The sequence below is a fragment of the Pseudomonas sp. EA_15y_Pfl1_P101 genome, from assembly GCF_963970835.1.
In the GTDB taxonomy this organism is placed as follows: domain Bacteria; phylum Pseudomonadota; class Gammaproteobacteria; order Pseudomonadales; family Pseudomonadaceae; genus Aquipseudomonas; species Aquipseudomonas tritici.
The window spans coordinates 1-94,036 of record NZ_CAXAPA010000021.1 but is presented as its reverse complement, the minus strand read 5'-3'; the positions used below and the strand labels follow the sequence as shown (position 1 = coordinate 94,036).

The following is a 94,036-nucleotide window of genomic DNA, read 5'->3' as shown; positions in this document are numbered from 1 at the left end:
CGCCGTGTCGGCCAAGGACTTTTTCGAACCGATACAGTGGCAGACCGTCGACGTATTTGGTGGTCAGCAGCATCGCCAGGACGCTGGGGCTGGCCATGCTTTTTTCGATCAATTGGGCCGGTTTGTCAGCGGTCACCGGTGCAGTTTCGCAGCCTCGGCAAGCGTAGATCTTGCAGATATGTTTGATGACGCGGATCTGCATCGGCACGATATCCAACTGCTCGCTGGTTTCTTCCCCGATGGCATGTTTGCGGCAACCACAGACACAGGTCAGTTCGTGTTCGGGCAATTCATGGATAACTTCTATACGTGGCAACTCAGCCGACAACGGCTTGCGTTTGCCACGGCGAGGTGTCGGTGCAACGACTTCTTCATCGGCATCGCCTACCAACGGCATAGGTTCGCTTTCAGGTTAGTTGAACAAGGCCAATTGTGGCGTGTTGGGCTCAACGGTTTGCTCGGACTTGCGCCCAAACAGACGGTCGCGCAACAGCTTGATCTGTTCTTTGAGGTCAACAATATGGGTCTGATAAGCTTGCGCCGATTCTTCCTGGCGACTGAGTGCCTCAAGCAGCAATTGCTTGAGCAAAACAGGATCATCAGGAAGGTCGTCGGGTAGAGAAATCATGGCCCGGATTATACCCAATCAAGCGACGAATCGCGGCGTCAAAACCTGATGCGGACGGTTGCGCCAGAGATCAAAACCGTCGAGCAGCCAGTTCAGTTCCTGAACCGTCAGGACAATGGCTTCATCCGTATCGTCAGGGGACGTTTTGAATCGTTCGGATTCGAGGCGCTTGAGCCAAAGGCAGAAGCCGTTGCGCTCCCAGTACAAGATCTTCACGCGGTTGCGGGACTTGTTCAGAAAGACGAAAAGCACTGGATCGAACACCGCCACTTTTATATCCAGTTCGACCAATGCGGCTAGGCCGTCGATGGATTTTCGAAAGTCCACCGGCTTGGGGTAGAGGTACACTTTTTCGACTTTGGCGTCGGGTCGCATCATGGCCGGGCTGGCTCCAGAAAGAGATCGGGAGCGCAGCATCGGGGATCAAGTGTGAGCTTGGACTGTGTGGATCATGGATCACTTACAATTGCCAAACCGCTCCATCCAACATCCGTTATCTGCTGGAACGTTATCCTGAAGCCATACAGGACGATCCCTATCCGCAAGAGACGACTTTTCGAAAAATCCACTCCTGAGATCGTGCTGGATGAAATAGCTGGAAAAATGGTATTGCCGATAAAAAAGCCTATAACGATGGCAATCGTCAAAGCGGATAACCCATATTGCTTGATTAATGTGGTATCTGCAAGAAAGAGGCTCAGCAATGCAATAAATGTTGCCAGTATTAGCCCTCTCCAGAAAGACGGGTTTTTTATTAAGCTTGTTGTTGATTTATTTTTGCCATGAGTCGAGCTAGCAGTTGTAGTCACGTCTTTCTATTCCGTTTGAGGTAAAGGAGGGAATTTGGCGTTAGACTACGGATGCACGTCCTTAATCATCAAATACAGTATTTTCACCTTTACATAACTTTAGGTTATGCATTTTGTAGTGGTGTTATGAAGTGTTAGGGGGGCGGCAGGCCGTGTTTCGGCTTGCTTCAGTAGTGGTCCCATGCTTTGTGAGGAGTTGGATCTAGCTAGAAAGGGTGGCCAGCGTAGCATCGGGCTTTTATGAAATAGGCACTGCAATGAAAAATATAACGATCCCTTTTGATTCCGCCACCATCGTCGAAACAGACCGCAAGCACGTATGGCATCACCTTACGCAGCACAGTGCGTTTGATAATGCTGATCCGTTGGTTATCGTTAGAGGGGAGGGCGCCAGAATCTGGGACGTGAAGGGGCGTTGCTTTTTAGATGCGGTTTCAGGTGGTGTTTGGACGGTTAATGTAGGGTATGGGCGAGCTGAGATCGCCGATGCGGTAAGGGGTCAATTAGTAGCGATGCATTATTTCGCTCAGACAGCGGGAAATGTCCCCGCGGCGGATTTCGCGCAAAAGCTTATTGAAAAGATGCCGGGTATGAGCCGTGTTTATTATTCTAACTCTGGCTCGGAAGCAAATGAAAAGGCCTTTAAGATCGTTCGACAGATTTCTGAAAAGAAATATGGTGGCAGGAAACGCAAAATCCTATTTCGCGAACGTGACTATCATGGCACCACCATTGCTACATTGAGTGCGACTAGCCAGTTCGAGCGTAAAGAGCAGTACGGCCCCCTGACCCCTGGCTTCGTTGAGGTTCCCCATTGCTGTGAATACAGAGCTCAAGACGGTGCCGATACAAGCGACTATGGTCGTTGGGCGGCTGAAGAAATCGAGCGCGTCATTTTGCGGGAAGGGCCTGATGAGATTGGCGCCCTCTGTCTGGAACCGATCACGGCCGGTGGCGGAATCATTGAGCCCCCGGCGGGGTACTTCGAGCATGTCCAGGCAATTTGTAAGAAGTACAACATCTTGCTACACATCGACGAAGTTGTTTGCGGATTGGGTCGCACTGGCACCTGGTTTGGCTACCAGCATTACAATGTTAAACCCGATATTGTCACGATGGCCAAGGGGCTTGCCTCAGGCTATGCGGCGATTTCCTGCACAGTGACCACTGAAGAAGTTTTTCAGCTATTCAAAGAGGATTTCGATCCCCGGCTAGACTACTTCCGTGACATTTCAACTTTCGGCGGGTGTGCTGCAGGGCCTGCGGCGGCGCTCTCCAATATGGCCATTATTGAACGCGAAGGACTTCTAGATAATGCAACTGTTCAAGGCCATTACTTAAGAGCCAGATTGATGGAACTTAAAGATAAGTACGAGATGATTGGTGACGTCCGCGGTAAGGGTTTATTCGCTGGCTTTGAGCTCGTATCAAGTCGCGTCACCAAAGAACCGGTGGATGAAAGCATCTGTATGGCTATTGCTGCACACTGTATGCTAAAGGGCGTCATCATCGGTCGTACCAACCGGTCTTTCAAAACGCTAAATAACAACATTTGCTTAGCGCCGCCGCTCATTGTTACAAAAAACGATATTGATGAGATAATTTGTGCGCTGGACAGCGCTTTAGCTGCATGTTGTTAAACTTTTAATAGGTGATGCGTTCTCCTGCCAGGCTCATTGTGTTGCTCATTTCTTAAGTGTGGAGGATTCGTGTCGATAAATCTGCACCTTCTCAGGATCTTTTTCAATGTCGCGCAGGAACGAAGTTTTTCCAAGGCGGCTGAGCGTCTTTACATAAGCCAACCCGCAGTGTCGAAAGCAGTGCGAGAGCTGGAGGAGCAATTAGGATTACCTTTGGTGGAGCGCGGGATACTCGGTCCTAAAAATTCCAGAAGAGTGATTCTTACCGATAGTGGGTCCTCACTGTATGGTCACGCATACGCAATCTTCGAACTGGAGAAGGCCGCAATCGATGATATTCAAGCGAGGCTTAGCCAGAAAAGCGGAAGGCTTGTGATAGGAGCTAGCACTACCGTAGTCGGTTACTGGCTCCCCTCCTATCTGGCTATGCTGCAGAAGGCATCACCTAATCTCGACCTTTGCGTCATCTTGGGAAATACCAAGTCTATGTGTCAGGCTTTGCTCGATTACGACGTCGATATGGCAGTTGTCGAGGGTGTCGTCGAAAACGAGCGGCTCAGCGCGACCCGTTGGCAAGAGGAGGAACTTGAGATTGTTACGCATCCATCTTTGATTGACGCACTGGATTTGTACGTCAACCACGGAATAGGTGCTGCACCCACATGGATACTGCGAGAGCAAGGTTCTGGAACCAGAGCTGTGGCTATGGAAATGCTTTACAGCCTGGGCATTAAAACGGCAAACACCATCGAGATTGGTAGTAAGAAGGTATTGCAAGAGCCGTTGCTGCAGGAATGGGCGCAACGATATTACCATCGCAGGTCGGTACGAGAGCTGGTGTTGGTGGGGGATGTGGTGATTTACTCGGTGTCTAGAATTAATGTTTTAAAGCGTGTTTTGTATGTGGTTCATGTTCGGAAGCGGCCTATCACAGCCCTGGCGGGTCTATTTATGGAGCTGTTGATGGCGCCGCTTTGATTGGCGCGTGGGTGATTGAGTAGTCATTTTACACCATCGAGCATAGGAGACTGTAATGGTTTCATTAAAGGAGTTGTTTGAGATCGGTCAGGATTTTGGGAGCTTCGTATACGGTGGCCTGGACTCTGAAGTTTTCGCTGTTCACGCAATTGAGCGAAAGTTGTCAGAAGGGGCGTGCGTTTCTCATAAAACACTCGAGCGACTTTTCTCTGTTGTCGGAGATTATAACTTACTGGTGGTAGGGGAGATGTGGTGCCCTGATTGTCACTTAAGTATTCCAGTTTTCAATTACATTTGTCAGATTCAGCGTAAGATCGACATGTCTATCATTTCTAAGGGGCGTGGTGAAGAAGATCTCAAAGAAAGGCTGGGGTTAAACGAAATACTTATGCCGGTGGTTGCGGTTCTTGATTTTGATTATCAATTGGTTGGTACCTTTGTCGAGCGTCCCAACTTCATTGTGAATGATGAAGGAGTGGATACTCTTGGCGATTACAAGGCTGGCAAGCACCTGGAAAAAACTGTATCCGATATATTGGGCGTTATTGAGATCGCTGAGGGTAGGGTACTCTCTAAATCTAGATTTTTGGCGGAATGGCGTAGGATTCCACTAGGGCCTGTTCCCGTTTCGCGCTAAGCCATTGATCCTTAAGAACAAGCTGTATCCTTGCAGTTCTCACACAACACCAATACGAGCTTGCAATGCCCCGACTCATGCTCAGCGATGAGCACTGGCCGAAGCTACGGGAAATTCTGCTTCACGAGCCCATCTACAACAAAGCGTGATCTGCGCATGACAGTTGAAGGCATTCTGTATCGCATGCGTGTTGGGTGTCCTTGGCGAGATCTACCTCATGCCTTCGGAAGCTGGAGCAAGATCTAAAAGCGTTTCAATGCTTGGTCTGCGTCTGGCAAGTGGCTCAAGGTGCTTCAGGTTCCTGTGACTGATCCCGATATGGAGTGGGGTTTCATTGATGGCAGCTATGCCAAAGCCCACCAGCACAGTGCAGGTGCTGCCAGTGGAAAGGATGAAGCAATAGGGAAAAGCCGAGCAGGCAACACCAGCAAGATTCATTTGGCTGTAGACGCTTGTGGGCTGCCGATTGCCTTCGAAATTACCGGAGGTCAGATAAACGACTGCACTCAGGCTCCCTCGTAGATCGTCAAGGTGCCCTGCTGATAAAGGCTATGACAGCGAAGCGATCCGAGAGCAAATCGTCCAACAGGGTGGGCAGGTAGTGATTCCAAGAAAGCGTAACTCTGTGAAATTAAACACTGATCTGGATACAGGGCTTTACCGAAATAGGCACCTGGTGGAAAACGCCTTTGCTCGGTTGAAGCATTACCGGGCGGTGGCATCACGGTTCGACAAGCTCAAGAGAAATTACGAGAGTGTGGTAGCCATGGCCTGTGCTTTTCTTTGGCTACCTATGTGAAACGGGAACAGAGCCTAGCATGGTGGTAAGTGATGAATTGGAGGCTAGGCTTGGTTTTTTTTCCACTTTAAAAGTTGTCTGTATGGGGAAAATATCCTCTATCTCATTGTTATTTGATGATTTTCTTCTGGAGCCATATGTTTTGTCTTGCTGGATCTAGCCATTTTTGAAGTTTGCTCGATAGTGCCTACTGGGTTGTCTTTCGATATCCAATAAACTCTCTGCAGATCCGGAAAGCGCGCATGATGTATGTGCTTTTTAGCTTTGCTGAGGTATTTCATGGCAGTGCAAATCGATTCGGTATTCCTATAGATCATATAGGGACCGGTTGGAAGTGAGGGGATTATATGAATGATAATATACTGAGTGGTGCTCTGGCCCCCCAGTCTTGTGAGAGCGGTAAGTGCGTTAACCGTTTGAGAAAAAACTCAGTCGGTTTAATTGGTGTGCTGTTTATGACTATTGCAACCGCTTCGCCGATTACGGCGATGGTTGGGAACGTTCCCATAGCCATCGGCAGTGGCAATGGTCAATATGCTCCCGCAGGCTATCTGGTCGCAACGATCATTCTGGCCCTGTTTTCAATTGGCTATGCTCAGATGGCTAAATACATCACGGCGACGGGTGCGTTTTACGGATTCATTTCCCATGGTTTGGGGCGTGTCGTTGGCATGGCATCCGGTGTGGCTGTGACCGTCACCTACGTGGTCTTTGAGGCTGCTCTGGTTGGAATATTCGCTTTTTTTGCCGCAGATTTCTCGTCCACTGAGTTCGGTATTCACCTGAACTGGATTTACTTTGCTTTATTGATGTTGGGAGCGAATTGCCTGCTCAGTTACTACGATGTCTCGCTGACGGCTAAGGTTCTTGGCGTTTGTCTTGTGCTCGAAATACTGATGTTGGCCGGAGTCTCCGGCGCTGTCCTTTTCAATGGTGGAGGTCCTGATGGTCTCGTTCCCGAGTCTATCAATCCATTGATGGCATTCACGCCCGCAGCAGACATAGTCGGCGCAAACGCTGGTATTGGATTGTTCTTCGCGTTCTGGTCTTTGGTCGGTTTTGAGTCATCCGCAATGTATGGCGAAGAGTCACGTAATCCGAAGAAGATCATTCCGATTGCGACTCTTCTGTCGGTCGTGGGTATCGGCATTTTCTACATTTTTGTTTCCTGGATGGTAGTAGCTGCACATGGTCCGGCGGAGGCGATTCGGCTCGCACAGGATCCTGCCACTAGTGCCGAAGTGTTTTTCTCTCCAGCAAGGGATTATCTTGGGGCTTGGTCGGTGGTCGTCTTCAAGCTTCTGATCGTGACCGGTACCTTCGCTTGCGGGATGGCGTTCCACAGTTGCGCTGCACGTTACATCTACGCCCTGGGGCGCGAGAATCTGTTTGAGTGCCTGGGCAGAACCGTGGGGCGTACACATGAGGATCATGGTTCGCCACATATCGCTTCATTTGTTCAGACTGTCATTGCGACGGCCATCGTGTTGGCCTTCTATGCCGCAGGCAAGGATCCATATGCAGACCTCTTCGCATTGCTTGCGGTGATGGGGACGATGGGGATCCTGATCGTCCAGTCACTTTGCGCATTTGCAGTGATCTTTTTCTTCCACGTTCGTCCTGAGCATCGTGCCGACGCCCACTGGTTCAAGACATTCCTAGCTCCATTGCTTGGGGGAATCGGAATGCTTTATGTGGTGTATCTGTTGTTCGCTCACCTAGACTTTGCGGCGGGTGCGGCCGCAGGTTCGTTGTTCTTCAAGGCTATTCCCTGGATCGTGCTGGGCAGCTTTGCCATAGGAGGGGGATTGGCTTTGTATTTCCGATTCTATGATCGTCGAAAATATCAGATTATCGGTTCTATCGTCATGGAAGGGTCGCAAAACTGAGTTGCTTTGATTTGTCATCACTGCCCCAATTTTGGGGCAGTTTTTTCGTTTTTCGGACATGCACTGTGCCGATCTGTTTTTTCTTCCGGGTTCCGATCTGCAGCCGGAGTGGTAGAGTGTTTTTCACCTGCGTCGATTTGATTGGGTCCGGAAGTAAATCAAGAAAATTGTAGAGGTTCGAGGCTCTATCTAATGTTTAAACACTTGTTTCAACTCTCATCCAATAGTTTCTCGACGCTACAGCAGCAGGTTCGTGAGCAGATCAGTACGGCGATACTCGAAGGTCATGTACCTCTGGGGGTGCCGCTACCCTCAACTCGTGAGCTCGCCAAAATGCTCAAAATATCCAGAAATACGGTAATCATTGCCTACCAGGATTTGATTGCCGATGGGTATTTGGTTTCGAGGGAACGGGCAGGTTTTTATGTCGATCCCAACATATTGAAGAATAAGCTAAGACGCTCTGAAAGCGATGTCTTAGAGTCAGTGAGCACCCCTGATTGGGAGACCTTTCTGAAAATAAAGCCATCTGCAAAGCGATTAAACAAACAGTCCAACTGGCAGCAGTACCCGTATCCGTTCATATACGGCCAGCTCGATCCAGAAATGTTTCCCGTCAGTCATTGGCGCGAGTGCTGCCTAGATTCAGTCCGCATGCAACCGTCTCGCAACTGGTCATCTGATCACTATGATTCGGATGATTCATTGCTGATTCAGCAGATTCACTCCCGAGTACTTCCTCGACGCGGAATATGGGCAAAGCCAGAAAACATTCTAATCACGGTAGGTGCGCAGAACGCCCTGTTTATGATCCTGAACTTGTTGCTGGACAACTCCACAGTGTTCGGCTTTGAAGACCCAGGTTATCCAGATCTGAGTCACATGGCAGATTTTGCAGGCTCCAGTAAGCGTTGCCTCGATATTGATGAGCGCGGATTGCTAATTAATGACCAGCTCTGCGGTTGCAATTTAATATTCACCACTCCGAGCCATCAGTTCCCGACCACGGTAACGATGCCGATGGAAAGACGTCATGCACTGTTGGAGCGCGCTGTTCGAGATGATTTTTTGATCATTGAAGATGATTACGAATGCGAAACAAATTTTTCAAGTTTTCCGACTCCGGCGCTTAAAAGCATTGACGTTCATGATCGAGTTATCTACGTGGGAAGTCTCTCGAAGACTTTATCCCCCGGTTTGAGACTTGGTTATATTGTAGCGCCGAAGGAGTTGATCGTTGAGTTGCGTGAATTTCGACGCATGATGATCCGTCACCCTCCGACCAATAATCAGCGAGCTGTCGGGCTTTTTCTTGAGCGCGGCTATCATGATTCGCTCATACGCCATCTTTTGGAGGTCTATGAGGAACGCAGGAACACTATGAATGTTGCCCTAAAGGAGCTACTGCCTGGTTCCACCACTCCACCGGTATTCGGTGGGTCTTCATACTGGGTTCAAGGAAGTCAAAATCTAAACGCAAGGGCACTAAAGCAGGAGGCGGAGAAAGAAGGTGTGATATTGGAAGTGGGAGCTCTCTATTACCAATGCAGTAGCCCACCACTCAATTATTTTCGACTGGGCTACTCGTCCATTCCGACAGAACGAATCAGGCCGGGTATTGAGATCATTGCCAAAATAATTGATCGACTCGCCGTAGATCGAGGCGGCTGATCCGTTGGTTGAGGTAGGGGCTGACCTACCTCAGTACTTGCGTTATGCCGAATAGCGCTCGGAATACTTGGATCCGGTTTCTACCTTGAAGATCAGCAACCCGCGGGTCTGAAGATCGGCCTTCATGTCCGGGGACAATCTGAGGAGAAAGGGAAATTTGATCGGCTGCTTACAAACTTCAGGGCCGAGAACAGGCCAATACCACGGACATCTCCAATTAGTTTGTGTTTCTCGATCAGCTCGACGAGACCCCGCCCAAGATATCGTGACCAACCCACATTGCGTTACCGTTCATGTCCTCATTAGCCATCGCATCGAGCATTGCGCCAGTGCCGCCATTGCCAGTGGGTGTCCCGAATAAGTCAGACCGCCGGAGAAATAATGCATCTCGATTGGTGCACAACTTTGTCCGATGATGATCACTCCGCCGGTGGGCGGCGGAATACATGCTGCCGGTCCAGGTTAAAGACGTAGGAGTCACCGTTGTTCTTATCCCTAATCTTTCCTCACAAGTTAGCCCATCGTACTGCTTACCGTGCTTGACCGTAGTTTTGGTGAGCTGTTTGCGATAGGACCAGATCGGATAATTCCGTCGAGCCAGTGGCGAGGAGCTCTGGGAGTGCTATGTGAGGAGGATGGTACTTACGTTTTTGCTGTGCTGGATCTACGTGTTGATGCCGGGCTGCCAGTAATTTATCTCCACATTGATGCAGGCGGATACGGCGTTTCTTGCGGCATCACCCACAAATGGAGAAGAGTATGGGCACCATCAATACCAGCGAATTCCACAAGATCAAAAATCACATCAACGGTGTTTGGCTTGATGAGCCGGGCGGTCAATACGTGCCGCTTTACAATCCGTCCACTGGTGCTGTCATTGGTGAGGTGCCAATGTCTTCCGAGCAGACCTCACGGGCCGCTGTAGCAGCGGCGGCAGAGGCGTTTCCTGCCTGGAGCTCGACACCGTTGCCCAAGCGGATGAACGTGATTTTTCAGCTGTACCAGTCCATGAAAGACAATTTAGAAGTGCTGGCTCAGTGTATTGCTGTCGACCAGGCCAAACACATTTCCGAAGCCCGGGGTGAGGTTGGACGCGTTATTGAAATCGTTCAGATGGCGTGTGCAGTGCCTTCGCTTATTCAGGGGGAGACCATCCAAGGTATAGCGACCAACATCAACGGACGCGTCATCAAGGCTCCCCTCGGTGTTTTCTGCGGTGTCGCACCGTTCAACTTCCCAGGGTTGGTGTTTGGTTGGTTCGTGCCATTTGCAATCGCAACGGGCAACACCTTTGTCTATAAACCTTCTACAGAATCTCCTCTTTTCATGCAGAAAATGATGGAGATTCTTATTAAAGCAGGTTTGCCCAAAGGTGTTCTCAATATCGTCCATGGCGACCGTGAGGCGGTGGAGGCGTGGTACAACGACGACAACGTGGTAGGTGTATGCTTGGTGGGCTCTACGCCTACTGCGCATTCGATCGCTCAAGGCTGTGGACGTACCGGCAAGAAGACCATGCTGTTGGGGGGGGCAAAGAACTTTCTTGTTGCTCTGGAAGATGCGCCGATGGATCTGCTCATCGAAAACATTCTGATGTCGGGCTACGGTTCGGCTGGTCAGCGTTGTCTAGCTGTCTCCAATATCGCTGTAGTGCCTGAGATCTATGACGAGTTTGTGGCGCGTCTGGTTGAGGCGTCCAAGAAGATCCGCGTGGGCAACGCAATGGACCCGGATGTCTTCATGGGGCCTGTGATTTCGGCGAAAGCCAAGGCGCGTATTGAGAATTACATCGAGATCGGCATTGCTGAAGGCGCCAAACTGCTTCTCGATGGACGCAATCCCGACATCGCCCCTGAGTGCGCTGATGGCTATTATGTTGGGCCGAGCATTTTCGAGGGCGTGACGCCCTGCATGACAATTGCCAAAGAAGAGATTTTTGGCCCTGTTTTGAGCATCATGAAGGTCGGCTGTATCAACGGCGGGCTACGAATGATAAAAGATCACAAGCTCGGTAACGGTGCCTGCATCTTCACACAGAACGCGTTCTACATCGAAAAATTCATCAGCGAGGCTGACGTCGGGATGATTGGTGTGAATGTCGGCATTTGCGCTCCACATCCTTATCTTCCCTTCGGTGGTATCAAGGGGTCTCTGGTGGGGAACAATAAGGTACAAGGCAAGGATGCGATCGACTTTTTCACCCAGAACAAAGTCGCTACTGTGCGCACCGTCGATCCAAGACTTGACAGTAGTGCTAGTGCTAAGCCTAGCGATCAATCTGTCCGTAGTTGTGTTGCGAGCTAAATTTCTCACAAGTTGCCACTGATTACGGTGGCAACCCTTTTCGGCAGAAAGTAAGAAGCTTTTTTTGCTATCTAAATATTCCCTGCTTTAAGACTTTTTTTGCGTTAAAAACTGTTTTGCTTGGCAAAGGTTACTTTGGCGCCTCGGCTGGATGGGTGTTTTGAAAACAACTCATATGTCTTCGATGTGTTTAGTAAATGGCAAAATAAGATAAGGTGAGTGGGGGCGTTCGTAAGCTAGGTTAATTTGAGGTGTGGAAGTATATAAAGCCTGAAAAAACATATTCGAGGTTAAGCATGATAATAAAAATATTTTTCGGTATTTGTTTGTTAGTTGCGATTACCGCGATTGCGGAGGAGCGAGTCGTCAATGTGTATAACTGGGTGGAGTACATTGATCCTTCCTTATTGAAACAGTTTTAACAGGAAACCGGTATCAAGATCAATTACGACCTCTATGACTCCAACGAAGTGCTAGAGGCGAAGTTGATGTCCGGCATAACGGGGTGCGATGTCGTCGTGCCGAGCGGCTCTTATCTCGAGAGACAAGCTAAGGCAGGTATTTACACCATCCTGGACAAGGGGATGTTGATGAACAATGCGAATCTAGATCCGGCCATGATGCATCGTCTCGCGACCCACGCCCCAGATAACTCCCGAAGTGTGCCTTATGCATGGGGTACGGTCGGCCTTGGATACAACGTTGATAAAGTCAAAGCCAGGTTGGGAGACGTCCTCATCGACAGACTCAATATAATTTTTGATCCCAAATATGCAGCGAAACTGGCTGGTTGCGGCATCGCCATGCTGGACTCGCCTTCTGAAGTTATGGCGATTGCTCTTAACTACTCAGGTCTGGATCCTAGCTCGGAGGACAAAACTGATCTCCGCAAGGCCAGCGATCTGGTGGCAAAGGTAAAGCCTCACATTCGTTACTTTCATTCCAGCAAATACCTGGGCGATCTCGCCAATGGCGATATTTGCATGGCGCTAGGTTATGGCTCTGACGTATTGATGGCGAAGAATCGGGCTTCCGAAGCCGGGAACAATGTCAACGTACATTATGCAGTACCCAAGGAGGGCACCCTGGTCTGGTGTGATCTGATGGCCATCCCGGCTGATGCGCCGCATCCGAAGGAGGCGTATCAATTCATCGACTTCCTCCTCAGAAGCCAGAGCGCTGCCAGCATTTCTAACCATGCCTACGCCGCTGTGGCTTACCTTGCAGCCTTGCCTTTCCTGAAGAAAGAGGTTGCTGGCGATCCGGGTGTATCCATCCGATGATGTGAAGAATCGCCTTTTCACCATCATAGCCCACACACCTGCGTATGACCGTCTGTTAACGAGGTCCTGGGTGACGATCAAGACCGGGGGCGTACTCCGGCTCTCTAGTGTGCTGTCTCTGAAATAAGTTTCTAACCTGAGCTATGCTTCTGTGGTCAGTCAGTGCTTCGAGTGATCAAATGAACTCTCAGATCTTGGCGTGGCCAGTATTCGGTGTCACATCGAATTCTGGTTGTTGGTTCTATGGTTTTGTACTCATCGATGCTTAAGATTATTCACTTGCTTGTTGCAGTCGGTGACGATATTGATCATTTGGTTTTGCACATGAAGAACGGGAATTAGCAAATGAAAGACCTTAATAACCTCGATGTTACTGTTCACAGCGATATGGCGTTGGGCCATTTCAATGAGGCAGTTTCGATTCTTTGTCGTTTTGGTGACCCGGTTCCTCAGGCGCAGGAAATGCTAGCGATCGAACCGACGTTCGTGATGGGGCAGGTCTTTAACGCACATATTTCCCTATGGTCCACCGATCGTGATGACCTTAAGGCAGCAGTGGATAGCCTTAACGTGATCCGCTCTGTTGCTTCCGGAATGTTCAATCGTCGGGAGCGTATGCACGTTGCGGTTCTGGAAGCATGGGTTGCGGGCAATCTCCATAGGGCCTCAGTGCTACTCGACGAGCTCTTGATCGAATATCCGACGGATATTCTGGCGCTCCTGAGCGGCCATCAAATTGATTTCCTCGTGGGCGATGCGAGTAACCTGCACGAGCGTGTCGCTAGGGTATTGGGAGCATGGGACTCACAACACCCGCTCTATGGCTATTTGCTTGGAATGCTCAGTTTCGGTCAGGAAGAGTCCGGGCATTTCGAACTCGCTGAGCAAACTGCGCGTGAGGCTGTTTCTCGCAATCCTAAGGACATTTGGGGCATACATGCGGTCGCTCACGCATTAGAAATGCAGAACAACTACGTGGAGGGCGTCAGTTTTATGCGCAAGCATGAGGCGACGTGGTCAACCGATAACGGCATGGTTTCGCACAATGCTGTGCATTTGGACCTGTTCCTACTGGAGTCCAACGATCTGACGGGCGCATTGGAGGCGTATGACAAATACATCCACTGGACGAACGTTCAGCCAATGCCAATGGTCTTGCTAGACGGTTCCTCGGTCCTGTGGCGTGTTTATCTGGAAGGTCATGATGTCGCTGATAGGGCTAAACGACTGGCTGACTCCTGGCGCTCCAAGATTGGCCAGAATTTTTACTCCTTCAACGACGCTCACGCGATGATCGCGCTCGCTGCAAGCGGCGACTTCGCCACGGCCAGCGATCAAATCAAAAGTTTGAAGGAGTACGTCAAATACGGTGACCGGTCGGCTTCGAACCATTTTATGACCCGAGAGGTCGGCCTGCCTGTCTGCGAGGCTCTTCTAGCGTTCACCCAAGGTGATTATGCCAAGAGTATCGAGCGTCTAATGAGTGTGAATAACAAAAGTCATTTGTTCGGTGGGAGCCTTGCCCAGCGCGATGTCTTCTCCCGTACCTTGCTGGAGTCCGCGATTCGCGCCAAGCGCAAACCCCTTGCTAATGCACTCATTAGTGAGCGGCTGATTCATCGTCCCCAAAGTACTTACAATCACATCAAGGCTGAGCAGATTAAGTCCCTTTGAGGGTGCGTATTCTATTTGCTAATTGGAAGTAATAGATGTCTAACTATCATTACAACTTATTTTGCGTAAGCGCGGGATCTGGTGGAGTACGACCAGCCTGACTGGCCGCTCAAGAGGGATTGAAACTTGCGTGAATGTCGGCTGCGTTCCCAAAAACTCTATTCCTATGCAGTCGGTTATTTGGAGTATTTACGTCCGTCGAGATGTTTGATCTCGAGAAGCATCCTGATGCGGACTCTCATTGTCGGTGGTGGTTGCATCACCATGGAGTTTTCATCGATTTTTGACGGCCTAGTCAGTCAGAAAACTCCAGCCAATCGCGGGATCTTCCTCTGAGGGGCCGCGATGAAAATATTAGAAAATTTATCGTTTCTAAAATAGCAAAGAAAGGTGCTGCTTTTTCAAGTTTGATTGCAGTGTCTTGAACGTTATGAGTACGGAGCCCAAGAGAAGTGTGTGCTTTTGGAGGACGGTATGATGAACAACTTTGATGTCGTCCCTTACGCAACAAGGCGACGCCCCAATATTATAAAGTCTTGGACTATAATGCGCGCAAGTTGCGACGCAAGACAGCGATGAAGTAGTTTATGAACAGTTTTGGAGTGGCCAAGCAATATTTATGCAGTCGTTGACGTGATCCATCGGACTGCCTCGACTCCAATTGCTATCAATGAAGCAGTTGCCGTAGTTGAGCACCTTTATGCGGGAGGCGAGGGCGGCCTGGACTACTGGAATATCGCCACAGCAATATTCACTCTTCTCAATGCGACAGGTGTCGGATTGATCGAAGATTCAGCAAGACACGGTGGCGCTGCAGTCAGTGTGTTTTAGTCGTAATTCAGATCCCTCAAGTACATCTTGCCCGGTAATGCCGAGCGGAGCTTTATGAAGCTGATTGTCGAAAACGCCATGAATACGGTATTCCGGCCCCATCTGTTGGGCCAGAGATGGCGGAAATAATTCAGGGACTTGCCGTGGGAGTCAAAATGGGAGTGAGGAAGACTTAGTTGGATTCGACGGTAGGGATACATCCCACGTTGGCTGAAGAGTTCGTGACTACGAAAAAATTCAGTGGTGAGTTGAGGCACTGAATAGATACGCCTGATTATGCGATTTACGGCCGAAAGGATTGCGGTTATTGCCAGAAGGCGGTCCAGCTATGCCTTGAAGAGTGGGTAAGTTTTTTGTTCATCACTATGACTGCTAAAGGGATCAGCGAGGAGGTCTTGGCCAGAAAAAATTGGGGGCAATGTGCGTGCTGTTCCGCAAGTCCGCACCGAGCTTCTTACGGGTCACTATCAGCCAGCGGGCGGTCAGCGGCAGGGCCCAACCGCCGCAAATTGCCGCCTACGTACCGAGTAGCGGGCGTTCTGTTTCCAGGTCGGGCAGAAATCCCATGAAGCGCCCCATCATCACCACGCTGTCGGCGCTGCTCCGGCGGGCAGCTTCGGCCAGGCCGACGACGTTTTCGCTCTGCCCGGTCAACGTAAGCGTCCGAGCTACACCGCCTTACAACTCAAACCTTAATCCGTTTCAACCACTGGTTCACGCGCTCGCACTCAAATGCCGCAGGATCAAAAACATCGCCATGCCATTCAACCATGGCGTCATGCTCTGGATGATTGGGGTTGCCCATCGCCTCCAGAAACTCCTCGTAACCAGGCCCGCCACCCACGTCTTCCGGTGGGCAAGCATTGGCGCCGTCGATGCAATACGGCACCTGAGGACAGGCAATAGCGGGTAGCGTTTTTTCGACCTTGATACTGTGATGCCAACTGTCACCAAAGTCGTAGAGATAATTAAATGTCCGCTTTCCGTTCAGCGCCTTGATCAGCGTTTTACGGGCTTCCGGGTTTACCGTCGGCCCCCAGCCATCAGGGTCGGGCATGCCGTAATTCTCACCGGCAATTTCAAACTCATGCAGATGGCTATCACTCCAGCCCATCACGACCTGGATGACATGGTGCAATTTTCCCAAGGTGATGTTTTCAGGCACCGCGAACCGACGCCAAATCTTCGGAGTGATCCACTTCAGCTCGATGTGCAGCAGCAACAGGTCGGGCGCGGGTTTGGGTAAACGGACAGTTTTAACCATGAATCAGGCGGCCTCACAGTGTTCAGTGTGGTTCAAGGATATGTTCCAGGGTAGCAACTCGCTCACCCGATTGATCGGGTGCTCGGCAATGTGTTCAAGCACGGAGGTCAGATAGGCCTGTGGGTTTAACCCGTTTAGCTTGGCAGTACCCACCAGGCTGTAAATCGCTGCGGCTCGTTCTCCGCCGGCATCGGAACCGGCAAACAGGTAGTTTTTGCGGCCCAGCGCGACGGCGCGTAGCGCCCGTTCGGCAGCGTTGTTGTCGATTTCGATTCGGCCGTCATCGCAGTAGCGCATTAAGGCCTGCCACCGGTTGAGGGCATAGAGGATTGCACCGCCCAATGCCGACTTTTTCGACAATTGAGTCAGCGTCTGATTGAGCCATGCGTGCAGGTGTTCCAGCAGCGGACTGGCCCGGCTTTGCCGAATCGCTTTGCGTTGGTCGGGCGGTTGCCCTCGAATTTCGCTCTCGATGGCATACAGGGCCGCAATCCGTTGCAGCGCCTCGGCGGCAAGGGGTGAAGCCTGGTCTTTGTAGACATCGTAAAACTTGCGTCGGGCATGAGCCCAGCAGGCGGCTTCCTCAATAGTGCCTGTCGCATACAGTTGAGCAAAACCGGCGTAGCCGTCAGCCTGCAAGATCCCGCTGAAACTCTTGAGATGAGCGCGCGGATGTTGCCCCTTGCGATCCGGCGAGTAGGCAAACCAGACCGCCGCCGGTGTCGAGTCACCCGCAGGTCGGTCGTCGCGCACGTATGTCCACAGGCGAGCCGTTTTGGTCTTGCCGTTGCCCGGCGCGAGTACGCCAATCGGCGTGTCGTCGGCATGGACTTTGTGACCGCTCATGACGTGGTGCTCAAGCGCGTTGACCAGTGGCCTGAGCAATTGGCTGCTCTGGCCCACCCAGTCGGCCAGGGTTGAGCGCTCCAGTTCCACGCCCTCACGGGCGTAGATTTCGGACTGCCGATAAAGTGGCAAATGGTCAACAAACTTGGAGACCAGCACGTGGGCCAGTAGCCCAGGGCCTGCAAGGCCTCGGGCTATCGGGCGACTCGGTGCCGGCACCTGATCGATGTGCTCGCAGCAGCGGCAAACCAGCTTCGGGCGAACATGGCGGATCACTTTGAAACGTGCCGGAACGTACTCCAGGACTTCGGACACATCCTCACCCAAATGGCGAAGCTTCCCACCGCAGCCGGTGCATTGCGACTCAGGCTGATGGACGTAAGTTTCGCGAGGCAGGTGTTCAGGTAACGGCTTGCGCCGAGAGACAGGGCGAGGTGGCGGTTCGGTTGGCGGCGTCAGTTCAGTCTGGCTGACTTGCAACTCTTCAAGACTCAGTTGGAGCTGATCGATCATCGCGTCCAGTTGTTCGGAGCTGCGACCGAACTGCATACGACGCAGCTTGGCGATCATCATTTTCAACCGTTCAATCTCTGCCCGTTGGGCAGAGACCAGAGCCTTCAAGGGTTGAAGATCGTTAGGCAAGGAGTCGGTCGCAAGAGTCATGACCGAATGTTACTTGGGATTTTTTCAGCGTGGCAAGTCAGACCGCGAGGACGGGTGCTGTACGAATTGGCCTGCGCCAATCAATGCCTTCCAACAGCATCGACAACTGCGCGGTCGTCAGCGACACGCTGCCGCTGGTTGCTTGCGGCCAGACAAAGCGTCCCTGTTCAAGTCGCTTGCAGAACAGGCACAAACCGTCGCCATCCCACCACAACAACTTGATCCGGTCACCGCGCCGTCCGCGAAAGGCGAAGATCTGACCGGAGAACGGGTCGGCTTCCAGCTGTGTCTGCACCAGTGCCGCTAAACCATCGAAGCCACGACGCATGTCGGTGACGCCTGCGGCGATCCAGATACGGGTTCCAGCGGGCGGGGCAATCATCGCAATAACTGCTGCAAGACGAATTGCAGCGTCTGCGGATCGGGTGCGCCCGTGATACGCAGCTTGGCTTTTCCGACCTCAACTGCGATCTCGGAATGACACTCCGCCTGTGGCTGGACGACCTGTGGCAGATCGATTGGCGCCTCGATCATCTGAACTGGCAAGAGCGTTACACCCTGGCTAACCGGGCCGAATAACCCCTCCTGGTACTGTTGCCGCCAGCGAAATACCAGGTTGGCATTGACGTCATGTTCGCGAGCGATCAACGACACGGAGGCGCCGGGCTGGAAGGTGGCTTCGACGACTCGGCGTTTAAAGTCGAGCGGGAAGTTGGGGCGGCGACCGGTTCGACGGGCTGGGGCAACTGTATCCAAGATAGTGTCCACTAAAAATGGTGTCCACTATCTTGGCTAATTTGGAGGGTTGTCAGGAGAGGGTGCAGGGCGGACGGTTACCGGTCAACTTGATCCATAACGGTAATGTCGTCGCCTGGCGTATCCGTCGCACGATCTGCTCAATCCGGTCGGTGTCGCGCTCCAGCACGTTGGCGCCCTTGGCAGCCTCTTCGCCATCAGGTGCGCCAATGTTCAGTTCCAGCGCGCGCAACCCGGCGTGCTCGATCTGTTGGGCAAAATTGGCGCACTGCTCAAGGTCGCTGAGGATCAGGGTCGGTATGACATAGGCATCCTGGCTTTCGGCTTGACGATCCAGCTGGGCGCGTTGGCGCCGACATAAGGGCAGTGGATTTCGCCCCTCATCTTTCCGGCAAAGAAACCAAATGGCACAGGACGCCAAAGCCAGCACAACTCCAGATTATCCTCGCGCGTGCGGGAGAGGGCGGGACGTCTTGTTGGTGGGGACTCATTTCGAGATTATCCAGCAATGGAGACCGTCAGCTTGATGGCAATGCTCCGATTGGCTATTGGTAGAACCCAGTAGGTTGTATTGGATTAATTCCAATTGAGATATCCAAAAAGCAAGTCCAGAATTGAGTCCATTCCTACTTAAGGAATAAAATAAACCTCTTAGATTTCAATGGGTCGGACGCTAGATGCGAGTCTCGTTTCGTGCTCCAATCTACTGATTTTCGTATATCGTCAATCTGTCGTCACTCGCCAAGCGTTTTGCCGTAGATGATCTAAATAGTCAGCCCATCGTTGAGCCGCTTCCCGGCGTTGCGCTAGCAGTTGCGCACGCGCATAAACAGCCCCTAGTGCACCTGGCATTCTGTGGGATAACGATAGTTCGAGCACAATTGGATCGATGCCCAAGTGCTCGTGTGCGATGGTTCTGTAGGTCGCGCGAAAGCCGTGAGCAGTGATGTCGTACTCCGGCCAAATACGCTGAAAGGACTTGAGCATGGAGGTCGGGTTTATGGGACGTCCAGGATAGACCGGCGAGACGAACACCCAGCCTTTGCCTTCCTCATCCACCACGCGGGTTTTATGTAGCTCGCGTAACAGAACCAAGGCTTGTTCAGGCAACGGCACGATGTGTTTGCTCTTGTCCAGATGCTTGGTCTTGCTCACCACATAACGCCAATCGGCGCCCACCAAGTCGACATCTTCCCAGCGCATCTGCACCAGTTCGCCTGGTCGGACCGGCAACATGACCAGCAGACGCATTGCTGTGGCAACGCTGCCCTCGTTGCAGTCATCAAGGCGTAGAAGAAACCTGCCCAGGTCGGATGGCCTTTCGATCGCCGGGTTGCTGGTCACGATGTGGCGAATCTTCAACTCCTCGATATTACTGAGCGCCACATTGCGCTCCACCCAGCCGCGACCTTCGGCAAAGCCCAGAACGGCACGTATGATAGTGCGCACGCGCCGGGCCATGGTGCGCTGGCGGCGCAACTCAGTGATGATCGTAGTGATGTGCTCCAACTTGATCTCGCTGATCGGTTTTTTGCCAATGGCTGGCAAGATGTGGTTGTTCAGTGCTCCGGTAAAGCCCGAGATGGATTTTGTCACCTGTTCGGCAGACTTGAATGCCAACCATTGCTCGGCCACGTAAGCGAAGGTGCGCTCTTCATTGAGCAACTGTGCCTCGATCTTGGCGGTCTTGGCCTTGAGCGGAGCGGTGTGGTTAGCCACGTCGCGGCGTGCGCCGCGGGCAATGTCGCGCGCCTCCTTGAGGCTAATGTCGGGGTAAGCGCCGATGGAGAAGCGGTTTTCCTTCCCATGCAGCCGATACTTCAATCGCCAAACCTTGGAAGGGGATTTGCCGACCTTGCTCGACGCCCTGACCTCCAAGTAGAGGCCAGGAACTTCGCCATCGGCGTGTTTACCTGGTTCGGTCAGAGAGCGGATCAAGGCATCGCTGAGTTTTCGTTTGAAAACAACCACATTATCTGGGGGCATCGATGGGGGCATCCTTTTTAAGGAACCGAAATTTGCCCCCAATTATGCCCCCATGAGTCGTGGAATCCATTGGATTTAGACAGGCGGCAGTGGACTAAAAATATCAATAAGCAGTTGTTATAAAAGGACTTTATGGAATCCAGTGGAATCCCATTACAGGCTATCGGGGTCCCCAAAAAACATCTGAATCCGCGACCGCAACCAGCGCTCGCCCGGGTCATTATCCTGTGATCCACGCCACGCCATATGCAACTCAAAGCTACGCACCGGCAATGGCGGGTCTTCCGCACGCAACCCTCCCGCCGAGGTCAACGCCTCGGCCGCGTAGTCCGGCACGGTCGCGAGGATGTCCGTGCCCGCGAGCAAGGTGCCCAGGCCGTTGAATTGCGGCACCGCCAATACCACGTGGCGCTTGCGGTCGAGTTTTTCCAGTTCTTCATCAATGAACCCGCTCAAGTCACCGGCAAATGACACCAGCGCGTGGGGGCGGGCGCAGAAGTCGTCCAGGCTCAGCGAACCCGGTACGCTGTCGGCGCGCAGCAGTTTCGGCAGGCTGCGGCGCAATACTTTGCGCTTGGCGTTAGCCGGCAAGTCGGCGGTGTAGCTGACGCCGATGGAGATTTCGCCGGAGGCCAGCAGGCCGGGCATCAGGATGTAATTGACGCGACGCACGACCAGCACGATGCCGGGTGACTCCGCGCGCAAGCGTTTAAGCAGTTGAGGCAGCAGGGCGAACTCGACGTCGTCGGACAGGCCGATGCGGAACACTGCGGTGCTGGTGGCCGGGTCGAATTCAGCGGCGCGGCTGACCGCGGTGGAAATGGAGTCCAGGGCCGGGGAGAGCAGGGCGAAGATTTCTACCGCTCGGGCCGACGGTTCCATGCTGCGTCCGGTGCGCACGAACAGCGGGTCATCAAACAGCCCGCGCAGGCGTGACAACGCCGCGCTGATGGCTGGCTGGCCGAGGAACAGTTTCTCGGCGGCGCGGGTCACACTGCGCTCATGCATCAAGGTTTCGAATACGATCAAGAGGTTAAGGTCGACACGACGCAGGTCGTTACGGTTCATCTTGTGTCCTGGAAGAGTCAGCTGACTTGACGAGAGCGGGCATATAACAACAATGGCCAGCACGAATCTTACGGGGAAAGGCTGTTATTCTGCACAGGAAAATTGAGTTTTCTTACAAGAGCTGAGGTCTATTCCTCAGACGCTGAATCAATGACAGACATGTCGACTATTAATGGCGACCGGTGGCCTTACCCGTAAAGCCCAGATAGAGTTCATGGCATTAGAGGTTACTTTGACGAGGTTTGCGATGTCCCGCACGATCCGTTTTCACAAGTTTGGTCCGGCCGAGGTGCTCAAATGCGAAGAGCATGCAGCCGCGCAGCCCGCACCGGGCGAAGTGCAGGTGCGTGTCGAAGCGATTGGCATCAGTTGGTATGACATTTTGTGGCGCCAGAACCTGGCGTCTTCCCATGCAAGATTACCGTCCGGTCTTGGCCATGAAATGGCCGGGGTGGTGGTCGCCGTAGGCGATGGCGTGGATGACTTCGCAGTGGGCGATAAAGTCGCCAGTTTTCCGGCCGAGAGCCCCAATGACTACCCGGTCTATGGTGAGCAGATCGTCCTGCCCCGTTCGGCCCTGACCCGGTACCCGGATCTCTTGAGCCCTATTGAAGCGAGCGTGCACTACACGCCGCTGTTGATCGCCTACTTCGCCTACGTGGACTTGGCACGGGTCAAGCCCGGGCAATTTGCCTTGGTGACTGACGCCAGCCACTGCGCCGGTCCGTCCTTTGTACAGCTGGGCAAGGCCCTTGGGGTGCGGGTGATTGCCGCTACCAAGGACAGCGCGGAGCGTGAGTATCTGCTGTCGCTCGGTGCGGAAAAGGTCATCGTCACCGAAGAGCAAGACCTGCTGATGCAAATCAACAAGTTCACCGACAACCGCGGTGTCGACGTGGTGTTCGACGGTTTGGGTGGCCCGCAGATGTCCTTGCTCGGTGACGTACTGGCACCCCGTGGCAGCCTGGTGCTGTATGGGTTGCAGGGCGGTAACCAGACGCCCTTCCCGGCGTGCGCGGCGTTCCAGAAGAACATTCAGTTTTTTGTGCACTGCATCGGTAACTTCACTGGCAAACCGGAGCTGGGCATCATTCAGGACCACGTAGCCTTGCAACGGGCGTTGCGCGATATCAACCAACTGACAGCCGACCGCGTGCTGGTGCCGTTGAAAACGACCGTGTTCCCGTTCAATCAGTTCGTGGAAGCGCACCGATACATGGACGAATGCCCGTGCCGCGAGCGTGTTGCGTTGCAGGTCGAAGCTGTTTAGTACGTAGGAAGGTTCTCAAACGCGTCTTCCTAGCACTTGGCGCATGGGGCAAATGCGCCATTTGACAGGGCTTAAACTGTATCCCCCCTTCAGGTGCCTGCTGGCACTTTAACCCCTGAATCCTGACTTTTTCGCTGACGCCGCCCTGAATTCCAGTGCGGCGTCTTTGTGTGCGCGTGAGTTTGGGCTGGCGGTTGCTCATCTGCACTGGTTTTCGCCAGGGTTCTGTATCTATTAATCATTATTCCAGCACTGATAATTGCGTCTTCACTTTCATCTCAAGGACTGAGCAATGATTGAATATCTGACACTACGGTTGCGAGCGCCTGAAACTAATGTCGCGGCGTTCACATGGCTTGAGGGAAATAGGTGCACTCATGAAAAGTTTCGTGCCCATGAGTGGGGAAGTTGGTTGGCGCGCGTGTCGGAAAGTTCTTTTAATGGTCGGTTAACGGCGTGTAAGAGCCTGTCGGAAAGTTCCTAGGACTGTGATCGGATTTGTTTTGGCCCAATAGATCCAGAGGTTTACGCGCTTGCAGGTCTTGGGCTTTGCCCTCGGATACTCGTGTCGTTGTGTTGCACGGTGCTAGTGTCTAGTCATTGGCGTACAAAGCTGTGCGCGAATTTCCTACAGACGCAAGCGGTCGAGCAAACACTGTCAGCAGTTGCTTGAAACTAATATTTCAACTCAGGTAGTAAAACGATGAGCACTATTCACGAACAAGCTATGAACTATGTTTACCAACAAGTTCTGCAGCGGTTGATCGGGCACTTTACTCGCGCAGAACGCACGGCACTCCAATTGCTGGTCCAGCGAATCGTCGTGGCAGCCGGCGGCATGGAGCAAGTGGGCGGTTACAAGGTGCTGGTGGCGCATGGTGGTGGCGAAGTGAGCAGCTACACCTTGGCGTTGTTGCGTGCCGCGCAGTTGACCATCGCTGGCCGCGCCCCGCGTACCTTTCACTTGAGGGTGGCGACATTGCGGCATGCGGGCATGACCGAGGGCAGGCTCGACAGCCTCGATCAAGGCTATGGCCGCCTGTTTCTGCACGATGATCCAAGGGTTGAGTTACTGATGGTGGATAACCAGGAAGTATTGCTCTTCAACCACCTGCGACCCGCCTCTGTCGTTGGGCGAGAAAGCAGCCAACGCAACAGGTTGATTGTCGGCCATCTGAGTTCCGGTGATTGCCGCGCTACGGTGTGCAGTGACACCTACCTGGCATTGGGGGATTTTTACCAGCGCGTTACCGCTTGGAATGGCGGGGTGCACGCACTGGTCAGCGCAGACTCCCCGCGCAAGCAGAGACAGTTTCTTGCATGGCTCAAGAACACGGCAGTGGGCTCTGGCATAGCCATGCCTGAGGCCTGGCCGTCGTCGCTGACCGGGCTGTTCGCACGTATGGACGAATGGAGTACCGGTTATTACCGTGATGCATACGGGGAGCATTATGTCGCCAGTGACAACCCCAGCAAGACCGGCCACCGGAACCTGTCCTACATCGGCATTGCCGATTTGCTGGACAACGTAGACCTCCCATCCTCGCCCATGCTCACCGACTTCATGGCCTTTGCCCCTGATCCGCTGGGGTTTCATTTCAGCCATCCAAGCTATTCCATCCCGCTGCTGATGGCCCATCTGCGCGGGTTGCAGGCTCAATGCTTGCGAGATATGAGCTATGAAGAAGGGGTGCAAGGCTTTATCCAACAGGCAGCACACTTCTTGAGTCGCATGAACATGCCCGACGCGTTACTCACGCAGGCGGGGACGCGTGAAGGGCGCAGCCAGTCGAGCACTCACGCCCAGCAGTTCTTCGGCCTGGACGAGACTCAATTGATTTGCCTGCTGTTTTCGCCGTTTATCCATCATGGCGAACGCTTGGAAGGCTATTTGCGCCAGTGCCATCCCGGCATGCTGGTTGCTTTGCCCGAGCTGCACAAGGTCCTGCAGGGCAAGCCGTGCGCTGAGATGTTGCAGCAATGGGTCACCGACACCAGCGGCTTGCCAATGCCCTTGCTGCAGCACCTCTATCGCAAACGTCCGTTGGTCAACGCGGGCGGCAAATTGCGCAGCGCGGGTGCCACGGCCTATGACAGCGCGCAGGCCTGTCAATTGTCCGGGCAATGATACTGCGCGGCGAACGGCGGGCGGATTTCGCGTATCAGGCGGTTTACCGCTACATGATCAACCTGATTAACGACATCAGTACCGACGCGCGGGTAAAGCTGCCGTCCCTGCGGCAATTGGCGGGGCGCCTGAACGTGTCGATCTCGACCGTCCAGTACGCCTACTCGCTGCTTGAGAAGGAGGGCAGGGTCTATTCGGTGGCCAAGTCGGGCTATTACGCCTGGCCTATGTCGGCAAACCCGCTGGCGTGGGTCGCTGGCGACCTGCTCGATCGGCTTTACGCAGCGGCGCGCCGCCCGGGCATGGTGGTGCTCAGTGGCGATGAACCTGCGTTGCTGGTGTCGCTGGATAGCAACCTGTTGCGCCTGGAGCGGGAGTTGGTACGCCAATACCCGCAACATCTGCAACCCTGGGCCCAGCCCTGCGGTGTCTGGGAACTGCGCGCAGCGCTGGCGGCGCGTTATACCTCTTCGCCCACTCGCTGTTGGCATGCCGATGACGTCTACATCGGTGCCGACCTGCGCGGTGTACTGGACATCCTCGTCGAAGTCTTGGGCCTGAGGGGGACGACGGTAATTGTGGAATCACCCTGCGACTGGCTGGTCTTGCGCCTTCTCCAGGATGCCGGGGTACGTATTATCGAGTTGCCCTGGACGCTGCAGGGGCGTCTGGACCTGGTGACTCTTGACCAATTGTTGTGCGATGAGCCGGTGCACCTGGTGTTGCTGTCTTCGGCAGTCAGCCTGCCGGCAGGTGTGGCTATGCCGACCCAGGACCGCCTGGCCGTTGCGCAAATGCTCGATCAGTACGGTTGCTGGCTGTTGGAAAACGACACCTATGGCGAATTGGGGTTTACAGAACCGCAGGCAGCCTTGCGCGAACTGGTGAACCCCGAGCGACTGATGGTGTTTTCCTCTTTCGAGAAAGTCCTTGGGTCGGAAGCCCCTTATGGTTATCTGCTGTCTCGGCGCATGAGCAGTGAATTGCAGCGACAGTTCCTGCTGCGTTCCTTTCGGTTGTCGTCGATTCGCCAGCGCGCGATTGCCCGTCTTTATCAAAGCGGTCGCATCGACCAGCACCTGCGCACACTGCACCTGCAGTTGCGCCAGCAGGCAGAGGAAATGCGTCATCGCCTGGAGCAGCATCTGGGGGACCAAGTGGCCTACCGCGCGCCAACTGCCGGGGCGACGTTTTGGTTGGGCTCCACAAAGCCTGTGGATATGCGCCAGGTGTTCCAGCGCCTGCTCGCCCAGCAGGTAGTGATTGCGCCCGGCGAGTTGTTTAGTGTCAGTGGCCTGCATCAACAGAACCTGCGCTTGAGCTACGCCTTTCACGGGCAACCCGACCTGGATATCGCCCTGGCTGCTATAAGCGAAGCACTGCAGCAGGCACAGAACGGTTGATTGCGTGAAGTTTCTCTTACTGTTGTAGGATCGATAGCGTCGCGCAGCAGTCCAAGTCTCAGTAAACTGCCATTTTTTCCAAATCCTTCTTTCCGAGGTTTATGCATGACAATCAGTCCTTTTGCGGGCAAGCCGGCGCCAGCCCAGTTGCTGGTGGATATCCCGCGACTGGTGACGGCCTACTACACCGGCCAGCCTGATGCAGCAATCTCCACCCAACGTGTGGCTTTCGGAACCTCCGGGCACCGGGGCAGCTCATTCGAATTGAGCTTCAACGAATGGCATGTGCTCGCCATCAGCCAAGCCATCTGCCTCTATCGTGAAGCCCAGGGTATCAACGGCCCATTGTTTGTCGGCCTCGACACCCACGCGCTGTCGACGCCCGCCGGTGCCAGCGCGCTGGAAGTGCTGGCTGCCAATGGCGTGCACGTGATGCTGGCCGAAGGCGATGAGTACACGCCGACCCCAGCAATCTCCCACGCGATCATCTGCTACAACCGTGGCCGCACCAGCGGCCTGGCCGACGGCATCGTCATCACGCCGTCGCACAATCCGCCGCAGAGCGGCGGCTATAAGTACAACCCGCCCAACGGCGGTCCGGCTGATACGCACGTCACCAAGTGGATCGAAGCCAAGGCCAATGAACTGTTGGCCAACAAACTGGCCGGGGTCAAGCGCATCACCCATGCACAGGCGCTCAAAGCCGACACCACCCATCGCCATGACTACCTCAACAGCTATGTGGCTGACCTGGTCAATGTGATCGACATGGACGCCATCCGCAGCGCCGATCTGCGCCTGGGTGTGGACCCGCTGGGCGGAGCAGGGGTGCGCTACTGGTCGGCCATTGCCGAGCACTACCGCCTGAACCTGGACGTGGTGAACACTGAAGTCGACTCGACTTTCCGCTTCATGAGCGTCGACTGGGACGGTCAGATCCGCATGGACCCGTCCTCCAGCTACGCGATGCAAGGTCTGATCGGTCTCAAGGATCGCTTTGATGTGGCCTTCGCCTGCGACCCGGACCACGACCGCCACGGCATCGTCACGCCGTCCGGTGGCCTGTTGGCACCGAACAATTACCTGGCAGTGTCCATCGATTACCTGTTCCAGAACCGTCCTGACTGGCGCGCTGACGCAGCCGTGGGCAAGACCGTGGTCAGCAGCGGCCTGATTGATCGCGTGGCTGCACGTATTGGCCGTCGCCTGTACGAAGTGCCGGTCGGCTTCAAGTGGTTTGCTGATGGACTGTTCGACGGTTCGTTGGGCTTTGGCGGCGAAGAAAGCGCTGGCGCTTCGTTCCTGCGCAAGGATGGCAGCGTATGGAGCACTGACAAGGACGGTTTGATCCCGGCGCTGCTGGCCGCGGAGATGACCTCGCGCAAAGGCCAGGACCCAAGCCAGATCTACCGCGGCCTGACCGACGCCCTGGGCGAGCCGTTTGCGATTCGTGTGGATGCCAAGGCCACGCCGGCGCAGAAAGCCTTGCTCGGCAAGCTGTCACCGGACCAAGTGATGTCGACTGAATTGGCCGGGGAACACATTCAGCAGATCCTTAGCCACGCACCGGGTAACAACCAGGCGATCGGCGGCTTGAAGGTGATGACCGAAAACGGCTGGTTTGCTGCACGGCCATCGGGGACTGAGGACATTTACAAGATCTACGCCGAGAGCTTTATTGGCGAAGATCACCTCAAACAGTTGGTGGAAGAAGCGCAGGTATTGGTAGACGGCGCCATCTCCGAGTAACACTTACAAAACCCAATGTGGGAGCGAGCAGGCCCGCTCCCACATTGGGACAGCGTCAGGCCAGGTCGACCAAGACAATTTCACTGTCTTCGATGGCGACAACACGTAACACCTGCTCATCCTCTACCGCAATGCCGTCACGAGCGTGCGCACGCAAGCCATTGACCTCAATCACTCCGGTCGCAGGCACCAGATAAGCGCGTCGACCGCTGTCCAACCGGTATTCAGCACTTTCCCCAGCCTTCAGATTCGCCGCAACGAGCCGCGCATCCGCCCGAATACGCAGGCTTTCGCTATCACCTGCCTTGCCACTGGCCAGCGTTACAAATCCTTCGCGATCACCTTTCGGAAACGGCTTGGCTCCCCAGGAAGGCGGCAATCCGGCTTCATTCGGGATAATCCAGATCTGGAAAATCTTGGTCGGCGTATCTTCCAGGTTGTACTCGCTGTGAGCGATCCCGGTGCCTGCACTCATGACCTGTACATCACCCGCTTCGGTGCGGCCTTTGTTGCCGAGGTTGTCGGCATGGCTGATCGCACCTTCACGCACATAGGTGATGATTTCCATATCGCGGTGTGGGTGCTGCGGGAACCCGGTCCCCGGCGCGATGATGTCGTCGTTCCACACCCGCAGGTTGCCCCAGTGCATGCGGTTGGGGTCGTGGTACTCGGCAAATGAAAAGTGGTGATGAGCGTCGAGCCAGCCGTGGTGGGCGCCGCCCAAGGAAGTGAAAGGTCGAAGTTCAAGCATGATCGTCTCCTGTGGATGCGCTTATGATCCTGCAGCTCATGATCGATAAAAAGCGTAAAAAATGCCTGATTCCTATCGATTTACTTGATTGCTTAGTGGCGTTTTGACTTTCAGTTCATCGCCTAACTGCATGACTGCAAAGCAATTGGCTGGAACTGAGCGTCGATTCCGGCGACCATGGGGCCTTATGTAAACACCTTGTTCACCGCAGGAGTCCGCGTGTCGCAACAACCGCCTGATTTGCCCCCCGAACTGCGTCCCCTGGCTGAAATGCCTTGGTTTAAGCGCCTGGCCGCGCGCCTGTTTGGCCATGGTCTGACTCGCTTGCGCGCCCAGCACCGGTTTTCATGGCTGCACGGTCAGGCCGACGGTTTTCGCAGCGGACATGAAGCGGGTGTGGAATATGGCTATCGCGAGGGCAAGGCTGATGGCCTCGAGGAAGGTCGGCAAGTGCTGCTGATTCGCGACTTCCGCCCGGACGAGCACCGTGCGCCGGGAGTTGATGACAGTCTGTTTGATGACTGGCGCCTGCCGCTCACCGCCGAGTTGAAAAAGCGCATCAAAGCTGATGTTGCGCGATTGTTGCCGGCTCACGTCCAGCCCAGCGCGGCGCAATGGAAGATGATTTTCAGCGATACACCGTCTACCTCGGTGATTGCCGGTGCCGGTGCCGGCAAATCAACCTCCTTGGTACTGCGTATTTTGCTGCTCACCCATTACCTGGGCTTCGAGCTGAGCTCAATGACGGTGGTGACCTTCACCCGTGAGTCGCGCAAAGACTTCATCAACAAGCTCATGGAAGTTTTTAGTCTGTGGGGCCAACCCCTTGTTATTAAAGAAGCTCAAGCCGTGGTGCGCACCTTTCACTCGCGCATCCTGCCGATGGTGCGCAGCTTGCCGGGCTTTGAGCGCCTGCAAGCGTTCGAGAACCTGAACTCGGGCGTTGAAGACGCTGACAGCAACCCCTTCGACCTGCGTATCAACGAAGCCCAGCGCCAGCAGATGAATGCCTGCTATCACCGGCTGCATGGGCAGCACGCGCGTTTTCGTGAGCTGATTGCGCCGCTCGCGCGCCACGGGCTGCAGCTCAAAGAGTTGGAACGGGATCATCCGGATGTGCAAAAGCGCATGGCCGTGACCGAGTTGGCGGCCAAGCGCGATGAAGAACTCTGCGATGCGATCGAGGACCTGTGGTTCCGTGCGGGCGCCTGGCCGATCAAAGGCATTGAGCCCAATCGGCAGACTGTGGAAATCAATGGTGCGCAATTTCACTGCCATGGCTATATCCGCGAGCTAGACGCTTGGGTGGTACTGGGCTTTGATTCACGGGAAAACGCCCAGCTCAGCCGGCCCAACGCAAAGTTGTCACTGCGCGCAGAATGGGCCGTTAAGCGCACACTGTTTCAAGCTTTCTGCCGTAAGCCTCTGATATGGCTCGATAGTTATGAATCATCAAAGCGGCTTTTATGCAGCTTCGCCGGTGATGCCAATGCCGGGCCAGGCTTTGATTACAAGGTTAAAGGCGAATTGGCTTCGGCGCCGTTGCTGGACAGTTTCGTGATGGCTGCCGGGTTCATCGAGAACCTGGGCCTGGACGTACCGACTGCGGTTGGGAAGATGAGCTTCGCCAAGGATGACCCGGACCGCTTTTTCTTCGAAGCCCTGAGCATCTTCTGGAAAGCCCTGGAAGATCACCTGCTGGACCAGTCGCCACCGATCATGACCTACAACCGCATGTTCTCGCTGTTTGGCGAAAATACGCCGGAAAACCTCAAGCTGCTCAGCGACACGCTGTTGCGGCCCCTGTCGCATTTAATGATCGATGAGTTCCAGGACGTTTCGCCGCAAATTGTCTCGTGGATCCGCGCCAGCCTGCGCGAGATCCGCAGCCGTGGCCCGGCCATGCACGTCGGGCGCGGCGCCCAGCGATCATCGCTGCTGTGCGTGGGGGACGACTGGCAGTCAATCTACGGTTGGCGCGGGAGTTCGCCCAAATACTTTATGGCGTTCAACAACGAATTCCCTTCACCGGCCACCACCCGCGTGATGCTGGGCGAGAACTACCGCAGTCATCAACACATCATCGACGCGGCCGAGCATATTGTGCGTGCCGCGCCGGCGATCCCCGGCAAGAAGGCCAAGGCCAGTGGCGCGCCCAAGGCGTTGCAGCCGGTCAAGGTGCTGGAACGGGACGACGCGGCATTGGGGCGGCTGTTGCTGGAGCACTACCAGAAGGGTGATTCAGTGTTGATGTTGTATCGAAAAAGCAGCGATAAGCTCTTGATTCAAGAGTATATTCAGCCTGTAGTTAATGTGGATTCTAGCTTGCCGCCGTCGATGCGCAGGTTGAAGCAACTGACCTATCACAGTGCCAAAGGCTTGCAGGCTGATGTGGTATTTCTGCTTGGGGATTGCCAGCATGTCACGAGCTCGCCTTACAAGAACCAGGTGTACCGCATGGCGGGCCTGGGTAAGGAGGGTGATAGCGAGCCGTATGACAATGCGCAAAAAGATGAGGTGCTGCGCTTGGCCTACGTGGGCATTACCCGGGCTGTGAGCCACTGCTATTGGTATGTGGAAAAGCCCGAAGGAAAGGCGGTGAATATGCCTAAGGCATCGGAGCGGGTGGATGGCAAGAAAGCGTTTTTTGACGATCAACGCAACTAAAGACACACAGGACCCAATGTGCCTTAGGCCCGCAATGACTGCGGCGGCACAAACGACTCCAGCTCATCCTCCACCGCTTCAATAATCCGCTCCACATCCGCCGCATTCATCACCGTTGCACAGGGGATGCCGGCGATGGCAATCAGCGTCTCGCCGCTGGTGCGGTCGAACAGGCGGACGATCATGCTGCCGGGCGCGTCCATGCTGCCCTCGAAACCCATCGGATGAAAATGCCAGCGCATCAGCTGGCAGGCGTTGGGGAACGTCACTTTGTTCATGTTGCCTACCGTGTTCATTGAGCGCTTCCTTTAGCTCGCGGCAAGGGGGCCAGGACCTTCACTGGTCATGGCGTCGAAGCATTAAAAATAGCATTCGTTCGCAACCACAAGGTGACTTTTTTGGCCCCGTTCGGCAGTTGTTTTCCATTAGTTTGATGTGTGTCATGTCCTACTTGAAAGTAGGCGAAAGGCCACTAGTCAGACGTTCCAATTGACCATTGAAGGCCCCCGCGAAATTCGGCACTCTCCACGGTTTACCCGCCGCCGAGCCTGCCATGCCAGACATCGCTGCAGACGATGACGCCCCGCAATCACAGGTCACACGTGAACGGGTGATGCGCCACCACCTGTGTTGGCGCCATCGGGATCTTTAGGGCGTGATGTCCTACTACCACCCGGACATCCAGTACCACGATTTTTTCCAGAACCGTGTCGTCGGTTTTGCTGAGTTACGCGAATACCTGCAAGCCAGCATGCCCCGCGAGGCTGACGAGGCGATTGAGCATACCGACCGTATTCGTGCCGAGGGTGACACCGCGTTCATCCAGTACCGCATCACCCTGCGCGGCGGCCAGGGGCTGGTGTCGTTTCGCACCAGCGAGGCCATCACCGTGCGGGATGGGTTGATCTGGCGGGTCAACGAGTACGCGTCCCTGGTGCATGAGCTGCCGGCCCAAGCCGCGCGGCCTTCGGTCAGCCGTCTGGGCCTGTCGCCGCAGCAATTGGGGCACATGGCCAATGACCTGCAGCACTATTTTGAGCGCAAGCAACCCTACCTGGACCCGGAGTTGGACCTGCAGCGGGTTTCCAAGGAGTGTGGCTATAGCCGCAATCAGATTTCCTACCTGCTGAACCAAGTGCTGGGGCAGAGCTTCTACCGCTACGTCAACCAGGCCAGGCTCCAGCATTTGCTGGCCGCGCTGGATAACACCGTACCGCCGATCAAGGTCGACGACCTGGCATTTGCCGCCGGTTTCAACTCACTGTCGGCGTTCTACAGCGCGTTCCGCCAGCACACGGGCCAGTCGCCCAAAGCCTACGTCAAACAAATTTCCCTGCGTGCACGCACGCAAGACAGCCCATAACGGCGCGCTCTAGTATCCACCCTATCGAAACGAGGTAGGGGAACCTGGCATGCCGGCATGGCGCACTATCAGCTTATGGATGGACCCGTTGGACGACCCGCTGCAAGCGCGGCCGGCGCTGGCCCATGACCTGGACGTCAACGTGGCCATTATCGGCGCCGGTTACACCGGGTTGTGGACCGCGTATTACCTGAAACGCCAGGCGCCCGAGCTGAACATCGCCATCATCGAGGCGCAAACCGCCGGGTTCGGCGCCTCCGGTCGCAATGGCGGTTGGCTGATGGGCAACCTGCTGGGTGAGGACCGTTTGTTGGCCAGCCTCGCTCCCGAACAGCGCCGTGCCTCCTTTGACCTGTTACACGCCATCCCGGATGAAGTGGCCCAGGTGCTGGCGCGTGAAGGTATCGACTGCGATTACCGCAAGGGCGGCGCCCTGTACTGCGCTGGGCGTTACCCGGAGCAGGAAGGCAGCCTGCGCCGCTATCTAGACAAACTCCACGCCCAGGGCCTGACCGAAGCCGACTACCGCTGGCTCAGCCCGCAACAACTGGCCGAACAGATCCGCATCGCCAAGCCCTATGGCGGTATCTATGCACCTCACGTCGCGACCATCAACCCCGCGAAGCTGGTGCGCAGTCTGGCGCGGGTGGTTGAAAGCATGGGCGTGACGGTCTACGAAAACAGCCCGGTCACCCACTGGCAGTCCGGCAGCCTGCGCACCGCTAAAGCGGCTGTTCGGGCTGCCTGGGTGGTGCCAGCGGTAGAAGGTTATGCCACGACCTTGCCGCCACTGGGCCGTTACCAATTGCCGGTGCAAAGCCTGATCGTCGCCACCGAACCATTGCCGGCCAGTACCTGGGACGAAATCGGCCTGCGCCATGGCCAGGCCTTTGGCGAAAGCAGCCGCCAAGTCACCTACGGACAGCGCACGGCGGATAACCGCTTGGTGTTCGGCGCGCGGGGCGGTTATCAGTTCGCCGGCAAACTGCGGCATGACTTTGATTTGACCGACAGCGAAGTGGCGCTGCGTCGCTATCTGTTTGGTGAGCTTTTCCCACAGCTCAAGAACGTAAGGATTACCCATTCCTGGGGCGGAAACCTGGGTATGTCGCGCAACTTTCGTCCGCACATGCTCTGTGACCCCAAGACCGGCATCGCGCTGTCCGGTGGTTATGGCGGGGAGGGCGTCGGCGCTACCAACCTGGGTGGCCGCACGCTGGCAGACCTGATCCTGGGCCGGGACACTCCGTTGGTCCACCAACCCTGGGTGATCCGCGAACGCGGCCTGGATGCGCTCAAACCCTGGGAGCCCGAGCCCTGCCGCTGGTTGGGCTATAACGCGATCATTCGCAGTTTCGTCCATGAAGACCAGGTGCTGGCCAACCCCAATACCGCCCCTTGGCGCCGCAAGCTGGCCACCGGCGTGGCCGGTTTCATGGAGGGTTTCATGCACTAAGTCGTTTCACTCACATGGGAAAACCCATGAGCATCACTCAATTCAAAGCGCTGCTGATGAACGTGCGACCTTATGTGGCCTACTTCCCTCCTCGAAATACACCGCCGACCTGGCCAACGGCGATATCTGCGTGGCGGTCGGCTTCGCCGCTGTTGCCGCACCAATGGCAGCGACTGGCGCAGCGCGCGTCCATCGGCATCGCGCGTACCGGCGGCGGCACCGAGGATTCCAGCGGTGACCTGTTCCTGGCGTTTTCCAAGGGTAACCGGGATTTACCAGGGGCGGATTACGGGCGCAAAGGCCTGCCGTTCAGCAGCACGCTGCACAGGGTCAACAATGACCATATTTCGCCGCTGTTCAGCGCGGCGGCAGAGGCGATCATCAATGCGATCCTGGCAGGCGAGGACATGGTGACTGATGACGGCGTCCTGGTGCCTGGCCTGAGTGGCGATACATTGCTGGCAGTACTACGCAAGACGGGGTGGAGTATGTCCCGGCAATAGGGGACACGCGACGTTATTAATACAAGTAATGGCTGTTTAATGTTGCCAATGACACCCTGGCAATATAGTGGGTCCTTTAATTAACAGCGTCGCTCAACGTGTGCGGCGTTAGCGATATTTAATATTTAAATAACTGCGCGCTGTTTTTTGTCGGACAAAACCAAGGCTGTCCAATAAACACGGCACTGAACTTAGTTGGGTTGAAGGCAGGCTGATTTTTAACGCTGGAAAAGAGCTAGACGAAAGATTTCAAGTTGTGTCAGTTTCGTGACGCCTTCAAAAGAGGCGAGTGATAGGACGATCTCGCCCGCGGGGTTCCTATCGATCAAAGACTGATGCACTTGCAAACAAGGAAGTACGTTTATGTCAAAAGTAAAAGACAAGGCTATCGTGTCGGCGGCCCAAGCCAGTACCGCTTACTCGCAAATCGATAGCTTTAGCCATTTGTACGACCGTGGCGGCAACCTCACGGTCAATGGCAAACCCTCCTACACCGTTGACCAGGCAGCCACCCAGCTGTTGCGCGACGGCGCCGCGTACCGGGACTTTGACGGCAACGGCAAGATCGACCTGACCTACACCTTCCTCACCTCGGCCTCTTCGAGCACCATGAACAAACATGGCATCTCGGGTTTCAGTCAGTTCAACACCCAGCAGAAAGCACAGGCCGCACTGGCCATGCAATCCTGGGCGGACGTGGCCAACGTCACCTTCACCGAGAAAGCCACCGGCGGTGACGGCCACATGACCTTCGGCAACTACAGCAGCGGCCAGGACGGCGCGGCGGCCTTCGCCTACTTGCCCGGCACCGGCGCAGGCTACGACGGCACCTCGTGGTACCTGACCAACAACAGCTACACGCCCAACAAGACCCCGGACCTGAACAACTACGGCCGGCAAACCCTGACCCACGAAATCGGCCACACCCTGGGCCTGGCTCACCCTGGCGACTACAACGCCGGGAATGGCAACCCGACCTACAACGACGCGACCTATGGACAGGACACGCGCGGCTACAGCCTGATGAGCTACTGGAGCGAGAGCAACACTAACCAGAACTTCAGCAAAGGCGGCGTCGAGGCTTACGCGTCCGGGCCGTTGATCGACGACATTGCCGCGATCCAGAAGCTCTACGGCGCCAACTACAACACCCGTGCCGGCGACACCACCTACGGTTTCAACTCCAACACCGGGCGTGATTTCCTCAGCGCTTCGTCCAATGCCGACAAGCTGGTGTTCTCGGTGTGGGACGGTGGTGGCAATGACACCCTGGACTTCTCCGGTTTCACTCAGAACCAAAAGATCAACCTCAATGAGGCTTCGTTCTCGGACGTGGGTGGCTTGGTGGGCAACGTGTCCATCGCCAAGGGCGTGACCCTCGAGAACGCGTTCGGTGGCGCGGGCAACGACCTGATCATCGGTAACAACGCCGCCAACGTAATCAAGGGCGGGGCCGGCAACGACCTCATCTACGGTGGCGGCGGTGCGGACCAGCTTTGGGGCGGCGCCGGCAACGACACCTTTGTGTTCGGTGCCAGTTCCGACTCCAAGCCAGGGGCTGTGGACAAGATCTTTGACTTTGCCTCGGGTTCGGACAAGATCGACCTGTCCGGCATTACCAAAGGTGCAGGCCTGACCTTCGTCAATGCCTTCACCGGGCATGCCGGCGATGCTGTGCTGACCTACGCCGCAGGTACCAACCTGGGCACCTTGGCAGTGGACTTCTCCGGGCACGGCGTGGCGGACTTCCTCGTCACCACCGTCGGCCAGGCTGCGGTCAGCGACATCGTAGCGTGATGCACGGGCGCGGCGCCTCGGCGTCGCGCTTTACGGATGGAGCATAGCGATGCAGCGTTTTTTCAAATTGATCGCCTGCGTGTTGCAGGTGATGTTCGTGTCGGCAGGAGCCCACGCAATGGCGAGCAGTCTTGTATTACCTACCACCGCCCAGTTGGCCGGCCATTGGCAGTTGCACCAGCAGGATCGGGTGTGCGCGCTGGACCTGCTGGAGCAGGCCAATGCCTTGGGCGGCGACGTGGCGTGTGTCGAGCAGTGGCTGGGCGACAAGCCCCTGAGCTGGTCGCCAACACCGGACGGAATTTGGCTGATGAATGCCGAGGGCAGCGGGATTACCCACCTGAACCGCCAGACAGAGGGCGAATATAAAGGTCGCACGCCCAGTGGGCTGGAAGTTGTCTTGCAACGCACACCTTAGTTATTGTTATACGTTTATAACTTGATTTTATTAGTTGGCCGCCCTGTGCGTCGGGGCAAGGGCAACTATCGCGCGCAATTTGGTTCAGGGAAGATCAGACACCATGGCTAAGTCCCATGCCGTCGCGCCGTTATTCAAGGCGCTGGGTGAATACAAGAGCATCTTGATCAGTGTTGGCTGTTTCACTGCATTGATTAACCTGTTGATGCTGGTGCCGTCGATTTACATGCTGCAAGTGTATGACCGTGTGCTGTCCTCCCAGAATGAAACCACCCTGGTGATGTTGACGCTGATGGTCGTAGGTTTTTTTGCGTTTATCGGCCTGCTTGAGGTGATCCGCAGTTTTATCGTGATCCGGATCGGTAGCCAACTGGAGCGGCGTTTCAACTTGCGCGTCTACAAGGCCGCGTTTGAACGCAACCTGCAACGTGGCCAGGGGCATGCCGGGCAATCCTTGGGCGACTTGACCCATATTCGTCAGTTCATCACGGGCCCTGCGTTGTTCGCATTTTTCGATGCGCCGTGGTTTCCCATCTATCTGTTCGTGATCTTCCTGTTCAACGTGTGGCTTGGCGTGCTGGCCACCGCCGGTGCCGCGCTGCTGATCGGCTTGGCATGCCTGAATGAATACCTGACCAAAAAGCCGTTGGGGGAGGCCAGCGGTTACTCCCAGCAATCCACGCAATTGGCCACCAGCCACTTGCACAATGCCGAGACCATTCAGGCCATGGGCATGCTCGGCGCGCTGCGCAAACGCTGGTTTGCGGTGCATTCGCGGTTCCTTGGCCTGCAGAACAAGGCCAGTGATACCGGTTCGGTGGTCACGTCATTGAGCAAGTCCCTGCGCCTGTGCCTGCAATCGCTGGTGCTGGGGCTTGGCGCTTTACTGGTGATCAGAGGCGATATGACCGCCGGGATGATGATTGCCGGTTCGATCCTGATGGGCCGGGTGCTCAGCCCCATCGACCAGTTGATTGCGGTGTGGAAGCAGTGGAGTTCGGCCAAGCTGGCCTACCAGCGGCTGGATGAGTTGCTTCGCGAGTTTCCTCCGCAAGTGGAGCAGATGAAATTGCCGACGCCGCTCGGCCAAATCAGTTTCGAACAGGTCAGTGCGGGCCCGCCCGGAAAGCGTGTGGCGACCTTGCAGCAGGTCAGCTTCAACTTGGGCGCCGGTGAAGTGCTCGGTGTGCTCGGCGCATCGGGCTCTGGCAAATCCACCCTGGCGCGTGTGTTGGTGGGGATATGGCCGACGCTGGCCGGCACCGTGCGCCTGGATGGCGCGGATATTCATCGCTGGGACCGCAACGACCTGGGGCCGCACATCGGCTACTTGCCCCAGGACATCGAACTGTTCAGCGGCAGCATCGCCGACAACATCGCGCGCTTTCGCGAAGCTGATCCCGAATCAGTGGTGCGCGCCGCGCAGCAGGCGGGCGTGCATGAACTGATCCTGCGGTTGCCCCAGGGCTACGACACCGTTTTGGGCGACAACGGCGGTGGCCTGTCCGGCGGCCAGAAACAACGGGTGGCGCTGGCCCGCGCATTGTATGGCGGCCCGCGTCTGATCGTGCTGGATGAGCCCAACTCCAACCTCGACACCGTCGGCGAAGCCGCCCTGGCCAGCGCCATCGTGCAGATGAAAGCCCAGGGCAGCAGCGTGGTGCTGGTGACCCATCGCTCTTCGGCGCTGGCCCAGGCCGATAAGCTGCTGGTGCTCAGTGAAGGGCATTTGCAGGCGTTCGGGCCGAGCCAGGAGGTGCTGCGGGCGTTGTCGGGTCAGCAGGAAGCACCGAAGGAAAAAACCGGCGTCAGTTTCAGTCGTCAGTACCAGGCCGGAAGGAATCCAGGCGCATGAGCAGCATCACTTTTGAACCGCGTTTCAAAGAGCGCGACGCCGGGTTCTTCGCCCGAATGGGCTGGTTGCTGACGGTAGTCGGTGCCGGCGGATTTTTCCTGTGGGCCAGCCTGGCCCCGTTGGACCAGGGCATTCCTGTACAGGGCACGGTGGTGGTATCCGGCAAGCGCAAAGCTGTGCAAACCCTCAGCCCTGGTGTGGTCAGCCAGATTCTGGTGAAGGAGGGCGAAACGGTTAAACAAGGCCAACCGCTGTTTCGCCTCGACCAGACCCAGCACCAGGCCGACGTGCAGTCACTGCAAGCCCAGTACCGCATGGCCTGGGCCAGCGTGGCGCGTTGGCAGAGCGAGCGTGACAACCAAACCCGCATTACCTTTCCTGCCGAGCTGGGCACCAATCCCGACCCAGCCCTGGCGCTGGTGCTGGAAGGCCAGCGCCAACTCTTCAGCAGCCGTCGCGAAGCGTTTGCCCGCGAACAGGCCGGTATCCGCGCCAATATTGAAGGTGCCACTGCGCAACTGAACGGCATGCGCCGTGCCCGCAGCGACCTGACGGCGCAGGCCCAATCCTTGCGCGAGCAACTCGGCAACCTGCAACCGTTGGCCGACAACGGTTACATCCCGCGCAACCGGCTGATGGAGTACCAGCGGCAGTTGTCCCAAGTCCAACAGGACTTGGCGCAGAACACCGGCGAAAGTGGACGCGTGGAGCAGGGCATCCTTGAATCGCGCTTGAAATTGCAGCAGCACAGCGAGGAATACCAGAAGGAAGTGCGCAGCCAATTGGCCGACGCACAACTGCGCAGCCTGACCCTGGAGCAGCAACTCACCTCGGCCGGGTTCGACCTGCAACACAGCGAAATCAATGCACCGGCGGATGGCATCGCGGTCAACCTCAGCGTGCACACCGTCGGTGCCGTGGTGCGCGCCGGCGAGACCTTGCTGGAGATCGTGCCCCAGGACACGCGCCTGGAAGTGGAAGGGCACTTGCCGGTGCACCTGGTGGACAAAGTGGGTACGCACCTGCCGGTCGACATCCTTTTCACCGCCTTCAACCAGAGCCGCACACCGCGTGTTCCGGGCGAGGTCAGCCTGATTTCGGCCGACCAGATGCTCGATGAAAAAACTGGCGTGCCGTATTACGTGCTGCGCTCCACAGTCAGCGACGCGGCACTGGAAAAACTCCACGGGTTGGTGATCAAGCCAGGCATGCCCGCCGAGATGTTCGTGCGTACCGGCGAGCGCTCGTTGCTCAATTACCTGTTCAAGCCGCTGCTCGACCGCGCCGGCTCCGCGTTGACCGAGGAATAGACATGAAAGCTGTGTTTATCGCCTTGCTGTTGACCTGCGCCAACGCCCAGGCCGCCATGGGCCCGTTCGATGTGTACGAGCAGGCCTTGCGTAACGACCCGGTGTTCCTCGGCGCTATCAAGGAGCGTGACGCCGGCCTGGAGAATCGCGCCATTGGCCGTGCGGGCTTGTTGCCCAAACTGTCGTACAACTACAACAAGGGTCGCAATAACTCCCAGGCCACCTTGCCGGACGGGCGCGGCGGCAGTTATCACGACGACCGCAACTACAACAGCTACGGTTCTACCTTCAGCCTGCAACAGCCGCTGCTCGACTACGAGGCCTACGCCAACTACCGCAAAGGCGTGGCCCAGGCGCTGTTCGCCGATGAAAGCTTTCGCGACAAGAGCCAGGCGCTGCTGGTGCGCGTGCTGACGTATTACACCGAGGCGTTGTTTGCCCAGGACCAGATCGACATCGCCCGCGCCAAGAAGAGGGCCTTCGAGCAGCAGTTCCAGCAAAACCAGCACCTGTTCCAGCAGGGCGAGGGTACTCGCACGGACATTCTGGAAGCCGAGTCGCGCTACGAACTGGCCACCGCCGAAGAAATCCAGGCGATGGATGAACAGGACGCGTCCTTGCGCGAGCTGGGTGCATTGATCGGCGTGCAAAGCGTCAACATCAATGACCTGGCCCCTTTGAACCAGGGGTTTGTCGCGTTCACCTTGACCCCGGCCAACTATGACACCTGGCATGAACTGGCGATCAGCAACAACCCCACGCTGGCGTCCCAGCGCCAGGCCCTGGAAGTGGCGCGTTATGAGGTGGAGCGCAACCGCGCCGGGCATTTGCCCAAGGTCACGGCGTACGCCAGTTCGCGCCAGCAGGAGTCCGACAGCGGCAATACCTACAACCAACGCTATGACACCAACACCATCGGCGTCGAAGTCAGCCTGCCGCTGTATGCCGGTGGCGGTATCTCGGCGTCCACCCGCCAGGCCAGCCGCGCCATGGAGCAGGCCGAGTACGAGCTGGAGGGCAAGACCCGCGAAACCCTGATCGAGTTGCGTCGCCAGTTCAGTGCGTGTCTGTCGGGGGTGAGCAAGTTGCGGGCGTACCAGAAGGCGTTGGTGTCAGCCGAAGCGCTGGTGGTGTCGACCAAGCAAAGCATCCTCGGGGGGGAGCGGGTCAACCTTGATGCGCTGAACGCTGAGCAGCAGCTGTACAGCACCCGGCGTGACCTGGCGCAGGCGCGGTATGACTATTTGATGGCTTGGACCAAGTTGCATTATTACGCGGGGAATCTGCGGGATACTGATTTGGCGAAGGTGGATGAGGCGTTTGGGCCGCGATTGTAGCGGTGGTTTTTTGGGGGGAGATGGACATCAGCCGGGGCTGGAATGCAATTCACTGTGGGAGCGGGCTTGCCCGCGATGGCGGAGTGTCATGCAGCGGCTATGTACCTGAGATACCGCTATCGCAGGCAAGCCAGCTCCCACATTTGACCTGCGTTGCCTAATCTTCCTTGCGCACGGTGGCTACGTCGTCGGCTTTGACACGGATGCGTTTGCCGGCGATGTCGGTGAATTCGTAGAAGCCGTCGGCAGTCTTGGTTTTTGGGGTGTCCTTGGTCAAATACTGTGTGCCATTTTGCAGCGTTACCACGGTTTGCGTCGCGCAACCGGCCAATACCAGAAAAGTGAGTGCAACCAGTGGCAGACCCAAATTCTTCATGTTCATAACCCTTACCTTAACCCTGAAAAGTCCCACGCCAGAGGCCGCGGGCCACAAATGTTACGCCATCGACTCACCCATCTGATCACTTTTACGTAAAAAGTTGCAGGCGCCATTTATCTATTACCGATTGCAACCTGGCATCTGCGGCGGCACTCTGTATGCATAACCAGTACTTGATCACTGTGCGCCATGGCCAATCCCCTCGAAGACCCGCTCTATTACCTGCATAACTTCCGTCAGGTCCTGCACTGGCTGGAGCAGCGCTATGCGGATTTGCTTGATCCGGACGAACAGCATTTCATTCAGCAATTTGACAGGTTGCCGCAAGCGTCTCAGGCGCTGTTGGTGCGCATGGTGATGCGCAAGGGTGTGCATTTTCGTGCGGGCAAGCTCAATTACCTCGAGATCGGTTGCCCGCACGCCGCTGCCGAGCCGTTGTTGGCACTGGGCTGGGTAGATAATCAAAGCCTGCTGGGCTTTGAAGAGCTGTTCGCCTTGTTGCAAAAAGGCGAACTTCTCGCGACGTTCAAGCCTTGGATCGACCAACCCAAAGCGAGGAAAACCGACTGGCTGGAAGGGCTGGCGGCGCAATTTGCCGACAGCCGCAGTTTCGCCACCTGGTGCCCCGCACTGTCTGACACGCTGTACAGCCTCACTGTGATGGAATTGTGCGACCGCCTGCGTCTGATGTTCTTTGGCAACCTGCATCAGGACTGGTCAGAATTCGTGCTGGCCGACCTTGGCATCTATACCTATGAAAAAGTCGAATTCTGTGCCGAGTCCCGCGGTTTGCGCAGCCGAGACGACGTGCACGGATTTTTGTTCCTGCACCAGTGCCAGCAGGCCTTTGAAACGGGCCAGGCGCTGGAAGAAGTGCTCGTGCGGATCGCTACCCTGAACACCGATAACCCCTGGCTGGAAAAACGCCGGGCCAAGCTATTGTTCCAAGTGGGCCAGTACTGTGAACGCAATGCGGAACTGGGCTTGGCAGAGCAGATTTACCGCGCGTGTGCCTACCCAGGTGCCCGCGCGCGATTGATCCGTGTGCTGGAGCGCCAGGAGGATTACACCCAGGCCATTGCCCTGGCTTACGCCGCTCAACAAACACCGGAAAGCGCCGCCGAGCAGCAACACGTGTTGCGTGTGTTGCCACGCCTGCGGCGCAAATTGGGCGAACCGGCGTTGCCCAAAACCAAGCCCCGGCCGGTCACGCGACTGGATCTGGCCCTGGCGCTGCCCGAGCCGTTGATGTCGGTGGAGTACTGCGTGCAGGCTCACCTCAGCGAGCCCGATGGCCCGGTGCATTACGTTGAAAACGGACTGATCAATTCGCTGTTCGGCCTGCTGTGCTGGGACGTGATCTTTGCGCCGCTGCCAGGTTCGTTTTTCCACCCGTTCCAGCGCGGCCCCGCAGATTTGCACAGCGAAGACTTCCACCAGCGCCGCGCGCCGCTGTTCGCCGGGTGTTTCGAGCAGTTGCAGGACGAGCGCTATAAAACCACCATCCGCCAGCGTTATAGCGAAAAGTGGGGAATCCAGTCGCCGTTTGTGTTCTGGAACCTGCTTAGCCAAGATCTGCTGGAACAGGCATTGGCCTGCCTGCCCGCCGAGCATCTGCATTACTGGTTTGAACGGCTGCTGCTGGACATCCGCGCCAACCGCGCTGGCATGCCCGACCTGATCCAGTTCTGGCCCGAGCAAAAGACCTACCGCATGATCGAGGTCAAGGGCCCTGGCGATCGCCTGCAAGACAACCAACTGCGCTGGCTCAAGTTCTGCGGCGAATACCAGATGCCAGTGACGGTCTGCTATGTGCGCTGGGCAGAGCCCGCTTGAGTTACAGCGTTGCCGTGCGTGCATTGTGTGAGTTCACGGCCAAGGTCGGTGACCTGGACCTGCGCTTTACGCCATCCCCCAGCGCCCAGGAAGGCATTCTCGGCCACCGCACCGTCGCGTCACGGCGCAGCAAGCACTACCAGAATGAAGTCGCGCTTGAAGGCGACTACCAACAACTCAAGGTACGGGGCAGGGCGGACGGCTATGACCCGGACGCCAACCGCCTGGAAGAAGTCAAAACCTATCGCGGCGACCTCGATGCCCAGCCCGCCAACCATCGCCAACTACATTGGGCCCAGGTCAAAGTCTACGGCTGGTTGATGTGCCAAAAACTCGGCCTTTCTGACATTGACCTGGCACTGGTGTACTTCGATATCGTCGGCGAAGGCGAGACGGTGCTGAACCAACGCGTTCAGGCAACTGAACTGGAGGCGTTCTTCAATCAGCAATGCGCGCTGTTCCTCGGTTGGGCCCAGCAGGAAATGCAGCATCGCGAAGCGCGCAACAGCGCCGCGCAAACCCTGGTATTCCCCCATGCCGGTTTTCGTCCTGGCCAGCGTTCGCTGGCCGAGTCGGTGTACAAGGCCGTCAGCACCGGGCGTTGCCTGATGGCCCAAGCGCCCACGGGTATCGGTAAGACCATCGGCACGATTTTCCCTTTGCTCAAGGCCCTGGCGCCCCAGCAACTGGACAAGCTGTTCTTCCTCACCGCCAAGACCCCCGGCCGCAAGCTCGCCCTGGATGCTGCCCAAGTGCTATACGCCAGCAGCCCCGGCCTGCCATTGCGCGTGCTGGAGCTGGTGGCGCGGGACAAAGCCTGTGAACACTTGGACAAAGCCTGCCACGGCGATTCCTGCCCCTTGGCCAAGGGCTTCTACGACCGCTTGCCCGCCGCGCGCATTGCCGCGTCCAAGGTGCGCCTGCTCGATCAGCGCAACCTGCGCGACGTCGCCCTGGCCCATGACGTTTGCCCTTACTACCTGAGCCAGGAAATGGCGCGCTGGGCCGACCTGGTGGTCGCCGACTACAACTACTACTTCGACTTTGGCGCCATGCTGTTTGGCCTGGCCCAGCTCAATCAGTGGCGCGCCGCCGTGTTGGTGGACGAGGCGCACAACCTGGTCGAACGTGCCCGTTCGATGTACAGCGCCAGCCTTGACCAGTACAGCCTCAAGACCCTGCGCGACACCGCGCCAGAAGCGTTGAAGAAACCCTTGCAGCGCCTCAACCGTGAGTGGAACGCGCTGCACAAGGACCAGCTCGCGCCGTACCAGGCTTATGTCGCCCGACCCGAAAAACTGATACAGGCCCTGACCCTGTGTGCCAGCGCCATGGGCGACTATTTCAACGCGCACCCCGAGTCACTCAGTGGCGACCTGCAAGCGTTTTATTTCGAGGTGCTGCAATTTGCCAAGGTTGCCGAGCTGTTCAACGAGCACTTTATTTTCGATATCAGCAAGCGCCAGTTCAGTGGCAAACGCAGCAGCTCTACCCTGTGCCTGCGCAACGTGGTGCCCGCCGAGTTCATCCGCCCGCGATTGACCGCGGCCCGCAGCAGTGTGCTGTTTTCCGCCACCCTCAGCCCTCGTCATTACTACGCCGACTTGCTGGGCCTGCCGGCGGATACCGCGTGGATCGACGTGGAGTCACCGTTCAAGGCCGAGCAATTGCAGGTGCGCATCGTCGATGCAATCTCCACACGCTTCGTGCATCGCAACGCCTCGCTGGAATCCATCGTTGAGCTGATCGCCCACCAGTACACCCAACAGCCTGGCAACTACCTGGCGTTTTTCTCAAGCTTTGATTACCTGCAGCAGGTGGCGCAGTTGCTCGGCGAGCGACACCCGCAGATCGTGCTCTGGCAGCAGTCACGCGGCATGGCGGAGGCCGAGCGCCAGGCCTTTCTTGACCAGTTCACCGAGCACAGCCAGGGCATCGGTTTTGCCGTACTGGGTGGCGCATTCGGCGAGGGCATTGACTTGCCCGGTGCGCGCTTGATCGGTGCTTTTATTGCCACCCTCGGGCTGCCCCAACTGAACCCGGTCAACGAACAGATGAAACTGCGCATGGGCGCGATCTTCGGCGCGGGTTACGACTACACCTACCTGTACCCCGGCATTCAGAAAGTGGTGCAGGCGGCGGGCAGGGTGATCCGTAGCCAGCAGGACCGGGGCGTGGTGATGTTGATCGATGACCGGTTCGGCGAGGCGCGGGTGCGCCAATTGTTGCCGCGCTGGTGGGCACCGACGATCAGAGCGTGACGCCACACAGTCGCTCGCTCAATGCCCATAACCGCTCGGCGTGCTCCGGGTCGACGGCCCAGGGATAGACGCCGGAGCGCCTGCTTTCATCGTGAGCGGGGGCGGCTACATCGCAATCTTCGCAGTACAGGCCGCCGAGCCCCTCAAGTTTGGGACTGACGCCACACCACACCATCGTCGCGGCGCCTTGTTCAGGGTGCTTGTAATGACTGGCCGGGCGAATATTCCCGTGTTCATCCAGCGCGCCGACGAATGCCAGGTCGTCTTTGTCCAGGTAACGGAGCAGGTCAGTGAGGATTTCACCGGGATGTACCGAAAAAGCGCGCACATCGCATGCCTGGCCACGCTGGTCCAGTGCCACGGCGAACAGCGCGTTGGCGGTTTTTGACTGACCGTACGCCAGCCACTTGTCATAGGCGCGGCGTTCAAATTGGGCATCTTCGAAGTGCAGGGGGCTCAAACGATGCCCGAGGGACGACACCGCCACCACCCGCGCTCCGCTTGTTTTACGCAAGGCCGGCCACAGGCGGGCGGTCAGCTGAAAGTGCCCCAGGTGGTTGGTGGCGAACTGCGCTTCCAGGCCGTTGGCGTTTCTTTGTAGTGGGGTAGCCATGATCCCCGCGCTGTTGATCAGAAGATGTAACGCCCTTCCAGACGCCAGGAAGTCCTGGGCGAAGCGGTCAATAGAGGCCGCGTCGAGCAAATCCAGGCTGGCCAATTCAACGCCGCGGATCCCGCGTAGGTTGCGCTCGGCTTTAAGCGCGTCGCGTGCAGGAACGATCACCTGCGCGCCTGCGCCTGCCAATGTCCGCACGGCCTCCAGGCCAATGCCGGAATAGCCACCGGTAACGATAGCGGTCATACCGTGTAAATCTTTACCCGCCAATGCTTGTGTGGCTGTCGTCGCACCGTCGAATCCGCTGTTAATAGGGGTTTGCTTGCTGGTCATAAGGCTCTCCACTCAGGAGGACCTATAGTGTTTTTTTGGGGCCGGACGCGGAATAGCCTAAAGTCTGTATTTCTGTCGCGATCGTCCGGAGCTTTTTTATTTATGGATACCCTGTCTGATGTGGTGGCGTTGTTACGCAGTCACCACTCGTATTTTGCAGGTTTGAAGGCGGGCGGCGACTGGGCGCTGGATTTTCCACCACCGAGTGGCATCAAGTTCAACGCGGTGGTGGAGGGGGAGTGTTGGCTGGAAGTGGAAGGGATGATCGTGCCCGTCCGGCTGTATGAAGGTGATTGCTTTCTATTGACGCAAAATCGACCGTGGAAATTATCCAGCCACCTGGCACTGGAGGGGGTGGATGCTCGGGAGGTCTACAGCAAGGCCGTGGGCGGTATCGCCAGCCTGGGTGAGACGGCTGATCTGTTTCTGATTGGCGGGCTGTTTTACTACGGTGATGAAGCCCGCCTCTTGCTGGAGGGATTGCCCCCGGTGGTGCGCATCAGCGCTCGCTCCGATCAGGCCAGTGTGTTGCGTTGGTGCCTGGAGCGCTTGTCTCTTGAATACGCCAGCCCGAAGCTGGGTGCGGCGTTGATGACCGAGCATTTGGCGCAAATGATGCTGGTGCAAATCCTGCGCCTCTATCAAGCTTCCCTAGGCGCCAGTACCACCGGTTGGCTCGCGGCGTTGACCGATCCGAGGTTGGCGCCGGTGCTGGCGCAAGTGCACGCCGAACCGGCACGGCGTTGGACATTGAGCGAAATGGCAGGCACGGCCAATCAGTCTCGCTCGACCTTCGCCCTGCATTTCAAGCAACGTGTTGGCATGGCACCTCAGGCGTATCTGACCCGCTGGCGCATGCATTTGGCGGTACAGGCGTTGAACACCTCCAGCAGCAGTGTGTCCAGCATCGGCCAGGCATTGGGTTATCAGTCGGACAGCGCATTCAGCAGTGCTTTCAAACGTTTGATGAATTGCTCACCGCGAGAGTACCGCGAGCGCAAACTACACAAGGACGCCTCTGATGAACGCTACCCGGCAGCACAGGATCCAGGTCAACGGCATTGAGTTAAGTGTGCAGGTCACGGGGGCGGACGAAGGCCCGCCGATCTGGCTGCTCCACGGTTTCCCGGAATGCTGGCACTCCTGGCGCGAGCAGATTCGCGCATTGGCGGCTGCGGGTTACCGAGTGTTCGCCCCGGAAATGCGCGGCTACGGCCAGACCAGTTCGCCCGCCGCGATCGCCGATTATGATCTGCTGACCCTGTGCGGGGATATCCAGCAGGCCATGGACCATTTTGGCCATGCGCAGGTGGTGATGGTCGGCCATGACTGGGGGGCAGTGGTGGCCTGGCACCTGGCGCTGCTCGAACCCGAGCGTGTCACGCACTTGATCACGATGTCCGTGCCATTCGCTGGGCGCGCGCGGCGGCCGGTGATCGAAATCATGCGTGAGCTGTACGCCGATCGCTTCAACTACATCCTGTATTTCCAGGAGCCTGGCGTTGCCGAGCAGGAGCTGAACGCTGACATCGAGCGCACGCTGCGCCTGTTCATGCAGGATCAGGATGTGTTTTTGCAAAAGAAACCGCCGAGCGCCAGGTTACTTGAGGGCGTTCCCGCGCCCGGCGCATTGCCGCAATGGTGTTCCCAGGCAGATCTGGACGTCTACGTAAACACCTTCGCCGACCACGGTTTTCGTGGCCCGCTGAACTGGTACCGCAACTTTGAACGCAACTGGCAACGCACCGAATGCCTGGCTGGCCAGCAGGTGTTGCAACCCACGCTATTCCTGATCGGTGACCGAGACCCGGTCGGTGTGTTCGAGGCGCACACACTCAAACGCATGCCCGATTCAGTGCCTCACCTTGAACAACACGTGCTGCCCAACTGCGGCCACTGGATCCAGAACGAACAAAGCCAGCAGGTCAACACGCTGATGCTCGCGTTCCTACGAAAACCGTAACCCCAACCCCCTCCAAATGTGGGAGCGGGCTTGCCCGCGAATGCGTCGGGTCAGCCACTCAACCGTTGACTGACCCACCGCACCGCGAGCAATCGCGCTCCCACCGCTTCAAACAACTTCCAAATACGAACTATGAATCGCCTGTGCCAACTCCCGAACCGTGTCAATAAATTCCGTCAAGCGGCTATGCAACCCATCCTCAAGAATCTCATCAATCCCCGTATACCTGAGCCGCGCCTCAAACTCCGCGGCCAACCGCTGCGCCGTGCGCCCGTAACTGCCGGGCAAGTCCGCCAGGATATGACTCAACTCCTCGATACATGCATGCAACGAACGCGGCACATCGCTGCGCAACAACAGCAACTCTGAGACCGAGCGAGCATTCAACGCATTCGGATACAACTCGGTGTACGCCTCGAACGACGACAACGCGCGGAGCAGGGCGCTCCATTGGTAATAACCGCGTGCCGACAAGTCACTGACTTCCTCCGACTCCTCGCCAAACATCTCATAGCGTGCATCCAGCAGGCGCAAGGTGTTATCCGCACGCTCTACGAAGGTGCCCAGGCGGATAAACCGATAGGCGTCATTGCGCATGATCGTCCCGGAGGTGGCCCCCCGGAAAAGGTGCGAACGCTGCTTGACCCAATCACAAAAGTGGTTGATGCCATGCCGCGCCAGGCCGCCCGCGGCGATGCTGCGCATTTCCAGCCAGGTGGCGTTGAGGTTTTCCCACATGTCGGCGGTGATCCGCCCGCGTACCGCATGGGCATTGCCACGCGCCGCGCGCAGGCAGTTATAGATGCTGGCGGGGTTCTCTTCGTCGAGGGCAAAGAAGTGCAACATGCGCTCGGCATCCAGCTGTGTATGCCGCTCAAGGTAATTGTCCAGGGTGCCGCTGCTGAGCAGCGACATGGCCAGTTCATCCAGGCCATCACTATGCCCGGCCTGGGGCATCAACGACAGGGAGTAGCTGACCTCGAGCATCCGCGCCAGGTTCTCGGCGCGCTCCAGGTAACGGGACATCCAGTACAGGTCTGCGGCGGTTCTACTCAACATACTCAGTCCTCCACCACCCAGGTGTCTTTGGTTCCGCCGCCTTGCGACGAGTTGACGATCAGTGAGCCTTCCTTCAGCGCAACACGGGTAAGACCACCCGGTACGAGGCGGGTTTCCTTGCCCGACAGCACAAAGGGCCGCAGGTCGATATGGCGCGGAGCAATGCCGTTCTCGACAAAGGTGGGGCAGGTGGACAGGCTCAGTGTGGGTTGGGCGATATACGCGTGGGGTCGGGCCTTGATGCGTTGACGGAAGTCCTCGATCTCGGCGGCGCTGGAGGCCGGGCCGACCAGCATGCCGTAGCCGCCGGAGCCTTGGGTTTCCTTGACCACCAGTTGCGGCAGGTTGGCCAGAACGTGGGACAGTTCGTCGGGTTTGCGGCACTGGAAGGTCGGCACGTTTTGCAGCACCGGTTCTTCATCCAAGTAGAAGCGGATCATCTCGGGCACGTAGGGGTAGATCGACTTGTCATCAGCCACGCCGGTGCCGATGGCATTGGCCAGCACCCCGTTGCCGGCGCAATAGGCGGCCACCAGGCCGGGCACGCCAAGCATCGAATCGGGGTTGAAGGCCTTGGGGTCGAGGAAGGCGTCGTCGATACGCCGGTAAATCACGTCGACCGGCTTGGGGCCGTCGGTGGTGCGCATGAACACCTTGAGGTCCTGTACGAACAAGTCGGCGCCTTCCACCAGTTCCACGCCCATTTCCCGGGCCAGGAACGCATGTTCGAAGAATGCACTGTTAAAGCGCCCTGGCGTTAGCACCACCACGTTGGGGTTGTCCAGGCGGCTGGCGCTTTTCAGGGTCTTGAGCAGCAGGTTGGGGTAATGGTCCACCGGCGCGATACGCTGCTTGGCGAACACCTCGGGGAACAGGCGCATCATCATTTTGCGGTCTTCGAGCATGTAGCTCACGCCGCTGGGGGTGCGCAGGTTGTCTTCGAGCACGTAGTAGGTGCCGTCGCCATCGCGCACCAGGTCGACACCGGAAATATGCGAGTAGATGTCGCGGTGCAGGTCCAGGCCGACCATCGCCTTCTGATAACCCTCGTTGCCCAGCACCTGTTCCGCCGGAATGATCCCGGCCTTGATAATGCGCTGGTCGTGGTAGATGTCGGCAAGGAACATGTTCAGCGCGTTGACGCGCTGGATACAACCGCGTTCGATCAGGCTCCATTCACTGGCGGGGATGCTGCGGGGGATGATGTCGAAGGGGATCAGGCGCTCGGTGTCTTGCTCGTCGCCATACAGCGTGAACGTAATCCCGGCGCGGTGGAACAGCAAGTCGGCTTCACGGCGACGCTGGGCCAGCAGTTCCGGCGGCGTATTCGCCAGCCAGCGGGAGAAGTCTTGATAATGCGCACGGCACGCGCCGTTTGCGTCATTCATTTCATCGAAGAAAGATCGAGCCATTCCAGTACCTTGTCAGTGCCGAGGATAGCCAAGTGGCACTGCCGCTTCAAAAAACGCATTTTTATAAGGCCGTGGCTGAAGGTGCCAACCGGCCTGGTCCTTACTTTCTTATGGGGTCGGCTCTGGGTCGGTGGGTAACGAATGCTCCTGTAAGCGGGCAAGGCAGGTGAGTGATGAAAGGGTTAAGCAATGCGTGTGCCGAAACCACCAATAACCCTATTGCCGTAAGCGGGCTTGCCCCGCGCTGGGCTGCGCAGCGGCCCAAAAAAACGGGAGCGCTACGCACGCCAGCGCGGGGCAAGCCCGCTCACTACAAAATGCGCCAGATTGGTGCGCAAACTAACTTGAACTTCGCCAGCGCCCCTTCCTTCTAAACAGACTCGATCCAAAACGGAGCACGCATGTGCCCAGAATCATCTCCCCCCAATCCCCAGAATCGACCCTGACAGATCACAGTGAACACAACGCCAAGATCTTCGGCTCACCCAAAGACCGCCTCGACTTCTATCGGCGCGAGATACAATACGAAACCTCGATCCTGGCCAACCGCACCGACGCCTACCTCACGGCGCAGTCGTTCCTGGTGATCGCCTTTGTCTCTGGCATGGGCAACCTCAACCCGGAATGGGGCAAATTGTTCACACTGTTGGTGCCGCTGTTCCTGGCGCTCCTGGGCATTCTCAGCTCACTCAACGCCTGGCCCGGCATACGCGCGGCGTATGACATCATTGACCACTGGCACTTCAAGCAAAGCGAACTGCTGCGCAGCGAGCCAGTGATGGGCATGGCCTACGACGAGTCGCCGCTGTTTTCCGAAATGGAGTCGTCCCACAAGGGCTATCGCAAGTCGTTGTTGTTCTCCATGCGCGCCCCGTGGCTGTTCATGGTGTTCTGGGTGCTGCTCGCGGCTTATGCGTTCTACATTCAGGTAGATAACCCAGGCTCTTAGGCAATTTGAACTTCATTGCCCAGGGCGTGACCTTACCTTTACGCAGGCTGCATTTTCCCAATACTGCGAACAGAAGAGGTGACCCATGAACACACACGACGATCCCCAAGTCAGCGGGCGCAACGACCCGGCCATCGACGGCGGCGAACCCGCGCCAGGTACTGGCGCCGACGCGCCAAAAGATCCGGCACCGGCCAAAGAACCCAAGGCTGAAGAAAACGACTACAGTCCAGACTTCGAGCCGGAGCCGGAGCCCAAGGCTGAAACCGATGCCGATATCGATACCCAAGGCGGCTAGTGGAGACGGTGATGTCAAAAGAACTTGATGACGAACTCAACGACCCAGGCAATGAAGACCCTGGCTCGTTGATGGATGACGCAGAAGTGCCGCTCAACGATCTGGATGAAGCGGCGGATGTGGGCAATACCGAGAATCTGGACTGAGTGCTCACCTGGCGCTTGCGGCGGCGTGTCGGATCCGTAGCGTCCTCCGGCATCCATGCACATGCAGTCAGAGGGACCTCTCAACGCTCCAGCAACAAGCGCTCCAAGGTTTCCACGGGTAACGGCCGGCTGAACAGGTAGCCTTGGATCTGATCACAACCGGCCTCCTTCAAGAACGCCAACTGCGCCTGGGTTTCCACGCCTTCAGCCACCACCCGCAGGTTGAGGCTGTGGGCCAGTTCAATGATGGTGCGGGTGATCGCCGCGTCTTGCGGGTTGGTGGTGACTTCGCGGATAAACGCAATGTCGATCTTCAAGGTATGGATAGGAAAACGCCGCAGATACGCCAGGCTCGAATAGCCGGTGCCGAAGTCATCGATGGAAATCTTCACGCCCATCGCGTGCAGGCGCTGCAGGCTGGCGATGGTGTGCTGGGTGTTTTCCATCAAGGAGCCTTCGGTCAGCTCCACTTCGAGCCAATGCGGCTCGACACCTGTTTGCGCCAGGGTGCGCGCGATATCGGCAATCAGGTCGCCTTCGATCAGTTGATGGCCGGAGACGTTCACCGACACCTCCACCGCACCAATGGCGCCACGTTGCCACTCGGCAATTTGTTGGCAAACCTGCTCTATCACCCAGCGTCCCACAGGTACAATCAGCCCAAGGCGCTCCAATATCGGCACAAACACGGCCGGGGACACAGCGCCGTAGTCGGGCCTCTCCCAGCGCAGTAACGCTTCGAGGGCGCAGAGGCGGCCGCTGGCGATATCGACCTTGGGCTGGTAATGCACGGTGAAGTCTTCGCGCTCGACGGCTTGGCGCAAGGCATTTTCGAGGTCCTGAAGGGCCAGGTCATGCACGTTTATCCCCGTTTGCAGTGGCCCCAGTTCGCGCGAATGGCTTGCCAGGTCACCACGCTCTTTGAGCCGCAGCAGGTTGCGCACTCGCAACCACAACTCGACACGTTCTACCGGCTTGCTGATGAACTCCTCGGCACCGGCCTCCAGCCCACTGACACGGGCGCTCTGCTCACTGAGGGCGGATAACATGATGATCGGGATACCCGCGGTGGTTTCATCACCCTTTAATTGGCTGGCGACTTCATAGCCGTCCATGCCCGGCATCATCACGTCGAGCAGGATCAGGTCCGGGGGCTGCCGCGCCACCAACTGCAAGGCTTCTTCACCGCTGCTTGCACTCAGGGTCTGGTAGCCCTCGTGTTGCAGCAGGGTTTCCAGGAGTTTGCGCACCTGGGGTTCATCATCAACGATCAACAACGTCGCGGGTTGGCTGGCCATGGAGCGGACTCATGTGAGGGGGCTGTTGGGCGTTTGCAGCAAGGTGTCGATCACTTGGTACAGCTCTTTGTAACGCAACGGCTTGGTGATGTAGGCGTCACAACCGGCGAGCCGGGTCTTTTCGCGGTCTTCTTTCATCGCCATGGCCGTCAAGGCGATCACCGGGATGTGTGCGGTCAGCGGGTCTTGCTTGAGCAGCGCAGTGGCCGCCAGGCCGTCCATGCCGGGCAGTTGGATGTCCATCAGGATCAACGCCGGCTGTTGTTCGCGGGCCAGGGTCAGGCCGGTTTCGGCATCGGGTGCCCACAGCACCGTGTGGCTGGCATTCACTAACAACAGGCGCGCCAGGCGCATATTGGCTTCATTGTCTTCAATGATCAGGATCTCGGCCATGCTGCCTCCGGCGTGCGATGCAGCGGCAACCACGCGACAAACCGCGCGCCACAGCCTTCACGGCTGGCCACGGCTACACTGCCGCCGTGCAAATCCGTCAGCTGCTTGACCATCGCCAGCCCCAGGCCGGTGCCTTCGAATTTGCGCGCCAGGCTGCTGTCGATCTGGCTGAACGCCTTGAACAGCTTGCCCATGTCGCCTTCAGCTATACCAATCCCGGTATCGCTGACGCTCAACTCGAGGAACTGTTGATGCGCACTGTCGGGCAAGTCGAAGCGGTACACCGGCCATTCGCCGGGAATCTGCCCGACCTGCTCGCGGGCCACCTGGCGCACCATCAGCGTCACTGAGCTGCCGTGCTCGCTGAACTTCACCGCATTGGCCAGGAGGTTGTAGACGATCTGCTTGGTCTTGCGCAGGTCCAGTTCCAGACAGCCGAAGTCTTCAGGGCTTTCCAGCTTCAGTTGAATACGTTGCAGCGCGGCCTTTTCCCGCACGATCAACAGGCTGTTGGCCAACAAGCTGGAAAGCTCCGCGCTCTCCAGTTCCAGCTCCATCATGCCGGCCTCGACCTTGGACAGGTCGAGAATGTCGTTGATCAATGACAGCAAATGCTGGCCGCTGGTGAAGATATCACCGATGTACTCGCGCTGGGTCTCGCTCATTTCCCCGACCAGCCCGTCCTTGAGCGCCTCGGAAAAACCGATCACGGCATTCAGCGGCGTGCGCAGTTCGTGGGACATGGTGGCGAGGAACTCGGACTTCATGTGGCTGGCGTGCTCCAGCTCCAGGTTCTTCTCTTCCAGGGCACGCTCGAAGCCTTTGCGTTCGGCTTCTTCCTGCTTGCGCGCGGTGTTGTCGGTGCCGATCAGCAGGTAACCGATGATCGTGTCATGCCGGTTACGCAAGGCGGTCACCGACACCATGGCCGACAGGCGACTGCCATCCTTGCGGATATAGGTCAGCTCGTAGATGTCTTCTATACCCCGGGAGGCCTTGAACACCAGCGCTTCGAACCCCGGCGTGATCGGCGTATCCAGTTCCTGGCTGAGCGCGGCAGCGCGGGTGACCAGTTCGATGGGGTCGGAGATATCGGCGGGGGTGATGCGGTTGACCACATCGGCGGCGGCATAGCCGAGCATGCGTTCGGCGCCTACATTGAAGATTTGGATCACGCCTTTCTCATCGGTGGCGATGCTCGAGAAATAGGCGCTGTTGAAGATGGCGTCTTGCAGTGCGCCGGTCTTGAGCAGGGTTTTCTGGCGTTTGAACTCGACGATTTTTTCGGCGCGCGATTGCGGCTGTTCGGGGAGCGGTGTGTCCATCGCAGGGCGTTCCGTGGTGTCCAGGCCCGCCATCGTCAATCGGCGATGGCGCAGTGCATGCTCACAGCAGATCGCTTGGCGGCGACGAGGAGGAGATGAGGTCCTTGGACAATAGCAGAATTGTGGCGTTTTGATGGCTGATTGAGGAGGAAATACCTTCGAATGGATACCTCTGCACCAAAGCCGACGCTTTCTGAACTTAAGCGTGATGAAACGTTTCACCTGTCGACAAACGGTCAACGCAAGCGCTTGCGTAAGAAAATGTATCTGCATTAGAGTCGACCCACTCGATTACAAAAATAATAATCCCAGGAGCTCATTCATGAGCCTTGAACCCTTGCTTGAGATGCAGGGCATCAGCAAAACCTTCAATGGTCTGCGCGTGCTCAAGAATGTCGGCCTGAAGGTCTACCCCGGCGAAATCCACGCCTTGATGGGGGAGAACGGCGCCGGCAAATCCACCTTGATGAAAATCCTTTCCGGCGCCTATCAAGCCGACCCCGGCGGTGAAATCCGCATTGCCGGCCAGCCCATCCCCACCTTCGACCCCGCCACCGCCAAAGCCCTCGGCATCGCCGTGATCTATCAGGAACTGAGCCTGTGCCCGAACCTGAGCGTGGCCGAGAACATCTACCTGGGTCGCGAGCTGCGGCGTGGCTGGACCATCGACCGCAAAGGCATGGAGGCCGGGTGCATCGAAGTGCTGCAACGCCTTGGCGCGGAGTTCACCCCGTCAACGCGGGTCAGCAGCCTGTCGATTGCCGAGCGCCAACTGGTGGAAATCGCCCGCGCCTTGCATGGCCACGCCAAGATCCTGGTGATGGACGAACCCACCACACCCTTGTCGTCCCGCGAGACCGATCGTTTGTTCGCGCTGATCAAACAGTTGCGCAGCCAAGGTTTGGCGATCATCTATATCAGCCACCGCATGGCCGAGATCTACGAGCTGTCGGACCGCGTCTCGGTGCTGCGTGACGGACAATACATCGGCGAGCTGACCCGCGAGGCGCTGTCGGCCGACGTGCTCGTGAAAATGATGGTGGGCCGCGACCTGTCGGGGTTCTACAAGAAGGAACACGCCGCGTATAACCCCGGCAACGTGGTGATGCGCGTGCGCGACATGGCTGATGGCAAACGCGTGCGCAACTGTAGTTTCGACCTGCATGCCGGCGAAGTGCTCGGGATTGCCGGCCTGGTCGGGGCAGGGCGCACCGAACTGGCACGGCTGATCTTTGCCGCCGACCCACGCACCTCCGGTACCTTGGAAGTGGTCGGCAAGACCATCACCCAACTGCGCACCCCGGCGGATGCGATCCGCGCCGGCGTCGTTTACCTCACCGAAGACCGCAAGGCTCAGGGCCTGTTCCTGGACATGAGCGTGGCCGACAACATCAATGTCTGCGCCTGCGTACCGGATGCCCATGCCGGTGGTGTGCTCGATCGTGGCCACGCGGCGCAGCGCGCCAGGGACGCGATCAAGTCACTGTCGATTCGCGTGGCGTCGGGCAAGGTCAATGTCGGTGCGCTGTCCGGCGGCAATCAGCAAAAGGTGCTGCTGGCGCGGCTGTTGGAGGTCAAGCCGCATGTGCTGATCCTCGACGAACCCACACGCGGCGTGGACATCGGTTCCAAGTCCGAGATCTACCGCATCATCAATCAACTGGCGCAAGCCGGTGTCGGCATTGTGGTGATTTCCAGCGAGTTGCCGGAAATCATCGGCACCTGCGACCGCGTGCTGATCATGCGCGAAGGCCAGTTGGTGGCTGAAGTCGGCGGGGCGTCGGGCCAGGTTATTTCCCAAGAACGTATTATTGACCTCGCCACCGGTGGCGATCAGGTGGTTGCCCATGGCTGAATTGAACGTTGCAACGATAGGTAAAGCTGAACGCGCACGCGAGTTGATGCGCACCGTCGGCATGTTGCCGGTACTGATCCTGTTGTTGGTGGGCTTTGCCCTGGCCAGCGAGAACTTCCTGACAGTGCAGAACCTGTCGATCATCTCTCAGCAGGCCTCAGTGAACGTGGTGCTGGCGGCCGGCATGACCTTTGTGATCCTCACGGCGGGTATCGACCTGTCGGTGGGCGCGATCCTGGCCGCGTCGGCGGTGGTGGCGTTGCAAGCGTCGATGTCGCCGCAGTTCGGCATGTTCGGGATTGCTGCCGGTATTGGCTTCGGGCTGTTGCTGGGCCTGGTCAACGGCGGATTGATCGCCTTTATGCGCCTGCCGCCGTTTATCGTCACCCTCGGCGCACTCACCGCCATGCGCGGTTTGGCGCGCCTGCTGGCCGATGACAAGACCGTTTTCAACCCCGACCTGCCGTTTGCGTTTATCGGCAATGACTCGGTGCTCGGCGTGCCCTGGCTGGTGATCATTGCCGTCGCGGTGGTAGCGCTGTCGTGGTTCATCCTGCGCCGGACGGTGATGGGCGTGCAGATCTACTCGGTGGGCGGTAACCCGGAAGCGGCGCGATTGTCGGGGATCAAGGTGTGGAAGGTGCTGCTATTCGTCTACGCCATGTCCGGTGCGTTGGCCGGGCTGGGCGCGGTGATGAGCGCTTCGCGTCTGTTCGCGGCCAACGGCCTGCAACTGGGACAATCCTATGAGCTGGACGCGATTGCCGCGGTGATCCTCGGTGGCACCAGCTTTACCGGCGGCGTCGGCACCATCGGCGGCACGCTGATTGGTGCGCTGATTATCGCGGTACTCACCAACGGCCTGGTGCTGCTGGGCGTGTCGGATATCTGGCAGTACATCATCAAGGGCATCGTGATCATTGGCGCAGTCGCGCTGGATCGTTATCGCCAGTCCGGTGCTCGGACCTGATTTCACTCATACAACAATCACAAGAGAGACCCGCATGAACGTCAAACGTATCTTTCCCGTTATTGCCTTGGCTGCCTTGATGTCCCAAGCCGTCGAAGCGCGCGAACTCAAAGCCCTCGGCATCAGCATGGGCTCGCTGGGCAACCCGTATTTCGTGACCCTGGCCGATGGCGCCACCGCGCGGGCCAAGGCGTTAAACCCCAACGTCAAGGTGACCTCGGTGTCGGCCGACTATGACTTGAGCAAGCAGTTTTCGCAGATCGACAACTTTATCTCGTCCAAGGTCGACCTGATCCTGATCAACGCGGTAGACCCGTCCGCCATGGCCTCGGCCATCAAAAAAGCCCGCGACGCGGGCATTGTCGTGGTCGCCGTGGATGTCGACGCCAAGGGCGTGAACGCCACCGTGCAGACCGACAACGTCGAGGCCGGCAAGCTGGCCTGCCAGTACCTGGTGGATAAGCTCAGCGGCAAGGGCAATGTGATCATCCAGAACGGCCCGCAAGTCACTGCCGTGACCGACCGCGTCAAAGGGTGCAAGGCGGCACTCGCCAGCGCGCCGCAGATCAAGGTGCTGTCCGATGACCAGGACGCCAAGGGCTCCCGTGAAGGCGGCTTGAACGCCATGCAGGGTTACCTGACACGCTTCCCGAAAATCGACGGTCTGTTCGCGATCAACGACCCGCAAGCCATCGGCAGCGACCTGGCGGCCAAGCAGCTCAAGCGCAGCGGCATCGTTATTACCTCGGTGGACGGCGCGCCGGATATCGAAAATGCGCTGAAGACCGACACGCAAATCCAGGCGTCCGCCAGCCAGGACCCTTGGGTCATGGCGCAGACAGCGGTGGACGTGGGCAATGACATTCTCAACGACAAAGCCCCAGCCGAAGCGGTTACCCTGCTCACGCCAAAACTGATCACCCGTGACAACATCGGTACGTACAGCGGTTGGTCGAGTAAACGTTGAATCAGTGAGAGGAACAGCGCCGTGGTCACCATGGATGACGTCGCAAGCAGGGCGGGGGTGTCGACATCAACGGTGTCCCATGTGTTGAACGGTACCCGCAAGGTCAGCCCGGCCACGGTGCAGGCGGTGCAGCAGGCTATCCAGGCGCTGGGGTACATCCCCAACACCCTGGCGCGCTCGCTGGCCCGGTCAAGTACCAGCACGATTGGCGTGGCGATCTCGGCGCTGTCCAACCATTACTTCAGTGAAACGGTGCACGCGATTGAAACCGAATGCGCCAAGCACGGTTACATGATGCTGTTTGTCGACACCCACGACGACCCGGAGCAGGAGCTGCGGGTGGTCACGGCGCTGCATCATCGGCGGGTCGACGGGATTGTGCTGGCCCCCTCGAGCGGCTCAAAAGCGCTGGAATACCTGCGGGCCAACGAGATTCCAGCGGTGCTGGTGGACCGCATGATGAGCGAGCAGTTTGACCAGGTCGGGGTGGACAACGCCGAGCCCACCCAGGCCCTTATTGAACATTTGATCGCCCATGGTCACCGCCGCATTGGCTTTATCGCCGGGCGCGAGGGGTTCAGCACCACCGATGAGCGAGTGGCCGGTTACCGCGCAGCGTTGCACGTGGCGGGGCTGGCGTTTGATCCACAACTGTTGGTCAATGGCGGCTCCAACACCGAGCCGGCACGCCTGGCCACGGCGCAGTTGCTGGGCCTGGCCGCGCCGCCCACGGCAATCATGGCCGGCAACAACCTGATGACCCTTGGTGCCATGCACGCGCTGCGTGACGCACATATCGCCGTGCCGGGGCAGATGGCCTTGGTCGGCTTTGATGATTTTGACTGGGCGGACTTTTTTGTGCCGCGCCTGACCTTGATCGCTCAACCGGTCAAGGCACTCGGCGCTCGCGCTGTCGGCCTGTTGTTGCAGCGCATGGCTTCGCCCACGGCACCGCCCCAGCGCGTGCGCCTGGCGCCAACCCTGCAATTGCGTGACTCATGTGGCGGTAGTTGATTGGACAATTACGTATGAACCTGCCTGTTTCCCTCGGAATAGACCTCGGCACCTCTGAACTCAAGGCCATCCTGATGGACCTTGACGGTAGGGTGCTGGCCCACGCTGGCGTGCGTTTGAGTGTGTCGCGGCGCCACTGCGGCTGGTCCGAGCAAGCGCCGGAAGATTGGTGGCAGGCGTGTGTTAAGGCGTTGGGGCAACTGCGTGCGCACGAGGCGTTTGCGCGTGTGGCGTGTATCGGCCTGTCCGGGCAAATGCACGGTGCTGTGTTGTTGGGGGATGACAACCGCGTGTTGTATCCCGCCATCCTGTGGGACGATTCCCGCGCGATCGCTGAGGCTGAACAGTTGGGGGCGGGGTTTGCCGACGTCACGGGCAGCCTGCCCATGGCCGGGCTCACGGCGCCGAAAGTGCTGTGGTTGCAACAGCATGAGCCTGAGGTATTCAAAGCCATCGACTGCGTGTTATCACCCAAGGACTACCTGCGTTTGCGCCTGAGTGGCGAGCGTATCAGCGAGATGTCCGACGCTGCCGGGACGTTGTGGCTGGATGTGGCACAGCGTGAGTGGTTCGCCCCGATGCTGCGCGCTACGGGCCTTGGGCCGGAACAGATGCCCAGGTTGGTCGAAGGCGGCGCCGCGAGTGCGGGGTTGACGGCGACCGAGCTGGGGCTGTCGACTGACGTAGTGATTGCGGGCGGCGGTGGCGATAACCCGGTGGCCGCCGTGGGTATCGGTGCGATCAACGCAGGCGATGGCTTCATCACCCTCGGCACCAGCGCGGCGATTGTCGCAATCACTGCCCACGCTGCCGGCAACCCGGCCAGTGCCGTGCACAGCTTCTGCCATGCGTTACCCAACCGTTGGTACACCATGGGCGCGATGCTGGCCGGTGCCAGTTGCTTGCGCTGGGTGACGCGGCTGACCGGCACGGCGGATGAGCAAACGTTGTTGGGCCAGGTGCAACTGCAGTTGCCAATAGGGCAGCCTGTGCCTTTGAACACACCGCTGTTTCTACCGTACCTCGCCGGTGAACGTACCCCCCATAACGATCCGTTGCTGCGGGGTGGATTCATGAGCCTGGGCCATGACTGCACGCCCGCCATGCTCGGCTACGCGGTGATGGAGGGTGTGGGCTTCGGTTTGCTCGATGCCTTGCACGCCGTGCAATCGGCGGGTGCGAATGTGGGTGCATGCGCCCTGGTGGGGGGCGGGGCGCGCAGTGAATACTGGGCGCAGTTGCTGGCGAATATCCTGCAGCGAGAAATCTTCACCTTGCACGGCAGTGAGTTGAGTGCGTGTATCGGCGCGGCGAAGCTGGGGTTCCTGGCGATTGGGCAGGGGGAGGCGTTGTTGCAGGCAGGGATGCCCGTGAAGGCGAGGTATTTGCCAGATGCAAATCAACGGTCAGTGCTGGATGCGCGTTATCGTAAGTTCCGAGGCTTATTGGCAGCAGCAAAAATACTGCACGAATAAACGAAACAGTTCTAATTGTGGGAGCTGCCCCGTTAATCCCCCAGTGGCGGCAATCGCCGTTTCACCGGGGTCTTCTTGACGATCGCCGTGTTGGTTTCGGCATACGCGTTAAGCCGGTCAAGCAAACTGTCCAGATGATCCATGGTGCGAACATGCAGCCGCGCAATAAAACAATCCTCGCCCGTGACCTTGTCGCACTCCGTGAACTCGGGGATCGCCTGGATCTGGCGCTCCACCTCCTGCAATTTGCCGGGTAACGGGCGGATACGCACGATGGCCTGCAACAGGTAGCCAAAATGCTTGGGGTCGATATCCACGGTGTAGTGGGTCAACACGCCGCGCTCTTCAAGACGCCGCAAACGCTCGCCAACACTGGGCGAGGACAGCCCGGTAATGCCGGCCAGGGCCTTGAGCGACAAGCGTGAGTCGTCCATCAAAGCGGCGATCAGTTGCTGGTCGATGGTGTCAATCATGGGATCCGCCTAATAAGTAAAGGTCATCCAGGTGTTTGACCTATTTTAGTCACTGGAGCCGCTCTCAAGCAGATTGCCATAATTGAGCCTCACTTGAGGAGCCTTAATCATGGACACATCCATTCGTCGCGGGTCGTGGGAAATGGTCGCCGCCATGCTGATCTCGGGGACCATTGGCTGGTTTGTATTGGTCTCTGGCGTGTCGGTGATCGAAGTGGTGTTCTGGCGCTGCGTGATCGGCGGGCTGACACTGTTGCTGGTGTGCGCGATGCTCGGGTACTTGCGTCTGGACCTGCTCAGTTGGGCCAAGGTCGGGCTGGCGATGCTCAGTGGGGTGGCGATTGTCGGTAATTGGTTGTTGCTGTTTGAGTCCTATTCCCACGCGTCAATTGCCATCAGTACGGCGGTGTACAACGTGCAGCCGTTCATGTTGGTGATGTTGGCGGCGGTGTTCCTGGGTGAAAAAATCACCGTGCAGAAGCTCGCGTGGCTGAGCGTGGCGTTTCTCGGGATGTTGGCGATTGTTACCGCCCATGGCGATCAGCAGAGCAGCGGCGGGGATTACCTGGCGGGGATCGCGCTAGCGTTGGGCGCAGCGTTTTTGTATGCGATTGCAGCGTTGATCATCAAGCGTTTGAAAGACGTACCGCCGCATTTGATGGCGTTGATCCAAGTTGCAACCGGGGCGGTGCTGCTGGCGCCTTTGGTGCCCTGGAACGGCCTGCCAACTGCGCCAAACGCCTGGGCCGCACTGGTAACGCTTGGCGTGGTGCACACTGGTTTGATGTATGTGTTGTTGTATGGCGCGATCCAGAAGTTGCCGACGGCCATCACCGGAGCACTGTCGTTTATCTACCCGATCGCGGCGATCTTCGTCGACTGGATTGCCTTCGGGCATCGCCTCGGCTGGCTGCAATGGCTGGGGGTAGCGGCGATTCTGCTGGCGGCTGCGGGGTTGCAGCGGGGCTGGTGGTGGCCCCGCTCCCACAGGGTTAGTGCGTGCCCTGAAAGATGATGTTTTGCGGGTTGAAATGCTCCACCGCGCTGCCCGGTTGCGGCAAGCCAAGGATATGCCCCTTGATCTTGCCCACCACGTGCATCTCGCACGGCTTGCAGTCGAACTTCAAGGTGAGCACTTCATCGCCATGGATCAACTGCATCGGCGCTACCTTGGTCTTCACGCCGGTGACACCCTTGGCCTGTTTAGGGCACAGGTTGAACGAGAAACGCAGGCAGTGCTTGGTGATCATCACCGGCACTTCGCCGGTTTCTTCGTGGGCTTCGAAGGCGGCGTCGATCAGCTTCACACCGTGACGGTGGTAGAAGTCGCGGGCTTTCTGGTTGTAGACGTTGGCCAGGAACGACAGGTGTGCTTCCGGGTACACCGGCGGCGGCGAGGTCTCGGCTTTGCGGCCACCGCGCGGGTGAGCGGCGATGCGGGCGGCGGTCAGCGCTTCAATCACTTCGCGGCGCAGCGCCTTGAGCTGTGAGTTGGGGATGAAGAACGCTTGCGGTGCATCCAGCTGGACGTCCGTCGCGTGGTATTCAGTAGTGCCCAACTGGCCGAGCAGGTCGCGCAGGGTGTCCAGCGCCTGTTCCGGCTTGTTGGCCACGCCGAACGGGCCGGGCAGGGTGACGCTGGCACTGATGCCTTCTTCGCTGGTGGCGGTGACTTCCAGTTGGTCTTCACGCAGGCGAGCGGCCCACGCCAGGCCGATACGGCGCTCGGCAGAGGTCTTTTGCAAGGCCTGCTGCCAGTTATGATCCAGGTTGCGGTTCAGTGGATGGTTCGAGCGTAGTTGATGCAGGCCGGCCGGCATTTCATTCGGCTCGACGCGATAGCGGTAGCGTTTCTCGCCGTCTTCCTCGAACTCGCCTTTAGGCTCGGCGATGTTGGCGCGGAAACCCACGACTTCACGCTTGACGAGCACATTGAGACCGTCGCCGTTGGACAATGGCTCATGGGTAACAACCTGCAAGTCGCGCTTGCCGGCTTTTTCCACCACACCCACCGGCAAGCCGGTAAACGTCGGGGTGTCGAAGGCGCCGATGTCGATCTTGCGGTCGCTGACGAAATAGTCGGTGCTGCCACGGTGGAAGGTTTTTTCCGGGTCGGGCAGGAAGAAATGCGCCGTACGGCCGCTGGAAGCGCGAGCCAGGTCCGGGCGGTCTTCAAGAATCTCGTCGAGGCGCTGGCGGTAATAGGCGGTGATATTCTTCACATAGCCCATGTCTTTGTAGCGGCCTTCGATCTTGAACGAGCGCACGCCGGCTTCGACCAGGGCGCGCAGGTTGGCGCTCTGGTTGTTGTCTTTCATCGACAGCAGGTGCTTTTCAAAAGCCACGACGCGGCCCTGGTCATCCTTCAAGGTGTATGGCAGGCGGCAGGCCTGGGAGCAGTCGCCACGGTTGGCGCTGCGGCCATTTTGCGCGTGGGAAATGTTGCACTGCCCAGAGAACGCTACGCACAGGGCGCCGTGGATAAAGAACTCAATGGCCGCATCGGTTTCATCAGCGATGGCGCGGATTTCCTGCAGGTTCAGCTCACGGGCCAATACCAGCTGCGAGAAACCAGCCTGGTCGAGGAACTTGGCGCGGCCGAGGGTACGAATGTCGGTCTGGGTGCTGGCGTGCAGCTCGATGGGCGGAATATCCAGTTCCATCACGCCCAGGTCTTGCACGATCAACGCATCGACGCCGGCGTCGTAGAGCTGATGGATCAGCTTGCGCGCGGGTTCCAGTTCGTTGTCATGCAGGATGGTGTTGATGGTGGTGAACACGCGCGCGTGGTAGCGGCGTGCGAACTCCACCAGGGAAGCGATATCGCTCACTTCGTTACAGGCGTTATGGCGCGCGCCGAAGCTCGGGCCGCCGATGTAGATGGCGTCGGCGCCATGCAGGATGGCCTCGCGCGCGATAGCGACATCGCGGGCAGGGCTGAGCAATTCGAGGTGATGCTTGGGCAAGGACATAGTTTTTTAGTCAGGCTTGTCACGGTTGAGGCGCGCATTGTAGCTGTGAAACGCTGGGCAGGCACCTACCGCAGGGCCGACCGCCGGTGCTCCCCATGCTTTGAGGGGGCAAACCCAATGAACTGTGGGAGCGGGCTTGCTTGCTCCCACATTGTTGACCGAGTGCGGCTTAGGCCTTGGCAGCCATCGCGGTGACTTCCACACGCATGCCTTCTACCGCCAACGCCGCCACACCCACCGCCGCGCGCACGGGCCAGGGCTTGGCGAAGAAGCGTTTGTAGACTTCATTAAAAGCGGCGCGATCGGCCATGTCGGTGAGGTAGATGGTCAAGTGCATCACCCGGTCCATCGAGCTGCCAGCCTTTTCCAGCGCGACCTTCAAGGCTTCTAGCGTGCATTCGCTTTGCAGGGTGATGTCGCCCAGTTCCAGGCTGCCATCAGCGCGGGTCGGGATCTGGGTGGACACCAGTATGCCGTTGAAGCCGATCACATCCGATGAAATCGAGTCGGCATCTGGATCAGGGGTGTAGTGCAGGTCGTGGTTGGCCATGGGCGCCTCGCGTTGGCAGGTTCAGAAAGGCGCCCATGGTCCTCGAAAACGACAGCAGGGGCAAACTACGCCCAGCGGCGGAACAGCACACTGGCACTGCTCGACGCAAAGCCCTGAATGACGGGGGCTCCAGCAATAATCTGGCGCCAGAAAATAAATTTTTTTTCCCCGTCAAGTCGCGTATTACGCAGCCGATAGCCAATAAAGAAATCAGTTTTCCGCACGGCTGAGGGTACGTCATGTTCAATAAAGCACTCAAAACAGAACTGGCGGCCAGGAAGGCCGAATCCACCGAGTACAAAGGACTGATCGTCGCACTGGAACGCTCCATGGCCGTGGTCGAATTTGACCTCAATGGCAAGGTGCTGCTGGCCAATGATAACTTTCTCAAGACTATGGGCTACAGCGCTGCTCAATTGAGCGGCAAATCCCACCGCGACTTTTGCTTGCCGGCGCTGACCAGCAGTTCGGCCTACAGCCAATTCTGGAGTGATTTGAAGGCGGGCAAATTTGTGTCAGGCACCTTCAAGCGGGTCGATGCCAACGGCAAGACGGTCTGGCTGGAAGCGAGCTACAACCCGGTCCTGGATGAACGCGGCCAGGTACTGAAAGTGGTCAAGTACGCCTTGGACGTCACCGCCAAAGTGGAACAGGAAGCGGCCGCTTCCAGCAAACTGGTCGCGCTGGACCGGGCGATGGCCGTGATCGAGTTTGACCTCGGCGGCAACGTATTGGACGCGAACGCCAACTTCTTGAGCGTGATGGGTTATTCGCTGGCGGAACTCAAAGGCAAACACCACCGCCTGTTTTGCGAACCGACCCTGGTCAACAGCGGTGAATATGCCGACTTCTGGGGGCGCCTGAACAATGGCGAATTTTTCACCGGGCAATTCAAGCGCCTGGGCAAACATGGCCGGGTGGTATGGCTGGAGGCCAGTTACAACCCGGTTTACGATGGCGACGGCAAGTTGACCAAGATCGTCAAGTTCGCCAGCGATATCACCGAGCGTGTTGAGAAGTTCGAGGAAGACTCCCGTGGCGCTTCACGTGCCTACCATATCTCGTCCGAGACCGAGCGTTTTGCCGAACATGGCACCCAGGTGATCCAGGAGACCGCCAGTGAGATGCGCCGCATCGCCGACAACATTGGCGCCTCTGCGCGACTGGTCGGGCAACTGGGCGATCGTTCGGAGCAGATCACCGCTATCGTCAACACCATTCGCGGTATCGCCGACCAGACCAACTTGTTGGCGCTGAACGCTGCTATTGAGGCGGCGCGTGCGGGCGATCAAGGGCGTGGCTTTGCGGTAGTGGCCGATGAAGTGCGGCAACTGGCCGGGCGCACCAGCCGTTCCACGGCGGAAATCGCCGAGATGATCGGCATGATCCTCGCGGAAACCCGCGACGCCGTCACCAGCATGAACGCCACCCAGGAAGGCGCCCAACGCGGTGTCAACCTGGCTGATCAGGCGGGCTCGGTCATCCTGCAGATTCGCACCAGCACCAGCGACGCGGTGGAGGCCGTGAGCATGTTTGCGTCGAAGCTGGATGAGTCGGAAGTGATTCCGAAGACCGCGGTGGGCTGGGTGGGCTGATAGCGGTAACCCTGTGAAGAGGGAGGAGGGGAACCCCCTCGTTCCGGCTTGGGGATTACTCTTTGACGTCCATGAACTCTTCCGCCCACGCCACATAGCTTTCCGGCAGCGTGTAGGTGTGCGTCAGCTCGGTGGCACTGAGGTTTGACGTACTGTGAGTCAGTTGGCGTTGGGCACGAAGGCTGTCGTAGGTAGCCTTGATCGCTGCAAAGTAAGCGCCGTGACCGGCCACCACTACGCGTACACCCAGGCTCGCCAGACGCTGGGCATCGTTGAGTTTGGGATTGGCGTAGGTTACCAGCATCAGAGGTACGGTGAGGTTCTCGGCGATCTTTTCCAGGTGTTCGAAGTCACTGACACCCACCATGCAAATCCCATCGGCACCGGCTTTCTGATAAGCCAGGGTCCGCTCGATAACCGCTTCGGTCGGCAACACGCCCGCGTTGGTTCGGGCAATGATCGACAGCTCTGGATCAACCCGTGCCTCCAGCGCAGCCCGCACCTTGCCGATGCCTTCTTCAATGGAGATCAGGTCAGTGGACTTACGCCCGAATTGCGCCGGCAGCAACGTGTCTTCAATCGTCAACGCGGCCACACCGGCGCGCTCAAGTTCTTCGACAGTACGCATTACGTTCAGCGCGTTACCATAGCCGTGGTCAGCGTCGGCGATGAACGGCAACTGGGCCACGCGACCGATGCGGGTGGCCTGTTCAACGAACTCACTCAGGGTGATCAGCGCGAAATCGGGTGCGGCCAGTACCTGCAACGAAGCGACCGAGCCCCCGAGGATGCCGACTTCGAAACCCAGGTCGGCGGCGATACGCGCCGACATTGGGTCGAATACGGAGGCGGTTTCAACGCACGCTGGGGTGGCTAGCAATTCACGGAATTTGCGGCGCAAGGCTGAGTGAGAGAGTTTCGGCATGTTCTTTCCTGGTTCTGGTCATCGTCGAGTGACGATCAATGTCTATTCGTGGTGGTGCGAGATTAACACGCCAGGAAACAGGGGATTATGACGTTTAAGGAAGCCGTATGCGTTTAACGCATACGGCTTCCTTAAATGGTCCATAGACGCGTTAATGAATATGGACAGGTTCGAAGTTGCCGGTGTCACTGTGATTACGGAGTTTTGATCAACCGGAGCGCCCATCCAGCCCGATAAACGCACAGGCAAGAGGAGGGCGCCTTCGCTGCATCGCCGACACCTGCCAAAGGTTCGGCATTCAAGCAGGTGTCAACAGGCGTCGTACTTCGGCGATGATCAAATCAATCTTGAAGGGCTTATCCAGCACTGCATCAAACAAGTCTGATCTTTCCATGCCGACATGGGCTTGCGCACCACTCACCAGAATAATAGGCAAGTGATTGAGCGACGGCAGCGCACGTACGGCCGTGGCGAACTCGAGGCCGTCCATAACGGGCATCATGAAGTCGGTAATGATCAACGCTGGCCGCTCGCGCTCCAGCACTTCAAGGCCTTTGCGACCATTACCGGCCTTAACGACCATGAATCCTTCATCCTCCAGCGCATAGCCGAGAATATCGGCGATCAAGTATTCGTCGTCGACGACAAGGATGGTGGACATGTCAATTCAACCTACCCAAGTACTTATAAGGCTGAGCCTGGCAGCGCAGAGTGTGCGAGAACTGAGGATGCATGTCGGAAAACCTTTCTCAGTTCAACGGTTTGGTCACGGATGACGACCTCCAGCAATGAGGTGTCGTAGCAGCTGTCTCTCACTTTAAGAATGGAAAGCGTCCTCTTAAGTTCAGATTGAATTTCCTGGAAGCGCATCAACATCAGGTTGTCGGCAATGCTGGACAGTTCAGAGGCCGGCGCGCTGACCTCGGAGCCGACAAGGTCGTGGACCTCGATGGATGCAAATACCGTGACGCCCCTGCAACGCAGCTCATTCATCAGCGCGCTATAAAAGTCGGTGATGCGCGCGGGGTTATTCGACACACGGGTCATCCCGCTCAAACTGTCAATGAACAGACGCTTGATCCCTTTCTCCTCGACGACACGCAACACACGTGCACCCAGCCCGTCGAGCAAACCTTCGGTTGTCGGTTGCCAGGCGATCGTCAGCGCTCCACTGTGTTCCAACTGTTTGATATCGATGCCCAACGACTCACCCTTCAGACGCAAGCGCTGAGGGCTTTCATAGAAACCAAAATGCAGGCCGGGCGACTCCACCGTTGACTCAGCCAGAAACTTGAGGCCCAGGGTGGTCTTGCCGATCCCTGATGGCCCCATCACCAGCGTGACGCTGGAACGGTGCAGGCCGCCATGCAGGATCTCATCCAACGACCCGATGCCACTGGGGATACGCGTGAGGTCGGCGTCGTCGTGTGAAGAAGGGTAGCTATAGAGGCTTTCCAGACGCGGATAGACCATCAGGCCGTCGTCAGTGATTTCACACTCATGCAGGCCGGTCAGCGCGCCGCTGCCTCGGGTCTTGCGCAATTGAATACGCCGGACCGAACGCGTACCGAACAACGCCTCACCCATTTCGATTACACCGTCGACCATCGTGTGCTCGGGGCTACCGTCATCCAATCGCGAGCTGGTCAGGAACAGGACGGTGCAACCGGCAAAGGCGGCGTGACCTTGCAGTTCAGAAATGAATTTCTTGGTATCGATCGGGGAGTCGGCTTTGGAGCGCGCGTTGAGTAAACCGTCTACCACCAAGACCGTTGCCTTCTGCCGGCTGATTTCGCGCCGTAGCAGCTTGACCACTTCATCAAGACCTTCGTTTTCCAGTGTGTCAAACGCGCTGACGAACTGAATTTCTGCGCCCACCCGGGCTGCGTCAAAGAAGCTCAAGGTCGACAGGAACTGGAACAGCCGGTCATGGGATTCGGCCAGCAGCGTGGCAACCAAGACACGCCCGCCGTTGCGCGCATGGTGGAACCCAAGCTGGTTGGCCAGAATGGTTTTGCCGGACCCAGGGCGCCCCTGAATGATATAAGAGGCCCCAGCGACCAGTCCGCCCTTGAGCAGGACATCCAACCCTTCGATTCCGCTTTGAAGGCGATTTAGCTTTTCCACAGTACGACCCTGATCGTTAAACCCAATGGGCAGGATGCTAACGCCATTCGAGCGTTGGGGCTATTCAGGATTTGCATAGTGCCGCCGTGGCGTCTAGCTACCAACCGATGTGAAGTGCAAAAAAACACTCGTCGTAACGGCTTCAACTACGTTTTCGGTACGACTGGCACATCCATATTTATCGTGCGCCAAAACGCTTCAGAAAAACTGTAAACCGAGAAAGCAATCAGCCCCAAGGCCATCACCATCAAAATCAACCATCCACCCGGGAGATTCTGGAGCGCGTCGAGCGCTTCCTTCATACCAGGTGGGTCCATGGCTTGATAGGATGAACCGCTGACTGCCAGTAGTAACGCAATCTCTATAAACACGACGCCACGAGCTATGAGACCGAACCGAGACACTGGCCGTACGTAGCGCATGAAGTCTTCATCGGCGTTAAAGTATTTCTCGAATGACGCTTTCCATCCCTTGATGATGTGAGCCACTCCAACGCCAAGTGGAATGAGGGCGATCACGTACACCAACACGTTCGAGTATTCCCAAGACAACAGATGCGCCAGCCAATCTTGGGTTTGCCCTCCGGAATTGCCCGAGCTTCGAATGCCGCTCATGAGGAGGCCGAGTGCAAAAAACGCTAAAGCACCGTTGAAGACACCTGCGGAAAACAGGCCCGCTCGAATAACCAAACCTTTGAGTTCTATGCCGTGATGATCGACATCACGCGTCGCTTGCAGGACGCGCCAACCAGCAAAAGCGAGCAGACCTGCCACCACAAGCCCAACCAAAAAATAGCCGAATGGCTGGCCAAGCAAGGCTTCCAGGCTCTTATGGCTGTCCTTCGGCTTTGTCGAATCCTGTGCTGCCAGCAGCGCGAAGATACCGATGATCAAATAAAGCACGCCTCGAGCGGCGTATCCGCCGCGAGCGAGTACTACTAGGCTGTGTTGCGTGGACATTGGATCTATTCCCGAGAGTGATACAAGAGCAGACCCATCTTGCCGGGAGGGGTTCGATTGAGGCGAAGCCTGTTTCGATGCTCAGCAACTTTGAACGGATCAAGGTGCTCATCGTGTTCGAATATGAAGTCGATGCGTCGCGTCTCGGCCCGATACGCGCTCATCCCGCACGCCTGCGCGCTGAAAGAGATTTCTACAGATATCCGTTTTTTTGACGATACAGATGATGAGCCGCTCGAAATAGCTGCCGATACGCTGCGGACAGGTATTGAAATGTACAGAATTTTCTTTTTTTTTCATGACGTGAGCATATTTTTGCGGCTTATTTGCAGCGATGCTGAAGTAGCAGCGATCCATACCAATCGCGTCGCTTTCTATGTGCGGTCAGCTTTTAGCGATAACCTCAAATGAGTACTTACCCAGTCAGTGATAATGATGAAGAGCGCATTCAGATGTTGAATGCTTTCGAGCTGATGGATACGCCACCTGAGCACGAATATGATCAGATCGTCCAAATGGCATCTCGGATTTTTGATGTACCCATCGTCCTGATTTCTTTGGTACACCGCGACCGACAATTCTTCAAAGCACGTGTTGGCCTCGCTGCGTGTGAAACAGGTCGTGACGTCTCATTTTGTAATTATGCGATCATGGGTCGTGACGTTTTTTTGATACTTGATGCATTGCAGGATGAGCGGTTTAGATCAAACGCCCTGGTTGTCGGAGCTCCCCATATTCGCTTTTACGCGGGGGCGCCACTGGTAACGGCCACGGGGCATATGCTGGGTAGCTTATGCCTGATCGACAATAAGCCAAGAGAGAAATTTTCAGAACGTGACCAGCGTGTTCTTAAGGACTTGGCCGTCATCGTTATTGAAAAAATGGAGTTACGTCGGCTCGAACTCAAGAACGAGGATAGCCTCACTCGGTTCATGAATATCACGTCGACTTCACCCGATGCCATTATTTGCTCAAACAGCAAAAATCAAATCACCTCGTGGAATAATTCGGCCGAGCTTATTTTCGGGCATAGATCCGAAGACGCAGTTGGAAAGACTCTCGACATCATTATTCCGCAAGAGATGCGCTCCAGGCATCATGCCGGTTTTTCGAGGGTAGTCTCAGGCGGCCCAACCAGCATCATCGGAAAATCCGTCAACTTGACGGCCCTGCATCGTGACGGCCATAAAATACCCATCGAGCTCTCTCTCTCACAATGGACTGAAGCCGGTGAGGCACAAGTTGGGGCGATCATCCGTGACGTCACAAAACGTGTAGCGGCGGAAAAACTACTGAAGCACGCTGCTGAGTACGATCATCTGACAGGCCTCGCTAATCGATCAACACTTAAGCAGCGTATTAAGGAGGCGTGTGACGCGCAGATAGCAGCGGCAATTCTTCTGATCGACCTGGATGGCTTCAAGGATGTTAACGACACGTTAGGCCACGCGGCTGGTGATTTTGTCCTCAGGGTGACTTCAAGTCGTCTTCGCAAACGCGTACCGACGTGTCATATGGTGGCCCGTCTGGGTGGGGACGAATTTGTAGTGTTCATGGCAGAGATTGCCGATGAGCACAAAGCGATTGAGCTTGGTTTGGCGCTCATCGCACTTATTGAGGAACCTATAGAGTTTCAAGATAATTCTATTTATATCGGAGCCAGTATTGGCGTGTCGATGAGATCAGGCTCTGATTACGATGGGGAGCAAATGCTAGGCAACGCGGATTTGGCGCTCTATCAAGCCAAGTCTGACGGGCGATCCCTTGTTCGTATGTTCACCTCCGAGCATCGACACACCGCGTCAAAGAGAGGAGCGCTCAGCTCATCAATGCGTCAGGCATGGGCGAACAAAGAATTTGAACTGTACTACCAGCCCCAGGTACGCCTTGCAGATGGCGTGATTACTGGGGCCGAAGCACTTATACGATGGAACCATCCAACACTGGGTGTCATGTCTCCAGCGGTTTTTTTACCTGTACTAGAAGCAGGCCTTCTAGCGGTACCGGTGGGCGAGTGGATATTGCGCTCAGCCTGTGAACAGGCAGCTCATTGGCGAAATATCGGCTGTGACGGCTTCAGGATCGGCGTCAACTTGTTCGCAGCTCAGTTTCGGACGCGCGACTTTGCTGAAACGGTTGAAAGTGCGCTTAACGACTTTTCTTTACCGGCGAGCGCACTCGAACTGGAGATTACAGAAAATATAATTTTGCGAAACGAACAGCGAATTATGGAGCCCCTGCGCTACCTTCGCTCGTTGGGTGTAGGCATTGCGTTCGATGATTTTGGCACAGGCTATGCTTCTTTGAGCCTTCTGAAAGACTACCCGGTCACACGGCTTAAGATTGACCGTTCGTTTGTCAGTGGCGTCGAACGTAGTAAAAAAGATGAAGTCATCATCGAGGCTGTTGTCAGGCTGGCTGCCGGCTTTAATCTTCAGGTCACTGCGGAAGGCATAGAAACACGCGAACAGGAAAGTCTGATGCGGCATTATTTATGCGGAGAGGGCCAAGGCTACCTCTATGGTCGTCCTATGACGGCTCATGAGTTCACTGAGCGTTATGTCTCAATGACTGACGACAATTTGACGTACCCAATTATTAACAACCCGCAACTACCTGAGCAGGGCTTTTGAAGCCAGACTGACCTCTTAGTGGAATAAATAATCCGTTGCACCGTCGCCCGACAGCGTGCACTCACTGCGCAACTACTGTCGCAATTCTAGACGATGGGCATGAGGATAAACCGCGATCAAACGGTGATCGAGAAGCTGTCATTTCTATCTCTTCAGCGAGTCGCAATCAGTTGCTAGGACAGAAGCCCGGCAGCGGTCATCGCTAACTAACCTAGGACGTGCAACGAAATAGAGCCGAGCGCCCATCGCAGTCTGTCTTCCTGAATCAAGGCAACCGTTTCGGCTGAAAATGTGGAGAAAGTGGTAAGTCCACCACAGAAACCCGTGATGATCAGGAGACGCCACTCTGGGCTAAGGGTCGGAGATGCGGCCAAGAAGGCGATGGCCAGGCCCCGTTATCTATTCTCCTTGTCCGAGCCCTTCAACAGGCCGGTGGCCTTGCTATCAAGAAGTGAGCCCGCCTGCTCTTGATACCCTTTGCGCAGTTTCTCCGCGATCAGCTTTTCCGCTTCGCGCAAAGCACGTTCAGGGCTGTCGAGGGACTTGATGAGGGTCTGGCCCTTGGTGCCGATGCGGCCGAAATTCACCGTCACCTCGGACTCCGCGACGCCAATACGCCAGAACTTGTTGGAGTTGCCTTCACCAAAGGTGAACTCACGCATCAAGAGTGTCGCTTCAGTGATGATTGGTGGTTCGGCCTCAATCTCGACTGTTTCCTCTACCTGTTCGGGCTCTGGCAGCGCAGGGGCTTCCTCACCCCGTAGGAGTGTTTCGATGCTATTGAGCACGTCTTCCGGGTCGCGCAACCAGTCATGGCTGAGCACATCGATGATCTTCCAGCCAAAGCTGCGCAAAACCGTCGGGCGGAAGATGTAACGCTCACGCACGTCAGCCGCGGCCGACGTGTCGCTGTCCAGCAGCACTCCCAGACTGAAGTGTTCACCGCTGGCGTCGCTGATCGCCAGGTCACAGCGGAACTGTGAACGCCCGACATATTCCTGGACCGAATGGCCGCGCTTGCGCAACGCGGCGGCGAGGGCACTGCGCAGGTGGTCCTTGGGCAGGCTGACGGCAAAGGACTGCTTGGCGCCTGGATTGAGGTTGGCGAGGATACCCTGTGAGCGCGGCGCATCCCCGCTGGCACTGGCCTGGGCGAACTGCAGGAACGCACGCAGTGCGGCGGCACCATCGTTGTGGGTGTTGGTGATGGCTTCGGACTCAATGCTGGAGACAATCGCCATGCGCTTGCGCGCACGACTGAAGATCACGTTAAGGCGTTTTTCCCCGCCGCGCTGGTTGATCGGGCCGAAGTTCATCAACATCTTGCCGTTCGGTCCCGGCGCGTAGCAGATGCTCAGGATGATCACATCGCGCTCATCACCCTGGACGTTCTCCAGGTTCTTGACGAACAGGCCATTGAACTGCCCGGCATCTTCACGCAGATACTCGCGCTCAAGGCGTGTGGCAAAGGCCGGGTCGTTGCTGGCCAGGCCTTCCAGGGCTTGCTCGATGGCACCTTGCTGGGCCTCGGAAAAGGCCACAATGCCCAGGCTCAGGCCGGTCTCGCGTTGCAGCAGTTCACGCACCAGGTTGGCGATGTAGCGGGCTTCGGCCAGGTTGCTGCGGCTGAGGTAGACGCCATCGCTCATCTTCAAAAAGCTGATCGGGCTGTCGAGCAGCGTGTTGGCACCCTGAATCACCGCCTGGGCATCGGTGGAGTCCAGGGCGGCGTGGGCTGGGGCAGGGCGCTCGATACGCCGGTCAGGAATGGTGATCAGCCGCCCTTCGTAGAACGCTGCGTTGGAGAAACTGATCAACGCTTCGTGCCGGCTGCGGTAGTGCCAGGCCAGGAGGGTCGCCGGCAAGTTGCGTGCGGCCTGGCTCAGCAGGCTGTCGGCATCGAGGTTGATTGCGATCTGTTCCCCGTCCTCCATGGCAATCAGGTCGTTATCGTCCTGGTCGCCGGCACTGGAGAAGAAGTTGGTCGGTGGCAACTGCATCTCGTCACCCACCACAATCACCTGCTGCGCGCGGCTCAGGGCTGGCACGGCTTCCTCGCTGGGGATCTGGCTGGCTTCGTCAAAAATCACCACATCAAACAGGTCTGGGGTCAACGGCAGGGTGTCGGACACCGACAACGGGCTCATCAGCCAGATGGGCTTGAGGTCGTTGATCACCCGACCGCTGTCGCCACTGGCCATTTCGCGAATGGAGCGATAGCGCATGGTCTTGCCCAGCTCATGTTCCAGTTCGCGACGGCCCTTGGCATAGGCTTTCTTGAACTCGCGGGCCGGCGCGTCCAATTGTGTCACCGACATCGCCGATTGCTTTACATGCTCCAAAAAACGCTGGTGCAGCGTAGCGCTGAGCACGTGAGCATTGCTCTTGAGCAGGTTACTTTCAGCCTGGCTGACCTGACGCGCGGCCAGGCTCAAGGCCGGGCCATCGAAGCGTGCCAACTGCGGGTTGGCGCGGTACAGGCGGGTCAGGTTTTCCTGGGCAATCAACCCGTCCAGCGCGTGCTGTGGCAAAGCATACTGCTGCACGACCGCAAGGCAGACGGGATCGGCCTGGTGCAGCTCGTTGAGCAGGGGGAGGGTGTCGGGCAGTTCGTCGAGTTCTTCACGCAGGTCGCGCAGGTATTCGGCCAGCTCGGCCAGGCTTGGCGCCGGGTCGAACACGCAATGCTGGGCAACCAGCTTGTCCAGGCGCGCTATGGGCTGGCGCAGGCTGGCTTCCTGGCGTACACCGGGCAAGGTGCTCGGGTTGCCACGCAGACCTTCGACCCACTTTCGCAACAACGGTGATGCGCTCAGTTGCTGTAGCAGGGCGTTCAGATTGTGCACGAACAAGTCGATATCCTGGATGCCATAGCGACTTTGCAGGCGTTGCTGTTCGACGTGCAGCTCGGCAGTGGCGCGGTGTTCGCCGGCCAGGTTGTCGAGCACACTGCGCAGGCTGGGGCGAATAGCGTGCTGACTGAAGTCGTAGCGGCGTTGAAGTTCGCCACGCAGGCGCCACCAGGCGGGTTGCAACCAACGCAGCAGTGAACCTTCCTGGCGCAGTACCTGCTCCAGGGCCGCTTTGGTATCTTGAGGCTCAAGTTTTTCGCGCCAATGGCGCGTGGTTTCACTGGCGTTGTGCAGTTGCACGATCAGTGCCTGCAAGGCGGCCTGTTCGGCGTGCAGCGTTTGGGAACCCGCTGAACCAGGCTCCAGCAGGTCGAGGTGCGCCGCCAGGTTGGCCCCGGTCAGTTGCTCGGCGGCCTGGGTCAGCAAGCATGCATCCGTCAGGTGGGTGTCACCGGACAGCAGGGTGGACGATGACTCCAGGAAAGACTCGACGCTGCCCATCAGCCCACTGGCTTCCTCCAGAAACGCCTTGAGCTGGCCGTAGGCATGCTCGTGGGCGATCAGGCCTGAGGCCAGACGACTGAAGGGGTGACGCGCAAAGCTGTCGAGGCCGAAGCGTTCCTTGATGGCCTGATACAACCGGCCGGTCAGCTCGTGTTGTGCCTGCCAGTGACGCCATTCGGGAAGGCGCTCCAGGGCTTCGGGCGGTAGCGATGCAGTAACGGGTGGCAGCTCGATCACATGACGGACCAACTCACGCACCGAGCAGGCCAAGGACTCCGGCACCCCGACCATCGCCTGCTCAAAGCGCTCAATCAGGCCCAGTTGTTGGCTCAGGGTGGCCAGTGTGGCGTCGCGCCGTGCTTGCAACTGCGGCGATTGAGCATCGCCGGCAATCCAGCGCTCATAACACTCGCGCAGGTTGCCCACGAAGGCTTTCTTGTCCGTCTGGGAGTCGTGAATCAGGCAGCACAATTCGCCCAGTTCACTCTGTTGCAGGCGATGGAACACCACGTCCAACGCCGCGCGCTTTTCACACACAAACAACACCCGCAGGCCCCGCGCGGCATAGTCGGCGATCAGGTTGGTGATGGTCTGTGACTTGCCGGTGCCCGGAGGCCCTTGAATGATGAAGTGACGACCGGTCCTGGCCAGACTGACGGCGGCGTTCTGCGTCGCGTCACCGGCCACCACGTTCCACTGGTCGGGCAGCGGGATCGGGTCCGAGGACTGTACTTCGACGTCTCGAGGCTCGATCGAGAACATCCGGTCAAACGCTTCATTTTGCGCCGGCTCGTCGATCAGCTGTGCGTAGTCACGCACCAGCGACATCTTGCGATAGTTGAAGTTGGCCAGGGTTACCTGGGTGAGGTCGATGTCCCAGGCGTAGCGATGCCCCTGGTTCTCGGGCATGGCGAAGGTGCTGTTTTCGGCGCTGCTGGCAACCATCTGAGGATGTTGATTGCGCAGCACGGGTTTGGCGCCTACGGCCAGGCGCAGCGGCAACTCGCTGGGCAGGACCTTCTGCTGGAACAATTGCAGGCCCAGCGGACGGAAATCTTCGCGGTCGTAGCTGAAATCCGCTTTCACCAAAGGCGTCGACAAGCGCTGGCGGGCACGACGGCGCTGGAAGTGCTGCAGATGCTGCACGGCCTTCTGGTGGATCAGCTCGATTTGCGGCTTGCTTTGCAGGCGCAACTCGACGCCGGGCTCGGTCAGTTTGATCTGGCGCGCAATATCGGCGTGGATGGCTTCCAGGGAGGTCTTTTGCAGGTCAACGGTTTCCGGCAACTGGATATTGTAGAGCTGACGCAATTGATGACGCAGTACCGGGTTGAACTCCGCTTCGGTCTCATCGCACTGCAACATGAACTGGTCGCGCACGCCCTTTTTGCGACTCAGTTCCACCGGTAGCCAGAGCAGGGGAGTGACGATGCGCTCTTGCGGCGTGTCCTTGAGGTTGTGCCAGCGCATGAAGGCTACGACCAGGCGCAGGTTGCTGAAACCGAACTCTGCGCGGTCGCGGCGGGTTTCCTGGATGATGCGTTCGAGCGACGCCTGCAACCAGGTTTGGTCTTCAAACCGCAACCATTGTTGCAGGCCAACCGATTTGCCGCTCAACACCTGCTCGGAGAAGCCACCGAAGGTGGGCTGCCAGGTGCACAAGGCTTCGGGCCGGATACTTTCAACACGCATCACCAAGGGGACGCTGGCTACGGTCAAGTTGACGTTGGCTTGTGTCGGTCTGAAGTACAACAGGCGGTTGCGTCGTGAAAGGTCAAACAACCGGTTGCGCAGATGCTCCAGCACCACGGTGCGCCGTGAAGCCGGGCCTTTGGCCTGGGCCAACACACGCTCGACATCCAGGCTGGCCGGCTGTTCGCGCCAGGATTCCAGGCGTCGAATCAGCGAACTGACATCCCTGGAGCGCTCATGGCGGTTCAGCTCCGTCATTTCGACGATCAGATTGGCCAGCACCGGGTTGAGCCGACCGTTGAGCTGAAACAGGTTACGGCGGTGACGGGCAAAGGCCTTGAGGTCGTTGATATCGGCGAAATCCAACCCGCACGCCAGGCAGGCCAGCAATTGGCCGAGCTGGAAAATATCGGTGATTTCGTCGTGGTGCCCGAGGCGATGCTCCCAACTGTGCAGGTCAGTGAGGAAAACCGGGTGATCAATCGTCTCATGCGGGTCTTCCTGGACTTGCAGGTCGGTCACGGCCACACCACTTTCCGAATCCCGGATCAGGCGGACCTTGCCGACGACATTCAGCGCCGACTCGGGATTAGGTTGCACCTGCTTGATCGCTTCCAACGCCAGCCGTGGCGTAACGCCCTCGGGATTGCGCAGTTGCAGTGTGCGTTCCGGCCCTTGCAGCACATCGAGATAACTGAGCTGGGCGACACGTCCCAGTTCATGCAAGTGCGCGACCTGACGCAGTAGCGGCAGCGCCAGGAACAGCACATCGTCAATGGGGACGGCGACGCCATCGTGGGTCTGCAGCAATTGAGTGAAGTTGATGGGTTGGGTTATCGGGTCCATGTGTCGACCTCCGCTTTGAGCGCGCGAACGATCGGGTCGAGCTCACGTTTGGGTAATTTGATATCGCGCTTGAGCACGCGGATAAAGTCGTCGGCACTGCCGAGTTTCTTCGCGGTGCGCGCCGCGTGCAACAAGGCCTCATCTCGCAGGTCGCGGTCCACCAGGCTCAGGTCGAGCATGATGAAGTGCAGGTATTCGTGGATGCTCGCGTCGACAAGCTCGGCATTTAGCGTGCCCAGGTCCAGCGTCGCTTCATTGTCTTTCCAGTCGGGAAAGAAACCACGCACCTGATTGAGCACCACCTCCGATTGCAGCACAGAGGTGCCGATGAAGCCGGCGATAAACCTGCGGGTGAGGGCGGTCAGCTCGACTTGGCCGGTTACATCCAAGCGATTGAGCGACAACGGCCCACGCAACCGGCCATATAGCCAATTGTCGGTATCCGGCACCTGCCGCCACCAGTTGTCCACCGCCTGGGAGCGCAGAAACGTCTCCGGGTGCGAAACGCCTTGGGAGACCTGTGCCTCATTACCATCCAGTTCCTGAGCCTGCTTCAGATAACTGGCGGCATCGACGCTGACAATCCCGGTGTGAATCTTGACCAGCGAGGTAATCGACGCTGTCGGTCCGCTAGCCACCAGGGCCGCGCCTCGGTCGGCGTAGATTTCAGTGTGCAGGCTATATAAACGTGCGGTCTGTTCCAGGCTGGGAGGCGTATTCATATCGGCCATGGCGTGATTGAGAATCCGCTCGGCGGTGAGATAGTCGCCACCGTGCTCAGACCATAAGCGGTAATGGGCCAGCTCATGCCCCAGCAGCGCCAGTAACTCCTGAGCGTCCAGTCGCTCAAGAACCGGCCCGTAGAACACCACGTGCACTTCACCGGCCAGGTAATACAGGCTGGCATTCATCGTGCCATCGCCGGCTTGATAAAGGGTCGCGGGCGCCTGGATCTGCAAGCATTGCAGCGCCGTCTCACACGCCTGATAGGCCTGCGGATGGGTCTCTGGGCTCAGGCGATACGTGTCTCTTAGCAACTGCGCGCGTACATCCTGGGCATGTTCCTGCTGAACACCCAGAGACGAGGCCCATTCCCACACGACAGCTTCATGGGCTTTCAGGTAATCGACCACACGCTGATGGTAAGGCAAGGGGGTCAGGCTGCTGATGTCCAGCGCGGGGGTGCTCATTTTTCAAACGTCCTTGAGAGGATACGGCTCCATAGACTGCAGACTTGGGCTGGCATCCCGGTATCAGTGATCGGCAATAGACGCGGAGCATACCTAGGGGGTGGGAAAATTACTTGTGAAAGTGCATGGGTGCGTGGGCAGCATGAAAATGCAGTTAGAGTGGTCATCTTTGTCCTGATAACTGTGTGACAAATGAATATTCCGTTTTTTGTTTCTCTGGATGGACCCAAAGGCACCGGCAAAACCACGCTGTTGGAGGCCGTAACGGCAACACTGAGGGCGGACAACAAGAAAGTCATCCGACTTTGCGAGAGAAAAAGCGATCCCTACAGAAGGGAAACCATGGCCCTGGTTAATGAACTTGCCAGAAATCCCTCACGGGATCTGGAATGGGCTGTGTGCGAGCGCTTTGCCGACAGTCGCAGCTGGATATCCCGGAACGTGCTGACTCAGCAGCCGTTGGACAGCATTATCCTGATTGATCGCTGGTATCCGTCCGATGCTGCTTTTCGACACACCGTCTCGTTTGCAGAGATTCTCCAGTTGAACCAGGAGCGAGACGTGCGAGTACCGGATGTGCATGTCGGCGTTGTCACCGCGCCGGATATTTCGTGGGCAAGGGCAACTGCACGGTCGCGAGGATTGGGCGGTACAGTGATCCAGAAGTATGCAGAGCATGTTACATGCACAGAGATGTTCGAGCAGGCGGTTGCGGATCATGGCTGGGTGATGTGCCGTAATGAAGGTGCGATCGAAGACGCAGTGAAGCATGTGGTGGCTGAGATCCAAAAAGTAGCTGGGTGAACAGCCCATTCGAGCTTGGCGAACACCCCATTGATGCGCCTTATCTCAAAGACGTTGAAGCGACAGTTATCATTAGGTCCCGTGTCAAATTGGTGTGCAGTTGATCCTCCGCCTAGTCAGTTCGTATCGCCCTTGGACTTAATCCATATATTTGCCAGAAAAAAACGGCCGGTTAAGGCCGTAAAGAGGGATGAATCACACGAGTTGCTGCGCTGAGTGGTGCAAGTGCATTGTGACTATATTGCAAAGTGGTCACAAGTTGTCAACCTTGATGGGGATGCGTAAGCTACGAGCATGAACCAGTCATCAGTCTCCTCACCCGGCGTTCGTGGCCCAGCCGATCATGACATTCGAGATCAGATTGTCGCGGCGGCCAACGAGCATTTCAGCCAGTACGGTTACAGCAAAACCACGGTTTCCGACCTGGCCAATGCTATCGGATTTTCCAAGGCTTACATCTACAAATTCTTCGATTCCAAACAGGCGATCGGCGAAGCCATCTGCTCAAATTGCCTGGTGGAAATCGTTGCGGCGGTTGAACATGCCATCAGTGTCGATGATATTTCGTCGACGGAGCGATTTCGACGCTTGGTCAGGACCTTGATCTCCACAGGTGCAAGCCTGTTCTTTAACGATCGAAAACTCTATGACATTGCCGCTCTTGCGGCGTCAGAAAGCTGGCCGAGTACACAAAATTACGACGCAAAGATTAAACGTTTCGTATTGCAGATTGTGCGTGACGGCCGGGAAAGCGGTGAATTTGAACGCAAAACTCCATTGGACGAGACGGTAGATTCCATCCATTTTGCGTTGCGGCCTTTCGTCAACCCTTTGCTGCTGCAATACAATCTCGACTTCGTTGAGACAGCACCCACGCTAACCTCAAACTTAATATTGCGCAGCCTCATGCCGTGATTCCAGGCTGCGTATCCTGCGCAGCTTTCATGTGAGGGTCTAAAAAATATCTTTCCAGGTTCTGCCACGGCATCGTGCTGCGTGGTAACTCTTTCTGTCTGATTTGTGACCATTGACATAAATGGTCACATAGCTAAATATGACGCCTCAGCTTCGGAGGAATTGTCATGATTCAGCGCCGCTCTATTACTTCCGTGACGGTCGCCGGGTCCTTTGGGCGTGACAGACGGTGGCCCTTTTACATGATGCAAACGAACTGAAAGCCATAACAAAACTACTGCTAACCGGTTCTTTCCGGTAATCAAGAAGAGTTCTAATAATGAAAAAAAAATGCTCAAGCGTCCACTTGGACTGGCTGTCGTGCTTGCTTCTTCTAATGTGCTAGCGAGCGGTTTTGCGCTAAACGAACAAAGCATCAGCGGGATGGGCTCCGGGTTTGCCGGTCGCTCTTCTTCGGCTGAAGACGCGAGCACCGTCTTCGGTAATCCGGCGGGTATGGCTCGCTTGAAAAACGAGCAGGTCAGCGTGGGCGGCGCGACGCTTTTCGCGAAGTCGGATATAAGCCAGACGCGCAGTACATTCGGCGGTCAGGAAGACGGCGACATGGTGCCAGTGACCACGGTACCGATGGGGTACTACGTCAAGCCTATTGATGAGCATTGGGCATTCGGTGTGGGGTTCTATGTGCCGTTTGGTCTGATGACCGATTACGGCAGCGATTTTGCTGGCCGTTACTATGCCAACAAAAGTGAAGTCACGACCCTTACGTTTCAGCCCACGGTCAGCTATGCCTTTAACGATAAAGTATCGATCGGGTTTGGTCCTACCATCAACCGCATCAGCGGCGAGCTGTCCGGGATGGTGCCCAATCCGCTGAGCCCCGGCCGCAATGACGGCAAACTCAAAAGCACTGGGGATGACACGGCTCTGGGTTTCAACGTGGGTATTTTGGTGCAGGCTACAGACCGAACCCGCCTGGGGATGACTTACCATTCCAAGGTCAGCTACCGCCTGGATGCCAAGACCAAGGTCACTGGCGGTCTCTTTAGCGTGCTGGGGGTGAGTGGTCGCAGCTATGACGCTTCGCTGGCGGTGGATACTCCAGAGTCCGTGGACATGTCGTTGACTCATCAACTGGATGATGACTGGACCCTATACGCTGGGAGTACCTGGACGCGGTGGAGTCGCTTCAAGGAATTGACCAGCGAGACCAAAGGGTTGCCTCCTTTGTTGAATGCTCAGCTAGGTTCCGTCACCGAAGAACAGAACTGGCATGATACGTGGGCTCACGCGATCGGCGCGGCGTACAAGTTAAATGATCACTGGGTGCTTCGTTCCGGCTTCTCGGTCGATCAGTCGCCCACCAATAACACCGATCGAGGGCCGCGCATTCCTACGGGCGACCGGAAAGTGTTCAGCGTCGGCGCAGGCTGGACCCCGGTAGACAATGTCACGATTGATGTCGCCTACTCTTATCTGTGGGAAGAGAGTGTTCAGATCAACCACGTCTCTGCGACCAGGGGCGCATACAGTTCCAAGTATAAAAACAGCGCGAGCGGTCTTGGAGCCTCTGTCAGTTATCGGTTCTGATTGGCTGCTTCCACACACCGGCCGGGAGTCGCGCATTACTTCCGGCCGTTTAGAACATTCCCAACGCTTACCGTTGGGAAAGGCTATTTTTTCACGCGCTCAGACGCCCATTACGTGCTCCATCAGCCCCTGATGAAAGCGACGAGGCGTGGCCCAGGTCAGGACGCTGATGGCCTTGTTGCCGAAACCCGGCACAACGCTCATTCGTCCCGCTTGCAGTGCGCGGATTCCTGCTTGTACCACGGGCTGGGGTTGCATCATCACCCTGCGCAAGAGGGGTGTGATCTTTTGCTTGGCGTTTGATGCAAAGCCGGTGTCAGACATGCCTGGACACAGCGCAGTGACGACGACACCGTCACCTTTGAGTTCACGATGAAGCGCATCGGAGAATCTCAGCACATAAGCTTTGGCGGCGGAGTAAACGGCAAAGTTTTTAACGCCTTGGTAAGACAGCAGACTTGCAACCATCAAGACATGCCCTTTGCGCCGTGCTCGCATATCTTCAGCAAAGAGACGAGTCATGGCGGTCAGGCTGGCGACATCCAAGTCGATCATAGCCAAGGAGCTTTCCAGAGGCTCGTCCAGGAATGCGCCCTGTAGGCCATAGCCTGCGTTGTTGATCAGTATGTCGACGACAATGTTGCGGTCATGCAGGGATCGATGCAAATCGATAATTACATTAATGGATGAAAGGTCCGCCTGTTGCACCAACACATCGACGGCGTAACGTGCGCGCAACTCATCAGCGAGCGCTTCAAGCTCATTCAGCCTGCGCGCAACCAGGATCAATGCTCTTCCTTCTGCAGCATATTGTCGCGCAAACTCTCTGCCGAATCCGCTTGATGCGCCGGTAATGAGTACCCAGGAATTATTGTTCGACTGCATAGTAATGTTCTCCGGCGTCTTGCTGTTGTGTTGTTCGGCAACTCGCCGTTTTGTGCTATTCCCAGGGGCCGGCAGAGCAGGCTTGGCTGGCTATCGAGTCGCCACAGGCCGAGGTTCAGGCGCTTGCCATCCACCGCCGAGCGCTCTGAATGCTGCGACCGCCGCCCGAGCCGATTCTGTTCGCGCTTGTGCGCGTGCATCGGAAGCCCGCAACAGGGTCTCGTCGGCGTGCAGAACATCGATCAGGCTGGCGGTGCCCTTTTCATAGGCGGTGAACGACGATTGGCGTGCCTGTGTCAGAGCGTCCTCCCCTGTGGCGAGGGTGGTTGCCTGAACTTCCCGATTTACCAGGGCGGAGAAGGCGTTTTCGACATCCTCCGTGGCGTGTAGTACAGACTGGCGGTAAGCAGCCAGGGCTTCGGCTTCCTGCCCCTTCGCCTGGTCAATCTGTGCGTTTATGCGACCGAAGTCGAAGAGTCTCCAGCGCAAGCCCAAGACGCCTGCCGACTGGCTGGCACCGCCGGTAAACAGGTTGCCGCCGGATACGGCCGTGGCACTGCCGAGCAATGCGCTAAGTGAAAACTTCGGGTAGTACTCGGCGTTGGCCTCACCGATGCGTGCGTTGGAGGCCGCGAGGCGGCGCTCAGCCACAATCAGATCTGGCCGGCGGCGCAGCATATCGGCGGGTGTTCCAGTGTCGCTCAGTTGTGGTGCCAGAGGAATCGTGCCCTGACTCGCCAATTGCGTTCGATGCGTGCCTGGAGGTGTGCCGAGGATCACATCGAGCGCGTTCATGGCGGCATCCAGGCCGGTTTGCAGGGCCGGCACTGTCGCCTGGACTTGCGACAGCGCGCCCTCCGTTTGGCGAACCTCATAGCTGGCGGCGAGGCCTTTGCCATAGAGCAGTTGGACTTTTTCCAGCAATTGCTCCTGTGTTTTGACTTGTCGGTTTGCGATGTCCAGCCGGGCCTGAAATCCACGGATCGTGATGTAGATATCAGCCGTCTGCGCAGCGATGGCCAGGCGTGTGGCGGCAACGCCAGCCTCGGAGGCCCGGTACTCGGCCAGTGCGGCCTCGCGTCCGCGTCGCAGACCGCCAAATACATCCACCTCCCAGCTCGCATCAAGGTTGAGCTCGTAGGAACTTCCGTAGCGATCAAAGCCAGGGGTTGAATTCAGCACTTGGCCGAGTGGCGTCTCGATTGACTGATAGGACCGCGCAGCCTGACCACTGATATTTCCCGAGGGAAGTAAAGCGGCATTGACGGCGCCCAGTCCTGCGCGCGCTTGTGTGACTCGCGCCGCCGCTTGTGCCAGGTCCAGGTTCTGCGCAAGGGCTTTAGAGACGAAGTCGGCCAACTGTGGATCACCGAAGCCTTCCCACCACGCGACAAGACTCGCCTGCGGCGTACCAGGCCGCTGTTCAACAGCCGCCTGGCCCATATATCCACCGGAAAGCGGCGCGTCAGGACGCTGATAGTCCGGACCGACCGTGCAACCTGCTATCAGGCTGGCGCTCACCAAAAGAGCGAGGGGGTGAAGGGAGGGCATTGAGATTCCTTGAATCGAATGTTGATTGTGACCATATTACTTAATGGTCACAGCCTGTCAATTGACACTATCGAGCCACGGGAAGAGTGGCCGATAACAAGCATTTTTACCGCTTTCAAGTTGGTGCACCATGATTGTGACCGTTGACAATTATAGTCACAAGTCTAAAAATATGATTTCCATCCTATTATTGAATCAAGGGAATCTATGCGCCGGCTTCGACCTGTCCCTATTGCCGCTTGCTTGTTGCCTCTCGTCCTGACGGCGTGTGGTGACTCATCCACCGCTCAAGATCCGCGCACGCAAGCCCCTCTGGTGAGGTCGGCAGCGGTTCAGGGTTCCTCCGATATCTCGCGTTCTTTCACTGGGGTGGTCGCTGCCCGTACTCAGGGCGATTTGGGCTTTCGGGTGTCAGGCAAGATCCTTGAGCGTCTGGTTGACACCGGCCAGACCGTCAAGCGTGGCCAGCCGCTCATGCGCCTCGACCCGATTGACTTGGGTTTACAGGCGCGGGCACAGCAAGAGTCGGTCACAGCTGCTCGGGCCCGAGCCAAGCAGACTGCGGATGACGAAGCGCGCTACCGTGATCTGGTCGCAGCAGGCGCGGTCTCTGCATCGGCCTATGACCAGATTAAAGCGGCGGCGGATACCGCGAGGGCGCAACTGGGCGCCGCGCAGGCGCAGGCTGACGTGGCGCGCAATGCTTTGGGTTATGCGGTGCTGGTGGCGGATACCGACGGCGTCGTGGTGGAGACGCTCGCTGAGCCTGGGCAAGTCGTCAGTCCGGGGCAGCCAGTGGTTCGGCTCGCGAGGGCAGGGCAGCGCGAAGCGATCGTGCACCTGCCCGAGACCGTGCGCCCGGCAGCCGGGTCTTCCGCGCAAGCGACACTTTATGGCAACACCACCGGTGCTGTTACCGCAAGGCTCAGGCTGCTGTCGGACTCGGCGGACCGTATGACTCGCACCTTCGAGGCGCGGTATGTGCTGGAAGGCGCACTGGCGAATGCACCACTTGGTTCGACTGTCACGGTCAGGATTGCCGAAGGCGCGGCGCAGGGGCCGGTGTTGCAAGTACCCATCGCGGCGGTTTATGACCCTGGCAAGGGGACGGGTGTGTGGGTCATCGCCGGTACACCGGCGAAAGTGAGTTGGCGGCCTGTGCAGGTCCTGGGTTTAAGCGACGATTCAGCGCGCGTCGCAGGCGATCTCAAGGAAGGCGAGCCTGTTGTAGCTTTGGGCGCACACCTGCTGCGGGATGGCGAAGAGGTGCGGCTGGCTCAACAGGGTGACGTCAAGGTTGCGGGGACTCATCCATGAGCGAGGGTCGCTTCAACCTTTCGGCGCTCGCCGTACGCGAGCGCTCGATCACAGTGTTCTTGATCTTCCTGATTGCCGTCGCGGGCATCCTGTCGTTCTTCCAGCTGGGGCGCGCGGAGGATCCTCCCTTTACGGTCAAGCAGTTGACGGTCATCACCGCGTGGCCGGGGGCAACTGCCCAGGAGATGCAGGATCAGGTCGCGGAACCGCTTGAAAAACGCCTGCAGGAACTGAAGTGGTACGACCGCTCGGAAACCTATACCCGCCCAGGCCTGGCGTTCACGATGCTGTCATTGCTCGATAGCACGCCGCCGTCGCAGGTGCAGGAGGAGTTCTATCAGGCGCGTAAAAAGCTCGATGACGAGGCGATCAAACTCCCGGCCGGTGTCATCGGGCCGATGGTCAACGACGAATTCTCGGACGTGACATTCGCCCTGTTTGCCCTGAAGGCCAAAGGCGAGCCACAGCGCCTGTTGGTGCGCGATGCCGAGTCGTTGCGCCAGCGCCTGCTGCATGTGCCGGGTGTGAAGAAGGTCAATATTATCGGGGAGCAGCCCGAACGTATCTTTATCTCGTTTTCCCATGATCGCCTGGCCACCCTGGGCGTATCGCCTCAGGACATTTTTGCCGCGCTGAACAATCAGAATGTGCTCACGCCCGCAGGTTCCATTGAAACCCAAGGCCCCGAAGTCTTCCTGCGCCTGGATGGCGCCTTCGATAAGCTGCAGAAGATCCGGGACACGCCTATTACGCTCCAGGGACGCACGCTCAAGCTCTCTGATGTGGCGACGATCGAACGTGGTTACGAAGATCCCAAAACCTTTCTCGTACGTAACAACGGTGAAGATGCGTTGCTGCTGGGCATCGTAATGCGCGAGGGCTGGAACGGGCTGGACCTCGGCAAGGCGCTGGATGCGGAGACGGTCAAGATCAACCAGGGTATGCCGCTGGGCATGGCGCTCACCAAAGTCACCGATCAAGCGGTGAATATCGATTCCGCCGTCGGCGAGTTCATGGTCAAGTTCTTCGTCGCACTGCTCGTGGTGATGCTGGTGTGCTTTCTCAGCATGGGCTGGCGTGTCGGCGTTGTGGTGGCGGCCGCTGTGCCGTTGACGCTGGCCGTGGTGTTTGTGGTGATGGAGGCTACGGGGAAGAATTTTGACCGGATTACCCTCGGCTCGTTGATCCTGGCGCTCGGCCTGCTGGTGGACGACGCCATCATTGCTATCGAAATGATGGTGGTGAAAATGGAAGAGGGCTACGACCGCATCAAGGCGTCCGCATACGCCTGGAGTCATACGGCGGCGCCGATGCTGTCCGGTACCCTGGTGACGGCGATCGGCTTTATGCCCAATGGCTTCGCGCAATCGACCGCCGGCGAGTACACCAGCAACATGTTCTGGATTGTCGGCATCGCGCTCATTGCCTCCTGGGTGGTGGCCGTCGTCTTCACCCCGTACCTGGGCGTGAAGATGCTACCGAACATCAAGACAGTCGAAGGTGGCCACGCAGCCATCTATAACACCCGTCACTACAACCGCTTCCGCCGGCTGTTGACGCAGGTCATTGCGCGCAAATGGCTGGTGGCCGGTACCGTCATCGTTTTGTTTGTGATGTCGATCCTCGGCATGGGCCTGGTCAAGAAGCAGTTTTTCCCGACCTCGGACCGTCCTGAGGTGCTGGTTGAAGTGCAAATGCCCTATGGAACCTCCATCGAGCAGACCAGCGCCACCACCGCCAAGATAGAGGCCTGGCTGCAACAGCAGGCGGAGGCAAAAATCGTCACGGCCTACATCGGGCAAGGTGCGCCGCGCTTTTATCTGGCGATGGCACCGGAACTGCCGGATCCGTCATTCGCGAAAATCGTGGTGCTGACGGACAGCCAGGAGGCCCGTGAAACCCTCAAGTTGCGTCTGCGCGAGGCGGCTGCCGAAGGCCTTGCGCCAGAAGCGCGGGTCAGGGTCACGCAACTGGTGTTTGGTCCGTACTCGCCATTTCCGGTTGCGTATCGAGTGATGGGGCCTGACCCGGTGAAACTTCGCGAAATCGCCGGCCAGGTGCAGGACGTGTTGCAGGCCAGTCCGATGATGAGAACCGTCAACACCGACTGGGGCCCGCTGACGCCGACCTTGCATTTCACGCTGGATCAGGATCGTTTGCAGGCCGTGGGTTTGACGTCAAGCGCGGTGGCACAGCAACTGCAGTTCCTGCTGGCGGGCGTACCGATCACGGCGGTGCGCGAGGACATTCGTTCGGTGCAGGTGGTCGGGCGCGCGGCAGGTGATATCCGTCTTGATCCCGCCAAAATCGAAGGCTTTACCCTGGTCGGCACGGCGGGTCAGCGGATTCCATTGTCGCAGGTCGGGCAAGTCGACGTACGCATGGAGGATCCGATCCTGCGCCGTCGTGACCGTACGCCGACCATCACCGTACGCGGTGACATTGCCGAGGATCTGCAGCCGCCGGATGTGTCGAGTGTGATTGTGAAGGAACTCCAGCCGATCATCGACAAACTGCCGGACGGCTATCGGATCGAGCAAGCGGGTGCAATCGAGGAGTCGGGCAAGGCCGGTACGGCGATGTTGCCGCTGTTCCCGATCATGATCGCCATGACGCTGCTGGTCATCATTTTGCAGGTCCGCTCAATCTCCGCGATGATCATGGTGTTTCTCACCTCACCGCTGGGGTTGATGGGTGTGGTGCCGACCTTGTTACTGTTTCAACAACCCTTTGGTATCAACGCGCTGGTCGGGCTGATCGCGCTCTCGGGCATCCTGATGCGTAATACGCTGATTCTGATCGGGCAAATCCACCACAACGAACAAGAAGGGCTGGACCCTTTCCATGCGGTGGTCGAAGCCACGGTACAACGGGCCCGCCCGGTCTTGCTGACAGCGATGGCGGCAATCCTGGCGTTCATCCCGCTGACCCATTCGGTCTTCTGGGGGACGCTGGCCTACACCTTGATCGGAGGCACGTTTGTCGGAACCATTGTGACGCTGGTCTTACTGCCCGCGATGTATTCCATCTGGTTCAAGATCCGTCCTGAGTCTGAAAGCAGCACGCATACGGCGAAACCCACCCAAGCACTTTCGACTGATAAATGAAGAGGGCTCAATGAATAATCTCAACGGTCAAAAGCGAATCGTCGTCACGGGCGTCGGCATGGTCGGGCCTCTGGGGTGCGGCGTTGAGGAAGTCTGGAAGCGCTTGTTGGCTGGGCGTTCGGGCATCCGCCAGTTACCGGGCGAGGTGACCGAGGGGACGGGGGTTGCAGTCGGTGGTCAGGTCCCGTCACTGGCGGAAGACGCTATCGCGGGGTATGACCCGGAACGCATCATTTCGGCCAAGGACCGCAAGAAGATGGATCGCTTCATCGAGTTTGCCCTTGTGGCGGCGCATGAGGCGCTTGAGCAGGCAGGCTGGCACCCGACGGAAAGCGAAGACCAGCAGAGGACCGCGACGATCATTGCATCTGGCGTGGGCGGGTTTGGTGTGATTGCCGATGCTGTGCGGACCACCGACACACGTGGCCCGCGCAGATTGTCGCCATTCACTGCGCCGTCTTTTCTCGCCAACATGGCGGCTGGGCACGTTTCCATCCGGCACGGTTTCAAAGGGCCGCTCGGCGCCCCGGTAACGGCCTGTGCCGCCGGCGTACAGGCCATCGGCGATGCCGCCAGAATCATCAGAAATGGTGAGGCAGATATCGCCCTGTGCGGCGGTACCGAAGCGGCGATCGACCGTGTGACCCTGGGGTGTTTTGCAGCGACCCGTGCGCTATCCACCGGTTTTGCCGAGCACCCGCAGCAGGCTTCACGGCCTTTTGATCGGGATCGCGATGGCTTCGTGATGTCCGAAGGCGCGGGGTTGTTAGTGATCGAGTCACTGGAGCATGCCCTCGCGCGTGGCGCCACGCCACTGGCCGAGCTGGTGGGTTATGGCACCAGTGCGGATGCCTATCACCTGACCGCAGGTCCCGAGGACGGCAGCGGCGCACGGCGCGCTATGGAGCAGGCACTGCGTCAGGCTGCTGTCAGCCCTCTGGATGTTCAGCACATCAACGCACATGCGACCTCCACCCAGGTCGGTGACAAGGGCGAGTTGGCCGCTATTCGCTCGGTGTTCGGGAGCGGCTCTGGCGTGGCAATCAGCTCGACCAAGTCTGCCACCGGGCATCTTCTGGGGGCGGCCGGAGGCATCGAGGCGATCTTTACCGTATTGGCGCTTCGTGACCAGGTCGTGCCGCCCACGCTCAACCTGAATCATGCCGATGAGGCGGCTGCCGGGCTTGACCTGGTAAGCCTCAAGTCCCGGGAGATGGCGATCACGCACGCACTCTCAAACGGGTTCGGCTTTGGCGGCGTTAACGCGAGCGTGATGTTCCGTCGCTGGGCGCCTGAGTCTGAAGTGTGAGGCAAGTTTACGCGTGCGCCGGCCGGCGATTGGCGGCGGGTTAAACTGGCGATTAGTCGCGAATATGAAGACAAAAGCTCCACAGATGTGCCATATGGAGAAGGCTTCTCAGGCCCTTGATGTTGCTCGAAAAGTCGTGTTTTTCACGGGTGCTGGTATCTCAGCAGAGAGCGGTATTCCCACGTTCAGAGATAAGCTCACAGGACTGTGAGCAAGACACGATCCCCGGCCCCTTGAAACTGCAAACGCTTTTAGGAAAAACCCCGCTTTGGTTTGGGGGTGGTACCTTTGGCGCCGCCAGCAAGCCATTCAAGCGAAGCCGAATGCAGCCCATGAGATGGTTGCCCGTTTGGCCAGTTCCGATCGAGATGTCTCTGTGGTAACTCAGAATATTGACGAATTGCATGAGCGTGCCGGGTCTCGAGACGTAGTACATCTCCATGGAAGCCTAGCCTGCCCGATCTGCTTCGCATGCAAGCGTCCAGCAGAGTTAACCAACCAACAAGCGGCGATCTCTTTCGAAGGTGAGCTGATCGAGCCTCCTCGTTGTCTTCGCTGCAATGGTCGTCTCCGCCCTGGAGTAGTTTGGTTTGGGGAAGATCTTCCAAATGGAGTCTGGAAAACAGCTATAGATAAAATAAGAGATTGTGACGTTTTGATATCCGTCGGTACCTCGGGAATAGTCAGGCCTGCCGCGGATATTCCCGAGATAGCTTTGGCAGCAGGTGCAACCGTCATCCATGTCAATCTGGAAGATGTGTGTTTGGGTGACCCTTGCGAGTTGATGTTGCTAGGATCAGCGACGGAACTATTGCCGGCACTGCTGACGAAAGCGACCTGGCGGGCAGATAGGCCGACCTCGAATTTAAGACGTAGCACTTCTCGAATCTTACGCATGGATAACCGCTCCACGACGACCTCTCTGCTTCGATAAAAGAGGTCGATGGTAGTGAATTAA

The 94,036-nt window shown here is 57.5% G+C and carries 71 protein-coding genes and 7 pseudogenes; 47 read left to right on the top strand and 31 right to left on the bottom strand.

Going from position 1 to position 94,036, the window contains the following annotated elements:
- From AACY36_RS25870 to AACY36_RS25860, 3 genes and pseudogenes are all read right to left on the bottom strand, one after another.
- Positions 1–628: pseudogene (locus AACY36_RS25870) on the bottom strand (transposase); the annotation flags it as partial.
- 18 nt (positions 629–646) lie between these two features.
- Entirely contained in the window at positions 647–1,006 is a 360-nt protein-coding gene (gene tnpB, locus AACY36_RS25865; RefSeq protein ID WP_339420142.1) for an IS66 family insertion sequence element accessory protein TnpB, read from the bottom strand.
- 71 nt (positions 1,007–1,077) lie between these two features.
- Positions 1,078–1,437, bottom strand: a complete 360-nt coding sequence (locus AACY36_RS25860; protein ID WP_339420144.1) for a putative sulfate exporter family transporter — start codon at positions 1,435–1,437, stop codon at positions 1,078–1,080.
- A 257-nt stretch (positions 1,438–1,694) separates the two neighbouring features.
- Between AACY36_RS25860 and AACY36_RS25855 the strand changes: the two genes are divergently transcribed.
- The 9 genes and pseudogenes from AACY36_RS25855 to AACY36_RS25815 all read left to right on the top strand — a co-directional run bounded on the left by AACY36_RS25855 (position 1,695) and on the right by AACY36_RS25815 (position 14,312).
- Positions 1,695–3,077: an aminotransferase family protein gene (locus AACY36_RS25855; protein ID WP_339420146.1), complete on the top strand. Its 1,383-nt coding sequence runs from the start codon at positions 1,695–1,697 to the stop codon at positions 3,075–3,077.
- A 69-nt stretch (positions 3,078–3,146) separates the two neighbouring features.
- Entirely contained in the window at positions 3,147–4,055 is a 909-nt protein-coding gene (locus AACY36_RS25850; RefSeq protein ID WP_339420148.1) for a LysR family transcriptional regulator, read from the top strand.
- Positions 4,056–4,110: 55 nt separating this feature from the next.
- Positions 4,111–4,692: a thioredoxin family protein gene (locus AACY36_RS25845; protein ID WP_339420150.1), complete on the top strand. Its 582-nt coding sequence runs from the start codon at positions 4,111–4,113 to the stop codon at positions 4,690–4,692.
- Positions 4,693–4,757: 65 nt separating this feature from the next.
- Positions 4,758–5,491, top strand: a pseudogene (locus tag AACY36_RS25840) (IS5 family transposase).
- A gap of 347 nt (positions 5,492–5,838) precedes the next feature.
- Positions 5,839–7,380 (top strand): APC family permease, encoded by a 1,542-nt coding sequence (locus AACY36_RS25835; protein WP_445262857.1) that lies wholly within the window; start codon positions 5,839–5,841, stop codon positions 7,378–7,380.
- Positions 7,381–7,572: 192 nt separating this feature from the next.
- A complete protein-coding gene (gene pdxR, locus AACY36_RS25830; RefSeq protein WP_339420155.1) occupies positions 7,573–9,051 on the top strand; it encodes a MocR-like pyridoxine biosynthesis transcription factor PdxR in 1,479 nt (492 codons plus the stop codon).
- A 759-nt stretch (positions 9,052–9,810) separates the two neighbouring features.
- Positions 9,811–11,355 (top strand): CoA-acylating methylmalonate-semialdehyde dehydrogenase, encoded by a 1,545-nt coding sequence (mmsA, locus tag AACY36_RS25825; RefSeq protein WP_339420157.1) that lies wholly within the window; start codon positions 9,811–9,813, stop codon positions 11,353–11,355.
- 434 nt (positions 11,356–11,789) lie between these two features.
- Positions 11,790–12,638, top strand: a complete 849-nt coding sequence (locus AACY36_RS25820) for an extracellular solute-binding protein (RefSeq protein WP_339420250.1) — start codon at positions 11,790–11,792, stop codon at positions 12,636–12,638.
- Positions 12,639–12,983: 345 nt separating this feature from the next.
- A complete protein-coding gene (locus AACY36_RS25815) occupies positions 12,984–14,312 on the top strand; it encodes a tetratricopeptide repeat protein (RefSeq protein ID WP_339420158.1) in 1,329 nt (442 codons plus the stop codon).
- A gap of 1,516 nt (positions 14,313–15,828) precedes the next feature.
- Here AACY36_RS25815 and AACY36_RS25810 read toward each other — a convergent pair.
- The 7 genes and pseudogenes from AACY36_RS25810 to AACY36_RS25780 form a co-directional block, all read right to left on the bottom strand.
- Positions 15,829–16,407, bottom strand: coding sequence for a plasmid pRiA4b ORF-3 family protein (locus AACY36_RS25810; RefSeq protein WP_137211883.1), 579 nt, complete (start codon positions 16,405–16,407; stop codon positions 15,829–15,831).
- A gap of 3 nt (positions 16,408–16,410) precedes the next feature.
- Entirely contained in the window at positions 16,411–17,916 is a 1,506-nt protein-coding gene (gene tnpC, locus AACY36_RS25805; RefSeq protein WP_339457481.1) for an IS66 family transposase, read from the bottom strand.
- 37 nt (positions 17,917–17,953) lie between these two features.
- A complete protein-coding gene (gene tnpB, locus AACY36_RS25800; RefSeq protein WP_029571618.1) occupies positions 17,954–18,298 on the bottom strand; it encodes an IS66 family insertion sequence element accessory protein TnpB in 345 nt (114 codons plus the stop codon).
- Positions 18,295–18,591: pseudogene (locus tag AACY36_RS28480) on the bottom strand (transposase); the annotation flags it as partial. The pseudogene AACY36_RS28480 and the gene tnpB (AACY36_RS25800), both read right to left, overlap by 4 nt.
- A gap of 133 nt (positions 18,592–18,724) precedes the next feature.
- Positions 18,725–19,102 (bottom strand): hypothetical protein, encoded by a 378-nt coding sequence (locus tag AACY36_RS25790; protein WP_339420162.1) that lies wholly within the window; start codon positions 19,100–19,102, stop codon positions 18,725–18,727.
- A 293-nt stretch (positions 19,103–19,395) separates the two neighbouring features.
- Positions 19,396–20,658: a tyrosine-type recombinase/integrase gene (locus AACY36_RS25785; protein ID WP_339497718.1), complete on the bottom strand. Its 1,263-nt coding sequence runs from the start codon at positions 20,656–20,658 to the stop codon at positions 19,396–19,398.
- Between the two features lie 153 nt (positions 20,659–20,811).
- Complete coding sequence (locus AACY36_RS25780; RefSeq protein WP_038850482.1) at positions 20,812–21,726, bottom strand: LysR family transcriptional regulator; 915 nt, start codon at positions 21,724–21,726, stop codon at positions 20,812–20,814.
- Between the two features lie 247 nt (positions 21,727–21,973).
- Between AACY36_RS25780 and AACY36_RS25775 the strand changes: the two genes are divergently transcribed.
- The 4 genes from AACY36_RS25775 to pgm all read left to right on the top strand — a co-directional run bounded on the left by AACY36_RS25775 (position 21,974) and on the right by pgm (position 28,276).
- Positions 21,974–22,996: a zinc-dependent alcohol dehydrogenase family protein gene (locus AACY36_RS25775; RefSeq protein WP_339420163.1), complete on the top strand. Its 1,023-nt coding sequence runs from the start codon at positions 21,974–21,976 to the stop codon at positions 22,994–22,996.
- Positions 22,997–23,699: 703 nt separating this feature from the next.
- Positions 23,700–25,124, top strand: a complete 1,425-nt coding sequence (locus AACY36_RS25770) for a hypothetical protein (RefSeq protein ID WP_339420164.1) — start codon at positions 23,700–23,702, stop codon at positions 25,122–25,124.
- Complete coding sequence (locus AACY36_RS25765; protein WP_339420166.1) at positions 25,121–26,527, top strand: aminotransferase-like domain-containing protein; 1,407 nt, start codon at positions 25,121–25,123, stop codon at positions 26,525–26,527. Before AACY36_RS25770 ends, AACY36_RS25765 begins: the two co-directional genes overlap by 4 nt.
- 105 nt (positions 26,528–26,632) lie before the next feature.
- Positions 26,633–28,276, top strand: a complete 1,644-nt coding sequence (gene pgm, locus AACY36_RS25760) for a phosphoglucomutase (alpha-D-glucose-1,6-bisphosphate-dependent) (RefSeq protein ID WP_339428336.1) — start codon at positions 26,633–26,635, stop codon at positions 28,274–28,276.
- A 55-nt stretch (positions 28,277–28,331) separates the two neighbouring features.
- On the opposite strand, the gene AACY36_RS25755 is transcribed toward pgm, so the two are convergent.
- The gene (locus AACY36_RS25755; RefSeq protein ID WP_339420170.1) at positions 28,332–29,027 is read right to left on the bottom strand and encodes a pirin family protein; all 696 of its coding nucleotides are present in this window, start codon (positions 29,025–29,027) and stop codon (positions 28,332–28,334) included.
- Positions 29,028–29,246: 219 nt separating this feature from the next.
- Between AACY36_RS25755 and AACY36_RS25750 the strand changes: the two genes are divergently transcribed.
- Complete coding sequence (locus AACY36_RS25750) at positions 29,247–31,694, top strand: UvrD-helicase domain-containing protein (RefSeq protein WP_339428439.1); 2,448 nt, start codon at positions 29,247–29,249, stop codon at positions 31,692–31,694.
- Positions 31,695–31,717: 23 nt separating this feature from the next.
- Here AACY36_RS25750 and AACY36_RS25745 read toward each other — a convergent pair whose 3' ends face one another.
- Positions 31,718–31,990, bottom strand: coding sequence for a DUF1652 domain-containing protein (locus AACY36_RS25745; protein ID WP_339420174.1), 273 nt, complete (start codon positions 31,988–31,990; stop codon positions 31,718–31,720).
- A 362-nt stretch (positions 31,991–32,352) separates the two neighbouring features.
- Here AACY36_RS25745 and AACY36_RS25740 point away from each other — a divergent pair, with 362 nt between their 5' ends.
- From AACY36_RS25740 to AACY36_RS25700, 9 genes and pseudogenes are all read left to right on the top strand, one after another.
- Positions 32,353–33,057: a helix-turn-helix transcriptional regulator gene (locus tag AACY36_RS25740; RefSeq protein WP_370467914.1), complete on the top strand. Its 705-nt coding sequence runs from the start codon at positions 32,353–32,355 to the stop codon at positions 33,055–33,057.
- A 49-nt stretch (positions 33,058–33,106) separates the two neighbouring features.
- Positions 33,107–34,513, top strand: coding sequence for an NAD(P)/FAD-dependent oxidoreductase (locus tag AACY36_RS25735; protein WP_339497714.1), 1,407 nt, complete (start codon positions 33,107–33,109; stop codon positions 34,511–34,513).
- A 44-nt stretch (positions 34,514–34,557) separates the two neighbouring features.
- Positions 34,558–34,661: pseudogene (locus tag AACY36_RS25730) on the top strand (spermidine/putrescine ABC transporter substrate-binding protein PotF); the annotation flags it as partial.
- Positions 34,662–34,665: 4 nt separating this feature from the next.
- A complete protein-coding gene (locus AACY36_RS25725) occupies positions 34,666–35,016 on the top strand; it encodes a P1 family peptidase (RefSeq protein WP_370467913.1) in 351 nt (116 codons plus the stop codon).
- Between the two features lie 363 nt (positions 35,017–35,379).
- On the top strand, positions 35,380–36,813 hold the full coding sequence (locus AACY36_RS25720) for a serralysin family metalloprotease (RefSeq protein WP_339428441.1): 1,434 nt from the start codon (positions 35,380–35,382) through the stop codon (positions 36,811–36,813).
- Between the two features lie 49 nt (positions 36,814–36,862).
- Positions 36,863–37,231 (top strand): AprI/Inh family metalloprotease inhibitor, encoded by a 369-nt coding sequence (locus tag AACY36_RS25715; RefSeq protein ID WP_339420180.1) that lies wholly within the window; start codon positions 36,863–36,865, stop codon positions 37,229–37,231.
- A 103-nt stretch (positions 37,232–37,334) separates the two neighbouring features.
- Positions 37,335–39,086 carry a type I secretion system permease/ATPase gene (locus AACY36_RS25710; protein WP_339428442.1) on the top strand — a complete coding sequence of 584 codons (1,752 nt, stop codon included), beginning with the start codon at positions 37,335–37,337 and terminating at the stop codon, positions 39,084–39,086.
- Entirely contained in the window at positions 39,083–40,396 is a 1,314-nt protein-coding gene (locus AACY36_RS25705; RefSeq protein WP_339494567.1) for an HlyD family type I secretion periplasmic adaptor subunit, read from the top strand. The genes AACY36_RS25710 and AACY36_RS25705 overlap by 4 nt, the downstream gene beginning before the upstream one ends.
- Before the next feature lie 2 nt (positions 40,397–40,398).
- Positions 40,399–41,733 carry a TolC family outer membrane protein gene (locus AACY36_RS25700; RefSeq protein WP_339420186.1) on the top strand — a complete coding sequence of 445 codons (1,335 nt, stop codon included), beginning with the start codon at positions 40,399–40,401 and terminating at the stop codon, positions 41,731–41,733.
- Positions 41,734–41,890: 157 nt separating this feature from the next.
- Here the strand turns inward: AACY36_RS25700 and AACY36_RS25695 are convergent, their stop codons facing one another.
- Positions 41,891–42,115 (bottom strand): YgdI/YgdR family lipoprotein, encoded by a 225-nt coding sequence (locus AACY36_RS25695; protein ID WP_049708369.1) that lies wholly within the window; start codon positions 42,113–42,115, stop codon positions 41,891–41,893.
- A gap of 186 nt (positions 42,116–42,301) precedes the next feature.
- On the opposite strand from AACY36_RS25695, the gene AACY36_RS25690 reads away from it, so the two are divergent.
- Together AACY36_RS25690 and AACY36_RS25685 are read left to right on the top strand one after the other, a co-directional pair.
- Positions 42,302–43,948 (top strand): VRR-NUC domain-containing protein, encoded by a 1,647-nt coding sequence (locus tag AACY36_RS25690; protein WP_339497713.1) that lies wholly within the window; start codon positions 42,302–42,304, stop codon positions 43,946–43,948.
- Entirely contained in the window at positions 43,945–46,209 is a 2,265-nt protein-coding gene (locus AACY36_RS25685) for an ATP-dependent DNA helicase (RefSeq protein ID WP_339497711.1), read from the top strand. Before AACY36_RS25690 ends, AACY36_RS25685 begins: the two co-directional genes overlap by 4 nt.
- Here the strand turns inward: AACY36_RS25685 and AACY36_RS25680 are convergent.
- Positions 46,199–47,158, bottom strand: coding sequence for an oxidoreductase (locus tag AACY36_RS25680; protein WP_339420195.1), 960 nt, complete (start codon positions 47,156–47,158; stop codon positions 46,199–46,201). The genes AACY36_RS25685 and AACY36_RS25680 overlap by 11 nt on opposite strands.
- A gap of 102 nt (positions 47,159–47,260) precedes the next feature.
- Between AACY36_RS25680 and AACY36_RS25675 the strand changes: the two genes are divergently transcribed.
- Both AACY36_RS25675 and AACY36_RS25670 read left to right on the top strand, forming a co-directional pair.
- On the top strand, positions 47,261–48,223 hold the full coding sequence (locus AACY36_RS25675; RefSeq protein WP_339497710.1) for an AraC family transcriptional regulator: 963 nt from the start codon (positions 47,261–47,263) through the stop codon (positions 48,221–48,223).
- Positions 48,180–49,121: an alpha/beta fold hydrolase gene (locus AACY36_RS25670; RefSeq protein WP_339420199.1), complete on the top strand. Its 942-nt coding sequence runs from the start codon at positions 48,180–48,182 to the stop codon at positions 49,119–49,121. The genes AACY36_RS25675 and AACY36_RS25670 overlap by 44 nt, the downstream gene beginning before the upstream one ends.
- A gap of 108 nt (positions 49,122–49,229) precedes the next feature.
- On the opposite strand, the gene AACY36_RS25665 is transcribed toward AACY36_RS25670, so the two are convergent.
- Both AACY36_RS25665 and AACY36_RS25660 read right to left on the bottom strand, forming a co-directional pair.
- The gene (locus tag AACY36_RS25665; RefSeq protein ID WP_339428448.1) at positions 49,230–50,180 is read right to left on the bottom strand and encodes an alpha-E domain-containing protein; all 951 of its coding nucleotides are present in this window, start codon (positions 50,178–50,180) and stop codon (positions 49,230–49,232) included.
- 2 nt (positions 50,181–50,182) lie between these two features.
- The gene (locus AACY36_RS25660; protein ID WP_339497709.1) at positions 50,183–51,592 is read right to left on the bottom strand and encodes a circularly permuted type 2 ATP-grasp protein; all 1,410 of its coding nucleotides are present in this window, start codon (positions 51,590–51,592) and stop codon (positions 50,183–50,185) included.
- 403 nt (positions 51,593–51,995) lie between these two features.
- Here AACY36_RS25660 and AACY36_RS25655 point away from each other — a divergent pair, with 403 nt between their 5' ends.
- The 3 genes from AACY36_RS25655 (at position 51,996) to AACY36_RS25645 (ending at position 52,985) form a co-directional block, all read left to right on the top strand.
- On the top strand, positions 51,996–52,541 hold the full coding sequence (locus AACY36_RS25655) for a hypothetical protein (RefSeq protein ID WP_339420203.1): 546 nt from the start codon (positions 51,996–51,998) through the stop codon (positions 52,539–52,541).
- A gap of 85 nt (positions 52,542–52,626) precedes the next feature.
- Positions 52,627–52,839: a hypothetical protein gene (locus AACY36_RS25650; protein ID WP_339420205.1), complete on the top strand. Its 213-nt coding sequence runs from the start codon at positions 52,627–52,629 to the stop codon at positions 52,837–52,839.
- An 11-nt stretch (positions 52,840–52,850) separates the two neighbouring features.
- Complete coding sequence (locus tag AACY36_RS25645; RefSeq protein ID WP_339420206.1) at positions 52,851–52,985, top strand: hypothetical protein; 135 nt, start codon at positions 52,851–52,853, stop codon at positions 52,983–52,985.
- Between the two features lie 80 nt (positions 52,986–53,065).
- On the opposite strand, the gene AACY36_RS25640 is transcribed toward AACY36_RS25645, so the two are convergent.
- Genes AACY36_RS25640 through AACY36_RS25630 form a run of 3 tightly spaced genes read right to left on the bottom strand, consistent with a single transcriptional unit; the run spans position 53,066 to position 56,001 of the window.
- On the bottom strand, positions 53,066–54,283 hold the full coding sequence (locus AACY36_RS25640; protein WP_339437242.1) for an EAL domain-containing response regulator: 1,218 nt from the start codon (positions 54,281–54,283) through the stop codon (positions 53,066–53,068).
- A gap of 9 nt (positions 54,284–54,292) precedes the next feature.
- Positions 54,293–54,676 (bottom strand): response regulator, encoded by a 384-nt coding sequence (locus AACY36_RS25635; RefSeq protein ID WP_339420210.1) that lies wholly within the window; start codon positions 54,674–54,676, stop codon positions 54,293–54,295.
- Positions 54,661–56,001, bottom strand: a complete 1,341-nt coding sequence (locus tag AACY36_RS25630; protein WP_339420211.1) for a sensor histidine kinase — start codon at positions 55,999–56,001, stop codon at positions 54,661–54,663. The genes AACY36_RS25635 and AACY36_RS25630 overlap by 16 nt, the downstream gene beginning before the upstream one ends.
- Before the next feature lie 322 nt (positions 56,002–56,323).
- On the opposite strand from AACY36_RS25630, the gene AACY36_RS25625 reads away from it, so the two are divergent.
- Genes AACY36_RS25625 through xylB form a run of 5 tightly spaced genes read left to right on the top strand, consistent with a single transcriptional unit; the run spans position 56,324 to position 62,282 of the window.
- Positions 56,324–57,856, top strand: coding sequence for a sugar ABC transporter ATP-binding protein (locus AACY36_RS25625; RefSeq protein ID WP_339420212.1), 1,533 nt, complete (start codon positions 56,324–56,326; stop codon positions 57,854–57,856).
- Positions 57,849–58,826, top strand: coding sequence for an ABC transporter permease subunit (locus AACY36_RS25620; protein WP_339420213.1), 978 nt, complete (start codon positions 57,849–57,851; stop codon positions 58,824–58,826). Before AACY36_RS25625 ends, AACY36_RS25620 begins: the two co-directional genes overlap by 8 nt.
- A gap of 34 nt (positions 58,827–58,860) precedes the next feature.
- Positions 58,861–59,793: an ABC transporter substrate-binding protein gene (locus AACY36_RS25615; RefSeq protein WP_339497707.1), complete on the top strand. Its 933-nt coding sequence runs from the start codon at positions 58,861–58,863 to the stop codon at positions 59,791–59,793.
- Between the two features lie 21 nt (positions 59,794–59,814).
- The gene (locus AACY36_RS25610) at positions 59,815–60,807 is read left to right on the top strand and encodes a LacI family DNA-binding transcriptional regulator (RefSeq protein ID WP_339420215.1); all 993 of its coding nucleotides are present in this window, start codon (positions 59,815–59,817) and stop codon (positions 60,805–60,807) included.
- A gap of 14 nt (positions 60,808–60,821) precedes the next feature.
- Positions 60,822–62,282 (top strand): xylulokinase, encoded by a 1,461-nt coding sequence (xylB, locus tag AACY36_RS25605; RefSeq protein WP_339420216.1) that lies wholly within the window; start codon positions 60,822–60,824, stop codon positions 62,280–62,282.
- A 32-nt stretch (positions 62,283–62,314) separates the two neighbouring features.
- Here xylB and AACY36_RS25600 read toward each other — a convergent pair whose 3' ends face one another.
- Positions 62,315–62,755, bottom strand: coding sequence for an Lrp/AsnC family transcriptional regulator (locus tag AACY36_RS25600; protein ID WP_049708345.1), 441 nt, complete (start codon positions 62,753–62,755; stop codon positions 62,315–62,317).
- A gap of 109 nt (positions 62,756–62,864) precedes the next feature.
- Here AACY36_RS25600 and AACY36_RS25595 point away from each other — a divergent pair, with 109 nt between their 5' ends.
- Complete coding sequence (locus AACY36_RS25595) at positions 62,865–63,770, top strand: DMT family transporter (protein WP_339439237.1); 906 nt, start codon at positions 62,865–62,867, stop codon at positions 63,768–63,770.
- Here AACY36_RS25595 and AACY36_RS25590 read toward each other — a convergent pair.
- Both AACY36_RS25590 and AACY36_RS25585 read right to left on the bottom strand, forming a co-directional pair.
- On the bottom strand, positions 63,748–65,727 hold the full coding sequence (locus AACY36_RS25590; protein ID WP_339437238.1) for a peptidase U32 family protein: 1,980 nt from the start codon (positions 65,725–65,727) through the stop codon (positions 63,748–63,750). The two genes, AACY36_RS25595 and AACY36_RS25590, sit on opposite strands and share 23 nt — an antisense overlap.
- Positions 65,728–65,896: 169 nt before the next feature.
- Positions 65,897–66,277 carry a RidA family protein gene (locus AACY36_RS25585; protein WP_339420219.1) on the bottom strand — a complete coding sequence of 127 codons (381 nt, stop codon included), beginning with the start codon at positions 66,275–66,277 and terminating at the stop codon, positions 65,897–65,899.
- Between the two features lie 239 nt (positions 66,278–66,516).
- On the opposite strand from AACY36_RS25585, the pseudogene AACY36_RS28475 reads away from it, so the two are divergent.
- Both AACY36_RS28475 and AACY36_RS28470 read left to right on the top strand, forming a co-directional pair.
- A pseudogene (locus AACY36_RS28475) lies at positions 66,517–67,284 on the top strand (PAS domain-containing protein); the annotation flags it as partial.
- 93 nt (positions 67,285–67,377) lie between these two features.
- Positions 67,378–67,872: a methyl-accepting chemotaxis protein gene (locus tag AACY36_RS28470; protein ID WP_370467915.1), complete on the top strand. Its 495-nt coding sequence runs from the start codon at positions 67,378–67,380 to the stop codon at positions 67,870–67,872.
- 55 nt (positions 67,873–67,927) lie between these two features.
- On the opposite strand, the gene AACY36_RS25575 is transcribed toward AACY36_RS28470, so the two are convergent.
- The 4 genes from AACY36_RS25575 to AACY36_RS25560 form a co-directional block, all read right to left on the bottom strand.
- A complete protein-coding gene (locus tag AACY36_RS25575) occupies positions 67,928–68,797 on the bottom strand; it encodes an isocitrate lyase/PEP mutase family protein (protein WP_339420223.1) in 870 nt (289 codons plus the stop codon).
- Between the two features lie 298 nt (positions 68,798–69,095).
- Positions 69,096–69,458 carry a response regulator gene (locus AACY36_RS25570; RefSeq protein ID WP_065873108.1) on the bottom strand — a complete coding sequence of 121 codons (363 nt, stop codon included), beginning with the start codon at positions 69,456–69,458 and terminating at the stop codon, positions 69,096–69,098.
- A gap of 23 nt (positions 69,459–69,481) precedes the next feature.
- The gene (locus AACY36_RS25565) at positions 69,482–70,924 is read right to left on the bottom strand and encodes an ATPase domain-containing protein (RefSeq protein ID WP_339428452.1); all 1,443 of its coding nucleotides are present in this window, start codon (positions 70,922–70,924) and stop codon (positions 69,482–69,484) included.
- Positions 70,925–71,070: 146 nt separating this feature from the next.
- Positions 71,071–71,883 carry a DUF1206 domain-containing protein gene (locus tag AACY36_RS25560; RefSeq protein WP_339497704.1) on the bottom strand — a complete coding sequence of 271 codons (813 nt, stop codon included), beginning with the start codon at positions 71,881–71,883 and terminating at the stop codon, positions 71,071–71,073.
- A 123-nt stretch (positions 71,884–72,006) separates the two neighbouring features.
- Here AACY36_RS25560 and AACY36_RS25555 point away from each other — a divergent pair, with 123 nt between their 5' ends.
- Together AACY36_RS25555 and AACY36_RS25550 are read left to right on the top strand one after the other, a co-directional pair.
- A complete protein-coding gene (locus AACY36_RS25555; RefSeq protein ID WP_339420229.1) occupies positions 72,007–72,294 on the top strand; it encodes a hypothetical protein in 288 nt (95 codons plus the stop codon).
- Positions 72,291–74,516: a putative bifunctional diguanylate cyclase/phosphodiesterase gene (locus tag AACY36_RS25550; protein WP_339497702.1), complete on the top strand. Its 2,226-nt coding sequence runs from the start codon at positions 72,291–72,293 to the stop codon at positions 74,514–74,516. The genes AACY36_RS25555 and AACY36_RS25550 overlap by 4 nt, the downstream gene beginning before the upstream one ends.
- A 206-nt stretch (positions 74,517–74,722) precedes the next feature.
- On the opposite strand, the pseudogene AACY36_RS25545 reads toward AACY36_RS25550, so the two are convergent.
- From AACY36_RS25545 to AACY36_RS25535, 3 genes and pseudogenes are all read right to left on the bottom strand, one after another.
- A pseudogene (locus AACY36_RS25545) lies at positions 74,723–74,908 on the bottom strand (CrcB family protein); the annotation flags it as partial.
- Positions 74,909–74,911: 3 nt separating this feature from the next.
- Positions 74,912–80,410: a WGR domain-containing protein gene (locus tag AACY36_RS25540; protein WP_339497700.1), complete on the bottom strand. Its 5,499-nt coding sequence runs from the start codon at positions 80,408–80,410 to the stop codon at positions 74,912–74,914.
- The gene (locus AACY36_RS25535) at positions 80,398–81,600 is read right to left on the bottom strand and encodes a M48 family metalloprotease (protein ID WP_339428456.1); all 1,203 of its coding nucleotides are present in this window, start codon (positions 81,598–81,600) and stop codon (positions 80,398–80,400) included. Before AACY36_RS25535 ends, AACY36_RS25540 begins: the two co-directional genes overlap by 13 nt.
- A gap of 192 nt (positions 81,601–81,792) precedes the next feature.
- On the opposite strand from AACY36_RS25535, the gene AACY36_RS25530 reads away from it, so the two are divergent.
- From AACY36_RS25530 to AACY36_RS25520, 3 genes are all read left to right on the top strand, one after another.
- A complete protein-coding gene (locus AACY36_RS25530; RefSeq protein WP_339420235.1) occupies positions 81,793–82,404 on the top strand; it encodes a dTMP kinase in 612 nt (203 codons plus the stop codon).
- Positions 82,405–82,698: 294 nt separating this feature from the next.
- Entirely contained in the window at positions 82,699–83,319 is a 621-nt protein-coding gene (locus tag AACY36_RS25525) for a TetR/AcrR family transcriptional regulator (protein ID WP_339420237.1), read from the top strand.
- A gap of 330 nt (positions 83,320–83,649) precedes the next feature.
- Entirely contained in the window at positions 83,650–84,909 is a 1,260-nt protein-coding gene (locus AACY36_RS25520) for an OmpP1/FadL family transporter (RefSeq protein ID WP_339428457.1), read from the top strand.
- 99 nt (positions 84,910–85,008) lie between these two features.
- On the opposite strand, the gene AACY36_RS25515 is transcribed toward AACY36_RS25520, so the two are convergent.
- Both AACY36_RS25515 and AACY36_RS25510 read right to left on the bottom strand, forming a co-directional pair.
- Complete coding sequence (locus tag AACY36_RS25515; RefSeq protein WP_339420241.1) at positions 85,009–85,794, bottom strand: SDR family NAD(P)-dependent oxidoreductase; 786 nt, start codon at positions 85,792–85,794, stop codon at positions 85,009–85,011.
- A gap of 90 nt (positions 85,795–85,884) precedes the next feature.
- Positions 85,885–87,345, bottom strand: coding sequence for an efflux transporter outer membrane subunit (locus tag AACY36_RS25510; RefSeq protein ID WP_339420243.1), 1,461 nt, complete (start codon positions 87,343–87,345; stop codon positions 85,885–85,887).
- 207 nt (positions 87,346–87,552) lie between these two features.
- Between AACY36_RS25510 and AACY36_RS25505 the strand changes: the two genes are divergently transcribed.
- The 4 genes and pseudogenes from AACY36_RS25505 to AACY36_RS25490 form a co-directional block, all read left to right on the top strand.
- Positions 87,553–88,662, top strand: coding sequence for an efflux RND transporter periplasmic adaptor subunit (locus tag AACY36_RS25505; RefSeq protein ID WP_339420245.1), 1,110 nt, complete (start codon positions 87,553–87,555; stop codon positions 88,660–88,662).
- On the top strand, positions 88,659–91,769 hold the full coding sequence (locus tag AACY36_RS25500) for an efflux RND transporter permease subunit (RefSeq protein ID WP_339497699.1): 3,111 nt from the start codon (positions 88,659–88,661) through the stop codon (positions 91,767–91,769). Before AACY36_RS25505 ends, AACY36_RS25500 begins: the two co-directional genes overlap by 4 nt.
- Positions 91,770–91,779: 10 nt before the next feature.
- Positions 91,780–93,078: a beta-ketoacyl-ACP synthase II gene (gene fabF / locus AACY36_RS25495; RefSeq protein WP_339420249.1), complete on the top strand. Its 1,299-nt coding sequence runs from the start codon at positions 91,780–91,782 to the stop codon at positions 93,076–93,078.
- A gap of 85 nt (positions 93,079–93,163) precedes the next feature.
- Positions 93,164–93,916, top strand: a pseudogene (locus AACY36_RS25490) (SIR2 family NAD-dependent protein deacylase); the annotation flags it as partial.
- Positions 93,917–94,036 lie beyond the last annotated feature (120 nt).

Coding starts and splice junctions, on each gene's coding strand:
- AACY36_RS25560 (WP_339497704.1), bottom strand. CDS start 71,883: ATGTCCACGCAACACAGCCTAGTAGTACTCGCTCGCGGCGGATACGCC.
- AACY36_RS25745 (WP_339420174.1), bottom strand. CDS start 31,990: ATGAACACGGTAGGCAACATGAACAAAGTGACGTTCCCCAACGCCTGC.
- mmsA (WP_339420157.1), top strand. CDS start 9,811: ATGGGCACCATCAATACCAGCGAATTCCACAAGATCAAAAATCACATC.
- AACY36_RS25665 (WP_339428448.1), bottom strand. CDS start 50,180: ATGTTGAGTAGAACCGCCGCAGACCTGTACTGGATGTCCCGTTACCTG.
- AACY36_RS25735 (WP_339497714.1), top strand. CDS start 33,107: ATGCCGGCATGGCGCACTATCAGCTTATGGATGGACCCGTTGGACGAC.
- AACY36_RS25535 (WP_339428456.1), bottom strand. CDS start 81,600: ATGAGCACCCCCGCGCTGGACATCAGCAGCCTGACCCCCTTGCCTTAC.
- AACY36_RS25780 (WP_038850482.1), bottom strand. CDS start 21,726: ATGAACCGTAACGACCTGCGTCGTGTCGACCTTAACCTCTTGATCGTA.
- AACY36_RS25710 (WP_339428442.1), top strand. CDS start 37,335: ATGGCTAAGTCCCATGCCGTCGCGCCGTTATTCAAGGCGCTGGGTGAA.
- AACY36_RS25645 (WP_339420206.1), top strand. CDS start 52,851: ATGTCAAAAGAACTTGATGACGAACTCAACGACCCAGGCAATGAAGAC.
- AACY36_RS25765 (WP_339420166.1), top strand. CDS start 25,121: ATGATACTGCGCGGCGAACGGCGGGCGGATTTCGCGTATCAGGCGGTT.
- AACY36_RS25505 (WP_339420245.1), top strand. CDS start 87,553: ATGCGCCGGCTTCGACCTGTCCCTATTGCCGCTTGCTTGTTGCCTCTC.
- AACY36_RS25510 (WP_339420243.1), bottom strand. CDS start 87,345: ATGCCCTCCCTTCACCCCCTCGCTCTTTTGGTGAGCGCCAGCCTGATA.
- AACY36_RS25530 (WP_339420235.1), top strand. CDS start 81,793: ATGAATATTCCGTTTTTTGTTTCTCTGGATGGACCCAAAGGCACCGGC.
- AACY36_RS25835 (WP_445262857.1), top strand. CDS start 5,839: ATGAATGATAATATACTGAGTGGTGCTCTGGCCCCCCAGTCTTGTGAG.
- pdxR (WP_339420155.1), top strand. CDS start 7,573: ATGTTTAAACACTTGTTTCAACTCTCATCCAATAGTTTCTCGACGCTA.
- AACY36_RS25575 (WP_339420223.1), bottom strand. CDS start 68,797: ATGCCGAAACTCTCTCACTCAGCCTTGCGCCGCAAATTCCGTGAATTG.
- AACY36_RS25630 (WP_339420211.1), bottom strand. CDS start 56,001: ATGGACACACCGCTCCCCGAACAGCCGCAATCGCGCGCCGAAAAAATC.
- AACY36_RS25640 (WP_339437242.1), bottom strand. CDS start 54,283: ATGGCCAGCCAACCCGCGACGTTGTTGATCGTTGATGATGAACCCCAG.
- AACY36_RS25770 (WP_339420164.1), top strand. CDS start 23,700: ATGAGCACTATTCACGAACAAGCTATGAACTATGTTTACCAACAAGTT.
- AACY36_RS25540 (WP_339497700.1), bottom strand. CDS start 80,410: ATGGACCCGATAACCCAACCCATCAACTTCACTCAATTGCTGCAGACC.
- AACY36_RS25590 (WP_339437238.1), bottom strand. CDS start 65,727: ATGTCCTTGCCCAAGCATCACCTCGAATTGCTCAGCCCTGCCCGCGAT.
- AACY36_RS25595 (WP_339439237.1), top strand. CDS start 62,865: ATGGACACATCCATTCGTCGCGGGTCGTGGGAAATGGTCGCCGCCATG.
- AACY36_RS25615 (WP_339497707.1), top strand. CDS start 58,861: ATGAACGTCAAACGTATCTTTCCCGTTATTGCCTTGGCTGCCTTGATG.
- AACY36_RS25625 (WP_339420212.1), top strand. CDS start 56,324: ATGAGCCTTGAACCCTTGCTTGAGATGCAGGGCATCAGCAAAACCTTC.
- fabF (WP_339420249.1), top strand. CDS start 91,780: ATGAATAATCTCAACGGTCAAAAGCGAATCGTCGTCACGGGCGTCGGC.
- AACY36_RS25620 (WP_339420213.1), top strand. CDS start 57,849: ATGGCTGAATTGAACGTTGCAACGATAGGTAAAGCTGAACGCGCACGC.
- AACY36_RS25855 (WP_339420146.1), top strand. CDS start 1,695: ATGAAAAATATAACGATCCCTTTTGATTCCGCCACCATCGTCGAAACA.
- AACY36_RS25845 (WP_339420150.1), top strand. CDS start 4,111: ATGGTTTCATTAAAGGAGTTGTTTGAGATCGGTCAGGATTTTGGGAGC.
- AACY36_RS25810 (WP_137211883.1), bottom strand. CDS start 16,407: ATGGTTAAAACTGTCCGTTTACCCAAACCCGCGCCCGACCTGTTGCTG.
- AACY36_RS25525 (WP_339420237.1), top strand. CDS start 82,699: ATGAACCAGTCATCAGTCTCCTCACCCGGCGTTCGTGGCCCAGCCGAT.
- AACY36_RS25600 (WP_049708345.1), bottom strand. CDS start 62,755: ATGATTGACACCATCGACCAGCAACTGATCGCCGCTTTGATGGACGAC.
- AACY36_RS25815 (WP_339420158.1), top strand. CDS start 12,984: ATGAAAGACCTTAATAACCTCGATGTTACTGTTCACAGCGATATGGCG.
- AACY36_RS25755 (WP_339420170.1), bottom strand. CDS start 29,027: ATGCTTGAACTTCGACCTTTCACTTCCTTGGGCGGCGCCCACCACGGC.
- AACY36_RS25720 (WP_339428441.1), top strand. CDS start 35,380: ATGTCAAAAGTAAAAGACAAGGCTATCGTGTCGGCGGCCCAAGCCAGT.
- AACY36_RS25705 (WP_339494567.1), top strand. CDS start 39,083: ATGAGCAGCATCACTTTTGAACCGCGTTTCAAAGAGCGCGACGCCGGG.
- AACY36_RS25515 (WP_339420241.1), bottom strand. CDS start 85,794: ATGCAGTCGAACAATAATTCCTGGGTACTCATTACCGGCGCATCAAGC.
- AACY36_RS25775 (WP_339420163.1), top strand. CDS start 21,974: ATGTCCCGCACGATCCGTTTTCACAAGTTTGGTCCGGCCGAGGTGCTC.
- AACY36_RS25695 (WP_049708369.1), bottom strand. CDS start 42,115: ATGAACATGAAGAATTTGGGTCTGCCACTGGTTGCACTCACTTTTCTG.
- AACY36_RS25690 (WP_339497713.1), top strand. CDS start 42,302: ATGGCCAATCCCCTCGAAGACCCGCTCTATTACCTGCATAACTTCCGT.
- xylB (WP_339420216.1), top strand. CDS start 60,822: ATGAACCTGCCTGTTTCCCTCGGAATAGACCTCGGCACCTCTGAACTC.
- AACY36_RS25570 (WP_065873108.1), bottom strand. CDS start 69,458: ATGTCCACCATCCTTGTCGTCGACGACGAATACTTGATCGCCGATATT.
- AACY36_RS25680 (WP_339420195.1), bottom strand. CDS start 47,158: ATGACCAGCAAGCAAACCCCTATTAACAGCGGATTCGACGGTGCGACG.
- AACY36_RS25670 (WP_339420199.1), top strand. CDS start 48,180: ATGAACGCTACCCGGCAGCACAGGATCCAGGTCAACGGCATTGAGTTA.
- pgm (WP_339428336.1), top strand. CDS start 26,633: ATGACAATCAGTCCTTTTGCGGGCAAGCCGGCGCCAGCCCAGTTGCTG.
- tnpB (WP_029571618.1), bottom strand. CDS start 18,298: ATGATTGCCCCGCCCGCTGGAACCCGTATCTGGATCGCCGCAGGCGTC.
- tnpB (WP_339420142.1), bottom strand. CDS start 1,006: ATGATGCGACCCGACGCCAAAGTCGAAAAAGTGTACCTCTACCCCAAG.
- AACY36_RS25550 (WP_339497702.1), top strand. CDS start 72,291: ATGAGTACTTACCCAGTCAGTGATAATGATGAAGAGCGCATTCAGATG.
- AACY36_RS25740 (WP_370467914.1), top strand. CDS start 32,353: ATGTCCTACTACCACCCGGACATCCAGTACCACGATTTTTTCCAGAAC.
- AACY36_RS25715 (WP_339420180.1), top strand. CDS start 36,863: ATGCAGCGTTTTTTCAAATTGATCGCCTGCGTGTTGCAGGTGATGTTC.
- tnpC (WP_339457481.1), bottom strand. CDS start 17,916: ATGACTCTTGCGACCGACTCCTTGCCTAACGATCTTCAACCCTTGAAG.
- AACY36_RS25675 (WP_339497710.1), top strand. CDS start 47,261: ATGGATACCCTGTCTGATGTGGTGGCGTTGTTACGCAGTCACCACTCG.
- AACY36_RS25585 (WP_339420219.1), bottom strand. CDS start 66,277: ATGGCCAACCACGACCTGCACTACACCCCTGATCCAGATGCCGACTCG.
- AACY36_RS25520 (WP_339428457.1), top strand. CDS start 83,650: ATGCTCAAGCGTCCACTTGGACTGGCTGTCGTGCTTGCTTCTTCTAAT.
- AACY36_RS25660 (WP_339497709.1), bottom strand. CDS start 51,592: ATGGCTCGATCTTTCTTCGATGAAATGAATGACGCAAACGGCGCGTGC.
- AACY36_RS25500 (WP_339497699.1), top strand. CDS start 88,659: ATGAGCGAGGGTCGCTTCAACCTTTCGGCGCTCGCCGTACGCGAGCGC.
- AACY36_RS25555 (WP_339420229.1), top strand. CDS start 72,007: ATGAAGTCGATGCGTCGCGTCTCGGCCCGATACGCGCTCATCCCGCAC.
- AACY36_RS25635 (WP_339420210.1), bottom strand. CDS start 54,676: ATGGCCGAGATCCTGATCATTGAAGACAATGAAGCCAATATGCGCCTG.
- AACY36_RS25650 (WP_339420205.1), top strand. CDS start 52,627: ATGAACACACACGACGATCCCCAAGTCAGCGGGCGCAACGACCCGGCC.
- AACY36_RS25785 (WP_339497718.1), bottom strand. CDS start 20,658: ATGCCCCCAGATAATGTGGTTGTTTTCAAACGAAAACTCAGCGATGCC.
- AACY36_RS25700 (WP_339420186.1), top strand. CDS start 40,399: ATGAAAGCTGTGTTTATCGCCTTGCTGTTGACCTGCGCCAACGCCCAG.